The sequence below is a fragment of the Serratia grimesii NBRC 13537 genome, assembly GCF_001590905.1.
Taxonomy (GTDB): Bacteria; Pseudomonadota; Gammaproteobacteria; order Enterobacterales; family Enterobacteriaceae; genus Serratia; species Serratia grimesii.
Genome location: NZ_BCTT01000003.1, coordinates 170,877 through 286,219 on the forward strand (window position 1 = coordinate 170,877; position 115,343 = coordinate 286,219).

The window sequence follows — 115,343 nt, forward strand, 5'->3', positions numbered from 1 at the left end:
TGGGCATCGCCCTGTGGATTATCATCCACCACGATGATTTCCAATGGGCTGTGGGTTTGCGCCAATACACTGTCAATAGCGCGAGCCAGCAGCTCACTGCGGCCATAGGTGGGTATTATGACGCTAACGGTGATACTCATAGTTTGATTCTGCCTGTAGGGGGCGAATAAATTCGCCCCGGTTGACATGGGCGCAGCATGCAGCGCCCCTACGCGATGGAGAAATGAACGAACATGGCGCCGCTATCCGCGCAGGTTATACAGCCGGGCCATCAGGTAGTAAGCCAGCGGACTGTGGTAGAACAGCCGGTTTTTGCGGCTGAGCATTTTGCGCTCTTCAGCACGCAGACTCGAGTAACGGCGTTTCAGCTCGCGGGTTTCGCGCAGTGCGTCACGCACCCCGAAAAAGTCCAGCCCCACCAGCAAACGCGCCTTCAGCGTGGTGACGAAAAGAATCGAATAAAGTCCGTTACCTACCCCTTGCCGGCGTCCGCTGTCGGCACCGTCGATCGCATAATCCAGATCGTCCAGATCGCGTCTTTTGGGGGCGCGCGTAATGCCATTCGGGTTGGCGCGATACCCTATCAACGGTGTGTCACAAACCACAATACGCTCCGCTTTCAGATACAGTTGCGGAATTAACTGAATGTCTTCAAAGTTTCGTCCCGACGGAAAACGTGCTTCATTGAAGAGAGTTTTGCGGTAAATACGCGCCCAGGCGAACCACATGCTGCGGTTGAAGCTGTCCGCCAGCAGTGCCCTATGGCTTTCACTCTGCTGTGGGGCGGCATTGCCGGGCACAATGGCCAACGTGCAGTCAGGTTGGATCTTCCCATTACGGATCGCCGAGAAGCGCTGAGCATTGAACGCCACAATGTCCGACAGCGGATTATCTGCCAGCAAACGCCCCAGAATACTGAAGTACCCTTCCAGCAAAACATCATCGGAATCCAGGAAACCGACATAACGTCCTTCAGCCAAGGCGATACCGCTGTTACGCGCTTCGCTCAACCCTTGGTTGTCCTGGCGTAAAATGCTCACCCGTCGCTTATGTTGGGGGTAGCGACACAGCACCTCTTCGGCGATGCTCATGGACCCATCAGGACTCCCATCATCCACGATGATCACCTCTGCCCAATCAGGCAGTTGTTGCAGCACCGAGCACAGGCATGCCTCAATATAAGCCTCAACCTTATAGACCGGAATAATCAGGCTCAGGGTGGTATTCATGACAGGTTATCCTTTATTTTCTGTTTGACGTTGCACCCAGACTGCGCGGCTGCCCATTGACGGCAATTCAGCGTCGATCTGCCCACGCCCTTCAACCTGCCAGCCTGTAGGTAAATCAAAACGTGCCGACATTGGCCGGTAATAAGGGTTGGCTATCAGCACCAAGCCGCGTTCACCATTGATAAACAAACGGGCAGGAATGGCGGTATTGTTGCCTTGTAACAGCGTGCTTTCGCCCGAGAGCAGATAGGGGTTAAAACTGACAATCTGTTTACTCACGCTGGCGACGCCTTGCCAGATGGCATCGAACTCCTGCTGGTTAAAGCCACCACGTTGGCGTTTGTAGAATAGATCGGTATAGGAATAGAACAGGATGCCTTGGGCACCGCCAATCAACCCTAACCAAGCCTGGTTGCGGATCTCCGCCTCCGTTGGTTGACGTGGTTTGCGGTTGGGCGCGTACGCAGCGTGATCCATAATCTGCATCACCAGCCAGGCCCCTTTCACCTGCCGCGCAACCTGACTGGTTATGCGGGTGTATTCAAGTGTCCGCGTCAGATCGGCATCTCTGCCAACCGGGTAAGGATCACTGGCCAACACGTCCGAACTGTTGAAGTAGGCGTTGAGGGTGCCGGTCTTGTCCAGCACCTGGAACGTCAGGTGATCGGGATCCAACTGTTTCACCTGCAGGTGTTTTTGCTCAATCTGCGGCACGTATTCTGGCCCCAACTCATCGTTGATGTACCAGGCCAGCAGATTGGGTTCATTTTTGAATTTTTCCACATAGCTTGCCGTCAGCTGCGGGTAGCTCATGTGGGTTTCCGGAGCAAAACGGGTACCGGCGTACATATCCTTGAGTGAGAAAATCACCTGCAAACCATACTGCTGCGTTTTGCGGAAATAATTGTAAGGATCGCGACCGGTACCGTAGTTGTAATTAAGCAGTGTGTTAAAACCGGCGTCACGGATGCGTGTCAGATGTTCATCCGTTGCCATCTCGCCATACATATAGATGCCGAGTGGGAAGAAACGTTTACCCTGTTTGAGGGTATAGCCTTGTGCATCCAACGCCACTTTGGGCTGAGCCCGCCCCACGCTGATGGGCATCTCACTGCGCTGGCTTCGCTGCGAAGCCACATCCGTCACCTGTTGTTGCAGGCGATATTCCCCGGCAGCCAGTCCCGCCGGCAGCGGAAATTCCACTTGCTGTTTGCCACTGATGGCATAGCGGCGGCTGTCACTTTTCACCGGGGTATTTTTGTCGTTCACCAGTGTACTGTCGACCTGGACCTGTTGCGGATCCACCACTTCAATCAGGCTTGATGCCGACCCCTTGCTGCTCCGCATTTGATATAACTCAGGCGCGACGGGTTGCTGGCAGGCGTAAACATCATCAAACCAGGCATTACCGGTAGTGCCTTGGCGCAGATACACCCCGAGAACCACCTTCACCGCCCGTGGTGGCACCCGAAAATCGCCCGTGACCGGCTGCCAACCGCTGGTGCCCAGGATACCCTGTGGATAGCTACCGGCCAAAAAACGACCTTGGTCGTCATAGCTTTCGATAAACACGCTCGCGCCCTGATTTTCTCCCTTACCCTTCAGGTTCTCACCACGAACCCAGACACCAAAAGCCACTTGCTGGCCCGGTTTGACTGCCAGTGTCTGCACCATATTGTGGTAATTGGCAGGATTGTGATTTTGATAGAACAGGCTGCTCTGACCGTCGTGCCCGCCGGGCACCACTTCTGCGGAAGCCAACGACCAACCTGCCCCCCCTTGTTCAAAGCCGGGGTTCGTTAACAGATTGCCGCCACAAGGGGCGGCATTAACCAGTCCTGTCCACCCAGCGCCCGCCAACAGGCAGGCCGAAGATAGCTTGCTGAGGTTCATTGTCTTTTCATCACCGCGCTGTACAAATAAGAGAAGAACAGATAGCACGACTTCTGATAGGACAACCCCAGATGACGGCGGTAAATCTGCCATTGCCAATCCGCAGCCTGAATTTTATTGCCGGACAACGACTGGGCGGAAAGGCGGTAAAAGGCCAGCGGCTCGGGAATACAATACGCCAGATGGTTACGTGCTTTTTCCAGCACCGAGAGCCACATCACGTAGTCCTCATGACCGACCTTGCTCTGATATACCTTGCCGACCTGGCGTTGGTTGTACATACCAGTCAGGTTGCCGATCCAGTTACTTTTCAGCATGTCGTTGTAGGCGATGATTTCTCCCGCTCCCCGGTAGTTCTTCACCCGGTCAGGGTCATCTACGAAGGTGTAATAATGGGAGCACACGACGTCGTAACGATCGGTTTTTAAGATACCGACCTGGCGCGCCAGCTTGTTGGGGTGCCAGACATCATCGCTATCGCAAAACGCAATATAATCACCGCGCGCGGCTTCAATCGCGATATTGCGGGTTTCGGCTACGCCTTGGTTGGTGTTATTGCGAATGTAAGTCAGACGATCGTGAATAAAGGGCTTCACCACATCGGCGGTATTGTCCGTGGAAGCATCGTCGATCACATACAGGTGATAATCCTGATACGTCTGGTTCAATACACCCAGAATGGATTGCTTGATAAAACCAGCGGCATTGTAGGCTGGCATGATAACTGACACTTTTTCCATCTTAACCTCCAGCGATAAGCTGTTGCCATTGGGGATAAATACGCTCGGGGATAAACTGCTGCGCCCGCGCCAGCGAATGCAGGGAGAAGCGCTGGCGCAGTTCACCGTCATCAATCAACGCCAGCGTGCGTTGGCTGAACGCCTCGAGATCGCCTTCGGCCACCAGATAGCCGTTATCACCATCGTCGATCAGTTCGGCGGGCCCCGTCTGGCAGTCAAACGCCACCAGCGGCAGGCCAAAGCTCATCGCTTCAATCAGCACCATCGGTAAACCTTCATAACGTGATGTCATCAACAGCATTGAGGCTTGGCGATAGTGGCTGGCGATATCGGCCGTCGCCGGCAGCAGTGTGATCTGTTCGGCAAGACCGGCAGCCTCAATTTGCTGCTGTAACGCCTCACGGTCCGGCCCATCACCGACGATATGCAATTGCCAGCCCACAGCCTGTTGTGCCACGCGCTGCCAGGCCGCGATTAACCGGTCAAACCCTTTCTGATAACACAGTCGCCCCACCGCCAACGCCACTGGTTGTTGTAGGGCCGGCTGCGGCGGCTGCACCGGGAACGGTGAAACGTTCTCGATTACCCGGCATTTCCGTTCAGGTACCCAACGACTGATGATGGACAGATCTTTCTTCGTCAGCAGTACCGTGCGGTCACCCAGCCGGTAAACCAGCACTTTCAACCACTTCATCGGCCAGGCGTACTGATGAAAACTGACGTGTTCACTCAGCAGCAGACGGCTGTGTGGGCACAGCAAGCGCAGATACGGCACCATGATTGACGAAAGTTTCCCCATCGATACCGTGACAATGACGTCATAACGGCCCCGCCGCAGCGACCACGCCAGTCGCCAGGGCCAGAGCAACGTTCTGCCGGGCATAAAACGCAAAGTGACGTCGGTTTCTAACGGATAAAACGCCCGATCACCGCTGATCGACACCAGATCCACCTGATGACCCAAACGCGCGGACAATGCATTAGCCAGACTGCTGGCTACCCGTTCGGTACCGCCTTTCTCGGCGATGTTTTCAATCACAATCGCTACTTTTCGTTGCTGCATGTCATCTCCGAAACCCCTCGCGGGCGGTACGCAACAGACGTCCCCCTAACGGAAACAGCCCCAATCTGGCTAGACAGTCCCCGTACAATTTAATGGCCTTAAACTTGCTGCTAAGGGCATGGTGTTCTGTGCGTGATGAGTAATAGTTGAAAGCCTGCAGATTCTCGCTGTACAGCGAAGCCAGCAGATGTTTGCAGGCAAAACCGCTGATATAGCGCCCGCTGGCGTTCAGGTAAGCGTCAATAAATTGTTCACTGGCGTCGATGCTCATCCGGCAGCGATCGGTGTCGGCATCACCGCAGCGGATAAATACCCCGCGCCCTTCGTCAAATGCCACCTTCGCTCCCAGGTTGGTGGCATTGACCAAAAACCCCCAATCCTGGTATTTGTAGAGAAACTCCGGAAATAAAAATCGCCGGTCAGTCTTTTTACGCAGGCTGATGGTGGAAGTCCGAATGTCCCCCATATCCAGGAATAAAAAATCCGCGCCCGTTGCCCCCTCCTTGTAATCAAACATATAACTGCGGGTATTCCTGTCACTCACCGTGGTGTAGTTGCCAAAAATAATGTCTATCCGCGTATCCTGATGGCGTTTCAGACGGCGAATAATATAATTGGTACTGAATGAATCCTCCGGTTCCAGAAAGAAAACCACGTCTGCACTCGCCAATCGGAAACCGGTATTACAGGAGACAGCCGTATTACTCCGTGTTTTATTTTCATGCAGACGTGCCCGGCGATTAGCGACCAGCAGGCTGCGCATTTTTTCCAGCTCTGGTTTATCTGAAGCATTATCGACCACGATAATTTCATAATCGAACCCGGAGCAAGCATTGGTCATACGGGCTAATGTTACGGCCAGACTGGCTGAGTTATTAAAAACGGGCATGACAATTGATAAGTCCATTTATTACCTCAACAATATATTTTCATTTGGCAAAAAAATAATAATGCCAACGGAATAGTTTGTTATCCCAGCATATCCTTGTCCGGTTATTATCCCCCATGCTGACGCGGGTAAAATGCACGCAGCCTACCGGTTATTCAGCTAATCCTGGAAATAACCTCCCCACTCCTGTTCAATAGTTTCCGGCGTCAATCTTTGCAAACCGGCTCCTGGGGTAAACGTCAGTTCACCAAAATAAATTCGCTCCTCCACTTGATAAAAATCGACCCGAACATAAGAGAACTGCTCTGCAACCTGCGTTGCCAGTGCCAACATTTTTTCCAGCTTACAGGGCTTATCCATAGGCACGTCACTATTGGGAACGCCCAGACGGATCTCGGTACGGTTCCAGTTGGCGTCAAAGAAATCCCGGCGGTGATCGATAAAACGCAGATAATCAATCTGGATGAAAAACCGAACCTCCCCACCACGGTTAAAACAGTGGATCTTTATGTCATTAGGCGTTTTGCCGTCTTCAAGCAGCATTTTCTCGACCATGACGCAGGGCGTAATATCCTTATAGTGACGTTCACGGTATACCTGATAAAAATTCTGTCGCAGCCAACTGTTTGTTAACATCCTTAATTCATTAAAGCTGGTCTGGCTTTTATCGAACACCAGCTTGTTATAGCCACTGCCGTGATTCGCCTTAATGACAAACGACTCCGGCAATGCCTGATACATCGCTTCAGTTAATTCACTCCCATGTGCATAAAGTTCAATCAGGTACTCTGCCCCCCACAACTTTTCAATATACTCTCTCACCAGATACTTATCGGATAATTGAGTATACATCGCCAAAGGATATACCTTTCTACGCATCAGTTTTTCGCTATATCCCACTGGCTTAGCCAAATGTGGAACTTTACGAAAAAACAAAGCATATTTTAACTGATGATATAATGCGTCGGGTATATTGCGGTAAAAACCCTTCACCAGATTATTTAGCATAAAGTTCTCGCACCTTCCCTATTAATTGAGGTAAACAACGGTAGCAGGTGACCTGCAGCCGGGTAATTTGTCCTCTCCTGAAAAAGCCATTAAGTACAAAAAATGAAACAAACTCGGTGATCAAGGTTGAAACCGCAGCACCCCAAATACCGTAACGCGGTATCAACACCAGATTCATCAGCACATTGGTCAATGCGGCCAACGGCATTTTTATTGCGATAAAGCGATATCCCCCAAACAGCACAATGGCCCGATAGGACACGGTACCCATCACCGAAAATAGCGACGTCACCGAACACAGTGCCAAAATAGTGGCGGTTTCGCGGTAACTGTTGCCAAACATCAAGGCCACGACCGGGCCTGGAAACAGTGATAACAACACAATCACCGGCATCGAAAGTAACAACACCACCAGATACAACAACCGAATGCGCCCTTCCTGCTCGGCCAATGTGCGCGCATTGGCCACCCCTGGCATCATCGAGGTGATCAATGCTATAGGCACAAAGATCCATCCCTGGCTCAAGGTGATGGCTGCGCTGTATAGCCCGACACTGTGCTCACCCAAATAGTTGCCAATCATGATCTGATCGATACGTGTGTAAATTACAATCGACAAACCTGAAACGGCCAGCGGCAACCCTACTTTCAACAAGTAACGGCCGTAACGCCGTTGATGACGTCGACTGATCGGCATCATGCCGCCTTGTTCACGGCGAAACAGTACCCAACGAACTGTATAGGGAATCAGGCTGCTCAGCACATAGGGAATGGCAAACCACTCCAGCGATAGCTGGGCATGCACTAACGCCAGTCGCAAAATGATCGACAACAACAGCGCCAGGTTATTGATCAGCGTGTTCAGCTTCGATTTCAGCAGGGCATCGTAATAAATCTTGTAAACGTCCTGAATGGAGAAATAAGCACTGGCGAGCATCAGCGCCATCATAATCTGGCTGGTCCGGTCCTGCGTCAGTAGGGCCCAAGCCATCAATGGCACGGCGATCAGCGCAAAAAGCCGACGCCGCAATCGCATGGAGGCCAGCATCAGACGAATACCGCTGTGCCGCTGCCGTGCAACACGGTTGAACAACACCGCATCGGCCCCCAATTGCACCAGCGGCACGGCAATCGCAATCACTGACAGCAAGTAGTTGATCAGCCCGTATTGCGCCGGCCCCAGATAGCGCGCCACATATACCGAAACGAAAATGCCTGACAGGCTTAGCGATACCCGTTCCAACATCAACCACAGGGAATTCATCAGCATCGCTTTCATGCGGCTACTGGACCTTTTCCTGATGGCTGGGGTACGCAAAGGTATAGTAACCGGCGTCGTTAGCCGTTTTCTTCACCATGCCGTTTAGGATCACCCCTTTGATGGTTACCCCATTTTGTTCAAAACGTCGGATGCTGGTTTCGATTTGCCGGACGGTATTAACCTCAAAACGCACCACCATCAGTGCGGTACCGGCGTGATGTCCGACAATCGCAGCATCAGTCACTGCCAGTACGGGTGGCGTGTCGATCAACACCAAATCGTAGTGCTGCCCAGCCCAGTGCAGGAAGTCAGCAAAGCGTTGATGCATCAACAATTCGGACGGATTGGGAGGAACCTGGCCACGAGGCACGAAATCCAGATTGGTGATGTCCGTTTTCTTGACTGCCTGATCTGGCGCAATCAGTCCTGACAGCATGTCAGACAATCCACCCTTGGCGCTGTTGTTCAACCAACGATGCAGAAAACCTTTTCGCATATCGGCGTCAATTAACAACACCCTCTGACCTGCCTGCGCGATCACCACCGCCAGGTTGGTGCTGGTAAAGCTTTTACCACTGGCAGGACTGGCACCGGAAACCATCAGAATGTTGTTTTTGGCTTCCATCATGGCAAAGTGCAGGCTGGTCCGTAGGCTGCGAATCGCTTCAACGGATAAATCGTCAGGCGCTTCCTGCGCCAGGATCGGCAGCTTGTCGCCACCATTTTTGGTCAGCAGTTGCTGTTGAGCGCGGTTACGCTTTTGTTGCCATGGTGACAACGGCACCGTGGCATACACACTGATCCCGCGTTTTTCCAGCGTATCCGTATCGCTGATGCCACGATGCAGCGCCGCACGCAATACCACCACCGACGCCGACAGTACGCCCCCCAACAACAACGCGAAGAACACGATCATCACTTTTTGTGGCTGCACCGGACGCAGACCGGTTTCCGCTTCATCAATAATACGGATGTTGCCCACGGTGCCTGCTTTGCTGATGCTCAATTCCTGCTGCTTGTTCATCAACTGCATGTATACCTGTTGATCCACCTGCACATCTCGGGTCAACCGCAGAATTTCCTGTTGGGTTTTTGGCAGGGTTTGCACCTGTTTACCGAGGCGAGCCTTTTCTGCTTCCAGCGTGGCCCGCTTTTCTAACAGGGCGCGGTAGGCTGGATGCACGCGGGTATAAAGTTTAGAAATTTCAGCTTCTTTGAACGTCAGCTCATTCAACTGCCCCTCAAGCTGAACCTGAGTATCCAGTACGGATTTGGCCTCCAGAGACAGATCCACTGAATCGTTCTGCTGACGGAACTGGTTAAGCTGATTCTCGGCGTTGTTGAGCGAGGTCTGAGTGCGTGGCAGTTGTTCATGCAGGAATGCCAGCATACGTTGAGCTTCTTCAGTCTTGCGATCCACGTTCTGTTGCAGATAATTGTCGGTAATACTTTTCAACACCGCCTCTGCACGCTGGGGATCTTCGCCCGCCAGACTGAACGTCATGATGCCGCTTTCTTTACCACCAGGGGCGACATCAAGAATGTTGCGCAGATCGTCCACCGCTCTTTGTCGTGGCACATTAACGACCGTGAAGGTCGTGCCCGGCAACGCGTCCAGCGCAGCCACATTGAGCGCCCAATCCCCCTGCTGCAGTGATTGTCCTACGACACCATTGAGCAGGTTTTTTCCGTCATAGCTCAGGCTGTATCGTTGTTTATCACCTACCGTCAGCGTCAGTTCCTGCCCCTGCATCGCTGCGGGTGTCTTCATTTCGGCGATACGCAGTACCGGCGGCGTTTCCCCGCTCAGGCGGGCGATGCCCTTACCGAACAGCGGGAAGTAATCGGGACTGATACGCACCGTCAGGCCAAGATCGTCCACAGTTTTGCCAATCACGTAGCGCGATTTCGCCAGAGAAACCTCATCCTGCGTTGCCGAGTTCTGACCGATTGAGCCGATTGAACTGTCCAATGTTTCACGCAGTAACGAATCGCCTGAAAGCTGCTTTTCCACCTGTACCAACGCGGTCGCCTGATAGATCGGTGTCGCCATCAATGCATAGGCACAGCCCAGTATTCCAGCCACCCCTGTGACCAGCAGAATACGCCAACGGTTGTCCCACAAGGGGCCAATCAACCGCTCCCATTCTAATTTGTCGTCCTGCTCAGCCATTACAATTGGCAATGCGTTATTCTTCATCATCAGTATTCCTTAAGTCACCGTTGCGGCTTTACCAGTTACGGAGCCGCAATGTGGCCTCGCTGAGGTCGTTAAAGCTGGAAATAGTCGGTACCAATTGGCTGATCAGGCGATTCCAGCGCGCTATCGGCGCCGCCGTGACGTACACCACGTCATAAGGTTCCAATTGGAATTCAGTGCCCATCGCCAGCGCAGCGGCGTCGGACAAGTCGAACTGGTACAGCGACGCTAGCCGCTTAGGTTGTTTACCGCCGTTCGGACGGATCACAAACACGCCCGTGGCGTCGGCCACCGTTTGACTAATGCCTTCAGAACTGCCCAGCGCCTCGGTCAGCGTCATGCCGCTACGATCCATTTTCAGCGTCGACTGCTTGCCAACCTCACCCATCACAAACACTTTCAGTTCGTCGTTGCGTGGCACATAGAGAATGTCACCTGGCGCCAGTAAACGGTTCTGGCTGATATCGCCACGTTGCATCAACGCCTGCAGGGAAATAGGTTGCTCTTTGCCGTCATGCGTCAGCACCACGTTGCGCCAGTCGGCGTTATCGGTCAGCCCACCTGCCGCATTAATCGCATCAAGAATTGTCAGCGGCACGTTGGTGACAGCCTGCTGCCCGGAGGTTTTGACTTCGCCGGTCACATACACCTTCTGCGAGCGGAATGCGGCAATGCTGACATCTACCTGCGGGCTTTCTACGTAGGTTGCCAACCGGCTGGCGATTTGATTGCGCACTTCAGAGACCGTTTTACCGACGACCTGTACCCGACCGATGTAGGGATAGAAGATCGCGCCATCGGCATGTACCCAGTTGCCGGTGTCACTGGCACTGCGGTATTGCCCTGCGGGCGTGGTCAACTCGGGATGATCCCAGACAGTGACGTTCAGCACGTCGCCGACCCCGATACGGTACTGATAACTTTGCAGACGCTGGTCCAGTGCCAGATTTGGCCGCGCCACCGGTTCTATCCGGCGCATTTTTTCCAGCAACATCGGCGTAACGCGATACACCTGGACCTGCTTGTCCAGGTCGAAATTTTCGTCCTGTTGGATGACTTTTTCTTTTCCCTGAGTCGGGAGGTGTGAACCCGGAAACGTTGTACAACCGCTAAGCAAGGCGCTGGACAGCACCAATGGCATCAAATGAGGCAAGTGAAGGTTCATAACAGTACCGTGAAAAACGGGCCGCCGTTGCGGCCCGTGGGAGGATTAACGATCGGCGGTAGGGTTATCAGTAAAAATCCTTGCCTGGCGCGGTTCGTGCAACAGGGCAAAATAACCGAAGAAACAAAATATAAATGCCAATAGCATTTGGTAATCCGGCAGTTTCAGCACTTCACTGCAGATGCCGACACAGGCCAACGTGACCGCCAACATGCAGCTCATACCCAGAGCCTGCCGCGCATTGAGACCGCGGCGCATCAAAATATGGTGCAGGTGATCACGACCGGCCTTGAACGGACTTTGGCGACGCAGCAGACGGCGTACCATCACGGTGACCATGTCCATCAGAGGAATGGCGATCAACCACAGCGCGGTCACCGGCCGGATTACTGCATCCTGGCCTTGCGTGGCGATGACCAATAGCCACAACACGCTAAAACCAATGACCATGCTGCCAGCATCACCCATGAAAATTTTGTTGCGCGCCCCAAAAACACTCAGGTTGAACAACAGGTAGGCAGCCAAGGCTGCGATCAAGCTCAGGCACCACAATGCCTGTTCGTCATGCCCTGCCAGACCAAATAAAATGGCCAATGCCAAAAAGGTAACGCAGGACAGTGCCCCCAGTTGGCCGTCGATACCATCAACCATGTTATAGGCGTTGATCGCTCCCCATACCGCCAGCGGCGTGACCAGTAAAGCGGCATAACCCAACAACAGTTCCTGATGGCCCCACAGATAACCGAAAGAAGTAAGTTGCATCCCTGCCGCCAGCATCATCGCCAGCGCGATCCCTCCCTGCACAATGACGCGCGGCGCCACCGGCAGATCGAAACGGTCATCAAGCACGCCCAGCATCACTAACGCCGTGACGCACAACAAATAGATCGTACTGTGCGGCAACCAGTCTGGCTGCCAGAACGTTACCAATGTAATGCTGAGATAAATAGCAATTCCGCCGACCAGCGGAATATGTCCCTGATGGCGTTTGCGCGCATTGGGCTTATCCACTAGTCCCACTGCCAGCGCGGCGCGACGAGCAATAATCACCAACACCAGTGCCAAAATAAATATCACGCTCAGTTGATATAACATTGTTCCTCCAGCGAATAAGCACGCTACCGCCCTTGAGTTACAGCTCCCAATGCGCTATTAACAAAAATAAAATTGACAGTGCCAGGATATAAGTCAGCATGAGTCAATCCTGTTAAATACAGATTTATCCGCTTGTCAGCGGCGAAAAATAAATAACGTTCTCCCGTGGGAAAGTTATCTCTAAGAAAACTCGTGCTTAATTGTTTTTTCGATTGCCGAATCAAGATCGACTGGCGCTACGAAATCACTTTGCACATTGCTTTTAAATTGCGTTCTGGCACAAAATTTCTGTACACGAACACGGCTAATAGGGAATTTACGGTGACTTATTTTACTCAGCATATCTAATGCCGTTGCACCGCAGATTCCAAATACATAGGGAATGCGAATAGTCTTATTATTCCTGCCTAATGAAGAAGAAATAACATCGACCAGTTGATTCATGGTGAAGTCAGGTTTATCCACATAATTACTGACCTGATATGTCGCCTGCTGATCGAGCGCGTGCTCCAGCCTGGCCGCAATGTTTTCAACATAGGCCATAGACTTCATATTATTACCACTGCCAATCATCACAAATCGGCCGCTGGCGATCTGCCGGAACAAGTTATAAACATTGCCGCGATTATTTTCGCCAAACACTACCGTGGGGCGGATAATGGTTAACTTGTTATTGGCGTCGGCTTTACGCCAAGCCTCGTAGACATATTCAGCTTCTAGCTTGGACTTACCGTAATGGTTAAAGGGTTCAAAAAGCCCTTCCTCGCCGGTTTCTTTGGTCACAAAGCCGTAGACTGCCACAGATGAAGTAAAAATAATTTGCGAGATATTTAACGCGGAAGCCGTCATGCAGACATTACGCGCGCCATCAACGTTAACCTGGTAATACAGTGAGATAGGATCAACATTATCCTGATGTTCAGCCGCAAGATTAATCACGGCGTCACAACCAGCCAAGGGCTGCCGCAATGTATCGGGTTGAGTTACATCGCCAAACTGATAGAGCTCAGGAAATTGTTCGCTCTGCTTCTTATCCACAATGGTCAACACCAGGTCGTTACGCGCACTCAGACGTTTAACCAGACGCGTTCCGATAAAGCCAGAACCCCCGATGATAGCTACTTTACGCTTATCCATAATTTGTCACTCAGCTCGGTTTTCCATTATTCCCACCACAGTATTGGGGCAGGACGCTTATTCGCGCTAAATCATGGAAACCAGACTGGACAAATCATCCTTCACTTTCAAATAACAAATAATGAAATAATAGTCTTGGAAAAATGTAAAATTATGGGGAAAGATGAAATCGTCTTACACGCTAATTTTTAACATCGTAAGCAACCTGATATTGCATGGTTTTATTCGGTAATATGAGATTAATCTTACCGCTCCCTTGAACGCTGGATGTTTCATATTTCACCGGTCGTTTCAATCGTCCTTGTTTGGGATCGACGCATTCTATGGTTGCCAGTTCCAGGCTCTCGCCTTCATACAAGCAAAGCAACGTTTGTGGGCTATTGGTCCGCGCGTTGTTCAGTGTCAGCGTCAACACAACACGCGTATTGTTTTGAATATCATTGATAATAGGTGGCCGGGTTTGATTCCCCAGAACGTATGAAAAATGTGAAATAACCAGTAAAGACGCGAACACCGACAGATATTTCACAATTCTGACGGCGGGAACGGAGAAAAATCCGGCTGGTGTGACCGACTTTTTTCTTATCGCCGTATTTTTAAGCGATTCGGGTACCGCAGTTGGGGAGGATGTCGCGATATCATCCTCATGTTGTTCTATTTCTTCAACACTAATCCCATCATCTTTATTTTTACTTTCAGAAATTTCCGCTTGAATATTATCATCGGTGTCATCGCCAATATTCCATATTTCATCGTCGACATATTCTTCCTCTTCAGAAATAAAGTGAAAAACAGCCTTGTTTTCTACCTTATATCCTAAGCGCGGAATAGTTCTGATAAGGGTATGCTCGGCATCACCGATTTTTTGACGAATTGATTTAATTGTTTGATTTATCGTTGAATCTGAACAATAAGTACCTTTCCATATATTTTCTATAATTTCTGTACGGGTAACCAATTCGGGGGATCTGGCGACAAGAAGTGAAAGGATTTGATACTCCTTCCAACGCAGGCGGAATTTTTCCCTGGACGGTGTCAGAACATCTAGATTCCTAATCTTTATTCTTTTATCAAGATTCACTTTTAATTTCCTTAGCGTGCCTGTCCTGCACACTTTGTATAGAAATATGAAAAAATGTTCAAGAAATTAAATGTAAACTCAACAGGTTGCATTCATCAGATATTTATTTTTATAAAAATTTGCTGATTTCATTTTTTACTTCACCTCGCAAACGGAGGATAAGATTGTCTGAATGTCTCTATTTCCCTGTTGGCAACATGGTTTCTTATCATGTTAACCGGCAATAAAACAAACTTAATGCATTGTTTTTAAAGAAAAAAATAAATAATGTTGTTTACTTGTTAACTAAATGAAATTGTGAAATTTCATAATGCCGTCAGAAAGTATCACCTGTTTTTCCGCTTAATCTGATTGTCAGATAGCCTACAAAAAGCCTACGAAAACAGAATGAGAGTTATCTGATTTAATCCTTCACATGGCATTAAGTTAAATATAGCACCAAATACAAAGGCATATTGTCAACTTGGTGACACAAGTCTCGAATAATGAAAAAAACACGAGTTTCATTGTCATGCCAAGTCCCATCTTACGCACATTTCCTTTGTAAGGATTCAGACAGGGAAATGAAAAATATCTCCCAATGATATTCCAGATCATCATTGGCTAAAAAAACAGAACTTGAGAGATGCATCTATAAACAAAGGGAAAATCAGTGCGGGATAATAAGAATATTACCTAAAGGCGGGAAATTTCACTCAGGGCGTAAAAATATCACATGAAGAAGATAAAGAAACTGTCCCTCCCCTCTTGAGGAGGAACAGATTATACCCGATCGCGAGGTTATTTTTTGCGACCGTAGACCACCCAGGTGATCACGACACAGAGTACATAAAATACCAGGAAGACTTTCATTGCCCCAGCTGGTGAGCCCGTCATCGCTAGCGAAGTACCGAATGCCTGCGGAATGAAGAAGCCGCCAGCCGCGCCAATTGCCGAGATAAAGCCCAGCGCCGCCGCAGAATCGGTAACCGCCTCACGCTGGGCACTCTCGTCACTGCCGCCGCTAGCTTTGACTCGTTCGACAGTGATTTTCCGAAAGATCACAGCAATCATCTGGAAAGTGGAGCCGCTGCCCAATCCGGCGGTCAGGAACAGCAACATAAATACGCCGTAAAAGGCCATAAACGAACCGCTATCACCGGCCCCCGGTAAGGTCAGGAACAACAATGCGGCAAATACGGCCATCAGTACGAAGTTAATCAGCGTGACACGAATGCCGCCAAAACGGTCGGACAGCGCCCCACCTACAGGGCGAGCCAAAGCACCAAGGAAAGGGCCGAAGAAAGCATAATGCAGTATCACCACGTCCGGAAACTGAGTTTTAGAGAGCATGGCGAAACCGGCAGAAAAACCAATAAAGGAACCAAAGGTTGCCAGGTACAACAGGCTCAACACCCACAGATGACCGCGTTTAAGTACCGGTAACTGTTGACGCAGTGACGCTTTGGAAGCCGCCAGATCGTTCATGCCAAACCAGGCGGCCAATGTGCCTATCAACAAGAACGGCACCCAAATCCAGGCCGCATTTTCCAGCCATAGCTGGCTACCGTCCGGCTGTGTTTGGCCCGTGCCGCCAAATACGCCGAATATGGCGACGGAAATCACCAACGGGGCGACCAACTGCATCACGCTAACGCCTAAATTGCCCAAACCACCGTTGAGCCCCAGGGCGCCCCCCTGTCGTGCTTTAGGGAAAAAGAAGCTGATATTGGCCATGCTGGAAGCAAAGTTAGCGCCAGCAAAACCACACAACAGCGCGATGATGACAAACACGCCATAAGGGGTTGTGGCGTCTTGCACTGCAAACCCTAACCACAAGCAGGGTACCAACAGAAAACAGGTGCTGATCGCCGTCCAACGACGACCACCAAACATGGGGATAACGAACGAATAAGGCACGCGCAGAATAGCGCCAGACACAGAAGGTAACGCAGTGAGTAAAAACAGCTGATCGGTAGTGAAACTGAAACCGACTTTGTTCAGATTGACCGCCACCGCACTGAACAGCATCCAAACGCAGAAGGCCAGCAGTAGGCAGGGAATGGAAATCCACAGGTTGCGGTTGGCAACGCGTTGACCGCGCTGTTGCCAAAATGCGGCATCCTCAGGCTGCCAGTCCTGAATAACCGCGCCTGTTTGTTTTGATAATGACGTTGCAGATTGCGACATAAAAACCTCAGACACAGGGTGATAACTTCGCCCACCCTAGGCGGCGCTCTCCTCGGCAAAGTTGATATAAATCAACCCGGATGCAGGTAGCAAATGACCGGAAAACCCCCACCAGCCCTTTATGAGTAAGATGCTATATCCCGCAAAAACAAGACAAATCAAAAGATTAAAAAATGCCCGATGCCACAGTGACGCACTCGCATCCCTGCTTGGAAACTAGGGGGTACTTCGTTAGAGGTATGGGGTTATGCGCGGGGATAATGAAAAATAATGCTGAATCGTTACTCTACTCGCTGGAAACCTGCTTCTGCCCTCAGGTTTCCAGCTGTTGTATTGCTTTGCCGTCGGGGATCAAAACCTAATGAAACGCCTGTTAGCTCCGCTTTCCATCGTTAACCAGGTGGCCATATTGATGCTGCTTCTGGGCATCCTGGGTGTTGCTGGCATGAGCATTTCCGCCTGGATGTCGCAAAGCATTCAAGGTAATGCGCACGCCATCAATAAAGCCGGTTCGTTACGTATGCAAAGTTATCGCCTGCTGGCACAAGTGCCGTTAAATGCCCACAGCGAAACACTGATTCGCGAATTGGACCAGGATGCAAACAGCCCTGATTTGCAACGCTCAGTAGAACAAGAGCAGCTGACCGAACAATTCCAGGCACTGAACAATTATTGGCAATTAACACTGTTGCCACAACTGCGCGATGCCCGTCGACCTGCCGATGCGGCTGCACAGGTTGCACATTTCGTCTCACTGCTGGATACGCTGGTTTCTGATATAGACCATCACACCGAACGCCGGCTACTGACAGTAACGCTGGTGCAGGCGGTGTTTATCGTGCTGACATTGCTGCTTTTGGTCGGCACCATTTGCTATCTACGCCGTCGCTTGCTGCACCCATGGCGCCAGTTGGTGGCGATGGCACTGTCGGCAGGCCGTGGCGATTTTAGTCGACGCTTTGCTCAGCGCGGCCACCAGGATGAAATGGCCTCGCTCGGTGGCGCGTTAAACACCATGTCCGACGAATTGGCCACAATGTACACCGGGCTGGAACAACGGGTTGCGGAAAAAACCGCTGACTTGCAGCAAAAAAATCAGGTGCTGAGTTTTTTGTATTGTGCCAGCCGCCAGTTACACGCCAATGAGCCGCTGTGTAGCCGACTGACGCCAATACTCAATAAGTTACAAGCCTTGACGCCATTGCGTGCCATTCAGGTGAGATTGTACGAAAACAATAGCCAGGAACAATTTGTACAATTGAGCGGCAACCAGCCGCTTCGACCGGAATACTGCAACAACCCGGTCTGTAGCGCTTGTCTCAGTGATGACGGCCCACAGCACGCCGATCTCCCGTTGCTAAGCTGGAGCCTGAGCGACAAGCTGGGAGATTACGGTGTCATTGTCGCGCAACATACGTCGCAGCAGCCACTGAATGATGACCATCAGCAGTTGATAAACACCTTGGTTGAACAGTTGACCAGCGTGCTGGCTATCGAACGCCAGGTTGATCATCAACAACAGTTGATGCTGATGGAAGAGCGCGCAGCGATAGCCCGCGAGCTGCATGATTCCATCGCCCAGTCACTGTCGTGCCTGAAGATGCAAATCAGTTGTCTGCAAATGCAAGGCGCTGAGCTGTCACCCGCTAATGTGGCGCTGGTTCAACAGATGCGCGAAGAACTGAACATTGCCTATCGGCAACTGCGCGAATTGCTGACCACTTTCCGTCTGCGGTTAACCGAACCGGGGCTACTGGCGGCATTGCAGTCGACGGTACAGGAATTTAGCCAAAGGCTCGGCATCACCATCAACCTCGATTATCAATTAACGCCACGTACAGTGCCTGCGTATCAGGCCATCCATCTGTTGCAGATTGCCCGTGAGGCGTTAAGCAATATCCACAAACATGCCCAGGCTAGCCAGGTAAACATTCAGGTGATCAATCAACGAGGGGAAGTGACCCTGAGTGTCAGTGATAACGGTCGTGGACTGCCGAAAAATACCGACCGCCCTGATCATTACGGCCTGATAATTATGCGCGATCGCGCCAAAAGCCTGCATGGCCGCTGCGAAATATTACCCCGCAGCGGCGGCGGCACTGAAGTCCGGGTGGTATTCAAGCCGGACAACCACGCCATCGACTAATGGGAGAAACCATGACCACCGAAACTGCCGCCACTATTTTATTGATTGATGACCACCCAATGCTGCGCAATGGCGTAAAGCAGCTTATCGGCATGGATCCGCGCCTGCACGTGATCGCTGAAGCCGGTAATGGCGAACAAGGCGTCACACTGGCCGAAGAGCATGATCCGGATCTGATCCTGCTGGATCTCAACATGCCGGGTATCAACGGCCTGGAAACGCTGGATCGTCTGCGAATGACCGCGCTCTCCGGACGTATTGTTGTGTTTAGCGTATCGAATCATGAGGATGACGTAGTCAGTGCGCTAAAACGCGGCGCCGATGGCTATCTGCTGAAAGACATGGAACCCGAGGAACTGCTAAAAGCCTTGCATCAGGCAGCAACCGGTCAAATGGTACTCAGCGAAGCCCTGACGCCCATTCTGGCCGCCAGCCTGCGTGAGAACCGCCCCAGCGCCGAGCGTGATATCCAGCAGCTCACTCCGCGCGAGCGCGATATTCTCAAACTGATTGCTCAAGGTCTGCCAAACAAAATGATTGCCCGTAAGTTGACCATCACCGAAAGCACCGTCAAGGTGCACGTTAAACACCTATTGAAAAAAATGAAGCTGAAATCACGCGTTGAGGCCGCAGTATGGGTGCTACAGGGAAAGAACGGCTAGTTATTGCCGTATAACGGCCCAGTCTCTGCCGGGATAGTTGGCGGTTGCAGTATTTTTACCGGTGGCAGACCTTCATCGGCACCGGCAGACAACGCCAACGGTGTCGTCACCTGCAGTTGAATCCAGTTTGAGGTCACCAACTGGTGCTTGTCATCCTCCAGCGTGACCGATAAACGGTAGCTATTGCTGGCACCAGGCGAGTCATCCCATTGCGGTACAATCAGGCTCCATCCATGCGGATCATTACTGTTTTGCGACGGCGTCAAGCTCAGGGCCTGCGTGTCCCCCTGCCAACTGACGTGAGTAATCTTGTTGGCTGTTTTGATCTCCAATACCAACGGCAGCGTTTCTCCAGGATTCAACTGCCAGGGTGGCGTCGCCAAGAACACCTGTAACGTTTTACGCTGACGGAACGCCATCACCGGCACATTTTTCCGTTCAATGTTGTCATAACGGCTGCCGCGTAACGACTTGGCCTGAGCAACATATTCTGGCGATATCTGTTTCACCAATGGCACGCCCAGTCGATAGCTTAACGCCAGCTCGACCTGATCCTGACTGACCCCACCTTCGCCCATTTTGTGCAGCGCTTTGACTGTGACCAAGGGTACCGGAGTATAATTTACCCCCAACTGCATGGCGCGCGGGTCATTTTGCTTTTTACCACTGCCAAACAGGTCAACATTCTCTCCCCAATACTGCTCATAGCTGAGCGAGCCACCAATCTGGCGATAAAATGGCAGGTAACCCTGCGTAGTAATGTCATAACCACTCGCTGGCCGGCTAAGGAACTCAGCGTTATTCGCCTGTTGCGCCAGAGCAGATAAGGGATAGTAATAGTTTGCAGAGAAACGCAGGAAATCGCCCCAGGCTTCCGCGCCCAGGCTGGCACGGTTATGATGGCGTTCGAAATCACTGTCGAGCACCGTGTTATACCCCAACAACCAATCGCCAGCGACCCAACGCTGCCCAACGCCCAGGTTGCCTAGCGAACCGCCCGTTTGTTGCATCAAACCAATCTGGCTGTAAGTCAGCAAGCCGTTGACATCATACAGTGGGCTGAACAACTGACCGCTGCTACCGGTAAAATCCCCTTGATCGGACATCACCAGTGACAGTTTGGCGTTACCCAGGGGTGAAAGCAGCTCCTGAGCCTGCTGTTGCAGTACGCTACTGGCCTGGCCTACCGCATAGCTCTCGGCACGGGTGCGCACCTGTTGGCTCGAAACGTTATTCAGGTTACGTTCACCCAGTTGTTTGGCCATGGTGGCCCACTCTTTTTCGCGCTCCGCGTCATTCGACACGCTGCCGCCCAATTCAGGCAGACTATCGTTTGTGCTCGGTTGCTGGGTAACCTTGTCTGGCGCCGGTGGGGACTCGGCATAGGCGGGTAACGTACAGGTGAACGCCCCCAACAACCACGCGGCCGGTGAGTAGCCAATAAGGCGTGAGAGGAAATGAATGGCTTCTATCACTGTATAACGTGCTTTTTGTGTAACGTCTGTCATTACGCAGTCACCGCCTCCTCATCCAGAGGACGTGGCACATAAACCTTTTTTTGCTGCAGCCACTCCCGGCAACAGACACCCAAACGGTCACACACTGGCTGTACAGAGAGCATCTCTCTGTCGGGTGCCGGAACACCAAAGTGCATCATGAACCCCAAAGTCTAATCGGTTTCTGATGAGAAACAATCAGATAAACCTCATTCATTGTTGTGACAACGTCACCTAAAACAAAATTTAGCCAGAGTGTGTTGCCGCTATCAGACTCATACTTAAAGCCCCACACCTAAAGGGTAAAATTCACTTTATTTCATTATCAATTTTGCCGAAAAAAAGAGCATCGCCAAACAGTGAATCAAACTAATCCATTGATTATAAATATAAATTAAAAATATCAATGTGTTTTTCATCACCCCGTACAACGCTTTGCGACCCTCCTCGCAAGACTGAACAAAGGCAAATCATTCACTCCCTGCCCATCGTGTTTTGCCGCTATTTTGAACACTATTTTCAGCTCTACAAGGACGTTTTATGCTCGATAGTCCACAGTTTGATCTCTGGTATCGGGGCTTGTTTATCCTGGCTATGCTCCTTTCGGCAGCGGCGGCAATACGGCTGATTGATTCCCTGTCACAGGGGCCTATATCACCTCCGTCACCCCAGACAACGCGTTGGATCTGGTTGATAGCCCTTGGTGCCGGGTTAGCAGCTCTGCCCTTCGGTATCCCACTGCCACAACGTGTCCTCTTACTGCCGGTGGCCGCCCTCTTGCTCGCGCTGGCGTTCATCGACTGGCAATGCCGCTTGCTGCCGGACCGCCTGACACAACCGTTGCTGTGGGCCGGACTGTTGGTTAATCAGCAGGGCTATTTTGCCTCACTGACTGAGGCAGTCACGGGCGCTACCGCCGGTTATCTGTCTCTGTGGCTGCTCAATGCGGCCTATCGTCGCAGACACGAAACGGACGGCATTGGCCAGGGAGACTTTAAACTGCTGGCGGCATTGGGTGCCTGGACGGGATGGGCGGCTTTGCCGGTACTGGTCACTGTCGCAGCGGCCGCCGGTCTGTGCACCACGGCAGCAGCCTGTTTATTGCGCAAAACCGACTGGCATTCACCGCTGCCATTTGGCCTTTATCTGGCTGTTTCCGGTTGGTGGGTTCTGTTGTCAACGGCAGAGATTGGCTGAACGCCTTTTCACGGTGAAATCACCTTATTTCACCTTTATTCACCCTGACATAGCCCGTCCAGTCCCGTGGGCTGCTGTTATAGCCGAGTGTTGAGACCACTGTTATGGCGAGTGCCCGCCTGTGCCACTATGATTTATTTAATCAAACATGGGAGGTTGTATGATCGGTCGTGGTTTATTCGCACTCATGCTCGGCACGGCATGTGTTACCGGTTCACTGTCGTTTACGACACAGGCCGCGGGCACCTTTACCCTCAGCTCACCGGCATTTCAGGACGGCGGTACGCTGGCACAGAAATATGCCGGAGCCACACCGGGTAACGCCAGCTGCACCGGCGACAACATTTCGCCACCGCTAAGCTGGACCAACCCGCCGGCAGATACCAAAAGCTTCGCCCTATTGTTGTCCGATCCAGAGGGAAAAGCCGGTCTGGGCGTCAGTCATTTAGTCGCCTATGGCATCCCTGCCACCACCAACGGATTCGCTGAAGGCGATCTCACCCAAGGTAAAGGCTTTGTCGGTGGTAAAAATTCGCCCGGTACCGCGGTTTATCATGGTCCCTGCCCACCGGCCGGCTCCGGGTTTCATCACTATACGTTTGTGCTGATCGCCACCGATCTACCGCCTCATGCGCTTGGCCCAGGATTAACCCGTGAGCAACTACTGGAGAAATTAAAGGGCCACGCCAAGGGCGGTGCGGGGATTATCGGTCGCTTCGGCCAATAATCGCTCAGGCGGTTAGCGCCTCTATCGGTCCCAAACAGCTCCCGGCACTGGGGGGAACATGTCGGGTTACTTACTCACGCGATCCAGATACAGCATGCTGTTGGCGATATCCACGTTGGCGTCTTTGACGTTATCGCGCAGAGCCACCAGCGTTTGTCCCTGCAATGCCACCACATAAGGTGAACGGGCCTGTAATTCGCGCTGCAAGGCGACGTAGCGTGTCGCGCGTTTTGCCCCGTCACCTTCCGCCGCCGCTGCGCGGGTTTCCGCACTCAGTGCCGGGATGTTCCACTGGGTACGCCATGCCAGGGTTTTCGGCCCGTCGGGCACGTTGTAAGCAAAGGCGCTGGCGTTAGTGTTCGGATCCAGATAGTCGGCCCCCCAATAGGTGAAAATGGCCTGGAAATCACGACTGCGCATTTTGCCCCACAGATCGCTTTCCACCACCGGATGGATATCCAGTTGCAAACCTGCCTTGGCAAAGCTGGCCTGCAGCGCTTGGGCAATATCGGTATACGGTGGCTGGTTGATGACGATCAGATCAATATGCGTCCCTTCAGCGATACCGGCGTCATGCAGAATCTGTTTGGCCTTGTCTACGTCGAGTTTGAACGGTTGATCGTCGATGGCACCGTCCAGCCCGAGCGGCAGAAAGGCTTGGTGGACGCGGTATTGTCCCTTCAGTAGGTTGTCAGCTATCGCCTGATAGTCCACCAACCAGCGCGCAGCCTGCCACAATGCAGGGTTGCTCAATGCCGGCGTCTGTTTGCTGCCGGTGTTAAAGCCGAGGTAATAGACTTTGGACGAGTCCTGCTGCTCTATCCTCACACCCGGCTCTTTACGCAGCGAATTGAACTGATCGGCCCCCAGATCATAGGCCACGTCAGCATCCCCCTTGAGTAACAACAGCCGTCGAGTACCGGCATCGCTGACGTTCTTCAGCAGCACCGTTTTCAATTTGGCTTGCGGTTGAGCGTAGTCGTTGCGACTGAACAACAGTGCCTCATGCGGGACATAGTTGCTGACGCGATAAGGCCCGGCCCCTGCGGAATTCGACCGTAACCAAAGATTACCGTAGTCACCCTGTTGGCTGTGCTCATTCAACAGTTTTTCATCGACGATCGACGCTACCGGCGCAGTCAATAGTCGCAACGCCAGCCCGCTGCCGATATTGGCCGACCAACTCACTTGCAGTTGGTTGTCACTCAGCTTCGTCAACTGGCTCGCTACATTATCCGGCGTCCAGCCGAACTCGCCGAGAATAAACGACGGTGCTTTGTTCAGTTTCACCGCCCTTACCAACGAGAAGATCACATCCTCCGGTCGCACCGGGTTGCCGGAAGCAAAACGTTGGTTAGCTTTCAGGGTAAAAATCAGGCTGTGGCCGTCCGCACCCACCTCCCAGCCACTGGCCAGTTCCGCTGCCAGTTTTTCCGGTGTGCTACGGTCAGGCGTAAGTAGCCGCTGATACAGATTGACCAGGTTGGCCGAACTGACAGTTTCAAAGCTTTCGGCCGGATCCAGACTGATGATGCCTTCCAGCGAACTGACCACCACCAGTGTGTCTTTTGGGGTAGCAGCCTGCGCACCAACGCTCGCCGCCAGGGCGCTGAACAATAAGGTGGGGATTAACCGTTTCATGAGATGCACTCTCCAGAATCACGCGGATGCGCTATTTTTTCGAGTGTAGAGGCAGTGACTTAGCAGAAGAACGACTATAAATTGCTTTATTTATTACGCAGATGAATATACCCGCCGGGTTAAGGGCGGGCAGTTTTCAGTTCACCAAACGGCCGTGCGCCATCGCCACCGAGCGATCGCACATGTGGTCAATCACGTCGGCATCGTGGCTGACCAGGATCATCGTCAGGTCACCTGCCCGTTTTAGCTCATTGAGCAGGTTGAGGATCTCCGCCTGCACCGACATATCCAGTGCCGAGGTTGGCTCATCCAGTAACAATAGCTTGGGTTTTAGCAGCAGCGCACGCACTATCGCCACCCGTTGGCGCTGACCACCGGAAAGCTGATGCGGATAACGATCTAACAACCGGGGGTCCAACCCTACCTGACGAAAACCGGCGCTGATTTTCCTTTCGATGTCACTCTCTTTCAGCAATTTCAGCGGCTCCGCTAATGTGCGCAGCAGCCGGTGCTTGGGGTGTAGCGAGGCGTAGGGATCCTGAAAGACCATTTGCACCTCACGCCGCAGCGTGCCGGTAAAAGGCCGTCCCGGCTGTAGGTCATGCCCCAACAGCTGGAACCCCCCGCTCCAATTTTCATTCAACCCAGCCAGCACCCACAACAGCGACGACTTCCCACAGCCGGAAGGGCCAACGAGGCCGAAACACTCACCCTGCTCAATATGCAGGCTGACTTCATGTACCACGGTGCGCAATTCATAGCCCTGCCGGTGGCTGACACTGAGGTTATCCAAAGTAATCAAGCTCATTTCAGTGACTCCAGCAACGCGCGATCCAATACGGGCAACTGTTTACCGTGCGTTTCCCGACTTGGCCGACACGACCACAGTGTGCGGGTATAAGGGTGAGTGGCTGTTGCCAGGCGATCAGCAGGTAATTGATCCAGCAGTTCACCCTTGTACATCACCAGCACCCGCTCGCAGTAGTGCGCAACCTGCTGTAAATCATGGCTGATCAAAATCAGGCCCATATTGCGTTGCTCGACCAGATTCTCGATCAGTTGCAGTACCTGATCGCGCATCTGGTGATCAAGCGCCGACGTTGGTTCGTCGGCAATCAGTAACTGCGGATCGTTAATCAGCGCAATCGCCAGCATCACACGTTGCCCCATACCACCGGACAACTGATGTGGGTAGCGTTGGCGTAGCGCGACCGGATCGGGCAACCCCACCGCCGCCAGCATATCCAGCACTTTCTCCCGCCGTTCGGCACGGCCCAGGCGGGTATGCAGTAACAGTGGCTCTTCCACCTGACGACCAATTTGTTGAGTCGGGTTTAGCGCATGTTTGGGATCCTGCATCACCATTGCCACTTTGTTACCACGCAGACGGTTCCACTGACGTTCATTCAGCCGCGTCAGATCCTCTCCCCCTAACGTCAAACGCTGCGCCTGCAATTGTAACGGCGGTGGCAAAAGCCCCATCAAGGCGCGCGCGGTCAAAGATTTGCCCGAACCAGATTCTCCCACCAGCGCCAACCGTTCCTGTCCCATGCTGAAAGAAATACCTTTGACCAGTGGCTGCGCCCCTGGCAGTGCCACCGACAGCTGTTCAACGATCAATAAATTGTTATCAATGCCCATGTCGAGGATCCATTTTATCGCGCAGGCCATCGCCCAACAGGTTAAAGGCCAGACTGGCAAACAGGATTGCCCCACCCGGTGCAGCGGCAACCCACCACTGATCAAAAATCACTTTACTGCCTTCAGCCACCATCGATCCCCATTCCGCGGTTGGCGGTGCCACACCCATACCGAGAAACCCCAAACCGGCGGCAGACAAGATAATCCCACCCAAGCTCAACGCAGCACGAACCACCGCACTCGGCAGACACAGCGGCAAGATATGGCCGGCCATCAGCCGCAAACCGCCAATGCCTTGCATACGTGCAGCCGCCAGATAATCACTGCGGCGCAGCGCGAGTGTTTCCGCCCGTGCCTGTCGGGCAAAAGAAGGCCAACTGGTCAATGCCAGAGCCAGTGCGCCATTCATCAACCCTGGACCGAGTACCGCAACAAACGCCAATGCGATTACCAGGCTTGGCAACGACAGAAAAATATCGGTCACGCGCATCAAAATACGCTCAACCCAGCCACCGAGGTAACCGGCGCTGATGCCCACCAATAACCCAATCGGGATGGTCAACAACAGGATCAATGACACCAGAATTAGTGTTGGCCGCGCGCCATAAATGACCCGTGACAACAGATCACGCCCAAAACCGTCAGTACCCAGCCAATGACCGGAAGACGGCGGCAATAAACGCATCTCTATATGCTGTAGATTGGGGTCAAAGGGGGCTAGCCACGGAGCCAGCAATGCGGTGAGGATCAAGATCGCCACCAGCGTGGCACCCAACGTCAGCGCGGTCATTTTGCCACGCGAGCGATAACCGGTTGCCGGCTCGTTCTGGGGTTCATGTTCAGAAAGGTATTGGCTCATCGGGTTCGCGGGTCCACTAAATAGGTCAGCGCGTCAGCCAGCGCGTTAAGCACCACGAAACAGGTGCCAATCAACAATGTTGCGCCAAGAATTGCCGGCGTATCTGCGGCAAACAGTGCCGTGGTCAGATAACGCCCAACCCCCGGCCAGGCAAACACCGTTTCGGTCAGCACGGCACCTTCCAGCAAACTGGCATAGGACAGTGACAATACCGTAATCAGTGTGCCGAGCACGTTGGGAAAAACATGGCGCAGCAAAATCCGCGTGCGGCTGGCGCCTTTGGAGCGGGCCAGAGTCACGTATTCTTTATTACACTCTTCCAGCATGGCTGCACGCAGCAAGCGTGTAATACCCGCCATCGACAGCAATGCCAGTGCGACCACCGGCAACCACAGGTGACTGATGGCGTTATAGAACATCTCACGATCGCCAGACAACCAACTGTCAATCAGGATAAACCCGCTGCGCGGCTCCATGCTGTACAGATAGATATCGTCCAGGCGGCCCGGCCCTGCCGACCAATGCAGCGTGGCGTAAAATAACAACAATCCCAGCAGGCTAAGCCAGAAAATAGGTACTGAATAACCGATCAACGACAACAGACGTGCCACGTTATCCAGCCAGCCACCCGGTTTAATCACGGCGAGAAACGCCAACGTAATGCCGCCAACCGCACCGAGGATAATGGCGCAAGTTGCCAGTTCCACCGTCGCTGGGAAGGTACGCAGCAAATCGCTCAGCACAGGTTGCGAAGTAATGCGTGAGATCCCCATATCCCCGTGTGCCAGATGAACCAGATAACGCCAGAATTGCACCGGCAGAGGTTGATCCAACCCCAGATCGTGGCGTACCTGTGCATAAGTGGCTTCGCTGGCGTGATCACCGGCGATCTGCAACGTGGGATCAATTGGCGCCAAATGCGAAAGCATAAAGGTGAATAACAGCAGGCCAAGCAGTGTTAGCGCCAATGACAGCAAGCCGGTGAACAGCCCGCGGCCCCAGCGCCAACTACGCCGGGCGAACCCGGCGGAAGAAATACGGCTTATCATTACTTACTGACCTTGCTGTAGAACACCATGTCAGGATTGATGCCCTGCTCGTAACCTTTGAGGTTGTCACGTACCGCAATCAGGCTACGTGCCTGTAAGCCAATCACAAACGGTGAACTTTGTTGAACGGCTTGCTGCAACTGTTGGTAATCCGCCACCCGTTTAGCGGTGTCATTTTCCGCCGTTGCCGCCAGCGTCAATTTGCTCAGCGCAGGAATTTGCCAGTTGGCACGCCAGGCCAAGGTTTTGCTACCGTCTTCCGGGTTATAGGCGAAAGCGGCGGCATTGGTGTTCGGATCAAAATAGTCCGGCCCCCAGGAGGTCAGCGTCGCATCGTAGTTCAGGGATTTAACCTTGGTAGAGACTTGCGCACTGAGACCCGGCACCAGATCCACCTTCACGCCACCCTGCGCGAAGCTGGCCTGCAATGCCTGAGCAATATCCAGATACGGCGGCTGATTGTTGACCTCCAGCTTAAAGCTGACGTTTTTCAGACCGGCCTTAGCCAGAATCTCTTTAGCCTTAGTCGGGTTAAAGCTGTAAGGCTGATCCTTCAGCGCCCCCAGATAACCCTCTGGCAGGAATGCTTGATGCGTCTGGAATTGGCCTTTCAGCAGGTCGTCGGCGATACCTTTATAGTCGAATAACCAGCGCGCCGCTTCCCAGAAGGCCGGGTTACCCAGCGCCGGTGACGCCTTGGCGTTGAACTGCAAGAAATAGAGCGATGCGTACGGGATAGCCAACGGTTTGACGCCCGGCTTACCTTTCAGTGCCGCCATCTGGTCAGCCCCCAGGTTACGCGCAATGTCCGCATCTCCCTGCTCAATCAACAAACGACGGGCGGCTGGATCCGGCACGTTTTTGATCAGGATGGTTTTCAGGTTTGGTGCGCCTTCAGGCGAGGTAGGATTGGCGTCAAGCACCACCACTTCATGCGGCACATAAGTACGGATTTTATATGGGCCACTGCCGGCAGAATGGCTGTTCAGCCACTGGTGTCCCAAATCATCACCCTGCTGATGCGCCAGCGCTTCTTTGGCATCGACAATCGAGGATACCGGAGCCGAAAGCAGGCTCAACACGAACGCCGGGCTGACGTTTTCGCTCCAACTGATTTTTACCCGTTGATCGTCCACCTTGCTCAGGTATTGGTCGACATTTTTAGCATTCCAGCCCAGTTGAGTCAGGATAAATGACGGCTCCAAATTCAGCTTCACCACCCGTGACAGCGAGAAGATCACGTCCTCCGGGCGTAACGGGTTACCGCTGGCAAATTTAGCATCCGGGCGCAGCGTAAACGTCAGGCTGCGGTTATCACTGCCCGCCTGCCATTCACTGGCCAGTGTCGGTTTAAGCGCGATCGGGTTTTGAGGATCCGATTGAATCAGGCGTTGATACAGACTGTTGAACGACTGCACCGTGGTTAATTCAAACCCTTGAGCCGGGTCAAAACTGACAACGTCATCGATTGACTGAGCAATCACCAGGGTATTGGCTGGGGTTGCTGCCTGCGCGCTGAAACTGGCCGCCACAGCCAAAAACACCAAAGAAAGAACGAACGCTTTCATCAAAATCTCTCCAACCGGATGGAATTTATAGTAATTTCGCGAGTGTATGTGAGAGCCATCGGCAGGCGAAGGTACTTAAACAACTATAGATATTCTTTTTATGTCTATAGCTGAGATTTTGATTATTAAGCAGGCGACACTCTGTTATCAGCACGCCATCAAGGAGCTAAACCAAGCCATATGTAACAGGTTTACGTGCCAATTCGTAGAAGAGAAAACAACATTTGAGGATGTGAAACAAAAAGACCTAACCTCCCCCCAAAACTCTCAACTCAACAGCAAAAAGAAACCGTGAACACGATTATTCGCCAATAAAGCCGCGGGCAACAAACACAGCCACAATCGCCGGAAGAAACTCTCCTGTGGAACAATTGGCACAATGAAAAAACAAACGCCGCAAGGTTAGAAAGCGGCATCCGCTCTGCCTTTCGCCGGACACAGTGTCTGGCCCGGCTTCCGTCATTTCCCTGATCAAATTTGGTAGTCGATCACCGCATCGAGCTGTGAAGAGAATACCTTGTCTTTAATTTCCGTCAGCGACAGCGTCGGGTTACATAGCTGGATAAATCGCCATGCATAGTTACGTTGTAACTGGCTGCGTTTTAACCCTAACCAAACGGTATTGGGTTCAAACAAGTGTTCGGCATTGAGGCTGACCAACCCGTGGTCACGCTCCTTCTCGTACGACATGTCTGCCAGCACGCCAACTCCCAACCCCAGTTCAACATAGGTTTTGATCACGTCAGAATCCTGCGCGCTTAGGGCGATATCCGGCGTCAAACCAGCCGCCTTAAAGGCGCTGTCCAGCCGCGAACGACCGGTAATCCCCTGACGATAGGTGATCAGCGGTAAGGTGCTGAGCATTTCCAGCGTCACCTGGGGTTGGCGGGTCAATTCATGCCCTTCCGGCACCAAAATGGTGTGATGCCAGCGATAATAGGGAAACGCAGCCAAGGATTCGTCACTCATCAACCGCTCACTGGCAATACCAATATCGGCTTCGCCGGAAGCCAACATACCGACGATTTCTTCAGGACTGCCCTGATTCAGTACCACTCGCACCCGCGGATACAACGCGCGGAATTCTTTAATCACCCCAGGCAGGCTGTAGCGCGCCTGAGTATGAGTGGTAGCAATGTGTAACTGCCCAGCGTCGTTGCTGCTGAATACGTCCGCCAGACGGCGGATATTATTGGCGTCGTTCAGGATGCGTTCCGCCACCACCAGCAGCTCTTTGCCCGGCTCGGTCATGCCTAATAAACGCTTGCCACGACGGATAAATATCTCAATGCCCAGTTCTTCTTCCAGCTCGCGAATATGACGACTAACCCCGGATTGCGAGGTAAATAACGTGTTGGCCACTTCGGTCAGGTTATAGTTGCAGCGCGCCGATTCCCGAATGATTTTTAATTGTTGAAAGTTCATCCACTCCCCCTGTCGATCACTATTGTTAATCACAGTGATACGGAATCTGATCTAAGGGGACAAATAAGAAATAACCTTTAGTTATGCATTTTCATGCTAAGTACATTTTTCACCAGGGTGAAATCACTGTTTCATCACCAAAAAATCCATGAATGCATTTAAAATTATAGAGTTAAATATCCACAATTAAAATATGGATTATATCACCATACAGAATAAAGTTATTAACTATAGGTATTAGATATATATAGCCTAAATAATTCAAGTAGCGTCGTGGTGGCACTGGCGACGGATGGACTAAATAGCAACACAGCCAAGTATAAGGGGGATAAACGAAAAGAGGCTCAATATGTTGAGCCTCTTGATATGCAGAATGCCTGTCAAGCCGTTGCTTCGCCCCCGATAGGGCCAGAGGTATTCTGTTGCAGCCACTGCTGCACATAACTAACCAAATCACCGATGCAATCGTCCTTCATGCCGTGGTTTTTTAGCTCGTTATCCAGCGCGAACAGATACTGGGCATTGGTGCCTAATGGCCCGCTGGCGCTGGCGATCAACGGGGCGATCACCTGGTGGCTGGTATCTTCTTCAAACAGGGGATGCTGTGAGTTCATCACAAACACCAACGCGGTGACGACTTCACCCTCGGCAAGTCGAAGATCACACCAGGTAGGCAAATAACAGTTGGTCACCATTTCGCGCTTCCACAGCAGTTCCAGCTCTTCGCGCAGCTTGCTTTCGGGCAGGCGGAACGCCAGACCGGTGGTATTGCCGCCCTCTTTCAGCGCCAACATACGGCCAGGCTGATGCAACGTACCGCGCCCGGCGGTCAACCGTAAACAGAAGGCGCGATGCCAGCCTTGCAGCGTGGCCGGTCGCACCTCTTCAGATTCAAATACCGGATTCCACATCAGTGAACCGTAGCCGAAGACCCACACAGGGCTGTTATCTGGCCGACGGGATAAAGTACAATCCAGTGAGGCCGCACGCTGCTCTGATGTCAGTAACAGCGACTCCTCAATGGTGCCGAATGCTGTTTTGCAATCCGCATTTTGCAGAAAATCTCGCGTTAACACCTTAACAACCTCCCGGGAATAGGATTGCTCATACTCCCTAGCCACTGTTCAATCTTAATTATTGTGTGCGGAATTTTATTAATTAATTAAACCTTTCCACGTTAATAAAGACCTTATTCTTTTCTCGGTAAGCAATCAAGTTTCAAACGATGTTTAAAGTGAAAAAGTATTTGTACTCACGAGCAATAATATCGAAAGTTAAAATACTAAATCTAAGCATGTCGAGATTTCTCTTTCTCTCATTCGTTAAACGCCTGGAAAGCCGATCGCTATCCAGTCACCGAATTGGATGACCAGGCCGCTTCAAACAGCAAACAATTCTCATTATCAAATGGCATGGTATACTCACCGCCAAACGAACATAAGGAGAACCCCGTGACTACCGAAGCCCCACGCTCACGCGCGCCCTACCTGATTGCAGTCAGTGCCATTCGCGATATTACCCCACACCTGCGTCGTATCACTTTTACTGCGCCCGACTTGTGCTATTACCCGGCTAACGCTGCTGCCGCACACATTAAGGTTTTCCTGCCGCTTGATGGCCAGATGCAACCGGACCTGCCAACACTGACCGAAAATGGCCCACGTTGGGCAGCGGATGCAGTACGTCCGATAGTTCGTACCTATTCCATCCGTTCGGTACGTCCGGAACAGGCAGAAATCGACATTGAGTTCGCCATACACGATCACAGCGGCCCGGCAGTTAACTTTGCCCGTGAAGCTAAAACCGGCGATAAAATTGGTATCAGTAATCCCGGTGGCCCTAAACCGATGCTGCCACAGGCCGATTTCTACTGCCTGGCTGGCGATCCTTCTTCATTACCTGCACTGGCGGCATTGTTGGAGCGCTTACCGGCACACAGCGAAGGTCATGCTTTTATCCGTGTTGATACCCCCGCCGACGTGATCGACCTGAAAAAGCCTGCGGGCTTTGAGCTGAGCTGGATTATCGGTGGCACCGAGAAAACCGCCGAATTAGTCACGCAGTTTTGCGCCTTACCGTTGCCACAAGCCGACACTCAATACTGGCTCGCGGGTGAAGACCGCTTGGTGGTCGAACTGCGCCGTTACCTGCGCCGTGAGCGCCAATGTGATCGTAATCAGCTTTATGCCGTACCTTACTGGCGTGAAGGGCTAAATGAAGAGGGTTATCATAATAAACGGCATGAAATTATGGATAATATTGACGACTGATGAGAATTTTTCCCTTTATTAACGGTGTCATACACACACAAACTGCAATTTATGTGCCGTTAATGGATAAAATCAATCTCACTACGTAAAAATAAGTAAAGAAAACCGCATCCCGTGCGGTTTTTTTGTTAACCTAGTCACAGTTTGCAAGCATTCGCTTTTGCAAGTGAAACAACATCACATCATTCCCCGGCACGCACCACCGGGTGTATCCTATTATTATTAATTAAAAATACATTCTGGATGCGCGAAATTGCCTTTCACGGCAGCCAGCGATGACGGGACCACGCTTTTTGAGAAGGAGTACCATCGAAATGAAGTCGCAAAACGATCCTGGCCGATCCAAATCCCGCCACACTGAGTATTCGCTGCTTTTCCCGATCGCCGCGCTGGTGGTGCTGAATCTGTGGGGCAGTACCAGTAACTTCCCACTGATCGTCGGCATTAACATTATTGCTTTGATCGGTATTCTCAGCAGTGCCTTCAGCGTTGTCCGCCATGCTGACGTATTGGCCCATCGTTTGGGTGAACCCTACGGCTCGTTGATCCTCAGCCTGTCAGTGGTGATCCTGGAAGTGAGCCTGATTTCAGCGTTGATGGCGACCGGCGATGCCGCGCCGGCTCTGATGCGCGATACGCTCTATTCCATCATTATGATTGTCAGTGCCGGGCTGGTGGGTTTTGCCCTGCTGCTTGGCGGCCGCAAATTTGCTACCCAGTACGTTAACCTAGGCGGCATTAAACAGTATCTGATGGCGATTTTTCCGCTGGCGGTGATTGTACTGGTGTTCCCGAGTGCGCTGCCGGGCGGTAACTTCACTACCGGTCAGGCGCTGCTTGTTTCAGTGATTTCTGCCGCCATGTATGGCGTATTCCTGGTGATCCAGACCAAAACTCACCAGAGCCTGTTCGTCTATGAGCACGAAGACGACGATGGCGACCCGCACCATGGTAAGCCTTCCTCGCACAGCAGTGCCTGGCATGCCGTTTGGCTGATCGTGCATCTGGTTGCGGTAATCGCGGTGACCAAGTTTAATGCCAATCCGCTGGAAGGTTTGTTAACCAAGGTAAATGCCCCGGCGCAATTTACCGGCTTCCTGGTCGCCCTGCTTATCCTGTCGCCTGAAGGTCTGGGAGCACTACGAGCAGTATTGAATAATCAGGTACAGCGCGCCATGAACCTGTTCTTCGGCTCGGTGCTGGCTACCATTTCCCTGACGGTACCGGCGGTCACCGTCATCGCCACACTGACCGGCCAGACGTTGATCTTCGGTTTACAGACGCCGCATATCGTGGTGATGCTGACGGTGTTGCTGCTATGCCAGCTTTCGTTCTCCACCGGCAGAACCAACGTGCTGAACGGCACTGCGCACCTGGCGCTGTTTGCCGCCTATATGATGACTATCTTTGCCTGATCAACCGATGGGCGCACGTGCTGCGCCCATCGTCTTTACACCAAGAAGATTATATTGCGAAAAACACACCCGCCGCGATACCGCCAAACAGAATCCATTTAATGATGTAATAGCCAGTACGGTTCCACGCTTTTAACCGTTTCCCCACTTTGCGCACCGCATAAATGTACTTGAATAGCTTATTGACGCCACCGGTACGATCGCCCTCTTCATTTGGCGCGGTAGCCGCACTCATGAGGTTACGGCCCAACCAATGGTTGATACCTTGTGCCCAGCGAAAACGCATTGGTCGTTCTATGTCACAAAACAGAATCAGCCGATTCTGCCCACTCTGGTTTTCGGCGAAATGCAGATAGGTTTCATCAAACATCACACCCTCGCCGTCACGCCAACTGTAACGTTCGCCATCCACTTCAATAAAGCAGCGATCATCATTCGGCGTAATCAACCCCAGGTGATAACGCAACGAACCAGCATAGGGATCACGATGACGCGGTAAACGGCTGCCATCTGGCAGTTCAGCAAACATTGCGGCCTTGACCGAAGGCAGGCTGCGCAACAGCGCGGTTGTTTGCGGGCACAGGCTCATCGCCGAAGGGTGGCTGTCTTCATACCACTTCAAATAAAAGCGCTTCCAGCCGGTTTTGAAGAATGAATTGAAACCGGCGTCGTTAAATTGATCCGACGCTTTAATCTGTTGGATCGCCATTAACTGCTGCCCTTCATCACGGATGGTTTGCCAATTATCCCGTAACGTCTGTAGCTCTGGGAATTGCTCCGGTTTCAAATAGGGCGTAGTCGGCACGCGTGAAAACAGGTACATAAAAACATTCAGCGGTGCAGTAAAGGTGGAATGATCAGAAAGTTGCCGCCAGAAGGTATAACGCACCCGCCCACGGTAATGCACATACACAACGCATAAAATAAATAGAAGTAAAATAATGTATTTCATGATTGAACCGCATTGAAGATCCCAACACCCTGTACGCCAATCCAGCGTACACCCCAGTTATTTCCTTTTGGCGGTTGAATCGCGTCGCCCGTCTGGAACACCACTAATCATTAACGCTAATTAAACGAAAATCTATACAAAAAACCACAATAATTTACACAAAAGCTAAACGAGCGGGGTTTAATGGCAGCAAAGAAAAAGGCCGCCGAAGCGGCCTTTGGTTAACAGGCAGGTTTTAACTGTAGGCGTTGAGCGTGCGCTGGCACAGGGCGGAGCGGACGCAGTCTTGTTTATCAAAGCGGATGATGCCAATCATTTCATCCTCTTCGAAGCGCTCCATCGCGTCGCTGAGGCCGGACTTCACGCCGCGCGGCAAGTCGCACTGGGTTATGTCACCATTGACGATTACCGTGACGTTCTCACCCAAACGAGTCAGGAACATCTTCATCTGGCTGGCGGTAACGTTCTGGGCTTCATCCAGGATAACTACCGCATTTTCGAAGGTACGCCCGCGCATATAGGCGAAAGGCGCGATCTCTACCTTGCCGATTTCCGGACGCAGGCAGTATTGCATAAAGGACGATCCTAAACGGCGCACCAGAATGTCATACACCGGACGGAAATAAGGAGCGAACTTCTCAGAAATGTCCCCGGGTAAGAAACCGAGGTCTTCATCCGCCTGCAAAACCGGACGAGTAACAATAATCCGATCCACTTCTTTATGTATAAGGGCTTCTGCCGCTTTCGCAGCGCTGATAAATGTTTTGCCGCAGCCGGCTTCACCGGTGGCAAAAATCAACTGTTTCTTATCTATGGCTATTAAGTAATGACCCTGAGCTTCGGTTCGCGCCAAGATGGGAGAGCTATCGCGCTTATCTCGCGCCATGCCGATAGACTCAACACCACCCATTTGTACCAGCGAGGTTACGGACTCTTCTTCAAGCTGGCGATGACTACGAGCGTCACGACGAATAACGCGTTTCGCTTCACGACGTGCTTTGATCACTGCTTTTTGTCTCATAGTGGCACCTTACAGTTTGTTTCACCTACCGCAACGGCCTGGCCGTGCGATTATGTTTCACATACAGATGAGGTTTTGGCTCCCTTTTGAGCCACCAATAGCCAATAAAAAAAGTGAATACACAACGGGCTTTTCGGCACGCCGATTTTTCACGGGATAACGCGGTTGCGTAATTAAACGTAGAGTAAAAAGTGACAAGAATTTGGAATGACGGGAGTGTAGTTTGGTCAGGAAAAGAGAGTCGGAGAGAGAGCCCTCGTTACAACGAGTCATCAGGAAAGGTCTGTTATTTTTTCTTTCTAGCCCAACCAAGGACTTTACCATTAGCGATCCCCGCAGTGATATTTACAGCTTCGAGCTGTGCACCGTGTGAAAACTACCGCCAGATGATTACAGTATAATGACATTCAAACCTTGCGCGTTGCTAAAATGTAAAAAAATTTAATCTTTTTTGTTTTTAGACGCTGCCAGAACACTATATCACGCCGATTACGTCATTCAATAAAATTTTTATCAACTTGCAGATCAAATAGTTATGATTAAAACCCGTGAATGACATTTCGGTTTCCTGATTAAATTTTGCACAATCAAAAAACTGCCATTCTCACTCAATTTATAAATAAAAAAGGCGGGAAAGCTCCCGCCATGGTGTTCTTTGATTACGTCGGTACACTCACGTTTCGATTACTCAAAGGTATAAGAAACGCTCAGCCCACCGCCCCAGTTTCTCCCCGGAGCCGGTTCGTAGTAACGGCCATTCCCTTCATTGACGATTACCGACCCCACATATTGCCGATCAAACAGGTTATCTACCCGACCGAAAACATTAAGCATCCAATTGCCTACTGGATAACGGTAGCCGGTATTTAAGCCCACAGTGGTATAGGCCGGAGCCTGTTCAGTGTTGGCATCATTTACCTCGATATCGCTCATATAGCGAACCTCCGCACCGGCATACCAACCTTCTGGAGGGGACCAGGCCAAAGAGGCAAAGCCCATATTACGCGCGATGCCTGGCATACGGTTGCCACTTGGCACATTGTTCGCTGCCGAACACTGGCTATCACCGCATACATCATCACGATAGCGCGCGTCCAACAACGTCCAGGCCAACTGGACACGCCAGTCGTAGGCGAACTGCTGATCCAGTGCCAGCTCCAGCCCACGTCTGCGGGTTTGCCCGGCATTTTTGTAACTGGTACGCCCGTTGCTGCTTTCATCCACCACAATTTCATTACGTGTGTCGGTTTGGAAAACGGCAGCGGTCAATAGTCCATTACCAATGCGGGTTTTACTGCCCAACTCCACCGTATCGCTGGTTGAAGGGTTCAAACCAAAGTTGAGCCCTGCCTGATCGCCGGAACGGTAAGACAGCTCATTAATAGTCGGTGTTTCAAAGCCACGACCGGCAGACAGATACAGGTTCCAACCGCTCATCACGGCATAGTTGAGCGATCCGGCTGGTAACCACTTATGATAACTGGCACTGCCACTGTCATCGCCATTGCTGCCGGTGATGTAGTGATCGTTGGAATCAAAATTGACGTTGCTGTAACGCATGCCCATATCCAGCGTCAATTGTTGGGTCAACTGCCACGACGTTTGCAGGTACGGATCCACATTCCACATCAGGTTACGCTCGTTCCGACGCAGCGCACCTTCGGTGCCAAGTTCCGTTACGCCGTTAACCTGAGTAAAGTTTTCATACCCTTTGCGCTGTTCGGTCATGGTTTCATAGTCCAGCCCACCGGTCAGGGTATAAGGCACACCCAGTTCGCCACGGTGCGTCCACCGGGTATCAATCCCCTGATAGTGACGCGTCAGATCAATCACTCCACCGGGATGCTGCGCACTACGCTGTTGTACCGCAACCGGGATCGACTGGTATTGCGTGGTTTCACGCTCACCGGCGTACATCATGATGCTCAAGTCATCATTGACGCCCATCTGGCGCTCATAATGCAAACCGGCCTGGGTTTGCGATGTGCTTTTACGCGTATTGTATTGATCGGCGCGTGGCGCCTGACGTGGATTATCATGCCATTCGGCTGACGTCAGCCCCCCCGGATCATTGGCATGGATATCGACACTGTTGAATAGCAGCGTAAGCGTGCTGACATCGTCGATCCGCACACCCAGTTTGGCATTGCCGAGATTTTTCTGCGCACCACTGTGATCACGGAATCCTTGGGTAGTAAAACGCGTGCCAGAAATGGTGTAGTTAACATCACCCGCGTGGGTCCCGTCACCGGTGGCCCCGGTCGCCTTGACGCCATAGCGCCAGGTGCCGTAACTGCCAAAGTACGAACTGGCTTCAAGGCGGGTAGGCTGTTGGCCCGTTTCAGTTTCCACGTTTACCATGCCGCCTGATGCGTTACCGTAAAGTGCGGAAAACGGCCCGCGCAACACTTCCACCTTTTCGACCGAATTCAGGTCTATGTTCGACGTTTGCCCCTGCCCATCCGGCATGGTGGCGGGAATACCGTCAACATAAATACGCACCCCACGCACGCCATACATCGAGCGTGCGCCAAAGCCGCGCACCGATAACTGCAAGTCTTGCGCATAGTTCTGGCGATTTTGAATTTGCAGGCCAGGTACGCTACCCAGACTTTCCGACAGGTTGATCTGCGGTCGTGCCTCACGGATTTGATCGCCCGTGACCACGCTGACGGCCGCCGGGGTTGAGAGTTCAGAAAGACCGCTGCGCTTGGCAGTGACCACCATGGTCTGTTCGCTATCCTTGTCCTGCGCAAAGCTGGCAGAAACAGGCAGTAGTGCTGGAATAACCAGCGCTGAAACTGCCAACCGGTTTTTATGAGTGCTTTTCATCAGGAGAATGCCGTTAAAGGGATCGAATTATATGAACCATTTGGAACGTTATGGCCTACATGTTAATGCTTTTAACAAAAAATAAAAATAGTTAGCCTAATTAAAGCCCGGTCCCCCAATTGCGCAAGGCCGCTATTGATTTTAATTAACAGTGGTTCATCGTGAATGGCAGAAATAATGAGGCGGGGAAATCCCCGCCAGATGAGATGTGACTTACGCCTTTAGCAGCCCACTGCCCAGGTAATCATTGGCGTCATTTACCCCCGGTAGCGCAAAGAAATAGCCGCCGCCGATAGGTTTGACATACTCTTCCAGTGCCTCGCCATTCAGCCGTTTTTGCACCGTCAGGAAGCCTTTTTCCAGATCGGCCTGGTAGCACACAAACAGCAGCCCCATTTCCAGTTGGCCGGAATTGGATACGCCGATCGAATAGCTGTAGCCACGGCGCAACAGCAAGTTGCTCTGCGTTTGTGGCGTGCGCGGGTTTGCCAGGCGAATATGCGCATCCATCGGGATCATTTTACCTTCGGGATCTTGGGCATAGTCTGGCTCGTCATGCTCATGCTTCATACCAAGCGGCGCCCCGCTGTGCTTCTCGCGACCAAAGATGGTTTGCTGTTCCTGCAACGGTGTGCGGTCCCAGAACTCCACGTGGAAACGGATAATACGCGCAGCCTGATAGCTGCCCCCTACCGCCCATGCGGGTTCCCCGGCATTGTCGGCGACCCACACCACCTGATCCATCAGTGGTTTGTCATCGGTTTTCGGGTTGGCGGTACCATCTTTAAAGCCCAACAGGTTGATCGGCGTTTCCTTGCCTTTGCTGCGTGCCGCGTGAGCGGAAATAAACCCTTCTCGCTTCCAACGCACGCTGAGCAGATCCGGCGAATGCTTGATAATGTCACGCAATGCATGGATCACCGTCTCATTGGTATTCGCACAGATCTGCAACACCAAATCGCCGTGGCACAGGCTGGCATCCAATGAATCATTGGGAAAGCGCGTCATTTTCTGCAACCGCAGCGGTTTATGCGCCTGCAGGCCGAAACGTTCGTCAAACAACGAGGTGCCAACCGACACGGTGATAGTCAGGTTATCCGGATAAATTTCCGGTCCCATAATGCCCGAATCAAGTGGTGGCAACTTGGGATCCACTTCCGGTGCCTTACCGCCCGTGGTCAAAAATGCAATGCGGGTTGTCAGTAGCCGAAACAGCCGCTCTAAATCCTGTTTGTTACTGGCCAGCACGTCGAACGCCACCAGCATCATTGCCGCCTGCTGCGGCGTGAGGATCCCGGCCTGATGTACGCCATAGAACGGCTGCTTCTGCCAACGTTCGTCCTGCGGCACTGCCAGTGGCTCGGCAGCGCTATCTTTTGCCTGAGCCAAACGGCTGCCACCCAGCGCCAAAACGCCGAGCCCTAACCCTTGCAGCAAACGACGACGCGACGGTGACGCCGCGCCTTGGAATTGCTGATGCAGCCCGTTTTCCGGGCCGATCTTGTTACTCATAGTGCTTTGCCTCAATCCAGACCCAGAACGCCACGCAGTTGTGACAGGTCTTCCGCCAGAGTCGTGATTGGTCCTTTCATTGCTTTACGATCGGCATCCGTCAGCTTCTCGTAAGACTCATAACCCTCTTTGGTTTTGTATTTCGCCAAAATGGTATCGACGGTTTTGAAGTTGGCGTCAATCTTGTCCAGCAAGGGTTTGTTCGCCTTAACCAATAGCGGACGCAGCAGGTTCACAATTTTTTGTGCGCCGTCGACGTTGGCCTGGAAGTCCCACAGATCAGTACGGCTGTAACGGTCTTCTTCACCGCTGATTTTGCTCGCTGCCACTTCCTCGATCAAACCGGCTGCACCACCGACCACTTTGCTTGGCGGGAAGGTCAGATCGTTCACGCGTTTTTGCAGCTCAACGGTGTCGTTGTACAATTGCTCAGCGTACTTGCTCATGTCTTTGGTGGTGTTGTCAGCAAACAGCGCTTTTTCCAGACGGTGGAAACCGGTGAACTTCGGATCTTCTGCTTTCTTCTCGTAATCGTCTTCACGGGCATCGATACTGCCGTCCAGATCAGAGAACAGCTCAGCAATCGGCTCAATGCGTTCGTAGTGTTGACGCGTTGGAGCATACAGTTTGCGCGCCTGCTCCACGTTGCCGGCTTTTACCGCATCGGTGAACAGTTTGGTCTGTTTAACCAGCCCTTCCACTTCTTTGGTCACGTATACTTTGTATTCGGCAATCGGCCCAACCAAATCCATTGTATTAGGTTTACCGTCAGTTGCGGCGCCAGCCGCAGCCGTCACGGTCAATTTTCCCTTCGGATTGCTGAGCAACCCACAGGTCATATCGTACTCACCCGCATCGAGATTAGCCGTCATTTTCTGAGTGAAGCCTGGCGCGATATTTTCGCGCTCTTCTACCACCATCACCCCTTTCAGGATTTCCCACTCAACGTTTTTTTGACTGGTGTTGTGCACCACAAATTGGGTTTTACCGGCCGGCACTGTCAATTGCATCGGCTCACACTGTTTATCGTTTACGGTAATCTTTACCTGCGGCACATCTGCCGCCAAGGCATTAATGCTCAGCGCAAATGCCGGGAGAGCCAGTAATGCTGCGTGCAACGCCTTGCGGCGGAATAATGGAGTAGACATACAAATTCCCTATTAAAATTAATGATTGATTTTACGTTGCGCCGAAACTGCTGCCGGTTCCGCACGCTGCGGGAGGAAAAAGAAAATCAGTGCTGGGATCAGATACAGGAAATAGACCGCCACTTCGCTTACCGTTGGCGCTTCCTGATAGCCGAAGATACCTTCGAGCAGGGTGCCAAACAGCGAATGGGTTGAAAGGTGGTTGCTGAGATCGAAGGCGATATCCTGGAAGTGGTTCCACAACCCGGCTTCATGGAAGGCGCGGATCGCACCTGCGGCCAGACCGGCAGCAACAAACAGAATAAACAGGCTGGTCCATTTGAAGAATTTAGCCAAGTGCAGCTTCACACCGCCCCAGTAGATCACCATACCCAGTATGATTGCGGCAACCAAACCCAGTACCGCACCGATCGGTGCTGCCACCCCCACGTCTTGTTGGAAGGCCGCCAGCAGAAAGAACACCGATTCCAGCCCTTCGCGGGCTACAGCAAAAAAGACCATCGCCACCAATGCCCAACCCTGGCCTTTACCGGAGTTGAGCGCGCTGTCGATCGCCCCTTCCAGATGTACCTTGACCGACTTGGACACTTTACGCATCCAGAACACCATATAGGTCAGGATAAACACCGCCACCACCGCAACAATGCCCTCAAACAGTTCTTGCTGCTTCTGTGGGAATTCGCCAGTGGTTTCATTGATGAAAATACCCAGCGCCAGGCACAGGGCAGCGGCAACAATCACCCCTATCCATACCACACCTAGCCATTGACCCCGCTGCGTACGTTTTAGGTAGCTGGCGATCAGGCTGACGATTAACGCAGCCTCAAGCCCCTCACGGAACATGATAAGGAAGGGAACAAACATAAGTAATAACCCCTAAAAAGGCATCTGCTGCAAAGCGCACGCACGCCGAAAACGGCGGCAACGCCAATGTAAAGAAAAGTAAAACACAACGATAGTGATTATCATTCTGGCTGGCGGAAATACAAGAGCTGCAAGGGTGATTTTTTCTAATCAAATGTCGCCAGTTGTTTCAGGCAAATGACAGAAAACCACGGTGACATAAATGACAAAGGGCGCATTAAGCGCCCTCAGACTGATAACAAACCTCATTCCTGCACAGAGCGAGTAGAGATCGATGAATAAAAAATCAGGAAAATCAATTTATTGATTTTCGGCTGATCACTACAAAGCAGGAAAAATCACGCTTTTTCCTGCTTTGTCAGCAACCTAAGGGCGCATTAAGCGCCCTTTAAGATGATTAACCCGAGAGGATTAAACGGTTTTGAACTCGGCTTCTGCCTGGTCGAAACGTTCGGTGATGGTCGCCGAAGGTTTGCGGCCCATCAGGCTCACCACAACAATAGCGATGCAGCCGAGCAAGAAGCCAGGGATGATTTCATACAGCCCCAGCCAAGCGAAGTGTTTCCAGACGATCACAGTGACCGCCCCCACCAGCATACCGGCCAATGCGCCATTGCGCGTCATGCGTGACCACATCACAGAGATCAGTACCACCGGGCCAAAGGCCGCGCCGAAACCGGCCCATGCGTAGCTCACCAGACCCAACACGCGGTTTTCCGGGTTTGCTGCCAGGGCGATAGCCACCAATGCCACAACCAACACCATCAAACGCCCGACCCACACCAACTCACGTTGGCTGGCACCTTTACGCAGGAAAGCTTTGTATAAGTCTTCAGTAATCGCACTTGAACAAACCAGCAACTGGCAGCTCAGGGTACTCATGACTGCCGCCAGAATCGCCGACAGTAGAATGCCTGCAACCCAAGGGTTGAACAGAATCATCGCCAGTTCGATAAACACGCGTTCGCCGTTCTGCGACACATTACCCGCCAATTCCGGGTTGTTGGCAAAGTAGGCAATACCGAAGAAACCAACGGCAATGGTGCCTGCCAGACACAGAATCATCCAGGTCATGCTGATACGGCGTGCGCTGCGGATAGTGCGGTGAGAGTCTGCCGCCATAAAACGCGCCAGAATGTGTGGTTGACCGAAATACCCTAAGCCCCAACCCAGCAGCGAAAGAATAGCCACAAAGTTCAGGCCTTTCAGCATATCGATATTGGCCGGGTTCTTCGCCTCAATCACCAGCATTGACGTGTCGATACCGCCAACGGCAAAGATCACAATCACCGGCGTCAGGATCAACGCGAAAATCATCAGGCTGGCCTGTACAGTGTCAGTCCAGCTCACCGCCAGGAAACCACCAATAAAGGTATAGAGGATAGTGGCAGCAGCACCGGCCCACAGCGCCGTTTCGTAGCTCATACCAAAGGTGCTTTCGAACAGACGCGCACCGGCCACGATACCGGAGGCACAATAGATAGTGAAGAATACCAAAATAACAATGGCTGAAATCACCCGCAACAGCTTGCTGTTGTCTTCAAAACGGCTGGTGAAATAATCCGGTAACGTCAGGGCGTTATTGTTAGCTTCGGTATGAACACGCAGCCGCCCCGCCACCAGTTTCCAGTTAAAGTAAGCACCGATCGTCAGGCCAATGGCAATCCAGCTTTCAGAAATGCCGGACAGGAAGATGGCGCCCGGCAGGCCCATCAGCAACCAGCCGCTCATATCCGATGCGCCGGCAGAGAGCGCGGTTACCACGCTACCCAAGCTACGGCCGCCAAGAATGTAGTCGTCAAAGTTATTGGTTGCCCGGTAGGCAAGTAAGCCGATTAACACCATCCCGAAGATATACACCAGGAAGGTCACCAGCATTGGTGTGCTCATTATCATGAAATTCTCCACTCTCATTATTATTTCGCGCTGCCCCTTCTTCATTGAAAATGTATCTGTGCTGGTTGTAAGCACGCCTTTCAGTCACGCTTGTAGCGCTGAGGGCTCTTGCTCTTACCACGTAGATACCGTCTCAATGTCTTTGGGCATATAGCGATAGTTACTGCTTGCCAATCCGCCGGAACGAGGCGAAATTGCGGACACCCCGCAGGTGAAAATAGTTTCCACCCGTAATTGTCTGACCGCTGGCTATCCTAGTTGACCTGTTCATTATCCAACAAGACATTTAACAACAAAGTTACACAAAGTTTACCCTGCGTCACATTTAACCGCTCTCACAGTTGCACCATCCACAACCAAAAAGAGTTGCACCTCATACAAACCCAGCCTTACCCCTGATATTGCTGGGGATAACTCCCTTAAATACTCTCTTCATCCCCTTTGGATAGCCTGTTTGTCAAAAGCAGCAGCAAGAACCGTGCCGGTTATTGATGTTAAAAAACTGATGAAACTCACACTTCGCTCATCAGCTTGATTTAACACGGTTGCACAAAGTTGCAACATGCAGGATATTGTCTGCATTCATCACAGCACACAACGCACGAACCTATCCCAACAAGCTATCTGGCCCGCAGTTTGTATAGCCTGATGGGATAGGTTCTTAAACACAGGAGTTGGATTGGCATGGGCACTACCACTATGGGCGTGAAGCTCGACGAGGCAACTCGCGATCGCATCAAAAGCGCAGCACAGCGTATCGATCGCACGCCGCACTGGCTGATCAAACAAGCCATTTTTAATTATCTCGAGCGTCTCGAGAACGGTTCCGATATTCCTGAAATCCCTGCACTTGCCGCCGCCGGCCAGGCCGAAGCGGACGACATTATGCCGCAAGTGCAAGAAGAGTCCCACCAGCCATTCCTTGAATTTGCAGAACAGATTCTGCCACAGTCGGTCAACCGTGCTGCGATCACGGCGGCTTATCGCCGTCCTGAGACAGAAGCGGTGCCGATGTTACTCGAACAGGCGCGATTACCTGCCGATCTTGCCAAAGCCACCCATAAGATGGCTTACGACATCGCCGAGAAGTTGCGTAACCAAAAGAGTGCAAATGGCCGCGCCGGAATGGTGCAAGGTTTGCTGCAAGAGTTCTCACTGTCCTCACAGGAAGGCGTGGCGCTGATGTGCCTGGCAGAAGCCCTGCTGCGTATTCCAGATAAACCAACCCGTGACGCGCTGATCCGCGACAAAATCAGCAACGGTAACTGGCATTCCCACCTCGGCCGCAGCCCATCCCTGTTTGTTAATGCCGCCACCTGGGGCCTGCTGTTCACAGGCAAACTGGTGTCGACCCATAACGAAGCCAACCTGTCTCGTTCACTGAACCGTATTATCGGCAAGAGCGGTGAACCGCTGATCCGCAAAGGCGTGGATATGGCGATGCGCCTGATGGGCGAACAATTCGTTACCGGTGAAACCATCGCCGAAGCGCTGGCAAATGCCCGCAAGCTGGAAGACAAAGGCTTCCGCTACTCCTACGACATGCTGGGTGAAGCCGCCCTGACCGAAGCCGACGCACAGGCTTATCTGGTGTCCTACCAGCAAGCAATCCACGCGATCGGCAAAGCCTCTAACGGACGTGGCATCTATGAAGGCCCAGGTATTTCGATCAAGCTTTCCGCACTGCACCCACGCTACAGTCGTGCGCAGTACGAACGCGTCATGGAAGAGCTTTATCCACGCCTGCTGTCACTGACTCTGCAAGCACGCCAATATGACATCGGCATTAATATCGATGCCGAAGAAGCCGACCGTCTGGAAATCTCACTCGACCTGCTGGAAAAGCTGTGCTTTGAGCCACAATTGGCTGGCTGGAACGGCATCGGTTTCGTAATCCAGGCCTATCAGAAACGCTGCCCGTTCGCCATCGATGCCGTCATCGACATGGCACAACGCAGCCGCCGCCGCCTGATGATCCGTCTGGTGAAAGGCGCCTACTGGGACAGCGAGATCAAACGCGCCCAAATGGACGGACTGGAAGGCTATCCGGTATATACCCGCAAGGTCTACACCGACGTTTCCTATCTGGCCTGCGCACGCAAACTGCTGGCAGTACCGAACCTGATTTACCCACAGTTCGCTACCCACAATGCCCATACCTTGAGCGCCATTTACCATTTGGCCGGCAATAACTACTACCCAGGCCAGTATGAGTTCCAATGCCTGCACGGCATGGGTGAACCGCTGTATGAGCAAGTGGTAGGTAAAGTGGCCGACGGTAAACTGAACCGCCCTTGCCGTATTTATGCCCCGGTCGGCACCCATGAAACGCTGCTGGCATATTTGGTACGTCGCCTGCTGGAAAACGGTGCCAATACCTCATTCGTTAACCGCATTGCTGATGCCACGCTGCCGCTCGATGAGCTGGTTGCCGATCCTGTCAGCGCGGTCGAAGCGCTGGCCGCCACAGAAGGCCAAATTGGCCTGCCACATCCGCGCATCCCGCTGCCACGTGAGCTGTATGGCGAAAAACGCACCAACTCCAGCGGTCTTGATCTGTCCAACGAACAGCGTCTGGCCTCCTTGTCCAGCGCACTCCTGACCAGCGCGACTCACCCATGGCGTGCAGAGCCGATCATCGACGCAGAGCTGGATCAAGGTGTTGAACAACCGGTGATTAACCCTGCCGAACCGGGCGATGTCGTCGGTTACGTACGTGAAGCCACCGAAGGTGAAGTCAGCCGAGCGCTTGATGCCGCCGCTGCTGCCGGCCCAATTTGGTTCGCCACCCCACCGTCCGAGCGCGCCGCGATTCTTGAACGTGCCGCTGAACTGATGGAAGGTCAGTTGCAAAGCCTGCTGGGTATTCTGGTACGCGAAGCCGGTAAAACCTTTAATAACGCCATCGCAGAAGTCCGTGAAGCGGTCGATTTCCTGCATTACTACGCAGGCCAGGTACGCGATGACTTCGCCAATGACAGCCATCGTCCACTTGGACCGGTCGTCTGTATCAGCCCGTGGAACTTCCCACTAGCAATCTTCACCGGCCAGATTGCCGCTGCGCTGGCAGCAGGCAACAGCGTGCTGGCCAAACCGGCAGAACAAACCCCATTGGTCGCCGCACAGGCTGTGCGTATTCTATTAGAAGCCGGTATTCCGCAAGGCGTGCTGCAACTGCTGCCAGGCCAGGGTGAGAGTGTCGGGTCCGTACTGGTTAACGATGCCCGCGTTCGCGGTGTGATGTTTACCGGCTCTACCGATGTTGCCGGTATCCTGCAACGCAGCATCGCCGGCCGTCTGGATCCACAAGGGCGTCCAACCCCATTGATCGCCGAAACTGGTGGTCTGAACGCCATGATCGTTGACTCTTCGGCGCTGACTGAACAGGTCGTGACCGACGTAGTTGCTTCCGCCTTCGACAGTGCCGGTCAACGTTGTTCTGCCCTGCGTATCCTGTGTATTCAGGAAGACGTGGCAGACCACACCTTGCAAATGCTGCGCGGTGCAATGGCCGAATGCCGCATGGGTAACCCTGAACGTCTGTCTACCGATATCGGTCCGGTGATCGATGCCGAAGCCAAAACCGGTATCGAACGTCATATCCAGGCGATGCGCGCCAAAGGCCGCAAGGTCTACCAAGCGGCGAAAGGCAATGTGCAGGATGAGAAAGAGTGGTCACGCGGCACCTTCATCAAGCCAACCTTGATCGAGCTGGACAGCTTCGACGAGCTACAAAAAGAGATCTTTGGCCCAGTGCTGCACGTGGTCCGCTTCCAACGTACCAATCTGGAGTCGCTGGTCGATCAGATCAACGCCGCCGGTTATGGCCTGACGTTGGGTATCCATACCCGCATTGATGAGACCATTGCCCGTGTAACTGAACGCGCCAAGGTCGGTAACCTGTACGTTAACCGCAACATGGTCGGCGCGGTAGTCGGCGTGCAACCGTTCGGCGGCGAAGGTCTGTCCGGCACCGGTCCGAAAGCGGGCGGTCCGCTGTACCTGTACCGTTTACTGGCTAACCGCCCGGATGACGCAGTACAACGCACCCTAAATCGTCAAGATGACGAGCGCCCACTGGAAGCCACCGCGCGACCACAACTGCTCAAGGCACATCACGCGCTGGAACAATGGGCCGTAGCTGAAAAACAGTCGGAACTGGTTACCTTGGCACAACGCTACGCCGAACTGGGCCAGGGTGGCACCATGCGCCCTCTGCCAGGCCCGACCGGCGAACGCAACACCTATGCCCTGTTACCGCGTGAGCGTGTCCTGTGCCTGGCCGACAATGAGGCGGATGCCTTGACGCAGTTGGCTGCGGTATTGGCAGTAGGTAGCAGCCTGTTGTGGCCAGAAGCCGAGCTGCAGCGCAACCTGTATCGCCGCCTGCCAGCAGCCGTTCAGGCCAGCATCAGCTTCAGCAAAGATTGGCAGCAGGACAAGGTCGAGTTCGACGCCGCCATTTACCACGGTGACGCCGATCAGTTGCGTACCCTGTGCGAGCAAATCGCCCAGCGTAGCGGCGCGATCGTTTCGGTGCAGGGTTTTGCCCACGGCGAAACCAACATTCTGCTGGAACGCCTGCTGATCGAACGCTCGCTGAGTGTTAACACCGCTGCTGCCGGCGGTAACGCCAGCTTGATGACCATAGGTTAACTATCTCTGTTAATCAGCTTTAGGGCGCAGCGAAATGGCTGTGCCCCTTTTTATTTTATTGGCAACCAACCTGATAGCAGTCAGTATCCATCGGGCCGAACCATGTTCGGCCCCTACAACTTCTTCGAACTTCTGTAGGGGCGCTGCATGCTGCGCCCTGAACATGACAACGATTCCTTGCTAAACACTCCGCACAATCGCTCTCCGGACATGTTTTATCCAGCCAAACTCTGGTTAGGTATCCGAAATTCAGGAGGATAAATGACACATTTTCACTCGAGAAAGCCCCTTCGTTTACGCCATTATGACTATGCCTCTATCGGTATCTATTTTGTGACGATTTGCACACAGCAACGACAGTGTCTTTTCGGTAAAATTGACAATTCGATCATGCTGCTGAATGCCAATGGGATCATCGCTAAACAATACTGGTTGGAAACCCCTCAACATTTTACCCATGTTCAGTTAGACCATTTTGTCTTAATGCCGAACCATATACATGCACTGTTGCATATTCGCGAAGAAAATGGGGCGCCCCTTCCAATAATTATTCGCAGTTACAAAGCAGCTGTTACACGCCAGTTGCAACGTCCTACATGGCAGCGTAGTTACTGGGAAAGAGTCATCCGAAATGAAAGGGAATTGGCGTTAACTCGGGAATACATTGCGAATAATCCTTCACAATGGGGGACGGATAAAGCCGAGGATTATTAATTTAAAGGCCGAACATGTTCGGCCCCTACAGGTTATTGATTCAGGAATTTATCGAGGAATTGCTGGGTACGCTGATGCTGCGGATTAGCAAACAGTTCTTTTGCGGGGCCTTGTTCAACGATACGACCGTGGTCCATAAAGATGGCGCGGTCGGCGACATCGCGGGCAAAGCTCATCTCATGGGTCACAATCACCATGGTGCGCTTTTCTTCCGCCAGCGAACGAATGGTGTTGAGCACCTCGCCCACCAACTCTGGATCGAGTGCGGAGGTCGGTTCATCAAACAGGATCACTTCCGGTTGCATCGCCAGCGCACGGGCTATCGCCACCCGCTGTTGCTGCCCACCTGAAAGACGACGTGGATAGGCCGACTCTTTACCGTTCAAACCCACTTTGGCTAACAGTGCCCGCGCACGTTGTTCGGCAGTGGCCTTTGATTCACCTTTAACGATGACCGGACCTTCAATAATGTTCTCCAGCACCGAACGATGCGGGAATAAATTGAAGTTCTGGAACACAAAACCCACCTGTTGGCGTAAAGCGCGCACCAACTGTTTCTGTTTGCTCAGCGGCTTGGAACTGTCGATCATAATATCGCCAACCTGAATAGTGCCAGAATCCGGCACTTCCAGCAGGTTGATACAACGCAGCAAAGTAGTTTTGCCCGAACCACTAGGCCCAATAATCGCCACCACTTCGCCCGCACTGACCTCCAGATCAATCCCATGCAGCACCGTTTGACCTTTGAATTTCTTGGTCAATTGCTTCACATCAATGGCACTCATGCATTACTCCTGATCCTGGCGGTTTACGTGGGCTTCCAGACGGTTTTGCAACGCTGAAAGCAAGGTCGCCATCACCCAATAAATCAACGACGCCGCCAGATACATGGTAAAGACTTCCAGCGTACGCGAGGTGATCAGTTGCGCCTGACGGAACAGCTCTGGCACCTGAATGGTCGCTGCCAGCGAGGTGTCTTTCACCAGGCCGATAAAGCTGTTACCCAATGGCGGTAATGCGGTACGGGCCGCCTGCGGCAGGATCACCCGACGCAGCGTTTGCCAGCGGGTCATACCGATGCTGGCTGCGGCTTCCCACTGCCCTTTTTCGATAGACGAAATTGCCGCTCGCAGGGTTTCTGAGGTATAGGCCGCCGTATTGAGTGACAGGCCAATCAACGCCGCTGGGAAGGGATCAAACTCGATACCAAACTGCGGCAAACCGTAGTAAATCATGAATAGCTGCGCGATCAACGGCGTGCCACGGAACAATGACACGTAAAAGCGCGACAGCCATGACAGCGGCCATAACGGCGAAAGGCGCATCAGCGCCAGCAGAAAACCGAGCAGTAAGCCAAGCGCCATGCCCCCCAGACTGAGCTGGAGGGTGAGTATCGCGCCCCGCAATAAAAATGGCGCTGAATCCAGCGCCAGTTGGATACTTTCGTGCATTATTTAGTTACGTCCGCGCCAAACCATTTGTCAGAGATCTTCGCCATCGTGCCATCTTTTTGCATCTCGGCGATTGCCTGATTAATCGCGGCCAGCAGTTCCGGGTTGTTTTTGCGTACGGCAACGCCAGATTCCTGACGAGAGAACGCAGGACCAGCGACGGCCAGCGTATCACCGGTTTTCTTCACCAGATCCAATGCGGCCAGACGATCAACCAAAATAGCGTTAATACGACCTACGCGCAGATCCTGATACTTGGTTGGGTCGTCATCGTAAGTACGCACATCAACACCCTGCACATTATCGCGCAGCCACTGCTCGTAATTGGTACCCAGACCAACACCGACTTTCTTGCCTTTAAGATCTTCCGGCTTGGTGATGGTGCCCTCATTGCCCTTTTTCACCAGCGCCTGAATACCGGAGATGGTGTAAGGGGTGGAGAAATCGTATTTCTTCTGACGTTCTGGCGAGATGGTCACCTGATTGATCACCACATCGATACGTTTAGAATCCAACGAAGCCAGCATACCGTCCCATTTGGTCGGGTTCAGTTTGGCTTTAACACCAAGATGCTGTGCCAGTGCATTGGCAAAATCCACTTCGAAGCCCGTCAGCTTGCCATCTTCCCCCTGGAAGCTGAACGGTGGATACGTGCCTTCCAGCCCAACCACCAGCGTCCCGTGATGTTTTACCTGCTCCAGCAGGTTATCTGCGGCGTAGGTTTGCGTGCTCAAACCGGCTGTCAGTGCAACGGTCATCACGCCCAGTAGCAATTGACGACGAACTTTAGAAAAGACCATAAACACCCCATCTGTTGTTTATCTTTTTTGATATCAGCACTTTAACAGTGTGACCGCCTGCATGAAGGAATATAACCTTATAAATATAGTTCAAAATGGAATAACAAATCTTGTTCACACCTGTGGATGGTAGGCAAACAGCGCTGGCGCACCGCCGGTATGAATAAACAAAATCGGGCCGTCATCGCGGAAACGCTGTTGAGCAATGCCGTCGATCAAACCCGCCATCGCCTTGCCGGTATATACCGGATCCAACAATACCCCTTCCTGCTGTGCCAATAGCTGTATCGCTGCCAGCCCTTCTTCATTTGGCATACCATACTGCGGCGCAAAGTAATCGTCCCACAGTTGGATTGGCGTCAGTTCGTCGATGTCCAACGAACAAGCCAGCGCTTTTTGGATCAGCTCAACCTTGGGCAATTGGTCAATCACTTTACGCGATACGGTCACACCAATCAGTTCAGCCTCTGGCAACAGTTGTTGCAGGCCAACCGCCAGCCCGGCATGTGTACCGGCGCTGCCGGAAGCCACCACGATGGAGCTAAAGGCGACGTTACTACGGCGACTCTGCTCAGCAATTTCCAGCGCACACTGCACGTAACCTAATGCGCCCAGCGCATTAGAACCGCCCACTGGCACCACGTAAGGTCGGAAACCTTGTACTTCGAGACGAATCGCCAAATCGGCTAATTGTTGCTGTGGATCGTGCAGCGCATCGCACATCACCACTTCTGCGTTGAACAACCCAAGCAACAGGCGATTGCCATTGGTCAGGTAGTTTTCTTCTTTGGTGTCGATCGGATTTTCCAGCAACGCCACACAGTGTAAGCCCAGCTTGGCCGCCACCGCTGCCGTTTGGCGTACGTGGTTAGATTGAATAGCACCGGCTGTCACCAGCGTATCTGCCCCTTGACGCAAGGCATCAGCGGCAAGATATTCCAGTTTTCTCAATTTGTTACCGCCCATCGCCATCGGCGTGACGTCGTCACGTTTGATGTAAATTTCACGACCGAGGTAATCTGAAAGGCGAGACAGTTTTTCGAGCGGTGTCGCAGAGCCGACAAAATCGAGGCGCGGGAATTGCGCCAGTTGTTGTTGCAGATTCACAACTTCCCCCAGGGAATAAAGTATCAACATCTAAAAGATAGATTTAGCAGATGTGAACTTAATAATCACTCTTTATTCGTGATGGGGGATAGACGAAACCCCCGGCTGGTACGCCGGGGAGACGAGATCAATAGCTTTTCTGCCAGGCGAGATACTGGTCGTATTTACGCAGTGCGATACGGTAATTGTTGTGTGCCGCGGAGGGCAATTCTTCAATAATACGCTGATGGCTGGCATTGTTGGCAAACTTGTCTGCCGGGTAGTTGCGTTCCACCAACATCTCATCCAACCGGCGCAAGCGCACGACGTATTCGCGGATGGTGCTGTGGCTCATTTCGGTCTGCTCAAACAAGTACTGTTTAAACGCCATAATATCGAAATAGCTCGGATGGCTATTACAGGAAATCTCACTGCAGAAACGGCACAGCGCAGTCAGTTCATTTTGCACATTCAGCCAAACATGATCATCAATGGGCTGATCCATGCGTGCAATCGCGTCTTTGTTAATGATCTTGCCGCGGAATACTAACGCCATACGATCTAATAACTTGCCACACTGGGAGCAGTGAGTCTGGCTGTGCTTGTAATCTTTCAAATAACGGCTCAGCGGCCGTTTTTTCAATAATATTCCTGGCATAAAGACAGTCCGATAATCGCAATGGTGATCAGGTTGAAGGGTAACGGTTGAAGACATGTCAGTTTTCGTTCGCCAGACGAGCACGCAGGCGTTTAATCGCCTGACTATGCAATTGGCTGACACGCGATTCCCCCACGTCCAGCACGGCGCCGATCTCTTTCAGATTCAACTCTTCCTGGTAATACAACGTCAGCACCATTTTCTCGCGATCCGGCAACGCTTCGATGGCGTCGATCACCCGTTGGCGCAGGTTCCCCTCCAACAGATGATGTAACGGATTGGCCTCTTCGTGCCCTTCCAGCAGCGGTTCCGCGCTTTCGCCATGCTCTTCCCGCCATTCGTCGTAGGAAAAAAGCTGGCTGTTATTGGTGTCCAACAGAATTTGACGATACTCATCCAGTGATATATTCAGCGTCTGCGCGACCTCCACTTCACTGGCCGGCCGGCCTAGCCGTTGTTCCAGTTGTCGCATCACCTGCGCGACTTCACGCGCATGGCGACGCACGCTGCGCGGCACCCAGTCACGGCTGCGTAGCTCATCGAGCATGGCACCGCGGATGCGTTGCACCGCGTAGGTGGTAAAGGCTGTTCCTTGCAGGGCGTCATAACGCTCAACGGCGTTCAACAGCCCGATTCCTCCGGCCTGCAGCAGATCGTCAAGCTCCACGCTGGCGGGCAACCTGACTTGCAGGCGCAACGCCTCGTGGCGCACTAACGGTACGTAGCGCAACCAGAGAGAATTTTTGTCCATCACGCCTTCGGCGGTATACAGATCGCTCACTATGTCTAAAACCTGCGGATAAGAGAGTCAGCGCTATTATCCGTAGGGGGCAAAATGCCAATCGGCTGAACAGTCGTACAAAACAGGCCTTATTTGCGCCATGCAATAACTCCGCAGCGCGCGACCATAAAAAAACCCCGCCGGAGCGGGGTTCTTTGCGACAGGTTAATCGAGGAGAGTCGATTAACGCAGCAGGGACAACACGTTCTGAGTAGACTGGTTAGCCTGTGCCAGAACAGAGGTGCCAGCCTGTTGCAGGATGTTGGCACGGCTCATGTTAGACACTTCGGTCGCGTAGTCAGCATCTTGAATACGAGACTGAGAAGCAGACAGGTTGTTCACGGTGCTGTTCAGGTTGTTGATAACAGAATCGAAACGGTTCTGTACCGCACCCAGAGAAGAACGCAGACCGTCAACCTGTGCCAGCGCTTTGTCCAGGGTTGCCAGTGGGTTTTTAACGCCAGCGTCAGCTTTGGAATCAGCCACTTTACCATCATCAGCAACTGTAGCTTTGGTGTAAGCAACATTACCCGTTGCGTCATCTTTGGTTGCGATGAAGTAAGCTGATTTACCGTCTGCGTCGGTACCTGAAACCAGAGTCTGGCCTTTAGCCAAGCCGCTCACATCAGCATCGGCCTGTTTTGTTGCATCGCTATCAACAGTGATCTTGGTACCAGTAGCGATTTCAGCGCCCGCTTTTGCAGATTTAGTGCTAACGTCGAAAGTATCCAGACCCAGTTGCTTAGCGTCGATTTTCTTCAGGTCGATATCGATGGTTTCACCGTCGTTCGCGCCAACCTGGATGGTCAGTTTCTGATCGCTGCTCAGCACTTTCACGCCGTTGAAGTCAGTCTGCTCGGAAATACGGTTGATTTCAGCCAGACGCTGAGTGACTTCGTCCTGGATGGATTTCAGGTCGCTGGATGAGTTGGAACCATTCTGAGCCTGTGCGGTCAGACGACGGATGTTCTGCAGGTTGTCGTTAACTTCGTTCAGTGCGCCTTCAGTGGTTTGCGCCAGAGAGATACCGTCGTTCGCGTTACGAGAAGCCTGAGTCAGACCTTTGATGTTAGCAGTGAAGCGGTTAGAGATTGCCTGACCCGCAGCATCGTCTTTAGCGCTGTTGATACGCAGGCCAGAAGACAGACGCTCAATCGCAGTACCCAAAGAAGACTGAGATTTGTTCAGGTTGTTCTGCGCCATCAGAGACAGGCTGTTGGTGTTAATTACTTGTGCCATTATATGCTTTCCTTACGAGTCAGTTGCGATCTTCGCAACATTGTTAAAAGGTTCGGGCTGCTTTGCCCACGGCGTCAACCACCGTCCCATCAGGTATCGGCTCTCCCCTTGCAACCTTTAGAAATTTTTTATTTTTTTTTGCATATTCGGCAATAGAGTAAATAACGCGGTTTTTCCCTCTTCTATTGCGCCATCGGTTTTTTATTTTTTCGGTAAACTTTTTCTCCACTGGGCCGATAACGCGTAAAGCGAATAAAGTCATTATCAAGGAGAATTACCAATGGCATCGATCAGTTCATTAGGTCTCGGCTCAGGACTCGACCTCAACGGCTTACTGGATAAGCTGACCAAAGCTGAACAGCAGCGTCTGACCCCTTACACTACCAAACAGTCAAGCTACAACTCTCAAATCACCGCCTACGGTACGCTGAAAAGCTCGCTGGAAAAGTTCGACAACTTGAGCAAAGAGATGGCGAAAGAGGACTTCTTCAAAGCCACCACCGCCACCGAACACGACGCCTTCAAAATCACCACCAACGCCAAGGCCGTGCCGGGCAACTATGTGGTGGAAGTGAGCCAACTGGCTCAGGCGCAAACCCTGACCACGCAGGCGCCAATCAACGATCAAGGCGCTAAATTAGGCACCGAGGGCGCTACCGATCGTTCTCTGACGATTACCGCAGGTAACCCACCGAAAGAGACCAAGATCCCGCTCAGCGACGATCAAACCTCACTGGTGGAAATGCGCGACGCCATCAACAGCGCCAAGGCCGGTGTAACCGCCAGCATCATGCGCGTAGGCGACAACGACTATCAGTTGGCGATCAGCTCCTCCACCACCGGTGAAAACAACAAGGTCTCCATTAAGGTCGATAATGACGACAAGTTGGGCGACATCCTGAACTACGATTACACCCGCGGCCTCACTTCGATGAAAGAGACGGTGCCTGCGCAAGATGCCAAATTGGAGGTAAACGGCACGGCGATCAAACGCAGCACCAACTCGATCAGCGACGCCTTGCAGGGCGTGACCATCGATCTGAAAACCAAAACCAAGCCAGACGAAAAACAAAACCTGGTAATCAGCACCAATACCGCAGGTACCACCGACAAGATCAAAGAGTGGGTCGACGGCTATAACTCGCTGCTGGATACCTTCAACTCACTGACCAAATTTACTCCGGTCAAAACTGGCGAGGCGCAGAATGCCAGCAACGGCCCCCTGCTGGGTGATAACACCCTGCGCGGTATTCAGTCATCGATTAAAAGCGCGCTCAGCGCAGCCCAAGACAACCCCGAACTGAAAGGCCTGGGCAATCTGGGGATCTCCACCAACACCAAAACCGGTAAGTTGGAAATCGACAGCACCAAGCTGAAAAAAGCGCTGGATGATAAACCAGACCAGGTCACCAACTTCTTCGCCGGCAACGGCAAAGATACCGGCATGGCCACCGAGATCCATAACGAGATCCAGAATTACATCAAGTCCGGTGGCATCATCGAGAACTCGACCAAAAGCATCAATACCAACCTCGACCGTCTCAATAGCCAGATAACTACGGTCACCGCCAGCATTCAAAACACCATAGATCGTTATAAACAACAATTTGTACAGCTGGATACCATGATGTCCAAAATGAATGGCACCAGTAACTATTTGAGTCAACAGTTTAAATAATCACTTTTTAACCAGGTAAAAAAAAGCATGTATAACCGTAGCGGCACTCAGGCCTATGCACAGGTCAGTTTGGAAAGCGGCGTGATGAGCGCCAGCCCGCATCAGTTAATCGTGATGCTTTTCGACGGGGCGCTTAGCGCCCTGTTACGCGCACGGATACTGATGAACCAGGGTGATATCGCCGGCAAGGGTCAGGCACTGTCAAAGGCCATCAATATTATTGATAACGGCCTGAAGGGCGGTCTCGACCACCAGCAAGGTGGTGAAATGGCCGATAATCTGGCAGCGCTGTATGACTATATGAAGCGGCGCTTGATGCAAGCCAATCTGCACAATGATGAAGCAGCGATCACCGAAGTCGTCAAACTGCTGGAAAATATTGCTGACGCCTGGCGCCAAATTGGCCCTAATTATCACCCTTCTCAGGACGCCGTGTAATGGAACGTCAACAGCAGTTGTTAGCCGCCTATCAACAAATTTTCACCCTGAGTAGCCATATGATTGTATTGGCGCAGACCGGCCGGTGGGAAGAACTGGTCGAACAGGAACTGGCCTATGTGACGGCGGTAGAAAAAACCGCCGCCTTTACCGGGCAGGCTGGCCCGTCAATGGCGCTACAGGAATTGCTGCATCATAAGTTGCAGCAAATTCTGGACAACGAAACCGAATTGAAACGTTTGCTGCAACAACGCATGGACCAATTGAAAGAATTGATTGGCCAATCAACGCGCCAAAACGTGGTCAACAGCACTTACGGTCAGTTTCACGATCGCGCTCTGCTGTTAGGAGAGCCACAAATCAGGTGAAACCGTGACAATAACGGCGACGTTGGAATAAATAGCAGCATGTACTATTATTCCCCGGTTAAGTCAGGATATTAATCCATGGCATTTGAATTATTCAGATAATGGGTAATTAGTAAAAATGCACAATTTGAGCCATGCTCTCACTTTCACGGATAAGCATCACTCCAACACGGACGTTTTCTGTTCAGCAGGAAATTTATTTTTGATAGATAAAACACGCCGCTGTGCTTCACAGCATATGGAAAAATGTTGCTCCAACGCCCATCAAAGCGTAAAGATATTCACAGATAATGGCTGCGAAATGAATATCGATGGAACGTACAATTAATATTTGTCCTGGAATTGGTGCATCGGCACACATCATTCAGCATACTGAATTATTATTCCCTTCAGTTTATTTTGAGCAACCACATCTGTACCTGGTACAACAAGGCCACAAGCGCATACGTTGGCAACAGCGAGAAATCGTAGCTCATGCGGGCGAATTGTTGATTATCGACGGAGGCCAAACCGTAGATATAATTAACGGCCCTTCAAATGATGGGGTTTTTAGTTGCCAGTTGCTAACCTGTGACCCACAGCTGTTCACGGCACAGCCGGGCGCCGTTGAAACAACATCCTCGACACCCTTCGATGCGGTGCTGGCGTTACGCAACCTACCTTGTGCCTTGATGCACAGTTTTGAGACCACCAGCCTGGCGCTGGCACTAAAACACCGTTTCCCAACGGCGATCATTCGCCACAAAATGCTAGAAATTCTACTCTGGTTAAAACAATTCAATATCAACTTTATACACAATGAAGCCAGGAATTTAACCCAACGGGTGCGCCGCTGTCTGGCGACCGATCCCCATAATATCTGGACGGCGGCTGAGGTAGCGGAAACATTGTCGATGAGTGAAGTAATGCTACGACGCAAGCTGTCGGCAGAGAACACATCACTGCGTAATCTGATGATCGACGTGCGTATGAGCAGCGCATTGGCGCTCCTGCAATCTACCGATTGGCCGATATCCGTCATCGCCCAGCACGTAGGTTATGAAAGCTCTTCGCGGTTCGCCGAACGTTTCCGTAAGCGTTTCGGTTTTGCTCCCACGGCAGTTCGTGGACATCAACGCGCAATGGAACCCAGTGCGATTCGCCCCGATCACTTCAGCATGATGCAAGAACAGGAGTGATAGCCGCAGGCGTAAATTAAATCATTGAACAATGAGATCGTCGTTTACGTAAACAGGATTAGCGCAAAACGACCAGGTGGGATAGCATCAGCAAAGCATTAAAACTGTCAGAAGTGAATAGGCCATGCTCAACGAAAAACTGCTGTTTTCCCTGGTTGTGTTACTGCTCGGCATGTGGATTCTTGGCTTACTGTATGAAGAAGAAGCCATGCGAATGCTGGCGGGGAAATAAAACAGCAAGGCCACGAACGTGGCCCCAATTGTTTTAACTTTGTTTAATTAAAATGCTTATTAATACAGTTAAAACGATAAGTATTAAAATACTTAACAACCGCCATCTACGTTCACTTTTACCGCTCATTATCTTACCTGGTAATTGAAAGGTCTTTACACCCTAAAATTATAATCCAGCGATCAACGTGACAATTTGCGCTACATCGTGGTTTATGCCCTTCTACTCCGTCGATTGATGCACATTACGTTGCAATAACGCCATTAGCATGCAAGTGATTCTTCAAAATGACATTACTAAAACACGGGCATCTTCCGGCAATCAAGGCGCTATAAGGGCCAATCTGGCGGGAAGTTGCGCCACTAATTGGTCTATCGCCAGTCTGACTTTTAACGGTTGGTAAGCGGCATGAGGCCAGACGGCATTGACGGGGAAATCGACACTGTCATAGCTGCGCATTATCGCCACCAAGCGACCTTCAACAACGTGCTCACGGGCCAGCCAATACGGCAGCCAAGCCACGCCAGCCCCACTTACAGCAGCATTGGTAACAGCTTGCATGTCGTCCATCAGGATTCTTGCCTGCGGCCTTATTTCTTGCAGACGGTTGTCGTCGTCCCTAAGTTGCCATTTCTGGACAATACCCGCACGTAAATACCCTACTGTCTGATGTTGACTGAGATCGTGTAACGACCGCGGTTCGCCACAGCGCTGTAAATAGGCCGATGACGCACAAAATGTCATGCCGTGGTGGCCTAACTGCCGGCCTACCAGACTACTGCTGTCAGGCAACGCACCAATACGAATAGCCAGATCAAACCCTTCGTCGATCAAATCCACAGTTCGATCGCTAAAGGACAGTTCCAGCGTCAATTGCGGATGCTGTAGCGCCAGTTCCGTCAGCAACGGCGCTATGCACAAATGGCCGAACAACACGGGCATTGACACACGCAACCTGCCGCTGGCTTGCACTTTACCGCTATCGAGCAAGGCTTCAGCATTGTTAAGCGTCGCCAGTGCCTGTCGGCAATGCTCATAAAACAGCACCCCCTCATCCGTCAGACTTTGGCTACGTGTTGTGCGCAGGAAAAGCATGACCCCCAGCCGTTCCTCCAACCGAGAGATAATTTTACTGATGGCAGAGCGTGTCAGATGCAGTTTTTCAGCGGCATTAGCGAAGCTGCCTGCTTCCGCTACGGCGACAAATACCGGGATCCCACTCAGTTCAGTTCTCACCTTATTGCTTCCTTTTTGGAATCAATGATGTGAAACACTATCACCACTGGTGAATATTCAGCAATGCTAACATGCATTATCTCGAACACCCCAACGGCCCAACTGACACATTGGGGCTTATTCAGACCATCATCAGGAAAAGATCATGAATAATATATTGGTACTCAAATCCAGCATCATGGGCGAACAATCCCACACAAATAGACTGATCGATACCTTCTTGAACGAACGCAACACCAAGGGTGTTTCAGGATAACGTCGTAATACGCGATTTGGTTTCGCTCGACTTACCCGTGCTGGACGCCGAATTGTTCGGTGCATTACGTGGCAGTGAAACCCTAAGCGCACGGGCCAAAGATGTCGTGGCGCTCTCGGACCAATTAATTGCCGAGCTTAAGGCCAGTGATTTGGTGGTGATTGGTGCGCCGATGTACAACCACAACGTACCAACACATTTAAAAAATTGGTTTGATTTGGTGGCGCGAGCCCGTGTGACATTCAACTATACGGCGACTTATCCGGTCGGTTTGGTCGAAGGCGTGCGTGCCTTGGTGATCAGTTCCCGTGGCGGTATACATGTGGGTAGAGAAACCGATGCGGTTACACCCTACCTGCGTTCCGTTTTAGGCTTGATGGGGATCAGTGAAGTGCAATTCGTTTATGCGGAAGGCCTGGATATGAAACCACATGGGCGAGGCCAGGGTATGGAAAGTGCTCGTCATCAACTTGCCGCGCTACTTTCTTAATCGTCCTCTCCGATAAATCATGGCCTCAAACACGAGGCCATGCCCATCACACCGCCATATTCATTATTTCCTGGTAGGCGGAAACCAACTTATTACGCACTTGCACACCCATCTGTAGTGAGACGGATGATTTTTGCAAATCAACCATGACGTCATTTAGGCTAATGCCCGGGACGCCCACTTCGAAATCTTGCGCCTGTTTGCGCGCGGCCTGCTGGGTATCGCTGATCTTGCCGATCGCGGCTTTCAGTTCACTGGCAAAATTAACGCCTTGTGCCGACGCACCTTGCCCCATTGACCCAGCCTGAATCGCTGTGGCCTGCAATTGCTGCAATACCCCTTCAATGCCCTGAATTGCCATTCTGACCTCATATACGCGTCATACTTCGAGCCGCCTCGATGCAACTCGAACTATTTTAGATATAAACATAATGCTGCCGGCCCTTATGACGACAGGCACTACTTTGATGATCCACACCCTATCACAGCGTTTTTATCCTAAAGCCGCTAATTAACTGCAAAAAACCCGGCTTATCGGGCCATCAAAATTCCCCTCAAGGGCAAATAATGGCATGCCCAGAAATGGGAGCGCCGCTATTCAGAAGAAATGTGTATCAGGGAGTCTGTTTTGTCACACAACGCTAACCACATCGTTCATCAGCCTGGCAGGGAGCTACGCCGTGGCCCGCACCGGATCCTGAGCGTCATTGAAGGACACTGGCTAAAATGAGTGCTTCAATTACCGCCACCGAAAGCCGCGATAATGGCCTGCAAGCCATGTGGAATCGTCTGCGCGCCAACCCCAAAATCCCACTGCTGATTGCCGCTTCCGCTGCCATCGCCATTGTGGTCGCGCTGCTGTTATGGGTAAAAAGTCCAGACTACCGCGTTCTGTACAGCAACATTAACGATCGCGACGGCGGAGCCATCGTCACTCAACTGACGCAAATGAATATCCCTTACCGCTTCGCCGAAAACGGCGCAGCGCTGCTGATCCCCGCCGATAAAGTGCATGAAACCCGTTTACGCTTGGCACAATTGGGCCTGCCTAAAGGGGGAGCCGTAGGCTTCGAACTGCTGGATCAGGAAAAATTCGGCATCAGCCAGTTCAGCGAGCAAATCAACTACCAGCGTGCGCTGGAAGGTGAACTGTCACGCACCATCGAATCACTGGGACCGGTACAAAACGCCCGAGTGCATTTGGCTTTGCCAAAACCTTCGTTGTTTGTTCGTGAGCAAAAATCGCCTTCCGCGTCGGTGACACTGACGCTACAACCCGGCCGCGCATTAGATGACGGCCAGATCAACGCTATCGTTTATATGATTTCAAGCAGCGTTGCTGGTTTGCCGCCGGGCAACGTTACGGTGGTCGATCAATCAGGTCGCCTGCTGACCCAGTCTGACGGCGCCGGTCGCGATCTGAACGCGGCACAGCTGAAATATGCCAACGAAGTAGAAAACCGCTACCAACGACGGATCGAAGCCATTCTGGCACCGATGGTCGGCAGCGCCAACGTGCGTGCCCAGGTCACCGCGCAGATCGATTTTGCGACCCGCGAGCAAACTGACGAAGAATACCAACCGAATCAGCTACCGAATAAAGCCGCTGTACGCTCGAAGCAAATGAGCCAAAGCGATCAAATTGGTGGGCCACAAGTCGGCGGCGTACCGGGTGCTCTGTCGAATCAACCTAGTGCCCCCGCTGTTGCCCCGATTGAAACCGCTAAACCGGCTGCCGCTGGCAATAACGCCAACACTGCCAATACTGCCGCGCCACGCAGTGCTGCTACTGGGCCGCAGAATAGCCGTCACGATGAAACCACCAACTACGAGGTCGATCGCACCATTCGCCATACCCAGCAAAAAGCCGGGACGGTGCAGCGGCTGTCGGTTGCGGTGGTGGTCAACTACAGCGGCACGGATAAAAATGGCAAGCCATTACCGATGAGCAAAGATCAGTTGGCGCAGATCGAATCCCTGGTGCGTGAATCCATGGGCTTCTCCAGTGCCCGTGGCGATACCCTTAATGTGGTCAACGCACCGTTCACTGATAACGAAGTCACTGGTGGTGAGCTGCCATTCTGGCAAAGCCAGTCATTTATCGATCGTCTGTTCGACGCGGGCCGCTATCTGCTGGTACTGCTGGTCGCTTGGCTGCTTTGGCGCAAGCTGGTACGGCCGCAACTGCAAAATCGTCAGGCTGTGCAAAAGGCCGCGCTTGCCGCCGCCAATGCGCCAATGGTTAAACCAGCCGACAGCACGAAACAGAGTAATGAGGAGCTGGCGCAGCACCGTAAATCGCAGCAGCGCGTCAGTGCAGAAGTCCAGAGCCAGCGGATCCGCGATCTGGCTGATAAAGACCCGCGTGTGGTCGCTCTGGTAATCCGCCAATGGATGAGTAACGAACTATGAGTCTGACCGGAACCGAAAAAAGCGCCATCCTGTTGATGACGCTGGGTGAAGATCGCGCCGCCGAGGTGTTTAAACACCTCTCCTCGCGTGAAGTCCAGCAGTTGAGTGGCACCATGGCCAGCATGAGTCAGGTATCGCACAAGCAGTTGCACGAAATACTGCGCGAGTTTGAAGATGACGCCGAACAATATGCAGCGCTGAGCGTTAACGCGAGCGACTACCTACGTTCTGTGCTGGTCAAAGCGTTGGGTGAAGAGCGTGCTTCAAGCCTGTTGGAGGATATTCTCGAATCTCGCGAGACCACCACCGGCATGGAAACACTGAACTTTATGGAGCCGATGAGCGCCGCCGATCTGATCCGCGACGAACACCCACAAATCATCGCGACCATTTTGGTTCACCTGAAACGGGGTCAGGCGGCAGACATTTTGGCGCTGTTCGACGAGCGACTGCGCAACGACGTGATGTTGCGTATCGCCACTTTCGGTGGTGTACAGCCGGCAGCGCTGGCGGAACTGACCGAAGTTCTGAACAACTTGCTCGATGGTCAAAACCTCAAGCGCAGCAAAATGGGCGGGGTACGTACCGCAGCCGAGATCATCAACCTGATGAAAACGCAGCAGGAAGAAGCCGTTATCGACGCTATGCGCGAGTACGACGGTGAGCTGGCGCAGAAAATTATCGACGAGATGTTCCTGTTCGAAAACCTGGTGGAAGTCGACGATCGCAGTATCCAGCGCCTGTTGCAGGAAGTGGAAGGCGAATCCTTGCTGGTTGCGCTCAAAGGCGCGGAACAGCCGCTGCGCGAGAAGTTCCTCAAAAACATGTCGCAACGCGCCGCCGACATTCTGCGCGACGATCTGGCCAACCGTGGCCCGGTACGCATGTCGCAGGTAGAGAACGAACAGAAAGCCATCCTGTTGGTGGTTCGCCGTTTGGCAGAAACCGGCGAAATGATTATCGGCGGTGGCGAGGACACCTATGTCTGATCGCATTAACACCCTGCCCTGGCAGCCATGGTCGCTTAATGATCTGAATGAACCCAAGCCAGAGATCGCCCCGTTGCCGGTGGCGGAAACTTACAGTATTCCAATGGACGACACTGTCGTCCAGGAACAGCAATTGGCCCAGTTGCGCTTGCAGGCAGAGCAGCAGGGCCAGCAGCTTGGCTATGCTGACGGCCACCAAAAGGGTTACGACGCAGGATTTCAGGCCGGAATGGAAGAAGGTCGTCAGCAGGGTTTGCTGGAGGCACAACAGCAGCAACAGCCTCTGACCGCCCACTGGCAACAACTGGTGACCGAATTTCAGCACACGCTGGACGCGCTCGATAGCGTTATCGCCTCGCGTCTTATGCAATTGGCGTTGACCGCCGCCAAGCAGGTGCTCGGTCAGCCGCCCGTGTGTGACGGGACCGCCCTGCTGGCGCAAATCCAGCAGTTGATCCAACAAGAACCGATGTTCAGTGGCAAACCGCAGTTACGTGTTCATCCAGATGATTATCAGCGGATAGAGCAACAATTAGGCGCGACGCTCAGCCTGCACGGCTGGCGACTGCTGGCTGATGGCCAATTACACCCAGGTGGTTGCAAGGTCAGTGCCGATGAAGGCGACCTCGACGCCAGCCTGGCAACACGCTGGCATGAACTCTGCCGCCTTGCCGCACCGGGAGACGTGTAATGACCCTGCGCCTCGGCCGCTGGCTGACGTCACTGGACACGCTGGAAAAACGCATCGCGCACACCCCGACGGTACGTCGCTATGGCCGTCTGACACGCGCTACCGGGTTGGTACTCGAAGCCACCGGGCTGCAATTGCCGATAGGCGCTACCTGCCTGATCGAACGTCACGACGCCGGTGAAGTTCAGGAAGTGGAAAGCGAAGTGGTCGGTTTTAACGGTCAGCGGCTGTTCCTGATGCCTTTGGAAGAAGTGGAAGGCATTGTCCCTGGCGCCCGGGTTTATGCCCGGGTCTCGTCGGAAGGGCAAAGTGCCAGCAAACAATTGCCACTTGGGCCGGCATTACTGGGACGCGTGCTCGACGGTAGCGCCAAACCGCTCGACGGCCTACCGGCCCCGGAAACCGGCTATCGCGCGCCCTTGATCACTGCCCCGTTCAACCCACTGCAACGTACGCCGATCGAACAGGTGCTGGACGTCGGCGTACGCACCATCAATGGCCTGTTGACCGTCGGTCGCGGCCAACGTATGGGTCTGTTTGCCGGTTCCGGCGTGGGGAAAAGCGTACTGCTGGGCATGATGGCGCGTTACACCCAGGCCGATGTGATCGTCGTCGGCCTCATCGGTGAACGCGGCCGCGAGGTCAAAGACTTTATCGAAAACATTCTTGGCCCTGAAGGTCGAGCACGTTCGGTAGTCATTGCCGCACCGGCGGATGTTTCCCCTTTACTGCGTATGCAAGGGGCCGCCTACGCCACCCGTATCGCCGAAGACTTCCGCGATCGTGGCCAACACGTACTGCTGATTATGGATTCGCTAACCCGTTATGCCATGGCGCAGCGTGAGATCGCCCTGGCTATCGGCGAACCTCCGGCAACCAAAGGCTATCCACCGTCCGTCTTTGCCAAATTGCCGGCACTGGTCGAACGTGCCGGTAACGGCATTAGCGGCGGGGGATCAATTACCGCCTTTTATACCGTGCTGACCGAGGGCGATGACCAGCAGGATCCGATTGCCGATTCGGCGCGTGCCATTCTTGACGGGCACGTCGTGCTATCGCGACGGCTTGCCGAAGCCGGTCACTACCCGGCGATCGACATTGAAGCCTCGATCAGCCGTGCCATGACGTCACTGATTGACGACGAGCACTACCGCCGGGTACGCAACTTCAAACAGATGCTGGCCAGCTATCAGCGTAACCGTGACTTGATCAGCGTCGGTGCCTACGTCGCAGGCAGCGATCCACTGCTGGATAAAGCCATGACGCTGTATCCGCAGATGGAGGCCTATCTGCAGCAGGGTATTTTCGAACGCAGCGGTTACGACGACGCCTGCCAACAGCTACAACAGTTGATCGTTTAACGTCACTAAAGGCGCAAATCCGATGAAACCACAGTCACCCCTCATTACCCTGCGCGATCTGGCGCAGGATGCGGTGGAACAGGCAACGCAGCAATTGGGCCAGGTACGCAAGGCACAACAAGCCGCTGAACAGCAGCTTTCCATGCTGCTCAATTATCAGGATGAGTACCGACAGAAGCTGAATAACCAACTGAGTGGCGGCATGGAGTCGTCCAATTGGCAGAACTACCAGCAGTTTATCGGCACGCTGGAACAGGCCATTACCCAACATCGACAACAACTGACGCAGTGGGGGCAGAAGGTGGACCACGCCATGAAACAGTGGCAGGACAAACAGCAGCGGCTGAATGCCTTCGAAACCCTGCACAGCCGCGCCCAAAGCGCGGAGCAGCAGTTGGAGAACAAACGGGATCAAAAACTGATGGATGAGTTCGCTCAACGCAGTGCACAAAGGAATCTACATCAATGAACCTCAACGCTTTGCCAGGCATATCGACCCAGAGCGATACAGGCTTACTGCCGGACACGCAGCTGTCGTTGGACGAGTCGTCACTCTCCTCCGCCTTTGCCCAATTGCTCGGTGCTCGCGTACTGCCTGCCGATAAGTCTGCAGGAAAACTGTCACCCATGGCACTGAGCGCAGAAGATGAATCAGCACCGCTCAGCCGCAACCAATTGACTCAGCTACTGGCCGCATTCGGCGAGCGAGATGGGCTTATTGCGCCGTCGTTACTAAGTGACAGTCCGCAGTTGGCGAGCGACACCAGCGAAGATCTCCCGTCTAGTCAGCCGTCTCAAGACGCCGCTCTGCGGCCTGCCGGTGAGATTGACGCCGCCACACTGCAAGCCCTGTTTGCCATGCTGCCCATGGCCGCTCCCCCTTCTGCACCGGACACTGCCAAACTGACCATTGAAGGTGACCCGGATGCCACTCAACCTGCCGCACTGGGTCAACAATCTGACGCCTCTGGTAGCCCGATAACCAACGCACAGAAAACCGCGACAACGCTGACCAAAGAGTCACCACATGTTGAAAGCCGTGCTGAGAACATCCCGCAACAGACAGCCTCAGCCGCAATCCATGACAAGATGGATACCGCCTCGCTGAAATTCAGCGCAGATACGCAACCTCAGGCCCAGCTCAATCCTCATATGGCACCACCAGTGTCCAGCCCGGTAGCCGCGCCCGCACCAGCCACTTCGCTGGTCACTGCCCCACCAACACCTCAGTTGAACGCTCAACTTGGCAGCCCAGAATGGCAACAGGCTTTGAATCAGCAAGTGTTGATGTTCCATCGTAACGGCCAGCAAAGTGCCGAACTGCGGTTGCATCCGCAAGAGCTGGGGGCGCTGCAAATCACCCTCAAGCTCGATGACAATCAGGCGCACCTGCACATTGCCTCTGCGCACGGCCAGGTACGCTCCGCCGTCGAAGCCGCCCTTCCCCAACTGCGTCATGCATTGGCCGAGAGCGGCATCAATCTGGGGCAAAGCAGCGTCGGGGGGGAGTCCACACCTCAGTGGCAACAGGCACAGCAACAACATGCAGAGCAACAGGGCCGATCGGATTACCGCGATCGCCACGGTGACAGCAATCTGACCGCCGATGCTCTCAGTGCCCCGGTGGAATTGCAGTCCATGGCCCGCGCAGTCAGTGGCGTTGATATTTTCGCCTGAGTCACTGCAAACGTCCAAGCTGGCACGCTTTTCTCTGTCTATTCTGGCTATTGCGCGCCGGAATAGACGCGATAATACCGTTACATGTCATGCGTGTGGCTTTTGCGCGCGCTATGCCCGATGGTTTTCAGGGTTCGTTCAACATGGCGGTCACTTGCAAAACCAAAACAGGAATTTGATTTAGCTATGTCTCAAAATACCCTACCGGCAGCACCAAAACGCTCCCTTCTGGTCATCCTGCTGGTGTTGATCGCCGTCGTCACCAGCGGCGCGGCCGGTTATAGCTGGTGGCAACTCAAGCAGCACCAGAGCGGCGCGCAGCCTGCCGCCAAACCACAACCCCCGGCCGCACCGGTATTTATGCCGCTGGACACGTTCACCGTCAATCTGATGACGCCCGATAACAACCCCGATCGCGTGTTGTATATCGGTCTGACATTACGTTTGCCGGACGAAAATACTCGCCGCCAACTGAACGATTTTCTGCCCGAGGTGCGCAGTCGTCTGCTGATGCTGCTGTCTCGTCAGGAAGCGGGCCAACTGAGCAGCGAACAAGGGAAGCAGCAACTGGTGGCGCAGATTAAGGACGTGCTTAGCCCGCCGCTGGTTAAGGGACAACCGAAGCAGGTGGTCAGCGATGTGCTGTTCACTGCCTTCATATTGCGGTAATCACTATGGGCGACAGCATTCTTTCACAGGCAGAGATCGACGCCTTGCTCAACGGCGACAGCGCGGGTGATGAACCCGAAGCCGTCACCAGCAACGAGAGCGAGGTCAAGCCGTACGATCCGACCACCCAGCGCCGCGTGGTACGCGAGCGTCTGCACGCGCTGGAAATCATCAATGAACGTTTTGCCCGGCAGTTCCGCATGGGGTTGTTCAACCTGCTGCGTCGTAGCCCGGACATCACCGTCGGCCCGATCAAGATCCAGCCGTATCACGAATTTGCCCGTAATCTGCCGGTGCCGACCAACCTCAACCTGGTGCACCTGAACCCGCTGCGTGGCACAGCATTATTCGTGTTCGCACCGAGTCTGGTTTTTATCGCTGTCGATAACCTGTTCGGCGGCGACGGACGCTTTCCAACGAAAGTGGAAGGCCGCGAGTTTACACCCACTGAACAGCGGGTGATTAAGCGCATGCTACGCCTGGCTCTGGATGCTTACGGCGACGCCTGGAGCGCGATTTACAAGATTAATGTGGAATACGTTCGTGCTGAAATGCAGGTGAAATTCACCAATATCACCACCTCACCGAACGACATTGTGGTTACCACGCCGTTCCAGGTGGAGATCGGTGCGCTGAGCGGTGAGTTCAATATCTGTATTCCGTTTGCAATGATCGAACCGCTCCGCGAACTGCTCACCAACCCGCCGTTGGAAAACTCACGGCAGGAAGACAGCCACTGGCGTGAAACATTGGTGAAGCAGGTACAGCATTCCGAACTGGAACTGATTGCCAACTTCGTCGATATCCCAATGCGGCTGTCGAAGATCCTGAAGTTGCAGCCAGGGGACGTATTACCGATTGATAAACCGGACCGCCTGATTGCCCACGTGGACGGCGTACCGGTTCTGACCAGCCAATATGGCACGTTAAACGGGCAATACGCCCTGCGTGTTGAACATTTGATTAACCCTATTTTGAATGCTCTGAGTGAGGAACAGCCCAAATGAGTGATCCTAAGCAACCGTCTGGCGAAGGAAAGGAATCCGTGGACGATCTGTGGGCTGATGCGTTTAACGAACAGCAAGCTACTGAAAAAACGTCTGCGAGTGACGCCGTGTTTAAATCGCTGGAACCGCAGGATGCAAGCGGCAGCCTGCAGGATATCGATCTGATCCTGGACATCCCGGTCAAATTGACCGTCGAACTGGGCCGCACCAAAATGACCATTAAAGAGCTGCTACGTCTGTCGCAGGGATCTGTCGTGGCGTTGGACGGGCTGGCGGGTGAACCGCTGGATATTATGATCAACGGTTATCTGATTGCCCAAGGCGAAGTCGTGGTCGTGGCCGACAAGTTTGGCGTGCGCATTACCGACATCATCACTCCTTCTGAGCGCATGCGCCGCCTGAGCCGCTGATGAATCCAAGCACGACCGCGCCTAACGCAGGCACTTTGCAACCTTCCGCGCCGGCACTGCCGGCCGGTTCAGTGCTGATGCAAGTCAGCACTGCGCTTGGCGGTATCCTGTTATTGATCCTGCTGGCCGGTTGGCTTTTCCGTCGTCTGGGGTTTGCCCCACAGGCGCGTAACAGCAAACTGCTTAATCTGCGCGCCAGTTGTCAGGTTGGGCAACGGGAGCGCGTGGTGGTGATCGAGGTGGATAATACCCTGCTGGTGTTGGGCGTCACCGCCCAGCAAATCACCCCTTTACATACCCTGCCCGCGCCACCGCAAGACAGCACCGCAGCCGACACTGCGCCACCGGCTGATTTTCGCCAACTGATGCAAAAAGTTCTGAAACGTCCGGAAAAATCGGCATGAAATTCCTCGTTCCTTATATCGCCTCGTTTGTCCGGGGCAAAAAATGCCTTTACGGAATAGCCACTGCCCTGCTGTTAGCCAGCCCGGCGGCTTTCGCGCAACTGCCTGGGCTGATCAGCCAGCCACTGGCCAATGGCGGCCAAAGCTGGTCATTGCCGGTGCAAACACTGGTGTTGCTGACGTCGCTCAGTTTCCTGCCCGCTATGTTGCTGATGATGACCAGTTTCACCCGCATCATCATTGTCCTTGGGCTGTTACGCAATGCGCTGGGCACCCCGTCAGCACCGCCGAACCAGGTGATGTTGGGACTGGCCTTGTTCCTGACCTTTTTTATCATGTCACCGGTGTTCGACAAGGTCTATCAGGACGCTTATTTGCCGTTCAGTCAGGATAAAATCGGTTTGGATGTGGCCCTGGATAAAGGTTCACAACCGCTGCGCGAGTTTATGCTGCGTCAAACACGTGAAACCGATCTGGCACTGTACGCCAAACTCGCCAACCAACCACCACTGGCCGGGCCGGAAGCAGTACCTATGCGTATTCTGTTGCCTGCCTACGTCACCAGCGAGCTAAAAACGGCGTTCCAAATTGGTTTCACCGTATTTATTCCCTTCCTGATTATCGATCTGGTGGTCGCCAGCGTCTTGATGGCGTTAGGGATGATGATGGTACCGCCGGCGACCATCTCGCTACCGTTCAAACTGATGTTGTTTGTGCTGGTCGATGGCTGGCAGCTGTTGCTCGGCTCACTGGCGCAAAGTTTTTACTCGTAACCCGGCGCTCACGCCACCTCTGAAGGAAGCATAATGACACCCGAATCGGTCATGGCACTGGGCACCGAAGCGATGAAAGTGGCGCTGGCGCTGGCGGCCCCCATGCTGCTCGCCGCACTGGTCAGCGGCCTGGTGGTCAGCCTGCTGCAGGCCGCCACCCAGATTAACGAAATGACGCTGTCGTTCATTCCAAAAATTCTGGCAGTGGTCGCCACCATCGTGATTGCCGGTCCATGGATGTTGAACCTGCTGCTGGATTATATGCGCACGCTGTTCACTAACCTGCCAAATCTGATTGGTTAATCATGCTCACATTTGACAGCGCGCAGTTTGGCGTCTGGCTAAGCCAATACTTCTGGCCATTGCTGCGTATTCTGGCGCTAATCAGCACCGCACCGGTATTCAGCGAAAAGCAAATCAGCAAGAAGGTCAAGGTTGGTCTGGGCGGGCTGATCGTCATACTGATTGCACCCGGGTTGCCCATCAGTACTGTCCCTATTTTCTCTGTAGCCGGATTGTGGCTGGCGGCTCAGCAAATACTGATCGGTGTAGCGCTGGGCCTGACGATGCAATTTGCCTTCGCGGCGATACGCTTGGCTGGCGAGGTGATCGGCATGCAGATGGGTCTGTCGTTCGCCACCTTCTTTGACCCCAGTGGCGGGCCGAATACGCCGGTCTTGGCGCGGCTACTCAACTTACTGGCCATGTTGCTGTTCCTCAGCTTCAACGGCCACCTGTGGTTGATTTCACTGTTAGTGGACAGTTTTCATACCCTGCCGATCCAGGCCGAGCCTTTGAATGGCAATGGATTTCTGGCGCTCACTCAGGTGGGCTCATTGATTTTCATCAATGGCATGATGCTGGCATTACCGCTGATTTGCCTGTTACTAACGCTGAACCTGGCACTTGGCCTGCTCAATCGCATGACCCCTCAGCTGTCGGTGTTTGTTATCGGTTTCCCGGTCACCATGACGATTGGCATTATGACCATAGGCATGATGATGCCGATGTTAGCGCCATTTTGTGAGCACCTTTTCGGCGAATTCTTTGATCGTCTGGCCGATGTTCTCAGCAACATGACGCCTTAACGTCATCCTACTTATGCGGCTTAACGGCCGCTCCTCTCCGAACAAACTGGCAGTAAATACCCTTTCTCGCTATAAAAAGTTGAAAAAAACAGATAAACACTATTTGGCTTCGATTATTTTTATTGCCTTGAATAATAAAATACCCCCCTTAGAATGACCTTATTAAATATAAAGCCATCAGTAGAAAACCACCCTACCAATCCGTTAGCCATCACAGAATAAAATAAAGGAGTGAGATTAAATAAAAAAATCCACAGGGAAGTAAAAATAAAAATGGTATTCATCCAGCATCCACAAGGATAAAAATAGTCGCTCACCGGGGTCAGCCGGCGGGGCGGACGCATTTATTATCTGCGGTGTTTTTACCTCTACTCTCAGGAGCATAGAAATGAAAGCGAAAACCAACAGAAGAGCACGTCGAGCTTTGGGCCTGGCACACTGGGCAACCAACCGAATTCAAATTGCACTCTGTCCATCAGCAAATGATGGGAAATGGAAAATGGTTAAAAAGAAAAAATAACCCGGCAGCTATAATTAATTATGGATATATAACATCTGTAATTATTCCTCAGTCCGCAATAAATACCTTGGCGTTTCCCAACGTTAAATAAGGCGGATGTGACACATCTATTTTGTGTGTCTGTCGAAAAAAAGGCACGTCACTCAAACCTTAGTGGGGGAAAGAGTGACGTGCCAAAAAAGTGCGCCCGGTTTCAAGAATCCCCTTCCCCTGTGTTACAGCGATAAGGTCTTCTAAGCACACCCAAAGAGTGCCCCTTCGTCTCTCTAGCTTTAGCTTGAGAGACAAAGGGTATGGTTGGTTCTCTACTTCAACGTGAAAAACGACGGGAATTAGCGGTTCATTTGGAACAGCGACATACCCTGCATGTCGCCGAAGGTCTTGTATGATGCCTGCAACGCGGCCTGTTGCATAAAGTAAGCTGAGATCGACTCAGCCAGATCCGCGTCCGTCAGTGCACTCATCTGAATTTGAGTGGACATGTCGCGCTCTTTACCGATGCTGTCCAACTGATCCATCTCTTGCAATTGGCTGCCCAGTTCGGCACGCACGCTAAGCACCTTATTGTAGGAGTTGTCCATGCCGCGGTTAGCCTTGGCCAGGGCATCGGTCACCTGTTGCTTGGTGGCATCGTCTGCGTCCTGCAGCGGTGTTTTTAACGCTTTCAATGCAATGTCGATGCTCTCGAAGACGTTGGAAACTGGCGCGCTGCCGTCCGGTTCAGGTTTCGGGTTACTGGTCAGCGACATGAACACCTCGTTACCAGGATGTCCGATGGTCATGGTACGGTTAGCGTCCACCTTCTGCTGGACCGCCTTGTCGCCGCCTTTGTAGCTCACAGTGCCGCCTTCATCGACAAACGGCGCCTTGTCATTCACATAACCGCCGAACATGTAGTTGCCGTTGCCATCGGTGCTGTTGGCCTGATTGAGCAACTGATCTTTCAGTCCCTGCAATTGAGTAGCCAGTGAATCACGATCGTTATCGCTTTCGGTGCCGCCAGCGTTGACGATCAACGATTTGATATCGGCGATAGTGGATGTGGCGCCAGCCAGCACGGTTTCTTCCATCGACACGTTCTGACGGGCAAAAGTGCGCGCCAGCGTATACTGGTTATTCTCAGCCTGGGACTGCGACAACATCACCGCCTGCGATGCCGCCAGCGGATCGTCGGATGGATTGATCACCCGTTTGCCCGTCGACAACTGTTCAGCAGCCTTCATAAACAGCGACTGGTTGCCAGTGATGCCGGACATGTTTTGTTGATACATCATGCTGGTACTCATGCGCATGCTGTAGGTTCCTCAAAATGAGCGGCCGACCTCCGTGTCAGAGGCCGGACTGCGGTTAAATCAACGGATGCTTAACAAGGTGTCAAACAGGGAGCTGGCGGTTTCAACCACCTTCGCGTTAGCCATGTAATATTGCTGGAAACGCAACAGCTCACCGTACTCTTCGTCCAGGTTGACGCCTGAAATCGACTGTTGTTGTCTGGCCAATTGCGTGACGATGTTAGCCTGTGAGGTCGTCGCCACTTTGGCTGATGCGGTCTGGTTACCAATACTGCTGACCAAACCGGCGTAGGCGCCGCTAAAGGTCGCTTTACCGTCCACCAACTTCTGGGTTTGCAGATCGATCAGTTTCGTGATGTTTTCATTGTTACCGCGGCCACTGCCTTCTTTATTGGAAGCAGCAATTTTTGAGGTGTCGGTAATGGCGACCTTCAGAGTCCCCGCTACATCACTCACCGGCTTCACGGTAAAGCTGTCTTTAGCCTTAGCGTTGCCGTCAATACCGACCTGCAACCCATCAAAGCTCAGCGTCGGCTTGCCATCGGCATCTGTGCCCGCAGTGGCATTGACCTTGACGTTGTCCGGCAAACGGCTCACCTGCCAATTGCTGCCGTCAAACTCAACGCGATAATCATTAGCTTTCACTTTGCTGGTATCGGTGTAAGACACCGACAATGACGCATCACCGGTATTACGGGTGTTATCCACCACGCGGCCGCCGCCGAAGCTGAAGAAATCGGTACCGGCATCGTCATTCAGATCGAAACCTTCACGGTGCTGCTGGTTAAAGCTGTCCGCTAACGCCAGCGCAATTTGCCCCAGTTGATTACGGGCACCATCCAACGTTTCGCTGCGGAATTTGAGCACACCACTCAGGTTGCCACTGTTAATCTGGCTCTCAGGTACTTCAGTAGCGCCATGGCCACGGTCATACCCCAGGGTCATGCGGGCAGGATCGCTGCTGGAAGGCACCGCCGCTACCTGGTAGGTGGTACTGCCTTGTACCAGTGTCAGGCCGTTGGCAAATGAAACCGTGTAGGCGTCGCCATCTTGCTGAGTCACTTGTACACCAACCACTTTATTCAGGTCCGTCACCAGTTGATCTCGCTGATCCAGCAACGCATTCGGCTCGCCGCCGCTGCCACGCAGACGGGTAATCTCATCGTTCAGGTTAGCGATCTGCTGGCTGTAGCTGTTGATCTGCTGCGCGCTATCACTGATCTGCTGATTAACACCACTGTCCATATCACGCAGATACTTGTCCGTGTTGTTGAACTGGTTAACCAGACCGTTGGCCTTGCCCAGCACGGTTTGACGCGATGCATCGTCGCCAGGATGGCTGACGATATTTTGCAGGTTGGTGAAGAAGTCCTGCATGTTGGTCGACAAGGTGTTGGTTTTGCTCGCCAGCAAGTTGTCGATCTGTGAGATTTTATCGTAGTAAGTGCCCTGCGCTTCCGCATTGCTTTGCGCACTGCGCAGCTGATTAGTGATGAACTGGTTGTATTCGCGATTCACGCTGGTGACGGTCACGCCGTTGCCGATAAAACCGTTCATGGTGCTTAAGCCACCGTTCTGCGCCAGGATGGCAGTCTGGCGGTTATAGCCAACCACGTTGTAGTTGGAAATGTTGTTACTGACGGTACTGAGCGCCACCTGAGCCGCATTCAGCCCGCTCATCGCGGTATTGATTAAGCTATTGGACATAAGAATTCCTTTTGCTGCGGTGCCGGTGGCCCACAGGGTTCAATTAAGCTGCTGAGCCTTTTCGCTCAGCCTGTCTCGGTTATCGGCAAAAAACGGGGAAACTTGATAGGGAATTGCTGGCCTTTATTCATGATTCATCACTTTCGCAAATTCCAAAATCATCAGCGTGCCAACAAAGCACTCCCCGGGAACTGGGCCAGCTACATGACCGGGGGTGACACCCCGGCCATGTGGCCCGTAAGGGATCAGGCCCACAAAGGGGCCGAATAACAACAAACAGCTAACGGCGTAGTAACGTCAAGAATGAAAGGGGTTTAGAACAGATCCTTCAAGTCATGGGTGTAGGCTTTTATTACCTGTTCGCCCGTGTTTTTCATCTGCTGAATGACACTGACCAACTTGTTGGCATATTGTGGGTCAGTGGCGTACCCGGCCCGCTGCAACGCATGTGCCGCCTGTTCAGGACTGCGAGCGTTGGCCACATCGGCATAGCGCGGATTGTTGGTCAGCAGTTTGACGTAGTCGGCCATCGCCTCAACGTAAGACCCGTAAACGCGGAATTTCGCCTTGATTTTCTTCGCCGCCCCCTGTTCAAACTCGGTGGTGGTGATCTCGGTAACCGGGCCGTCCCAGTTGCCGCCCGCCTTAATACCGAACAGGTTATAACTCGGCGTCCCTTCGGCAGTCGGGATCTCGCGTTGACCCCAACCTGACTCCAACGCTGCCTGCGCGACAATCAGCTGATGCGGAATGCCGCTCTGCTGGCTGGCGACACGCGCCGGGATCGACAGACGGGCAACAAAGTTGCCGTTATTTAGCGTCAATGGCGCCGCCGAGGGTGCTTTCGGCACCGCACGGCGGATCATCTGCTCCAGCGCCTGATTTGGCAGCGTTTGCAGCACCTCATTGTCCAACGCCATCGGCGACAAGCCCGCAGTTTCACTCGGCACAGTATTGGCATTGCCCATCTGTTTGACCATCATGTCGGCCAGCCCGAGTCCTTTCTGCGACATCTGCTGGGCGATCTGCTGGTCATACATTGAGGTGTAAAGCCGCGTTTGATCGCTGCTCAACACCCCGTCCTGCGGTAGTGCGGCGCGCATGCTCTTTAGCATCATCTGCACGAACATGCCTTCAACCTGCTGGGCCACCTGTTTCAGGTTACCTTGCGGATCCGCGGCCGCGTCACGCTTCAACCCATTTAGCGCCTGGGCGTCATAGGCCGCGCCCGACATCGCCATCAAATCACCGGCCATCAGATAATTTCCAGCTTAGCGCGCAAGCAACCGGCACTTTGCATCGCCTGTAGGATCGACATCAGATCGATCGGCGTGGCCCCCAGTGCATTCAGCGCACGGATCACGTTGTTCAGGTTGGCACTGGCATTAACCTTTTGCAGCGAGCCACCCTGCTGTTGTACGGAGATCTGGGTATTTGGCGTCACCACCGTCTGCCCGCCGCCAAACGGCGTCGTTGGCTGGCTGACGGTATTTTGTCGATCGACCACCACTGACAAATTGCCCTGCGCTACAGCACAAGAATCCAGGATTACATCGCGATTCATCACGACCGAACCGGTTCGTGAATTGATTATCACCTTGGCGTCAATCGCCCCAACGCTGACGTTAATGTTCTGGATTTCCGCCAGGAAGCGTACTTGTGAGCTGTTGCCCTGTGGCACCAACACCTGAATGGTGCGGGCATCCAACGGTGAAGCGGTACCGCCCCCACGCTGGCGGTTGATAGCGTCACTGATCTGCTGCGCCAGCGTAAAATCTTCATCATTAAGCTGTAGGTTAATCACCCCGCCGGCACCGAAGGTCGTTGGCAGTTCTCGTTCAATGGTCGCGCCATTGCTGATACGGCCACCCGCCAGTTGGTTGACTTGCACGCTGCTACCACCGGCTGATGCGCCAGCGCCCCCGACCAGCACGTTGCCCTGCGCCAATGCATAGACCTGATTATCCACCCCCTTCAGCGGGGTCATCAGCAAAGTGCCGCCACGCAGGCTCTTGGCGTTACCCATTGAGGACACCACCACGTCAATATTCTGCCCGGTACGTGAAAACGGCGGCAACTTGGCGGTGACCATGACGGCCGCCACATTTTTCAGCTGCATATTGGTGCCCGGAGGCACGGTGATGCCCAGTTGCGACAGCATATTGCTCAGGCTCTGGGTGGTGAACGGTGTCTGCATGGTCTGGTCGCCAGAGCCGTCCAGCCCCACAACCAGCCCGTAACCAATCAGGGCGTTATCGCGAACCCCTTGCACCGTAACCAGATCGCGAATGCGCTCTGCCGCCACCGGCAGACTCATTGCGCTAATCAGCAGCGCCATTAGAATTTTATTTAACATTGTGACCTCATTCACCCTACCTAACAGGCATTATTGACGCGGGGCAGTTTGGGGACAGGCAGCGCGGTAGAATGATGCGTACACAGAGTACATCGCCCTTCCGAGCACTGCCCAACCTCAAAATGGCAAGTAAAATAGCCTGTATTTAAAACGGCGAAACATTTAAGAAGAAGCGTTGTAACCAGCCCATGGTCTGCGCCTCATTGATATAGCCGTTACCGACGTATTCAATACGCGCATCCGCCACCTGAGTAGAGGTAACAGAGTTGCTGCCGCTGATGGTGCGCGGGTTGACCACCCCGGAGAAACGAATGAATTCAGTGCCCTGATTGATGGCGATCTGTTTTTCCCCCACCACGTGCAGGTTGCCGTTGACCAAGACCTGGTTAACCGTCACGGTAATGGTGCCGCTGAAGGTATTGTTGGCGTTGGCCCCGCCCTTGCCACCGAAGGTGCTGTCGCCGGAAATGTCCATATCGGCACGTGCATTGCCCAATAAGCCGTCCAGATAACGCGGTGATGTGGCAACGCCGAATTTGCTGGCACCGTTGCGACTGGCGTTGGCGGATGAGCTCTTGCTGGCACTCACGTTTTCCTGTAGCACGATGGTCAGGGTGTCACCAACGTTGCGCGGACGACGATCTTCAAACAGCGGCTGATAGCCGTAGTTCATCGGCTGTACCGTCTGGAAAATAGAACCGTTCGGTACCGGCGCCCCCGCCGGCGCAGGCTGCGCCGTGGTAGTCCCATCCACCAAAGGTTTATGCGGAATGTAAGCGCAGCCGCTCAGCGTCAGCATCATCATTCCCGCCAGCCAGCGTTTTCCCTGCCGCGGCAGGGTTGCCATTGAATATGTGGTTACCACGGGTATCGCCTTTGTTTCACGAAATTGGGGTTACGGGCGCAGCATGCTGCGCCCGTCAATTACAGTTGCGTCAGTTTTTGCAGCATCTGATCGGAGGTCGATACCGCCTTACTGTTGATCTCATAAGCGCGCTGGGTCTGGATCATGTTGACCAACTCTTCCGCCACGTTGACGTTGGAGGTTTCCACATAACCCTGATACAGCAAGCCGGCACCGTTGAGCCCCGGAGTGCTTTCGTTAGGTGCACCTGAGCTTTGGGTTTCCTGATACAGGTTCTCACCGACGCTTTCCAGACCACTGTCGTTTACGAAGGTGGTCAATGTCAGTTGTCCCACCTGCTGAGCGGCGGTTTGCCCCTGCTGTGTGACGCTGACGATGCCATCGCGGCCGACAGTGATACTCAAGGCATTGGCCGGTATGGTGATCGCCGGTTGTACCTGGAAACCGCTGGCGGTCACTAGCTGACCATTCTGATCAATCTGGAACGAACCATCACGGGTATAGGCCTGGCTGCCATCTGGCAACATGACCTGGAAGAAACCCTGCCCCTTGATGGCAACGTCCTTGCTGTTGTTGGTCTGCGACAGGTTACCCTGGCTATGCAGACGTTCGGTCGCCACTGGACGTACGCCGGTGCCGATCTGCAGACCGGAAGGCAGCGTGGTTTGCTCGGAGGATTGCGCCCCCGGCTGACGCATAGTCTGGTACAACAGATCTTCAAACACTGCGCGTTGGCGTTTGAAACCGTTGGTGCTGACGTTAGCCAGGTTGTTGGCGATCACGTCCATATTGGTCTGCTGCGCATCCAGACCGGTTTTGGCAATCCATAACGATGGGATCATTGATTATTTCCTTGCTACTTAGCTCATTGATAACAATGAGTTGGCGCGCTGTTCGTTTTCATCCACGCTGTGGATGACCTTCATTTGCATTTCAAAACGACGGGCGTTGGCGATCATGTCGACCATGGTCTCCATCGGCTTGACGTTACTGCCCTCAAGCACCCCCGGCATGACCCGCACCAGCGGATCGTTCTGCAGTTGGTTGCCACGCTGTTGCCGTGTTTCTGGCGTCAGATGGAACAGACCGTCGTCACCGCGCATCACTTCACGCGCATCAGCTTTCACCAATTTCAGGCGACCTATCTGCGCAATGGTATTAGGTGGGTCGCCAGCATTCAGCGCCGAGATTGTGCCGTCGGCGGCGATAGTGATCTCCGACGACGGAGGGACTTCAATCGGCCCGCCATCGCCCATCAGCGGCATCCCCTGTACCGTCAACTGCCCGGTGGAAGAAACCTGGATGTTACCGTTGCGGGTATAGGCTTCACTGCCGTCCGGCAGACTGACGGCCAGAAAACCGTCCTGTTGCAACGCGACGTCCAGCGGACGCGCGGTGTAGTTCAGCGCCCCCTGGCTCATGTCGGCACCCGGTGTCGAAGCCGTTACCAACGTACGCGTCGCCAGACTCGGGCCGTCTACCGGCACTGCGCGCAGCGCCGACAGCTGGGCACGAAAGCCCGGCGTCGAGGCGTTTGCCAGGTTATTGGCGGTCACCGCCTGCTGGTCCAGCGTCTGCCGTGCCGCACCCATCGCGGTATAAATCGCGTGATCCATAGCTCAATCCTATTAGCGCAGGCTAACCAGCGTTTGCAGGATGGAGTCCTGCGTTTTGATGGTCTGAGCGTTCGACTGATAGTTGCGCTGGGCAACGATCATATTCACCAGCTCCTGGCTGAGATCGACGTTGGACGACTCCAGCGCACCACTGGCCAATTTGCCGAGGCCGCCGCTGCCTGCCAGACCAACACGTGGTTGGCCTGAGGCGCCAGTTTCTTGCCACACGTTATCGCCCTGAGAAGACAAGCCTTCTGGGTTGGAGAAGTTAGCCATCACGATTTGGCCCAGCACCTGAGTCTGCTGGTTGGAGTAGATACCCACTACCGTACCGTCGTTGTTGATCTGGAAGTTGGTATATTCACCTGCCGCATAACCGTCCTGCGAGATCTTACTTATGGAACTTTTGGATACGTTCTGCTGCATGCTGCCCGCGAAGTTAAGGGTGAAGGTTTGCTCCGGTGCACCGTCTTTGGCGACCATCGGAATTTCCATGCTGAATTCACCCGGCGCTCCGTTGGTACTTGTGGTATTAATCAGGTTACCACTGTTACTGAACTCCATGGTGCCAGCGTTGGCCGGTGTCGCGCTGCCGTCCTGGGTGTAAACCTGCCACTTGTTGTCGCCAGTTTTCACAAAGTAGGCGTTGATGTTGTGCGCATTGCCCAGCGAGTCATAGGTGGTCATAGCTGAGACAAAGTTATATGAATCCTGATTGGTCGGATCGAAGGTTTTATGGGTGGGCAGCTCACTGGCAGATGCCAGGTTAGCCACCATGGAACCCGCGGTGGAAGCCTTGGCGTTCATCATGCCTTCAGGAATGCTCAGCGGCACCGGGTTAGCGCCCTGCTGGATGGTCGGCGGCGTACCGGCAGCCGGGTAGCCGGTCAGTTGCAGACCTTGCATGTTGGTCAGGTTACGGTTTTCATCCAGTTTGAACTGGCCGTTACGGGTGTAAAAAATACCGCCGTCCTTGTCCTGCATGCGGAAGAAACCGTTGCCGGTGATGGCCACATCCAGCGCACGGCTCGTGCCGGTGGTGGTGCCGCCCTTAAAGTTCTGGGTGATACCAGACACCTTAACGCCCAGCCCAACCTGCGAACCGGCAAACATGTCGGCAAAAGAAACGCTGCCAGATTTAAAGCCGGAAGTGGCTGAGTTGGCGATGTTGTTACCAATCACGTCCAGGTTGGTTGCTGCCGCGTTTAAGCCGCTTACTGCCTGAGAAAAGGCCATGTCATTCTCCGAATAATGTTTAGGCTTCCATACCCGTCATACTCCAAGCTGCAAGTGTGCAGACCGCTTTGACTCACCCGAATCGGCTACCTAAGTAAGCACATCGGGAATCGTTCAGTGGTCTCCCCTGCGACTCGAATTATTTTGGATATAACCGAGTGAAATACATTGTTGTGCTATAAGATTTGTCGAACTTCTTCCAGTGTGGCGCTACCCGCCAGACCGAGATCCAGCTTGGCACCGTTGCCATCGCGGATGACGCCGTTGACCATGCCAAAATGCAGGCTGCGTGCCACCAGCTGTTCGCCATTGCCCTTGGCGTTGATCGCCACTTTGTAGGCGCCGTCAGGTGCTGCACTGCCGTCATCCACCGAGCCGTCCCATGTGAACGAATGTACGCCTGCGGTCAAACCGCCGATCTCGATGGTGCGTACCACTTGTCCGCTGGCATTGGTGATGGTTGCGGTGACCTGATCTGCGGCACGTTCCAACTCAACACCAAATGGCGTGGTGCTCACCTTGCCGTCTTTGCTGCCGGCCAGGATGTTGCTGCCGGGTACCATCACACCATGACCGATAAGCGCAGTGGCCTGCAGCGACTGATTGCTGTTGATCTGGCCGGAGATCGACCCCAGCGTGGTGTTGAGTTTCTCGATGCCCTGAACGGTATTGATCTGCGCCAATTGACTGGTCAGTTCATTGTTCTGCATCGGGTTGGTGGGATCCTGGTTCTTTAACTGCGCCACCAACAGCGTCAGGAAGCTGTTGTTCAGATCTTGGCTGTTGGTGGTTTTGCTGTTGGCACCGATGACGGTGTTATCCAGCGTTTCATTGGTAGTTGCGGCAATAGCCATGGAAATCTCCGGTTATTGACCCAACGTCAGGGTTTTCATCATCATCGACTTGGTGGTGTTAAGCACCTCGACGTTGGCCTGATAGCTACGGGAGGCAGAAATGGTGTTAACCATCTCACCCACCACGTCAACGTTCGGCATGCGTACGTAACCCTTGGCGTCTGCCAGCGGGTTACCCGGCTGATACACCATGCGTTCCGGTGCCGGATCGTCCACCACCTGCGCCACGCGTACACCGCCTGTCGGTTGTCCTGGTGCAGCCGCCACTTCGAACACGACCTGTTTGGCGCGGTAGGGTTGACCGTCCGGGCCAGTCACGCTGTCGGCGTTGGCCATGTTGCTGGCACTGACGTTCATGCGTTGCGACTGCGCGGACAGCGCAGAGCCGGAGATATCAAATATATTCAGTAATGACATGAACCTTATCCTTGTTGCAGCACCGACATCATCCCTTTGATCTGGCCGTTAATTAACGTCAGATCGGTCTGATATTTCAGGCTGTTATCGGCGAAGTTGGTGCGTTCGCGATCCATGTCCACCGTATTGCCGTCCATCGACGGTTGATCCGGCACGCGGAACAGCAAGTCGAGCTGTGGTGGCTGCATGTTCTGCGCCGGAATGTGGCGTGCAGAAGTCATATTCAGCGCAATACCACTGCCGCTGACGCGGCCCTGTTCCAGCACCTTATTGAGTTGACTGGCGAAATCGATATCCCGCGCCTGATAGCCCGGTGTGTCTGCGTTGGCGATGTTGGCGGCCAGTATTTCCTGCCGCTGGGCGCGCAGGTTCAGCGCCTCTTGACCAAAGCGCAGAGCAGCGTCCAGTTTGTCGATCATGCTCCCTCCGCGAGGTTAGAATTTGGAGCCGACAGCATAAACGCCCCTTCCGCCAGCCTATCGCAGGAATAAGAGCAAAATGCGTCGCTATTTATCTGCTTAGCCTACGCGCAGTACGGGTACACTTACGCGCACCCTGATGGCTATTGAGGAAGCAATGATGAAAGGTAAAATTCTGCTGTTTGCCATGCTGATGTTCAGCATGAGCGCACACGCCGAAGATTTGGCGATGCAGATAGATCGCTTCATCAGCAGCCAGTTCAGTGGGAGTCAGGTACAGGTTAAGGTGCTGGTGCGTACACCGTCATCCCAGTGGCCACAGTGCGAATTTCCACAGCTTTCTCTGCCACAGAGTGCGCGCCGTTGGGGTAATATCAGCGTCTCGGCGCGCTGTGGGCAGGAACGGCGATTTATCCAGACACAGGTCCAGGTGATAGGGAAATACCTGGTGTCGGCACGCAGTATCAGTGCCGGTAGCCAGCTAACGGCGGCGGACATCACACTGAAAAGTGGGCGGCTCGACACACTGCCCCCACGTACATTAAGTGAACCCGGTAAGGCTCTCGGAGCCATCAGCCTGCGGAATATCAGCCCTGGTCAACCGCTGACCTTCTCGATGTTACGTCGGGCCTGGGTGATTAAGGCCGGTCAGTCAGTTCAGGTGACTGCACAAGGAACCGGATTTAATATCAGTGGTTCGGGCAAGGCGATGAACAATGCTGCCGCTGAAGACAGCATCCGTGTACGCATGGCTTCCGGGCAAATTGTGAGTGGCATAGCCGGTGACGACGGTACGATTCGCATTACATTATAAAAAAGGCATACCCAAAATAATTGGCGTTACATCGCGGCACGTCCGTGAGCCACCCAGAACCATAGCAAACTGTGTTGCTGGGACGAGTAGATGCAGTCAACAAAGATGCAACTTCACGTATGGCGGGTATAAAGGTTTATAAAACCTTGCCGATAAGAAAACCATAAGCAGTATTTTATCGGCCACCAGGGCCGCAAAATGTCAGCCATGGCCTGTATGGCGATGGCATCGATGGAGATTAACCATGAGTATCGATCGCACCCAGCGACTGCAACCCGTCCCAACGGTGCAACCGCGTGAGACACCAGCTGAAAACCAATTTCAGCCGCGCAAAGCCGTCCAGACAGAAAGCACTGTCAGCGGTACCCAGGTAAAATTGAGCGACGCGCAAGCGCGGTTAATGCAACCGGGCACACAAGATATTGATATGAACCGAGTGGATGCCATTAAACAGGCAATCCGTAACGGCGAGCTGAAAATGGATGCCGGCAAAATTGCCGATGCGCTGCTGCAAGACGTGCAAAATGACGCCCGGTGGATGTCAAACGGCAACCCAACGCCAGAGGCTTGATCGGGCACTGCCGCCAGGTTAAGACTAAGGGACTCTTTGAAAGGTGATTATTCGCAATGGAAAATCTGGCGCAATTGATTAATAAGCTGCTGGAAACCCTGAATGCGCTGGATACAGTGCTGACGGAAGAACATGACTTGCTCTGCTCAGGCCAATTACCGGGCGTCGCGCTGCAACGCGCTACCGACGAGAAGAGCCAGTTACTGGCCACGGTAAACTATTTGGAACAGCAACGGCTACGTCAGGAAAGTGCGCAAGGGCAACAGGCCCCTTATTCCTCACATCCGCACCTGGCAGAGGCTTGGCAACGCGTACAGACGCTCAGCCAACAGCTGAGAGATAAAAACCAGCATAACGGCATGTTGCTCAATCAGCAGATCGATCATAACACTCAGGCGTTGGCGATCCTCAGCAAGCAAAATAAATCGCTTTACGGCCCGGATGGCCAGTCACGCAACACCAGCCTACTGGGGCGAAAGATCGGCGTTTAATCAATGGAACCTCACCCGGTCACGCTACCGTTCAACCGGGTGCCTCCCTTCCTATTGCATAGCCTCTCGCACTTCCTGTGCCACTTTATCTAACCATCTGAATTTATTTTCGTAATACTGCGCATACCTGGCATTTCCGGCTGTTCTCTCCCTTCCCGCCCATCCACCCTGTGCTGGTTTTTAAACCACTTGATCTATACCCTAAAAGGGGATAGTTTTACAGGGAGTGTGAATGACCGATATTTACCTCACCAAAACATTTCAGGCATTCGCTGCCCACGAACGCATTAGCGACGCCACGGTGATCCAAGCTGCGCGAGAAATACAAAACCAACTGTACGATGCCAATTTGGGCAGTTGCGTTTATAAGAAACGAGTCGCCCGCGCGGGTGGCGGTAAACGCGGCGGTTACCGGGTGCTTATTGCCTTTCGAGATGAGGACCGGTTTTTTTTCATGCGGGGATTTGCCAAAAATGAAATGGACAACATTGCCAGTGATGAATTAGTCGGGTTGAAACGCCTTGCTGCGCTCTATCTGGACTATTCCCCTTTCAGGCTTTATCAGTTGGTTAATGACAAGAGGTTAAGGAGATTGACCTATGAGCAAGATTCTTGCTGAAATCCACCAGGAAGTGCAGGAGCTGCATCAGGCAGGATTTGTCGACGATGTCACTATGCGGACGTTTGACATGCTGTGCTTACGCCCGGTTAAACAGTACACCGCTGCGGACATTCGCGCCCTTCGTGAGCGCGAAAATGTCAGCCAGCCTGTATTTGCTCTGTATCTGAACGTCAGCAAAAAAGCAGTACAAAAATGGGAACGTGGCGAAGCCGTTCCCAACTCCGCCGCGATGAAGCTTCTTTCACTGGTAGAACACAACGGCCTGGCAATTCTCGCCTAATCTATTATTCGTAATTAACAATCACCTGATTGCTGATCACCCGCAGTGGCGGGTTTAGGCTACCGCGTGCCTGCACATAATAAACAAAACGTAGCTCGGCGTTGGCCGGCTCTCCCTGTAACCCGGTGCTGCTACCACTGCCGCCGCCCAGCGCAATACAGCGGGTTAAGGTGCAGAGCTGTGCTTGCATACCCGCGGGTTCGCCAGCCAGTAGTTGATAGCGCCAACTGACGCTGGTGATACGTGCATTGCCATCCGGTAACGCATTAGGCGCCCGCAGCCCTGGCGATTCACCCCGCTCGCCACCGTATTCCAGCGTGGCACCGACACTGTCGGCAACCCAGGAACCCGATATCGCCTGTGCGCTCAACGGCGGCAACAGCAAAATCAACGCCAGAAGCCGTTTCATTAAGCTGCCCCTATCGTGGATGTCATGCGGATTTGTCGATCGTCGTTAATTTCCAGATTCGACAGCACCACAATCTGCGGCAGACTGCGACGCAGGAAGCGTGCCAGCAACGCCCGCAGCGCGTGGTTCACCAACAGTACCGGCGGCGCACTGAGCATTTCCTGTCGCTGAAGTGCCTGCTTGGCCTGTTCCAGCAAACGATCCGCCAGCCCCGGTTCGAGACCACCCCCGCCCTGTAGTGCTTGCAATAACAAGCGTTCAAGTTGGGTGTCCAAACCAATAACCTGAATTTCACCGTTACCCGGGAACCACTGCTGGGTGATCGCCCGTCCCAATGCAACTCGCACCACAGTGGTCAGTTCATAAGGATCGGTTTGTGACGGTGCGTGCTCCGCCAGGGTTTCAATAATCGTGCGCATATCACGGATCGAAACCCGTTCAGCTAGCAGGTTCTGCAATACCTTATGCAGCGTGGTCAACGTCACTACACCGGGCACGAAATCTTCGGTCAGCTTCGGTATATCCTGGGCAACACGATCCAACAGTTGCTGCGTTTCCTGTCGGCCAAACAGCTCGCTGGCGAATTGACCAATCAAATGATTAAGGTGAGTCGCTACCACGGTGCTGGCCTCAACCACGGTAAAGCCCTGGATCTGCGCCTGTTCACGCAATGCGCTGTCAATCCATACGGCTTCTAATCCAAAGGCAGGATCGGTGGTTTTGTCGCCGGCCAACTCACCCACGGCGTTACCTGGGTTGATCGCCAACCAACGTCCCGGTTGTGCTTCGCCACTGCCGATTTCTACGCCTTTCATCAAGATACGGTAGCTCGCAGGGGGCAATTCCAGGTTATCGCGGATATGCACTACTGGTGGCAGGTATCCCATCTCCTGCGCAAACTTCTTGCGGATGCCACGGATACGGCCGAGTAGCTCGCCGTTCTGTTGGAAATCCACCATCGGGATCAAGCGGTAACCGACCTCCATACCCAAAGGATCTTCCAGCTGTACGTCAGACCAACTGGCTTCCACCGCCTGCGGATTATCCTGCGCTATCGGCGCTTCTTGCACCTTCGGTTCTTGCTGATCACGCCCGCGCAGCCACCACGCTAACCCTAACAGACCGGCGGTGAATAGCAGGAAGACCAGGTTCGGCATTCCCGGGACCAGACCCAGTAACCCCAACACAGCCGCACTGAGTAGCATGACGCGCGGGTTGTTGAACAGTTGGCCAACCATCTGTTCGCCAACGTCCTGATCGGTTGCCACGCGGGTTACGATAACACCCGCCGCAGTGGAGATAACCAACGCGGGGATCTGCGCAACCAGGCCGTCACCGATAGTCAGCAAGGTGTAAGTTTCCGCTGCTGTGCCGAGCGCCATCCCGTGCTGAAGTACGCCGACCAACAGGCCACCGACCACGTTCAACACCATGATCATTAAACCGGCTACCGCGTCACCACGTACAAATTTACTGGCACCGTCCATCGAGCCGTAGAAATCAGCTTCCTGTGTGACTTCAGAACGCCGTTTTTTCGCGTCCTCTTCACCGATCAAACCCGCATTGAGGTCGGCGTCGATCGCCATTTGCTTGCCCGGCATGCCGTCCAGCACGAAGCGTGCGCCGACTTCTGCAATACGTCCTGCACCCTTGGTGATAACCATAAAGTTGATTAACACCAGAATGATAAACACCACAATACCGATGGCGAAGTTACCCCCCACCAGGAAGTGGCCAAAGGCCTCTACCACGCGACCGGCAGCCGCAGAACCCGTGTGCCCTTCCATCAGGATGATACGTGTCGATGCGACGTTGAGCGACAGGCGCAATAAGGTCGAGAACAGCAATATGGTAGGGAATGCGGCGAATTCCAGCGTACGCTGGGTGAACATCGCCACCAGCAACACCATGATCGACAAGGCAATATTGAAGGTGAACAACAGATCGAGGATAAATGCCGGCAACGGCAGCACCATCATCGACAGGATCATCAGAATCAGTATCGGGCCAGCCAGCACCTGCCACTGTGTATCTTTAAAACTGCCCGGCAAACGAAGCAGGGCGGCTAAATTAGCCATCAGAGTTACTTTCTCCAGCAAAATCCAGTGCTTCCGGCACCGGTAAACGTTCAGGTTTTTTCGGGATCAATCCCCCTTCACGCCGCCAGCGTCTTAGCTGGTAAACCCAGGCCAGAACTTCGGCCACGGCGGCATACAAGGTCGCGGGTATGTGTTGTCCAATCTCGCTGTGCCGATACAAGGCGCGCGCTAATGGCGGCGCTTCCAGCATCGGGATACGGTGTTCTGCACCCAGTTCACGGATACGCAGTGCAATTTCGCCGGCCCCCTTGGCCAGCACTTTCGGCGCACTCATTTTTTTATCGTTGTACTGCAGTGCGACAGCGTAATGCGTCGGGTTGGTGACGATAACGTCAGCCTTGGGTACGTCTGCCATCATGCGCCGGCGAGCAATGGCTCGCTGTTGCTGACGGATGCGCCCTTTTACGTGCGGATCACCCTCTTGTTCTTTGAATTCGTCGCGGATGTCCTGCTTGGTCATCTTCAGTTTTTTGAAGTGGCTCCACAGCTGATAGAACACGTCAAACGCCACCATCGGCGTCAGTCCGAGCACAACCAACAGACCGCAAAAGATGATCATGTGTAGCGCATTACCCAATGCATCGAGCGGCTGTTGCGTTACCAGATGCAGCATCGCTGCCCAGTTGTGCCACAGGAATAAACCGGTGATCCACCCGACCAACGTCGCCTTCAGGATGCCCTTCAATAGCTCGGCCAACACCTGGCTGGAAAAGATCCGTTTTAAACCCGACAGCGGGTTCATACGCTTTAAATCAAACTTGAGTGATTTACCGCTTAGCAGTAAGCCGCCCAGCAACATAGGGGCAGTGATCGCCACCAGCGTCAGTCCCGCCATGATCGGTAATAGTGCCCACACCGCCTGCCGTAATAGCATGCCCAACTGGTGCAACATCTGTTTGTCGTTGCTGACCATGCCATGATCGAAATTCAGACCCTGCGTCAACATTGCCGCCAGCTGTTGCGCCATGTTGCCGCCGGAGACCCAGATGATCGACAACCCAGCCACCAGCATCAGGACCGATGTCAGCTCACGCGAACGCGGGATCTGGCCATCTTCGCGCGCCTTTTCCACCCTATGGGGGGTGGGGGCCTCGCTCTTTTCCAGATCGCTGTCTTCAGCCACGGGCGCGCTTCCTGTGCGGGGGGAATAAAATTGCCGCCAGCATGCCAAAAAAATGCTGATTTCATTGATGGAACAACGGGGAAAAAGGCAGGTTATTTGCGGGATGACAGTAAGTGGGAGACACCCTGTTCGCTGTAGACATCAGGGACGCAGCCAAGCCGCGTCCCTGAGAGCGTTAGAAACCGAGGCTATCGAGCAGGTCGTCGACTTGCGCCTGGTTGGCAATCACGCCGGCACCATTTTGGTCGAGCTGCGGTCCATTGAGCAGGCTGTCGTTCGGCTTTTTCTCTTTCGCCGGCTGTTCCGGAATATTTTCCATCAGCACCATCAACAACTGCTTTTCAATCTCCTGCACCACGTCCATCATGCGTTTGATCACCTGACCGGTCAGATCCTGGAAATCCTGCGCCATCATAATTTCCAGCAACTGGGCGTTAGTGAACGCCGTGTGCTCTGGCACCTGCTCCAGATACTGACGGGTGTCGGTAACCAACTCGCGCGCGTCGTCCAACTCAATCGGATCGGCAAACCAGTCGTCCCAGCGGCCTTTCAAGGCTTTGGCTTCTGACTCCAGCTCCGCCTGACGCGGTTGAGCCGCCTCAACGCAGTTCAACGCCCGTTCCGCCGCCTGCGCCGTCATGGTGACCACGTAATCAAGACGATCGCGTGCATCCGGGATTGCCTCTGCCGCCTGGGCGATCGCCTGATCGAGCCCCAGTTCGCGCATGCTGTCACGTAGCATACGTGTCAGTTGGCCAATGCGGGAGATGATCTCCCCCGCGGTTGCCGCATCGCTGGCAGGCATTGGAATGTCTCTCATCGCCCTCTCCTTACATGCCCAGTTTTTCAAAGATCTTATTGAGCTTTTCTTCCAGCGTTGCCGCCGTAAAAGGTTTCACCACGTAACCGCTGGCGCCAGCCTGAGCCGCCGCGATAATATTTTCTTTTTTGGCTTCTGCCGTCACCATCAGCACCGGCATAGCCGCTAATGCGCCGTCAGCCCGGATAGTTTGCAGCAATTCCAGACCATCCATGTTTGGCATGTTCCAGTCGGAAACCACGAAATCGAAATCACCAGCACGCAGTTTATTCAGCGCATCTGCACCGTCTTCGGCTTCTTCTACATTGTTGAATCCTAACTCTTTCAGCAAGTTTCTGACGATACGACGCATTGTGGAGAAGTCATCCACCACCAGAAACTTGAGGCTCTTGTCTGCCATTTTTATTCCTAACCTTTAAATTATTCCAAACAACGGCCACCTCGCGGCAGCCATTAGCGATAACCCTATCAATAAGGGCATAAAATCAAATACGTAACGCTTGTCCGCCGGCAATTTGTGCCAACATGCGCTGACTCATGCGATCCAGCTCCACCACTTCATTGACACCACCAGTGGCGATCGCCTCACGTGGCATCCCGAAGACCACACAACTGGCTTCGTTCTGTGCCAACGTATAAGCACCTGCACGATGCATTTCCAACATGCCTGCCGCACCGTCATTACCCATACCTGTCAGGATCACCCCCACAGCATTGCGCCCGGCATATTGCGCGACCGAGCGGAATAACACGTCCACTGAGGGGCGATGGCGATTGACTGCCGGGCCGTCATGCAGCTTCACCTGATAGTTGGCCCCACTGCGTGACAACTCCATATGCCGGTCACCCGGCGCAATGTAAGCATGACCCGGCAGCACGCGTTCGCCGTCTTCGGCCTCTTTCACCGTGATCTGACAAAGCTTGTTCAAACGTTCGGCAAATGAACGGGTAAAGCCCGGCGGCATATGCTGAGTGATCAGCAACGCAGGGCTGGTTGCCGGCAAGGGTTGCAGCACCTGACGGATGGCTTCAGTGCCCCCGGTTGAGGCACCAATGGCGATCAACTTTTCACTGCTGAGCAAAGGTGCATGGCTGAGGATCGCCGGTGCCGGGCTGTTGGAACGCTGTGGTAAACGCGCTTTGGCCGCCGTGCGGATCTTCTCGGCAATCAGTTCGCTGTATGCCAGCATGCCTTCGCGAATACCCAACTGCGGTTTAGTCACGAAATCTACCGCCCCCAACTCCAGTGCACGCAGCGTAATCTCTGAACCTTTGCCCGTCAGTGATGACACCATCACCACTGGCATCGGCCGCAGACGCATCAGTTTTTCAAGGAAATCGAGACCGTCCATACGCGGCATTTCGACGTCCAACGTCAGCACCTGTGGGTTAAACTTTTTGATCAGATCGCGAGCAACCAGTGGATCGGGTGCACTTGCTACCATCTCCATATCGGGATGGCCGTTGACAATCTCGGTCATCAATTGCCGCATAAGCGCCGAATCGTCTACGCACAGTACTCTGATTTTATTCATTACCTCTCCTTGGTCAGGCCATACACGGTCTGCCCACGCAAGTAGAAATCCCGGCTGATCTGGCTAAAGTTCTCGGAGTGACCGGCAAACATCAGGCCCCCCGGTTTAAGCAAGGGTACAAAGCGGCGCAGAATGCGCTCTTGTGTCGCCTTATCGAAATAGATCATCACGTTGCGGCAGAAAATAGCGTCAAACTGACCCGGTAGCGCCCATTCAGGGGCCAGCAGGTTGAGTGACTGGAAGTTCACCCGCCCCGCCAACTCAGGCCGCACCCGTACCAGTCCCTGATGCGGGCCGGTGCCGCGCAAAAAGTAACGCTGCATCTGCGTCGGCGTCAGAGTGCGTAAATCTTCCTGTCGATAAACCCCAGCCTCGGCCTTTTCCAGCACTTGGGTATCAATGTCACTGGCCCATACCTGGCAGCCAGTGGCACGTTGCCCCAGCACGTCACTCAGGGTGATCGCAATCGAATAGGGTTCTTCCCCTGTCGATGCAGCAGTACTCCACACGCTATAACCGTTCGGTCGCTGACGCGCATGCTCCGCCAAAATGGGGAAGTGATGCGCTTCGCGGAAAAAGGCCGTCAGGTTGGTGGTCAGCGCATTGATAAATGCCTGCCATTCAGCACTGTTTGGATCGCTTTCCAGTAATGCCAGATAGTCGCCAAAGTCATTCAGGCCTAATAAACGCAGGCGACGCACCAAACGGTTGTAAACCATCTCTCGTTTGTGCTCCGCCAACACAATGCCGGCACGCTGATAAATCAGTTGGCTGATACGCCGAAAATGCACGTCCAGCAACGGCAAGCGTTGCACCATCTGCGTCAATAATGTCGCAGGGTCACGATGAGGAATCGACGGCGCCGGTTTCATACCATCTCACTCAGAAAAAACGGGCTGCTTATGCGTTTTGACAATCTGGGGCTTCCTTTACCACGGGTGAAACTGCGTCTTTCGCGTTAACGGGGGCAGCGAAGTTATCGTCCGCCAGGCGGAATACCGATACTGCGTCAGCCAGAGTAATTGCTTGATCTTCCAGTGCAGTCGCCGCCGAAGCCGCTTCTTCCACCAATGCGGCGTTCTGCTGGGTTACCTGATCCATCTGGGTCACCGCCTGTGTCACCTGTTCGATGCCGCGGCTTTGTTCGTCTGACGCGGAGGCGATCTCACCCATAATGTCGGTAACCCGAGTGACCGAACGTACGATGTCCTGCATGGTGGCGCCGGAGTTTTCCACCAGTACCGAGCCTTGCTTCACACGGCTGACTGACTCGTCGATCAAACCTTTAATTTCTTTCGCCGCCTGTGCACTACGCTGCGCCAGGTTGCGCACTTCACCAGCGACCACTGCAAAGCCACGGCCCTGCTCACCGGCACGTGCTGCCTCTACCGCTGCATTCAACGCCAGAATATTGGTTTGGAAGGCAATGCCGTCGATCACGCTGGTAATAGCACCAATCTTCTGAGAGCTGTTGGCAATGTCGTGCATAGTGGTCACCACGTCGCCCGCCAGCTCTCCCCCCTTGGCTGCGGTTGTTGAAGCATCCCGTGCCAATTGTGAGGCCTGACGTGCGTTATCGGCGTTTTGTTTCACCGTGGCGGTTAACTGCTCCATGCTGGCGGCAGTCTCTTCCAGTGAGGCAGCCTGCTGCTCAGTGCGTGAAGAGAGATCGTTGTTACCCTCAGAGATTTCCTGCAAACCAATCAGGATTGACTCAGCTCCGTCACGTACCGCACCCACAGTGCCAATCAGCGATTGTTGCATCCGTTGCAGGCTGGCGAATAATTGACTGATCTCATTACGGCCATACACCTGGATCGGCGTGGCCAAATCGCCGGCGGCAATGCGATCAAAATGACTGCGCATAATATTCAGCGGCTGCACCAGCATGTTACGCAACCACCACATGGCGCTGCCGGTGACCACGATCAACATCAGCACTGCACCCGCTACAAACCAACCGGACAGGGTGAAAGATTGTTGATTCGATGCATTGGCTTCGCTGACATTCGCGTTCACCAGTTGCAGATACTGAACAAAATCGGCTTCAAACAGATCCTGGGTTTTCTGCGTCGGCTGATCCATAAACGCCTGCAGATTATCGTTCTCAAGGAAGGTAATAAGCTCACGCAGCGCACCGCGCAGTCGGTCATAGCTTGCCTTGGTGGTTTCTGTCAGTTGCTGTTCCTGTTCGCTATTACGCGGTACCGCCAGGAACTGGTTAAAATAGAGATCTGCTTTCTGCAACGAACTGCGCGCATTGCCCATCAGTGAGTTCACCTGATCTTGCGGCAACTTGAGTGCTGAACGGGTACCGGCGCGGTTCAGTGTGTTGCGTGCCTGCAGCAACGACACCCAACTTAAGCTAAGAGCGTCACGCTGTTGGCTGCCGAGAGTGATCAGGTTCAGATTATGGTTATCGGAACGGAAAGCGGTATACGACAAGCCGCTGGTGGCCAACTGCATAACACAAAAAGTCATCAACAACAGAAACAGACTGGTAGAGACGCGGATTCGGTTAAACACTGTGAACCTCCTTGCAGCCGGCCGATGGCCAGCTTACGACGGGGAATCGGCCTCCCCCAGAGAAGGAAGGAGGCCCAAATACCGGTTAGAACGTTTCCCAGTTATCCTGTGGATCGCTGGCGTTCATTTTTTTATGATTGAGTACCGGTGCTACTGCTGCCTTGCTACTGACAGGCATTTTGAACTCGTCCTGGCCTGCCGCTTTAAGGCGGAATACCGCCACTGACTGCGTCAGCATGCTGGCCTGTTCTTCCAATGCCGCTGCCGCCGAGGCGGACTCTTCCACCAACGAGGCGTTCTGTTGCGTGACGCGATCCATTTCTGCCACGGCCTGGCCGACCTGATCGATACCACGGCTTTGTTCATCGGATGCCGATGCGATCTCACCCATGATGTCGGTAACACGGGTGACTGCATTGACGATGTCGCCCATGGTTTCACCGGCGCTTTCCACCAGTACCGAGCCCATATCAACCCGGTTGACAGAGTCTTCGATCAGACCTTTGATTTCCTTCGCCGCCTGTGCGCTGCGTTGCGCCAGATTACGCACTTCACCAGCCACTACTGCAAAGCCACGCCCCTGTTCACCGGCACGTGCCGCTTCTACCGCTGCGTTCAATGCCAGGATGTTGGTTTGGAAGGCAATACCGTCGATCACACCCGTAATATCAGCGATTTTCTGCGAACTGCCGGCGATGTCATGCATGGTCTGCACCACATTGGCCACCACTTTGCCGCCTTTCTGCGCGGTTTCAGAGGCGCTCAATGCCAGTTGGCTAGCCTGACGGGCGTTTTCGGCGTTCTGTTTCACTGTGGCGGTCAACTGCTCCATGCTGGCAGCGGTTTCTTCCAGTGAGGCAGCCTGCTGTTCGGTGCGTGAAGAGAGATCGTTGTTGCCGGCGGCAATTTCGGATGCGCCACTATAAATAGCGTCTGCGCCCTGACGTACACCGCTGACGGTCTCGATCAGTTCGCTTTGCATATGTTTGAGGCTGGCGGCCAACACGCCCATTTCATTACGGCTGGTCACTGCGATCGGCTGAGTCAGATCGCCGGCGGCAATCATCTTGATGTGTTCGATCATACGGTTAAGCGGACGCACCAGAATGTGGTGAATACCGCTCCACACCAGCACAATTACCGCCAACACTGCCGCCAGCACTACCACTAACGTCCAGATAGCGAAGCTGAAGGAATTATTGCTGTCTTCCACCGCGCTCTGGTAAAGCTTGTCGTTCTGAGCCAGGTAGGTGTTGTAGATATCCTCAAAGGCGTCCTGATAGCTTTGCGTCGGCTGGTCAAAGAAGGCGTTGATCTTGCCCTCACCCAGCAATACGGTCAGTTCGGTCAGCGCACCGTGCAGAATGCCGTATTGCTGCTTGAGTTTTTCGGCCGCTTGCGCGTCCTGACGAGCATTGAGAGGAATTTTGTCATAGGCGGCATAATGTTGCTCCGCTACCACCAGGTTGCTCTTGGCTCGCGCCAGCAACTCGGCAACGGTGGCGCCGCTACCAATGTTATTGGTATCCATCATGTGGCGGATACCGGCACGGTTCAGTGTGTTACGGGCCTGCAGCAGGTTGACCCAACTTTCGTTCAGCTCTGACTGTTGCTGACGAATGGTCTGCAATACCGTGAAGTTTTCTTTGTCATTCTTCAGTGAGGAGAAAAAGAGCCCGCCTGAAACCAACTGCAAGGCGCCAAATAACACCAGCACCAGTAACAGGCTGGTGACCACCTTCATACGATTAAACATGTTTTCCCTTGTTGAACGCCCGCGCGGACAGGCCCTGATTACGTTGATTGACAGAGTTATCGGCGCGGCAAGGAAGAACTTTATGCAGGGTGGTAACTATTTTTATGTAGGGGGTGTACACATAGGTTCCCAATTCAGGGCGCGGCATGCGGCGCCCCTATGGGTGACATTGAGGTTCAGGGCGCAGCGTGCCACGCCCTTTTTGCTAAATCAGGCGCTTTTTGCCACGCTGTCGACCAATGACATCTCTTCGCTGCTCAGCAGCTTTTCGATATCCACCAGAATCAGCATGCGATCACCCAGTGAACCCAGGCCAGTCAGGTATTCGGTAGCCAGTGTGACGGCAAACTCAGGGGCCGGACGGATCTGTTCGGTAGTTAACGACAGTACATCAGACACGCCGTCAACCACGATACCCACCACACGCTGACCAAAGTTCAGGACGATCACTACGGTGTTTTCATCATAGGACACGTCCTGCTGAGCAAACTTCACTCGCAGATCGATAATCGGCACAATCACGCCACGCAAATTGGTCACGCCTTTGATAAAAGCCGGTGTATTGGCAATACGCGTAACCTGATCGTAACCGCGGATTTCCTGCACCTTGAGGATATCAATGCCATATTCCTCATTGCCCAAGGTAAAAATCAGGAACTCTTGCCCTACCGTTTCGCCAGCCAGTTTGCTGACGGTTGCCAGTCCTGCCATGTCATTCACCCTTTAAATCAATAGATTAATTATTATGCAGCTGCGTCCGTCTGACGCTGTTCGCGGTTCAGCGTTTGCAACGCCGAGACATCGACGATCAACGCCACACTGCCGTCACCGAGAATAGTGGCGGCGGAGATCCCCGGCACTTTGCGATAGTTGCTTTCCAGATTCTTGACCACCACCTGGTGCTGACCGATCAGTTGATCCACCAACAGCGCATAGCGACGGCCGGCACTTTGCAGGATAACGACAATGCCTTGGGTCGCGTCAGTTTTAGCACCTTCAACGTCAAACACCCGGAACAGTTCTACCAACGGCAGGTATTCACCACGTACTTGCAGTACCCGTTCCCCCCCGGCCAGCGGATGCAGATCTTCGGCCTGTGGCTGTAGTGACTCCATCACGGCATTGAGGGGCAGAATAAACACTTCATTGTTAACTTTGACCGACATCCCATCGAGGATCGCCAGCGTTAGCGGCAGCAAAATACGGATAGCGGTACCCTTGCCTGCCTGAGAGTGAATTTCTACATGGCCACCCATTTCCTGAATATTTCGCTTAACCACGTCCATGCCGACACCACGACCAGATACGTCCGTCACTTGTTCGGCGGTCGAGAATCCCGGAGCGAAAATCAGCATACCGACGTCTTCGTCACTCATGCTGTCGCTGACCGCAATACCTTGCGATGCTGCTTTGGCGAGAATTTTCTCACGGTTCAGACCGGCGCCATCATCGGTGACTTCAATACAAATATTGCCACCCTGATGTTCTGCTGACAGGATCAGGTTACCCACTGCCGACTTGCCCGCCGCAACACGCGTTTCCGGATCTTCGATACCGTGATCCAAACTGTTGCGCACCAGGTGTGTTAATGGGTCGATAATGCGTTCGATCAGACTTTTGTCCAGTTCGGTAGAGCTGCCCTGCAATTGCAGTTCGACCTGTTTGTTCAGCTTACTGGCCAGATCACGAACCAACCGTGGGAAACGGCTAAATACGTACTCCATCGGCATCATGCGGATCGACATTACCGACTCTTGCAGATCGCGCGCATTGCGCTCTAACTGGCTCATGCTGTTCAGCAGGTCGCCGTGATTCACCGGATCCAGGCTGCCAGAACGCTGCGCCAACATCGACTGGGTGATCACCAGTTCGCCCACCAGATTGATCAACTGATCCACTTTTTCTACCGCTACGCGGATACTGGTAGATTCGCTGGCCTTGGCGCGCGGTTTAGGCGCATCAGCAACCACAGGGGCCGGTTTGGCGGCAGCTACTGGCAGGGCCTCAGCGACGACAGGCTCAGGTTGCGGTACAACAACAGGCGATGGCTCGGCCTGCGGCGGCGTGGAGAAGCTGATTTGCTCCGGTTCCAGCACAAAACACAGCACCGCACTGATGTCGTCTTCACTGGCGGAAGTCAGTAGCGTCACTTCAAGGCTGCTGTCTGTTTGATGCGGGTTCTTCACCTCGCCCAAATTCCCCAGCTCTTCGAGCATCAGCGGGACTTCGTTCGGCTTCAGGCCGCACAAGCAAACGCGCATCCCGCCTTCGATCGCCTCAGGCGCAGCAACGGCATGTTCAGTCACGGGTTGTGCAGCGGGAGCATCCTGCTGCTGTGCGTCTAATGCAAGCTGCCGCAGCGCCTGACAGATATATTCAAAGCTGTCGGCATCCGGCTTTTGCGACGTTTTGTAGGCGTCCAGTTGCTCCTGCATAATGTCTTTGGTTTCCAGAAACAGGTTGATAATTTCGGTACTCAGGCTCATTTCCTGACGCCGCGCACCGTCCAGCAAGTTCTCCAGCAGGTGGGTCGTTTCCTGCAGCACCGAGAAACCAAAGGTAGCCGCACCGCCCTTGATCGAGTGTGCTGCGCGAAAAATGGCATTCAGTGGCTCAATGTCCGGAGCCAACGGATCCAGCTCCAGCAGATGTTGCTCCATGTCGGCCAGCAACTCGTCTGCTTCATCAAAAAAAGTCTGATAAAACGCACTAATATCCATGCTCACGGGGTCACCTCTGCTGTGAGTCGCTGTTAGTCGGTACTGGGACAGCCACCGGCTGCTCCGGTGCAATGAGGGTGGCCGGCGCTGTTGCCGATGGTGCCAGCGACTTTAGCTCGACCGGCTGAGCGACATCCATTGCGTTGCTTTCGCCATTTTCGTGTTCAATGCCCTGCTGAGTTTGCTTGTTCAGCACCAGCACGGTGATGCGACGGTTGATGGCGTCATCGGCACCGTGCTGTTTCAGACTCATGGTGGCAGCCATACCCACCACCCGCAGTACCTTCCCTTCCGACAGCCCACCGGCGATCAGCTCACGCCGTGACGCATTGGCGCGATCGGCTGACAGTTCCCAGTTGCTGTAACCCCGTTCACCCGTGGCGTACGGAATGTCATCGGTATGGCCAGACAGGCTGATTTTGTTCGGCAAGTCGTTCAGAATGGGGGCAATGGCCCGCAGAATATCGCGCATGTAGCTTTCAACTTGCGCACTGCCGGTTTTGAACATCGGGCGGTTCTGGCTATCGATGATCTGAATGCGTAGCCCCTCATCCATCATGTTGATCAGCAGATGCGGACGCAGCGCTTTCAAGCGCGGATCCGACTCAATCAGCTCATCAAGCTTTTCACGCAGTTTGTTCAGACGCAGTTCTTCGTCACGCTTTTCCAACGTGTCAATTTGCTTTCTCACCAACCCGTCCTGTTGGGTCGGATCATCCCCGCCACCTGGGATCGGGCTGCTTTCCGAACTGCTCTTATCGCCCGTGGTCAGCGCCACTTTTAGCGGTGTGCGGAAGTATTCGGCGATTTGTGTCAGCTCTTGCGGGCTGGCGATTGCCAGCAGCCACATCACCAGGAAAAATGCCATCATCGCCGTCATAAAGTCGGCATAGGCAATCTTCCACGAACCACCGTGATGGCTGGCATGATGCGACTTGCGTTTTCTGACCAGAACAACCGGGTGATTCTGCTTCATGCCTGTTCTTCTTCCGTCGCCTGCTGTGCCGGCGCTTTCACCCGACGCACATGCTCTTCCAGTTCAACGAAGGACGGGCGTTCAGTGGTGTATAACGTTTTACGACCGAATTCGACTGCAATCTGCGGGGCGTAACCGTTCAGGCTAGACAGCAAAGTGACCTTGATGCATTGCATCATCTTCACGTTTTCGGCACTTTTCTGTCGCAACAAAGTCGCCAATGGAGAGATAAAGCCGTAAGCCAGCAAAATACCGAGGAAGGTGCCGACCATCGCGTTGGCGATCAACGCACCCAGTTCCGCTGCCGGACGATCGGCAGAAGCCAGTGCGTGCACGACACCCATTACCGCCGCGACAATACCAAAGGCCGGCAACGAGTCACCGACCATCGCCAGGCTGCCTGCCGGCACCTCGCTTTCCTGTTCAAAGGTTTCGATCTCTTCGTCCATCAACGCTTCGATCTCAAACGCATTCATGTTGCCGCTCACCATCAGCCGTAAGTAATCGGTAATAAACTCTACGAGGGTGTTATCGGCAAGAATGCGCGGATAATTAGAGAAAATTTCACTTTCCTGCGGATTATCAATATCAAACTCGAGGGACAACATGCCCTGTTGGCGGGATTTGGCCAATAGCCGGTACAGCAGCGCCATCAGATCCATGTACAAATCTTTGCTGTATTTCGAACGACGCATCAGCTTGGGAATGGCACGCAGAGTGGACTTTATCGCCTTACCGTTGTTGCCCACGATAAAAGCGCCGATACCCGCACCACCGATGATCAAAAACTCTGCCGGCTGATAAAGCGCGCCCAGATGCCCCCCCACAATCAGGTAGCCCCCAAAGACCGCACCCAATACCACGAGATAACCCAAAATAACTAACACACGCATTCCTTAAATTAACAATGTGGATGGAAGGTGGGATAAGCGCACTATTTGAGCCGTATCGGCGCAACGGGCTAGGCTGCGCCGATGGGTCCGTTCTGCCGAACCCTGTGTTTAACAACTCTGTTTATGCCCGTCTTACTTCAAGTTGCAGTGGTGTTGACTGCAACTTGAATCATTTAGGGTATAGGTCTGGATAAGCCGGCGCTGTCGCCGGCTCAAATAGCGCGTTTAACCTGCTCGTCCAGCAGTTGAGGAATAATATCGGCCAGTTGCGGCGAAAGTTTACGTCTTTTTACTGCGCGGGATGGGGGTTGGCATAAACTGCAAACAAAACTGTTCAACGGCTGGTGTGCGTGAGTAATAAAAGTACCGCCACAGCAGTTGCAAGCGGAAAGCTGTAGCATGCCACTGTCGACGAAACGCACCAGCGTCCAGGCACGGGTCAGTGCCAACAATGGCGCCTCACCCGGTTGATGAGGACACTGTTCCAGATAGAGACGGTAGGCTTTAATCACGGCCTCAACACCGGTACAGTGCCCACTCTTCATCAAGAAGCTATAGGCGTTATAAAACATCGATGAATGGATGTTCTGTTCCCAGGTCATAAACCAGTCAGTCGAGAACGGCAACATGCCTTTTGGCGGCGGACTGCCGCGCAATTCCTTATAGAGCTTGATCAAACGCCCGCGGCTGAGCTGTGTTTCACTTTCCAGCATCTGTAAGCGGGCGCCCAACGTAATCAGCTCCATTGCGAGCTGAATATCCTTGGCTTCCTGAACAATACTTTTTTCTGCCATCATCAAGCTCTTTTCTTCGTCGCGCTACCGTCTTTACTCGATAGTTCTTGCAGTAAATGGCTTGATAGCAAAATGCCCGTATGGATTTGCTGAAGATCGTCCACGCGTGACTCTTTCGTCAGGCGTTCAATAGTATTGTGATCGTTAAAACGGAAGTGACAGACCAACTGGTTGGTCTCAGCCAGTTTGACCATTTGCGGTAACGTGAGTTGAGCAAGTGCGTCAGCCATGGTTTCATCAATACCCAGACGGAACATCGCCGATGCTTTTTCATCATTAATCAGACGCTGTGCTAAAAGTAAATATGACAGATTAATGTCATAAATATGCTTAAGTAATTCAGACGTACCCATATTCCCCATCCCGACAGACTATGTTTAAAAACATACGCTGGGTGATAATTTTTATCGCCCGTGACCTGGGTTTGTTCCCGAAGTTGGCAAATGAATCTCTGATAACAGTCGTTATAAATTTTTCAACATCACTAAATTCGGACCATCATTCAGTATTTGATACGTGCGTAAACCAACGTGTATGGATGTACAGCATTTTGCTTCAGCAGTGTTTAGCCACCGTGAAACTATTTTTACAAAATTAATAAGATTATTCCTAATGCAGCGCAACTCTACCCCCGATCCATTAGCACACACAATGTAAGTAAGCGGCAATTTTAAATACAATGTGATCTAGATCACAAAAATAAAAAATATTTAAGCCAAATATCCTTTAACCAGTACGTTTTTTAACCTTGTTTTTGCTCACAAAATAGCCATAAGTAAAAAAACGTCTTAAAAACAATGTATATAAGCCAAAAAAATATCTTTTTTAGATCAATTCGAACAAAAGCATTACCAAACTAAAATAACAGAACAAAAATCTGCTCGTAGGCGATAAACACAGTATAAATAACCGTTTAATAAACAATAAACTATCCGCATTGAAAAATAACGCATGTAAACTATAAGGTTATTGGGTTTCGGATTTGACTTAAATTTTGCAGTATTAGCTGTTTTATTTTTCTACGAATGCTCACGTTCGGTTAACAAGGTCTCACCTACGTTGTGAACAAGAAAACAGACGTAACGATATGTTTCTGGACAAACGGAGCAAAAACGACAGGTTTTTGCTGTTTTTTGACTAAAGCATCCCAAGACGATTTATCGGCAGCATTAATTAAAACTTTAATAATTTTTCATTGCCGCTTAAAAATAGTTAAATCCCATCGAATGCCGATGAATCAATTAAAACCGCCCTACTTCATCCACCTCTCGTATAAAATAAAACACAGTTTCGTTTTATTTTATGAACTGGTTTCATTATAGCTTGTGGGTTTCACGTTACGGTCAGCAGATCATTCGCCCAGGCTCAGCTATGCCAAGGGCGTCATATTGGTTGGGGAAAATATATTCACTCCCTACCATCGCTGAAAGTGACGGATCTACCGACAGGTATAATGTACCCACCTGAATGGGGCAGGCTCCGTTGTCAGCCTAACTCGCGCCACCGTCATCCTTAAGACCTTGGCAGGCGCCCTGCCTGTGGGTACTGGCAGCACCTTCCAGCCTCACGGCCGGATTTCTGCACCTGAGACTTTCCTTATTTAGCAGTTTGATCAGCAGGATGGCATTGCCGAGAGTGCACGGGCATATTATTATTCTCTGGCAGGAACACCTGCGCACAGCCGATTATTACCGTATTGCAATTTATTTATTTGAAATTAATTTTTCAGGTCGCACATCACGTTTTTGCTGCTGTCATGATGACAGGGTGATGTTTCTTCGTCCGGCTACAACTATTAACAGGCTATATTTTAATCATGACTGATACCCTGGATTACCTGATGACATTCCGTAAATGCACCAGTTTGGACAGCGTAGAAAAAGTGTACGATAAACTTAACTATTCTATTGATAATGATATTGAAATCAGCAACATGTACCGTGCAGCGGATCACCGTCGCGCCGAACTGGTTGCGGGTAAATTGTTCGATTTGGGTAAGGTACCAAAAACGCTGTGGGCACAAGTGCTATAATTGCCCTTAATTACTCACGCGTGTTCTTTATCTTTTATTGCTAAATAACGGCAATAACCCGGGATTTATTGACACGCGTGATACAAAACACATTTATTAACCTCACCAGGCTCTACCCTTTGCCCTAAGAACAGGAAACAGGAGTGGAAGATGGGATATCAAAACGTTTTGGTTACCGTCGCTGTGGCGGCAGACAGCCACCGCCTGGTTGAAAAAGCCGTCTCTATCGTGCGTCCCTACAATGGCAAAATCACCCTGCTTAGCATGATAGCCAATCCAGAAATGTACAATAACTTCGCGGGGCCGATGCTGGGGGATTTGCGTGCATTAATGGAGGAAGAAACGCTGCTGTTTATGGAGGAGTTGCGCCTGCGAGCCGATTACCCGATTGCCGATACGTTAATCGTACACGGCGAGTTGGGTGACAGCCTGAGTTACGCCAGTCGGCAACAGACGTTTGATCTGGTGGTTTGCGGCAACCACAGTGACAGCATGATGAACAAAGTCTCTTGTTCTGCGGCGCGCTTTATCAATACCAGCCACATAGACGTGCTGATCATCCCTCTTTAATACTGAGCACGTAAGGCCATTTCCCCTTTCCAATGATTGACTAGACTTAGGGGCTCAGTCCGCATAAGGAGCTCCTGATGTCTCAGTCTATGCACCAAAACCGCCGTTTTCTGTTAGCCTCACGACCACACGGTGAACCTACCGCTGACAATTTCCGCCTGGAAACAGTCCCGACACCGCAACCCGCCGCGGGCCAGGTACTGCTGCGCACCGTTTATCTGTCACTTGATCCCTATATGCGCGGTCGTATGAGCGATGCCCCCTCGTATGCACCACCTGTGCAGATCGGCGAAGTGATGGTTGGCGGCACGGTATCACGCGTTGTCACATCACAGCATCCCGACTTCAAACCCGGCGACTGGGTATTAGGCTACGACGGCTGGCAGGATTATGCATTGTCTGACGGTAGCGGTTTACGCAACCTCGGTCCTCACCACGCTCACCCAACACGCCTGCTTGGCGTATTGGGTATGCCTGGCTTCACGGCTTATATGGGCTTGGCGGAGATTGGCCAGCCGAAACCTGGTGAAACCCTGGTAGTTGCAGCAGCCAGTGGCGCCGTCGGATCGGTGGTCGGGCAAGTCGCTAAACTGAAAGGCTGTCGTGTTGTCGGCGTCGCCGGTGGTAAAGATAAGTGCCGCTACGTGGTGGAAGAGCTGGGCTTCGATGCCTGTATTGATCACCGTGCACCTGATTTTGCTGCACAGTTGGCCGCAGCTTGCCCACAGGGCATCGATATTTATTATGAAAACGTCGGTGGTGCCGTGTTCGATGCCGTGATGCCACTGCTGAATACCCAGGCACGTATTCCTGTCTGCGGCATTATCGCTCACTATAACGCAACCAACTTACCTGCCGGACCGGATCGTCTGCCGATGCTACAAGGGCTGATTTTACGTAAGCGCATCCGCATGCAAGGTTTTATTATTTTCGATGACTTTGCAGAAGGTTTTGACGCATTCCTGCAGCAAATGAGTGAATGGGTTGAGCAAGGAAAAATCAAATTCCGCGAAGACCTGGTCGACGGACTTGAGAATGCGCCACAGGCATTTATGGGTCTGTTGCAAGGCAAGAACTTCGGCAAGTTAGTGATCCGCGTCGGCGAAGACTAACTCCTGAAAGGGCGCAGTCATCGGCTGCGCCCTCACAGTGACTCAATGTAAAGCACCGCCAGTCATCGATAAATCCTCTCCGACTGTCAACGTAGTATGCACAATACTGCGTACCGCCTCGATCATCGTCGCTAATGCCATACTCGGTTTGCCGGGATGATTAACCGCCAGCTCATGGCTATAAGGGATATGGACAAACCCACCTTTCATTGCCGGATTCTGCTGAGCGATGTGATGACTCAAACCATAAAAAAGCTGGTTACAGTTATAGGTGCCCGCTGTTTGCGACACCCCTGCCGGAATCCCCAACTGGCGCAGATGGTGCACAATCGCTTTTACCGGCAGCGTCGAAAAATACCCTACAGGCCCGCCATCCACTACGGGTATATCTATTGGCTGGTTACCGGCGTTATCAGGAATACGGGCATCGATCAGGTTAACGGCTACCCGCTCAACGGAAATCTCAGCACGCCCGCCGGCCAGCCCAAGACAGATCACCGCCTTTGGACGCAACGTGTCGATAGCCGTAATCAGCTGCTGGTTAGACAATCCCAGCACGCAGGCCAATTGGCAGACAACCACCTCAGCACCGGCGATCATTTCCCCCGCTAACGCCTGTGCAACCTGCCATGACGGATTAATCAGATCTCCATCAAATGGCTCAATGCCCGTCACCAATACCCTTTTCATCATCACACCTTATGTTGTTATTGAATCAGCGTGCTCTCAGCCTAAACAACGCGGTATGATTCTGGAAATGGATTATCTATATATAGAGTATTCATAAAATGAATTTATCCAGCGTCGATCTCAATCTTCTGGTGGTGTTTGAAACCTTGTACCAAACACGCAATGTCACCGCCGCCGGCCGCAGTCTGAACCGCGCCCAGCCTTCGGTCAGTAATGCACTGACCCGACTGCGCACCCTGTTTGGCGACCCATTGTTTGTTCGCAGCGGCGGCAGCATGATGCCAACCGCACGCGCCCACCAGCTAATGCCGCAGATACACCCCGTACTGGAACAAATTCGACAGGCATTGACGCCGCCGACCCATTTCGATCCGGCTACGGCAAATCAACGCCGCTTTAGGTTAGCAGCCGGCGACTATGCCGATATCACGCTGTTGCCTACCATCATGAACCGACTGCGCCAGGACGCACCCGGTATTGATATTCGCGTTTCGCGGCTGGATCGCCGCACGATAGTGCAACAACTTGAGCGAGGGGAAATCGACATTGCCCTGGGCGGCCATCTGGATGCAGCGGAAGGCATGCGGGTGCAACCGTTATTTAACGAGAGTTTCATTTGCATCGCCAACCAACATCACCCGCAGTTTGCTGCCGGGAACTGGAGCTTGCAAGAATATATCAGCCTGCCCCACGCGCTTTACGCACCGTCTGATGATGGATCTGCACGCGGGATCATCGATCGGCGTTTGGCTGAAATGGGGTTGGAACGACGGGTTGCCGCGACGTTCTCCCATATTATCGCACTGCCTGCTGTAGTCGCTGGTAGTGATCTGATCGCCACTCTTGCCTACAGCGTCGCCAAACAGTTTTCCGATCCGAAAAAGGTCTGTTTCCTGCCACTGCCCACGGAGCTGGCAGTGGCTACGTTTTCGATAGATTTGATCGCCGGTCGACAGGCCAAGCGAGATCCAGCGCTGGCCTGGCTGTGTGACACCATTGCCCAGTTAAACTTTGGCGAAATCGAGGTTTAATCCCAGCAGTTCGGGATTAGGCCTTATATTTTCTGCACCGTCTGATAAATATCGAGGTCAAAATAACCGTCGGCTTCACAGTCGTTAAGGTAATGCTCGTAACTGACGCCTGCCGTTGGTTTATAGCCACTGGCTGGCAGTTCTCTCTGATAGAAATCCGTCCAGGCTTTGCCAAAATCGCCATCGGTGATCCGCACGTTATAGACGCCGTATAACCCGACAGGCAGCATTTGCACAGCAAAACCCTCACTGGCCGTCGTCGGCAGTACAAAGTCATCCGGCACGGTAAATACCACATCGGCCCGCAACTGTTCAGGTGCCACCTCCGACGGATCGTCCCAATACAGCACCAGCCATTTGCCTATCGGAACGCCCTGTTGTTGCTGCCAGGCCATCAGCCGTTGGCAGCCCAGAGGAATGGTTTGCGGGTAAGGCCCGACCACCCGCACACCCACCACTTTTTCCGCCGGCTTATCTTCTATTCTGATCGTCATCACTCTCTCCTCACCGCATTAGGGGATGTCGCCTAAGCGCCAATTTCAGTGCGCACATCCAGTAGCTCAGGGAAGAAGGTCAACTCCAGCGCCTTTTTCAGGAAACTGACCCCACTTGAGCCGCCGGTACCCGTTTTAAAACCGATGATGCGTTCCACTGTCTTCATATGACGGAAACGCCAAAGGTGGAAGCTTTCTTCAATATCCACCAGCTTTTCAGCCATTTCATAGGCTTCCCAATACTTTTGCGGGTGGTCATAAATCTCTTTGAACGCGGGCAACAGGTTCGGATTACGCTGATAAGGCTGCGTCCAATCACGTTCGATACACTCTTGAGGGATAGGCAAGCCATGGCGGGACAGATAGAGCAAGTATTCATCGTACAAGCTTGGCGCTTCGAGGATCGCTTTCAGCGCAGCGTGTTTTTCCGCATCGTTACTGAACACGGCCAGCATTGCCGCATTCTTGTTACCCAGTAAAAACTCGATGGAGCGGTATTGGTGAGACTGGAAACCTGAGGAGTTGCCCAGCACGTCACGGAACTCAACATATTCCGACGGCGTCAGGGTTTCCAACACCGCCCACTGTTCAAATAACAGACGTTGGATCTGTTTAACCCGCGCCAGGATCTTGAAGCAGTGGCTGAGTTTGTCTTGCTGTACCAAAGCCCGTGCCGCTTGCAGCTCATGCAGCATCAATTTCATCCACAGCTCAGACGTCTGGTGCTGCACCACAAAGAGCATCTCATCATGATGCTGCGGGTTAGACAGCGGGTGCTGACAGTCCAGCAGTTGGTCCAGGCACAGGTAATCACCGTAGCTCATGCGTTTGGAAAAATCGGTGACAATCGCGCTTTCTAATTCCCGTTTGTTCATCTGTTCTCTCCGCTGCGCCCACGACCGGAAGCGGTGTGTAGCGTGCTGCAAACAGAAAACAATAGTACATAACCCCCCGTTCCGAATGACTATAAACGAGAGTTACCTCGCAGATTTTAGCCTTGAAGAGACGGCGCTCATGTCGGCGAGCGCTTTCTGTTCATCTCCTGCACAGGTTATCCCCGTAGCGCTCATCCACGGGGACTTCCTCAGCCATTCCCACAAGTAAGCATCACCCTCTTTACTCACTCCTGTGCGGGTGAAGATTGAGGTTGAATATAATCCCGGCGCAGCACCATGAAAGATCTTTCAAAGGTGATCACCGTTTCTCCCGTGGATTTGATCCCCAAGGTTTCCACCGTGATAATGCCTTTATTAGGTTGGGATTTTGAATGGCGTTTCGCCAGGATTTTGCTCGTTGCGTAGAGCGTATCTCCGACAAAAAGCGGATCTTTTAATCGCACTTTTTCCCACCCCAGGTTAGCGACTGCCCGGGCCGACAATGCCTGCACCGTCATACCGCTGACCAGAGCCAACGTAATGCTACTGTTCACCAGAACACGACCATACTCGACCTGGGCACCGTATGCCTGATCGAAATGTAAGGGGTGTTGATTCATCGTCAATAAGGTCAACCACGTGTTATCAGCCTCACTGAGCGTACGACCAGGCCAATGTTTAATCGTCATGCCAGGCTCGAAATCCTCGTAATCGCCACCGTGCTCTTCAACATATTCGTTGTCGCCAATCCGCCTTAACATGCCGTTTTCTCCCTGAATTCGTAAAGTGCGAGCGCAGCCGCCGTATCTTCAATAGCCAAACCTACGCTGCGAAATAGCGTGGTCTGCCCTTCATTAGCAGCAACCTCACCAAGAATAAGAGCGCCGAGTTCATGAAGATGTGCAGGCTGGATATACCCTTTATTGAGGGCAGTGCGAACCTCCCCGGCATCTTCCTGAGCAGAAGGCCCTGTTTCCACCACGACAAACGCCGTTTTCAATAAAACGGGGTCCACTTCAATCGCGTCTTCGTGGGTACCACCGATAATATTCAGATGTGCTCCCGGCACGACCCAATCGGCTGCAATCAAAGGCTCGCAAGAAGACGTGGACGTGGTGGTACAGATAATCTCTGCACCTTGCACTGCGTCGAACAGGCTCTGACAGATGACAACCTGAGCCGCCGTCACCGTCCGCGCCCACTGCACGAACGCTTCGGTTCTGGCTATTGTGCGGGAATAAATCCGCACTCGGGCAATCTGACGTACGGCAAGCATCGCCAACAAGGTTGCCCGAGCCTGTACACCCGCCCCCAGAATGGCAAGGTCAGCGGCCCCCGCAGGAGCACACAAATGGGTTGCCAAGCCTGCAACCGCGCTGGTTCTCACGGCGGTTAACGCAGCACCATCGAGTAACGCCATCATCTGACCCGTATTGATGTCCGTTAGCACCACCACGCCGTGAATCAGCGAAAGCCCCTTCGTGGAATTACCGGGCGTCAGCGTGGTTATCTTGACACTGGCAACACCGCGTTTCATCCACCCCGCCGGGCTGATTAACATTTCGGAAGGACCATGGTTCAATAACATTCGTGACGGTGACTGTTCTTTCCCACTACGTAAATCCTGGAACACGTCACTCAGGCTGGCCATGACATGCCGAAGTGGGGTATTCCCCGACATTTCGGCTTCACTTATGATTCGCATCGTCACAAGGCGACCCTCTTCAATTCAGCCACCACCTCAACGATAAGGTCTTCTTGCCCGGCAACGACTTGTCGTTTTCCCAGTTCGAAAAATACATCACGTGGATCGACCCCTGCGGTACCTGCATGGTTGATGACCGGATTTTTGAAACCCGAAAATACGCCTGCCAGGCCGCTAACAATGCCCAGAGAGTCGATCATCGGTGGGGTAACCATTAACTCGCGGGCCGCAAGCTCTGCGGCATCAAGGAAGCGATAAAGATCTATACCCGTTTTAAACGCCAGACGCTCTAACACTGGCACCAAAACTTCCAGTTGGGTATTCCCCGCTCCAGCGCCGAATCCTCGCGCGCAGCCATCAATAATGGTGGCCCCAGCTTGCGCAGCAGCCACCGAGTTAGCTACCGCCATCCCCAAATTGTTATGCCCGTGGAAAATCAGCGGCACATCAACCTGCATTCGCATCGCCGTGATGCGCGCAGTAACATCCTGAGGCAGGAGACTGCCGGCAGAATCCATGATGCCGACAGCCTGTGCGCCGTACCCCACTAACTGTTCGGCCTGCACAGCCAATTCCATAGGCGTTGCCATGTGGCTCATCATCAGCACCGCGTGCGCTTGCGCCCCCTGCTCACGCAACCATCCCACGTGGCGTTCGGCGAGGGTAGCTTCCGTACAATGCGTGCCAATGCGAACCACATCCGTGCCGTGGGCAAGCGCTTTTGACAAGTCAGCGATGGTTCCCCAACCGGGCAACATAAACACGCCCATCCTGGTGTTTACCAATGCCTCACGCACGATAGCCAGCATCTCATCATCGCTTAATGCGGCGCGCCCTACCTGGTAAGAGGACGCGCCAAGCCCGTTCCCGTGACCAACTTCAACAATTGATACGCCCGTTTGATCGACAGCGGTCGCGTAGTCTCGCAACTGAGCCGCGGTGAGTTGGTGTTTGACCGCATGCTGGCCATCACGCAGGGTTGAATCGTTAATTAGGATAGCCATTAGCGCCCTCCATTTTGTTTCGAAAAGCGGCATACTGTTCAGCAACCAAAATGGCGGCGGAATTGATCAGATCCAGGTTCCCCGCGTATTCAGGCATCACACTGCTACTGGCGACAACCTCCAGAGAAATCGACACTCGCCCTTCCGTGACCTTGCACGCTGTCAACGTATAACCCGCTGAGAATTCACGCACCGCGGCAGCCGCAGCTGCAACAACAGGCGTTATCTGTTCCATTGTCGCGCCCGGGATATCGGCAAAAATCGTGACTCTGAACATGGCTGGCGGTGCTGCTGGACTGATGTTGAGGATTGCCTTGGTATTTGCCACACCGGTGAACGCGCTGAGTGCAATCTGCGTTGTTTCCACATATTCATCGATGTTGATTCGGGTCGCTCGCCCGAGAATGTCACTGGCGACCGTCGCTACCACTTCGATATCGTTAATGACAAAGTGCTGACTAAGCGCATGCAGGATAGGTATCGATGCCTGCCCGCCACAACTGATTAGACTGACATTGCGATCGGCCAACGCGTCTGTTCCCGTCACTGTTGGTACTATCATTTTCCCAACATGACTGGGTGTTAAGTCGATCAGTAACGTGCCTAGCGGGCGTAACAGTTCCCAATGTTTGACATGTGACATCGCGTTAGTGGCGTCGAACACCACATCGAAGGGTTTTGGCGCGGCCAAAATAGCGTCAATACCGCTAGCACTGGTCGGGCAGCCCAACTGGGCTGCGATTTCAAGACCGGCGGAATCCTTGTTACGCCCTGCGAGCAATTGGCAATTAAGTAAGGGTGAACGGTGTATTTTATTGACCAGATCCATGCCAATGGCACCAGTCCCGATAACGGCAACGGAAAGCGTCATGGGTTGCTCCTGTCGAATCGCGCAGCCCACGCCTTGCCTAACCCCAGAGTCGTCCGGGCCATACGGGCAAAAGGTGGCCCCACCATGTGCCCATCCAGCAAGGCAATTCCCCCTTCGGCTGCCTGGACGGCATCGGTAATGCGACGTGCGATCAATAACGCTTCTTCATTCGGCCGCAGCGCTGTATTGATCAACTCAAGTTCGCTGGGATGCACGGTGGCTTTACCGTGGAAACCCAAATCTTTGGCGTTTTGAATTTCGTTTGCCAATACCTCGGGTTCGGAAAGACGGTAATTGGCGGTATCAATGCAACCAATGCCGTGTCTGGCACTCGCCAAAACCATGGCCTGACGAGCCGCCAACATCCCAGACCAGGTAATCTGTACACCAAGGGTGGCGGCCAAATCTGCGGAGCCAAAAATCAATCCGTCAGCCACTGACGCCACATTATCAAGATCGGTAATGGCTTCTACAGTCTCTATGGTCAGATAAATTTCTGGGTACTTGCCTGCGGAAGCGAACGTTTCACGCAGAAAAATAACCTCGGCAGGCGACCTGACCATGGACATGACGATGAAACCCGGTGTGGCGCTGCCGCTGCAAAGCATGACTACATCATGTAACGCATCAATCGTACCCAGTGCATTGATTCGCACGGCAATATTTGCAGACGCTGGAGCATTATCAAGAGCAGTACGGCAGATCACCCTTCCTTCGGCTTTGGCTGGGCCTGGAACGGAATCTTCCAAATCAATCAAATGGACATCAGCATCATAAGACAGCGCCTTAACAACGCGGTTAAGTGATAAAGCCGGCGTGTACAGAATGCTACGGGGAATAGCGCGTGTGATATCCGTCATTGAGGCGCCCTCACTTCAGCCAGAATCTTGCACAAACTTCGAATTTGCTCTTCTGTTTGCCCGGCACGCATCATGACCCGCAAGCCAGCGGTGCCTTTAGCGACAATAGGGAAAAATACCGGGGAGACATAAAAACCGGCCTCGATTACCCGACGCCCTTCTTTGATCACCGTCTCATCGCTCATCGGCACCAAACGGATCGGGTAAGTATTGCCGCTTTGCTCTGTTGGTATCAGTGAGTCGAAGAGTGAAATGTTGTCGTACAGTTTCTTCTGCAACAGCGGCAATTCAGCCGTTCGGTGAATGTCTGCGGAGGCCAGGCTCGCACCAATCGCAGCCGTGTTTAGATTTTGTGAATAGTTGAGCCCACCGCCAAAACGCTCGACCAGACGTAG

The 115,343-nt window shown here is 53.1% G+C and carries 109 protein-coding genes and 1 pseudogene (2 of these 110 cut by a window edge); 36 read left to right on the forward strand and 74 right to left on the reverse strand.

Going from position 1 to position 115,343, the window contains the following annotated elements:
- From SGR01S_RS03135 to SGR01S_RS03200, 14 genes are all read right to left on the reverse strand, one after another.
- A protein-coding gene (locus tag SGR01S_RS03135; RefSeq protein WP_061806501.1) for a glycosyltransferase family 2 protein crosses the window boundary here: on the reverse strand, window positions 1-140 show its 5' end (the start). It extends 763 nt beyond the left edge of the window; only the first 140 of its 903 coding nucleotides appear in the window; it begins with the start codon at window positions 138-140; the stop codon falls past the left edge of the window.
- Window positions 141-242: 102 nt separating this feature from the next.
- Window positions 243-1,229 (reverse strand): glycosyltransferase family 2 protein, encoded by a 987-nt coding sequence (locus tag SGR01S_RS03140; RefSeq protein ID WP_037419176.1) that lies wholly within the window; start codon window positions 1,227-1,229, stop codon window positions 243-245.
- A gap of 6 nt (window positions 1,230-1,235) precedes the next feature.
- Complete coding sequence (locus tag SGR01S_RS03145; RefSeq protein ID WP_061806502.1) at window positions 1,236-3,122, reverse strand: carbohydrate binding domain-containing protein; 1,887 nt, start codon at window positions 3,120-3,122, stop codon at window positions 1,236-1,238.
- Window positions 3,119-3,862: a glycosyltransferase family 2 protein gene (locus tag SGR01S_RS03150; protein WP_037419170.1), complete on the reverse strand. Its 744-nt coding sequence runs from the start codon at window positions 3,860-3,862 to the stop codon at window positions 3,119-3,121. Before SGR01S_RS03150 ends, SGR01S_RS03145 begins: the two co-directional genes overlap by 4 nt.
- 1 nt (window position 3,863) lies before the next feature.
- Window positions 3,864-4,925 carry a glycosyltransferase family 4 protein gene (locus SGR01S_RS03155; RefSeq protein ID WP_037419167.1) on the reverse strand — a complete coding sequence of 354 codons (1,062 nt, stop codon included), beginning with the start codon at window positions 4,923-4,925 and terminating at the stop codon, window positions 3,864-3,866.
- Between the two features lies 1 nt (window position 4,926).
- Window positions 4,927-5,832: a glycosyltransferase family 2 protein gene (locus SGR01S_RS03160; RefSeq protein WP_037419164.1), complete on the reverse strand. Its 906-nt coding sequence runs from the start codon at window positions 5,830-5,832 to the stop codon at window positions 4,927-4,929.
- Window positions 5,833-5,973: 141 nt separating this feature from the next.
- Complete coding sequence (locus SGR01S_RS03165) at window positions 5,974-6,822, reverse strand: ATP-grasp fold amidoligase family protein (protein WP_061806503.1); 849 nt, start codon at window positions 6,820-6,822, stop codon at window positions 5,974-5,976.
- Entirely contained in the window at window positions 6,812-8,101 is a 1,290-nt protein-coding gene (locus SGR01S_RS03170) for a flippase (RefSeq protein ID WP_061806504.1), read from the reverse strand. Before SGR01S_RS03170 ends, SGR01S_RS03165 begins: the two co-directional genes overlap by 11 nt.
- Window positions 8,102-8,105: 4 nt before the next feature.
- Window positions 8,106-10,286: a polysaccharide biosynthesis tyrosine autokinase gene (locus tag SGR01S_RS03175; protein WP_037419156.1), complete on the reverse strand. Its 2,181-nt coding sequence runs from the start codon at window positions 10,284-10,286 to the stop codon at window positions 8,106-8,108.
- A 28-nt stretch (window positions 10,287-10,314) separates the two neighbouring features.
- The gene (locus SGR01S_RS03180; RefSeq protein WP_061806505.1) at window positions 10,315-11,448 is read right to left on the reverse strand and encodes a polysaccharide export protein; all 1,134 of its coding nucleotides are present in this window, start codon (window positions 11,446-11,448) and stop codon (window positions 10,315-10,317) included.
- A gap of 45 nt (window positions 11,449-11,493) precedes the next feature.
- A complete protein-coding gene (gene wecA / locus SGR01S_RS03185; RefSeq protein ID WP_061806506.1) occupies window positions 11,494-12,543 on the reverse strand; it encodes a UDP-N-acetylglucosamine--undecaprenyl-phosphate N-acetylglucosaminephosphotransferase in 1,050 nt (349 codons plus the stop codon).
- A gap of 180 nt (window positions 12,544-12,723) precedes the next feature.
- Window positions 12,724-13,680: an NAD-dependent epimerase/dehydratase family protein gene (locus tag SGR01S_RS03190; protein ID WP_061806507.1), complete on the reverse strand. Its 957-nt coding sequence runs from the start codon at window positions 13,678-13,680 to the stop codon at window positions 12,724-12,726.
- 181 nt (window positions 13,681-13,861) lie between these two features.
- A complete protein-coding gene (locus SGR01S_RS03195; RefSeq protein WP_061806508.1) occupies window positions 13,862-14,761 on the reverse strand; it encodes a winged helix-turn-helix domain-containing protein in 900 nt (299 codons plus the stop codon).
- Window positions 14,762-15,541: 780 nt separating this feature from the next.
- Window positions 15,542-16,930 carry a NarK family nitrate/nitrite MFS transporter gene (locus tag SGR01S_RS03200; protein ID WP_061806509.1) on the reverse strand — a complete coding sequence of 463 codons (1,389 nt, stop codon included), beginning with the start codon at window positions 16,928-16,930 and terminating at the stop codon, window positions 15,542-15,544.
- Between the two features lie 361 nt (window positions 16,931-17,291).
- Here SGR01S_RS03200 and narX point away from each other — a divergent pair, with 361 nt between their 5' ends.
- A complete protein-coding gene (narX, locus tag SGR01S_RS03205) occupies window positions 17,292-19,076 on the forward strand; it encodes a nitrate/nitrite two-component system sensor histidine kinase NarX (protein ID WP_061806510.1) in 1,785 nt (594 codons plus the stop codon).
- An 11-nt stretch (window positions 19,077-19,087) separates the two neighbouring features.
- The gene (gene narL / locus SGR01S_RS03210) at window positions 19,088-19,738 is read left to right on the forward strand and encodes a two-component system response regulator NarL (RefSeq protein WP_037419136.1); all 651 of its coding nucleotides are present in this window, start codon (window positions 19,088-19,090) and stop codon (window positions 19,736-19,738) included.
- Here the strand turns inward: narL and SGR01S_RS03215 are convergent.
- Complete coding sequence (locus SGR01S_RS03215; RefSeq protein ID WP_061806511.1) at window positions 19,735-21,246, reverse strand: YchO/YchP family invasin; 1,512 nt, start codon at window positions 21,244-21,246, stop codon at window positions 19,735-19,737. The genes narL and SGR01S_RS03215 overlap by 4 nt on opposite strands.
- A gap of 528 nt (window positions 21,247-21,774) precedes the next feature.
- On the opposite strand from SGR01S_RS03215, the gene SGR01S_RS03220 reads away from it, so the two are divergent.
- Both SGR01S_RS03220 and SGR01S_RS03225 read left to right on the forward strand, forming a co-directional pair.
- A complete protein-coding gene (locus tag SGR01S_RS03220; protein ID WP_061806512.1) occupies window positions 21,775-22,431 on the forward strand; it encodes a prepilin peptidase in 657 nt (218 codons plus the stop codon).
- Between the two features lie 160 nt (window positions 22,432-22,591).
- Window positions 22,592-23,158 carry a YbhB/YbcL family Raf kinase inhibitor-like protein gene (locus tag SGR01S_RS03225; protein WP_061806513.1) on the forward strand — a complete coding sequence of 189 codons (567 nt, stop codon included), beginning with the start codon at window positions 22,592-22,594 and terminating at the stop codon, window positions 23,156-23,158.
- Between the two features lie 66 nt (window positions 23,159-23,224).
- Here the strand turns inward: SGR01S_RS03225 and SGR01S_RS03230 are convergent, their stop codons facing one another.
- From SGR01S_RS03230 to SGR01S_RS03270, 8 genes are all read right to left on the reverse strand, one after another.
- Complete coding sequence (locus SGR01S_RS03230) at window positions 23,225-24,799, reverse strand: ABC transporter substrate-binding protein (RefSeq protein WP_061806514.1); 1,575 nt, start codon at window positions 24,797-24,799, stop codon at window positions 23,225-23,227.
- 136 nt (window positions 24,800-24,935) lie between these two features.
- The gene (locus SGR01S_RS03235) at window positions 24,936-25,607 is read right to left on the reverse strand and encodes an ABC transporter ATP-binding protein (RefSeq protein ID WP_061806515.1); all 672 of its coding nucleotides are present in this window, start codon (window positions 25,605-25,607) and stop codon (window positions 24,936-24,938) included.
- On the reverse strand, window positions 25,604-26,440 hold the full coding sequence (locus SGR01S_RS03240) for an ABC transporter ATP-binding protein (protein ID WP_061806516.1): 837 nt from the start codon (window positions 26,438-26,440) through the stop codon (window positions 25,604-25,606). The genes SGR01S_RS03235 and SGR01S_RS03240 overlap by 4 nt, the downstream gene beginning before the upstream one ends.
- Complete coding sequence (locus tag SGR01S_RS03245) at window positions 26,430-27,299, reverse strand: ABC transporter permease (RefSeq protein WP_037419116.1); 870 nt, start codon at window positions 27,297-27,299, stop codon at window positions 26,430-26,432. The genes SGR01S_RS03240 and SGR01S_RS03245 overlap by 11 nt, the downstream gene beginning before the upstream one ends.
- Window positions 27,296-28,348, reverse strand: a complete 1,053-nt coding sequence (locus tag SGR01S_RS03250) for an ABC transporter permease (RefSeq protein ID WP_061806517.1) — start codon at window positions 28,346-28,348, stop codon at window positions 27,296-27,298. The genes SGR01S_RS03245 and SGR01S_RS03250 overlap by 4 nt, the downstream gene beginning before the upstream one ends.
- Window positions 28,348-29,916, reverse strand: coding sequence for an ABC transporter substrate-binding protein (locus SGR01S_RS03255; RefSeq protein ID WP_061806518.1), 1,569 nt, complete (start codon window positions 29,914-29,916; stop codon window positions 28,348-28,350). Before SGR01S_RS03255 ends, SGR01S_RS03250 begins: the two co-directional genes overlap by 1 nt.
- Before the next feature lie 471 nt (window positions 29,917-30,387).
- Entirely contained in the window at window positions 30,388-31,341 is a 954-nt protein-coding gene (gene cbl / locus SGR01S_RS03265; protein WP_061806520.1) for an HTH-type transcriptional regulator Cbl, read from the reverse strand.
- Between the two features lie 380 nt (window positions 31,342-31,721).
- Window positions 31,722-32,417 carry a gamma-glutamylcyclotransferase gene (locus SGR01S_RS03270; RefSeq protein ID WP_061806521.1) on the reverse strand — a complete coding sequence of 232 codons (696 nt, stop codon included), beginning with the start codon at window positions 32,415-32,417 and terminating at the stop codon, window positions 31,722-31,724.
- 375 nt (window positions 32,418-32,792) lie between these two features.
- Here SGR01S_RS03270 and SGR01S_RS03275 point away from each other — a divergent pair, with 375 nt between their 5' ends.
- Complete coding sequence (locus SGR01S_RS03275) at window positions 32,793-33,611, forward strand: siderophore-interacting protein (protein ID WP_061806522.1); 819 nt, start codon at window positions 32,793-32,795, stop codon at window positions 33,609-33,611.
- Window positions 33,612-33,925: 314 nt separating this feature from the next.
- Window positions 33,926-35,026 carry a sodium-potassium/proton antiporter ChaA gene (gene chaA / locus SGR01S_RS03280; protein WP_037419099.1) on the forward strand — a complete coding sequence of 367 codons (1,101 nt, stop codon included), beginning with the start codon at window positions 33,926-33,928 and terminating at the stop codon, window positions 35,024-35,026.
- Window positions 35,027-35,075: 49 nt separating this feature from the next.
- On the opposite strand, the gene lpxO is transcribed toward chaA, so the two are convergent.
- The 7 genes from lpxO to putP form a co-directional block, all read right to left on the reverse strand.
- Entirely contained in the window at window positions 35,076-35,978 is a 903-nt protein-coding gene (lpxO, locus tag SGR01S_RS03285; RefSeq protein ID WP_037419096.1) for a lipid A hydroxylase LpxO, read from the reverse strand.
- Between the two features lie 235 nt (window positions 35,979-36,213).
- Entirely contained in the window at window positions 36,214-36,999 is a 786-nt protein-coding gene (phoH, locus tag SGR01S_RS03290; protein ID WP_020827477.1) for a phosphate starvation-inducible protein PhoH, read from the reverse strand.
- Between the two features lie 684 nt (window positions 37,000-37,683).
- The gene (pqqU, locus tag SGR01S_RS03295) at window positions 37,684-39,831 is read right to left on the reverse strand and encodes a TonB-dependent receptor PqqU (protein WP_037419091.1); all 2,148 of its coding nucleotides are present in this window, start codon (window positions 39,829-39,831) and stop codon (window positions 37,684-37,686) included.
- A gap of 213 nt (window positions 39,832-40,044) precedes the next feature.
- A complete protein-coding gene (gene efeB / locus SGR01S_RS03300) occupies window positions 40,045-41,343 on the reverse strand; it encodes an iron uptake transporter deferrochelatase/peroxidase subunit (RefSeq protein ID WP_061806523.1) in 1,299 nt (432 codons plus the stop codon).
- Window positions 41,344-41,354: 11 nt separating this feature from the next.
- Window positions 41,355-42,491 (reverse strand): iron uptake system protein EfeO, encoded by a 1,137-nt coding sequence (gene efeO / locus SGR01S_RS03305; RefSeq protein ID WP_061806524.1) that lies wholly within the window; start codon window positions 42,489-42,491, stop codon window positions 41,355-41,357.
- 18 nt (window positions 42,492-42,509) lie between these two features.
- Entirely contained in the window at window positions 42,510-43,355 is an 846-nt protein-coding gene (gene efeU, locus SGR01S_RS03310) for an iron uptake transporter permease EfeU (protein WP_061806525.1), read from the reverse strand.
- Between the two features lie 411 nt (window positions 43,356-43,766).
- Window positions 43,767-45,251, reverse strand: coding sequence for a sodium/proline symporter PutP (putP, locus tag SGR01S_RS03315; RefSeq protein ID WP_037419083.1), 1,485 nt, complete (start codon window positions 45,249-45,251; stop codon window positions 43,767-43,769).
- Window positions 45,252-45,935: 684 nt separating this feature from the next.
- On the opposite strand from putP, the gene putA reads away from it, so the two are divergent.
- On the forward strand, window positions 45,936-49,907 hold the full coding sequence (putA, locus tag SGR01S_RS03320) for a trifunctional transcriptional regulator/proline dehydrogenase/L-glutamate gamma-semialdehyde dehydrogenase (protein ID WP_061806526.1): 3,972 nt from the start codon (window positions 45,936-45,938) through the stop codon (window positions 49,905-49,907).
- A gap of 261 nt (window positions 49,908-50,168) precedes the next feature.
- Window positions 50,169-50,621: a transposase gene (locus tag SGR01S_RS03325; RefSeq protein WP_061806527.1), complete on the forward strand. Its 453-nt coding sequence runs from the start codon at window positions 50,169-50,171 to the stop codon at window positions 50,619-50,621.
- A gap of 32 nt (window positions 50,622-50,653) precedes the next feature.
- On the opposite strand, the gene tcyN is transcribed toward SGR01S_RS03325, so the two are convergent.
- The 7 genes from tcyN to SGR01S_RS03360 form a co-directional block, all read right to left on the reverse strand.
- A complete protein-coding gene (gene tcyN, locus SGR01S_RS03330) occupies window positions 50,654-51,406 on the reverse strand; it encodes an L-cystine ABC transporter ATP-binding protein TcyN (RefSeq protein ID WP_061806528.1) in 753 nt (250 codons plus the stop codon).
- 3 nt (window positions 51,407-51,409) lie between these two features.
- A complete protein-coding gene (gene tcyL / locus SGR01S_RS03335; protein WP_037419074.1) occupies window positions 51,410-52,072 on the reverse strand; it encodes a cystine ABC transporter permease in 663 nt (220 codons plus the stop codon).
- Window positions 52,072-52,872 carry a cystine ABC transporter substrate-binding protein gene (gene tcyJ, locus SGR01S_RS03340; protein WP_037419071.1) on the reverse strand — a complete coding sequence of 267 codons (801 nt, stop codon included), beginning with the start codon at window positions 52,870-52,872 and terminating at the stop codon, window positions 52,072-52,074. The genes tcyL and tcyJ overlap by 1 nt, the downstream gene beginning before the upstream one ends.
- Before the next feature lie 114 nt (window positions 52,873-52,986).
- Window positions 52,987-53,979: a D-cysteine desulfhydrase gene (locus SGR01S_RS03345; protein ID WP_061806529.1), complete on the reverse strand. Its 993-nt coding sequence runs from the start codon at window positions 53,977-53,979 to the stop codon at window positions 52,987-52,989.
- Between the two features lie 127 nt (window positions 53,980-54,106).
- On the reverse strand, window positions 54,107-54,616 hold the full coding sequence (gene fliZ / locus SGR01S_RS03350) for a flagella biosynthesis regulatory protein FliZ (protein ID WP_037419066.1): 510 nt from the start codon (window positions 54,614-54,616) through the stop codon (window positions 54,107-54,109).
- A gap of 58 nt (window positions 54,617-54,674) precedes the next feature.
- Window positions 54,675-55,397: an RNA polymerase sigma factor FliA gene (locus tag SGR01S_RS03355; RefSeq protein WP_037419063.1), complete on the reverse strand. Its 723-nt coding sequence runs from the start codon at window positions 55,395-55,397 to the stop codon at window positions 54,675-54,677.
- A 183-nt stretch (window positions 55,398-55,580) separates the two neighbouring features.
- On the reverse strand, window positions 55,581-56,636 hold the full coding sequence (locus SGR01S_RS03360) for a flagellin FliC (RefSeq protein ID WP_061806530.1): 1,056 nt from the start codon (window positions 56,634-56,636) through the stop codon (window positions 55,581-55,583).
- Window positions 56,637-56,916: 280 nt separating this feature from the next.
- Here SGR01S_RS03360 and fliD point away from each other — a divergent pair, with 280 nt between their 5' ends.
- The 4 genes from fliD (at window position 56,917) to SGR01S_RS03385 (ending at window position 60,298) form a co-directional block, all read left to right on the forward strand.
- On the forward strand, window positions 56,917-58,314 hold the full coding sequence (gene fliD, locus SGR01S_RS03370) for a flagellar filament capping protein FliD (protein ID WP_061806531.1): 1,398 nt from the start codon (window positions 56,917-56,919) through the stop codon (window positions 58,312-58,314).
- Window positions 58,315-58,341: 27 nt separating this feature from the next.
- On the forward strand, window positions 58,342-58,752 hold the full coding sequence (gene fliS / locus SGR01S_RS03375) for a flagellar export chaperone FliS (RefSeq protein WP_037419056.1): 411 nt from the start codon (window positions 58,342-58,344) through the stop codon (window positions 58,750-58,752).
- Entirely contained in the window at window positions 58,752-59,120 is a 369-nt protein-coding gene (gene fliT, locus SGR01S_RS03380; RefSeq protein WP_037419054.1) for a flagella biosynthesis regulatory protein FliT, read from the forward strand. The genes fliS and fliT overlap by 1 nt, the downstream gene beginning before the upstream one ends.
- A gap of 311 nt (window positions 59,121-59,431) precedes the next feature.
- Window positions 59,432-60,298 (forward strand): helix-turn-helix transcriptional regulator, encoded by an 867-nt coding sequence (locus tag SGR01S_RS03385; protein WP_037419051.1) that lies wholly within the window; start codon window positions 59,432-59,434, stop codon window positions 60,296-60,298.
- A gap of 553 nt (window positions 60,299-60,851) precedes the next feature.
- On the opposite strand, the gene SGR01S_RS03390 is transcribed toward SGR01S_RS03385, so the two are convergent.
- Window positions 60,852-61,766, reverse strand: coding sequence for a LysR family transcriptional regulator (locus SGR01S_RS03390; protein ID WP_061806532.1), 915 nt, complete (start codon window positions 61,764-61,766; stop codon window positions 60,852-60,854).
- A gap of 145 nt (window positions 61,767-61,911) precedes the next feature.
- On the opposite strand from SGR01S_RS03390, the pseudogene SGR01S_RS03395 reads away from it, so the two are divergent.
- A pseudogene (locus tag SGR01S_RS03395) lies at window positions 61,912-62,512 on the forward strand (NAD(P)H-dependent oxidoreductase).
- Between the two features lie 46 nt (window positions 62,513-62,558).
- On the opposite strand, the gene fliE reads toward SGR01S_RS03395, so the two are convergent.
- Entirely contained in the window at window positions 62,559-62,873 is a 315-nt protein-coding gene (fliE, locus tag SGR01S_RS03400; RefSeq protein WP_061806533.1) for a flagellar hook-basal body complex protein FliE, read from the reverse strand.
- 365 nt (window positions 62,874-63,238) lie between these two features.
- Here fliE and fliF point away from each other — a divergent pair, with 365 nt between their 5' ends.
- From fliF to sra, 14 genes are all read left to right on the forward strand, one after another.
- Entirely contained in the window at window positions 63,239-64,924 is a 1,686-nt protein-coding gene (gene fliF, locus SGR01S_RS03405; protein WP_037419040.1) for a flagellar basal-body MS-ring/collar protein FliF, read from the forward strand.
- Complete coding sequence (fliG, locus tag SGR01S_RS03410; RefSeq protein ID WP_037419039.1) at window positions 64,921-65,913, forward strand: flagellar motor switch protein FliG; 993 nt, start codon at window positions 64,921-64,923, stop codon at window positions 65,911-65,913. Before fliF ends, fliG begins: the two co-directional genes overlap by 4 nt.
- Window positions 65,906-66,604 carry a flagellar assembly protein FliH gene (fliH, locus tag SGR01S_RS03415; RefSeq protein ID WP_037419036.1) on the forward strand — a complete coding sequence of 233 codons (699 nt, stop codon included), beginning with the start codon at window positions 65,906-65,908 and terminating at the stop codon, window positions 66,602-66,604. Before fliG ends, fliH begins: the two co-directional genes overlap by 8 nt.
- Window positions 66,604-67,965, forward strand: a complete 1,362-nt coding sequence (gene fliI / locus SGR01S_RS03420) for a flagellar protein export ATPase FliI (protein WP_037419033.1) — start codon at window positions 66,604-66,606, stop codon at window positions 67,963-67,965. Before fliH ends, fliI begins: the two co-directional genes overlap by 1 nt.
- A gap of 22 nt (window positions 67,966-67,987) precedes the next feature.
- Window positions 67,988-68,434 carry a flagellar export protein FliJ gene (gene fliJ, locus SGR01S_RS03425; RefSeq protein WP_037419030.1) on the forward strand — a complete coding sequence of 149 codons (447 nt, stop codon included), beginning with the start codon at window positions 67,988-67,990 and terminating at the stop codon, window positions 68,432-68,434.
- A complete protein-coding gene (locus tag SGR01S_RS03430) occupies window positions 68,431-69,642 on the forward strand; it encodes a flagellar hook-length control protein FliK (protein ID WP_061806534.1) in 1,212 nt (403 codons plus the stop codon). The genes fliJ and SGR01S_RS03430 overlap by 4 nt, the downstream gene beginning before the upstream one ends.
- 186 nt (window positions 69,643-69,828) lie before the next feature.
- A complete protein-coding gene (gene fliL, locus SGR01S_RS03435; RefSeq protein WP_037419023.1) occupies window positions 69,829-70,311 on the forward strand; it encodes a flagellar basal body-associated protein FliL in 483 nt (160 codons plus the stop codon).
- A gap of 5 nt (window positions 70,312-70,316) precedes the next feature.
- Window positions 70,317-71,318 carry a flagellar motor switch protein FliM gene (gene fliM, locus SGR01S_RS03440; protein WP_037419020.1) on the forward strand — a complete coding sequence of 334 codons (1,002 nt, stop codon included), beginning with the start codon at window positions 70,317-70,319 and terminating at the stop codon, window positions 71,316-71,318.
- Window positions 71,315-71,728 (forward strand): flagellar motor switch protein FliN, encoded by a 414-nt coding sequence (fliN, locus tag SGR01S_RS03445; RefSeq protein WP_037419017.1) that lies wholly within the window; start codon window positions 71,315-71,317, stop codon window positions 71,726-71,728. Before fliM ends, fliN begins: the two co-directional genes overlap by 4 nt.
- The gene (fliO, locus tag SGR01S_RS03450; RefSeq protein WP_037419014.1) at window positions 71,728-72,132 is read left to right on the forward strand and encodes a flagellar biosynthetic protein FliO; all 405 of its coding nucleotides are present in this window, start codon (window positions 71,728-71,730) and stop codon (window positions 72,130-72,132) included. The genes fliN and fliO overlap by 1 nt, the downstream gene beginning before the upstream one ends.
- Complete coding sequence (gene fliP / locus SGR01S_RS03455; RefSeq protein ID WP_061806535.1) at window positions 72,129-72,905, forward strand: flagellar type III secretion system pore protein FliP; 777 nt, start codon at window positions 72,129-72,131, stop codon at window positions 72,903-72,905. Before fliO ends, fliP begins: the two co-directional genes overlap by 4 nt.
- A gap of 33 nt (window positions 72,906-72,938) precedes the next feature.
- On the forward strand, window positions 72,939-73,208 hold the full coding sequence (fliQ, locus tag SGR01S_RS03460; RefSeq protein ID WP_037419012.1) for a flagellar biosynthesis protein FliQ: 270 nt from the start codon (window positions 72,939-72,941) through the stop codon (window positions 73,206-73,208).
- A 2-nt stretch (window positions 73,209-73,210) separates the two neighbouring features.
- A complete protein-coding gene (gene fliR, locus SGR01S_RS03465; RefSeq protein WP_061806536.1) occupies window positions 73,211-73,993 on the forward strand; it encodes a flagellar biosynthetic protein FliR in 783 nt (260 codons plus the stop codon).
- Between the two features lie 388 nt (window positions 73,994-74,381).
- On the forward strand, window positions 74,382-74,513 hold the full coding sequence (gene sra / locus SGR01S_RS24435; protein ID WP_176573194.1) for a stationary-phase-induced ribosome-associated protein: 132 nt from the start codon (window positions 74,382-74,384) through the stop codon (window positions 74,511-74,513).
- Window positions 74,514-74,845: 332 nt separating this feature from the next.
- Here sra and flgL read toward each other — a convergent pair whose 3' ends face one another.
- The 11 genes from flgL to flgB form a co-directional block, all read right to left on the reverse strand.
- Window positions 74,846-75,805, reverse strand: coding sequence for a flagellar hook-associated protein FlgL (flgL, locus tag SGR01S_RS03470; RefSeq protein WP_061806537.1), 960 nt, complete (start codon window positions 75,803-75,805; stop codon window positions 74,846-74,848).
- Window positions 75,806-75,865: 60 nt separating this feature from the next.
- Entirely contained in the window at window positions 75,866-77,512 is a 1,647-nt protein-coding gene (flgK, locus tag SGR01S_RS03475; protein WP_061806538.1) for a flagellar hook-associated protein FlgK, read from the reverse strand.
- A gap of 314 nt (window positions 77,513-77,826) precedes the next feature.
- A complete protein-coding gene (flgJ, locus tag SGR01S_RS03480) occupies window positions 77,827-78,768 on the reverse strand; it encodes a flagellar assembly peptidoglycan hydrolase FlgJ (protein WP_037419000.1) in 942 nt (313 codons plus the stop codon).
- A complete protein-coding gene (locus tag SGR01S_RS03485; protein ID WP_037418997.1) occupies window positions 78,768-79,868 on the reverse strand; it encodes a flagellar basal body P-ring protein FlgI in 1,101 nt (366 codons plus the stop codon). The genes flgJ and SGR01S_RS03485 overlap by 1 nt, the downstream gene beginning before the upstream one ends.
- A 145-nt stretch (window positions 79,869-80,013) precedes the next feature.
- Window positions 80,014-80,715: a flagellar basal body L-ring protein FlgH gene (flgH, locus tag SGR01S_RS03490; RefSeq protein ID WP_037418995.1), complete on the reverse strand. Its 702-nt coding sequence runs from the start codon at window positions 80,713-80,715 to the stop codon at window positions 80,014-80,016.
- Window positions 80,716-80,792: 77 nt separating this feature from the next.
- Entirely contained in the window at window positions 80,793-81,575 is a 783-nt protein-coding gene (gene flgG, locus SGR01S_RS03495) for a flagellar basal-body rod protein FlgG (RefSeq protein WP_037418992.1), read from the reverse strand.
- Between the two features lie 18 nt (window positions 81,576-81,593).
- Window positions 81,594-82,349 (reverse strand): flagellar basal body rod protein FlgF, encoded by a 756-nt coding sequence (locus tag SGR01S_RS03500; protein WP_061806539.1) that lies wholly within the window; start codon window positions 82,347-82,349, stop codon window positions 81,594-81,596.
- Window positions 82,350-82,361: 12 nt separating this feature from the next.
- Window positions 82,362-83,585: a flagellar hook protein FlgE gene (flgE, locus tag SGR01S_RS03505; protein ID WP_061806540.1), complete on the reverse strand. Its 1,224-nt coding sequence runs from the start codon at window positions 83,583-83,585 to the stop codon at window positions 82,362-82,364.
- Window positions 83,586-83,761: 176 nt separating this feature from the next.
- Window positions 83,762-84,439: a flagellar hook assembly protein FlgD gene (gene flgD / locus SGR01S_RS03510; RefSeq protein WP_037418986.1), complete on the reverse strand. Its 678-nt coding sequence runs from the start codon at window positions 84,437-84,439 to the stop codon at window positions 83,762-83,764.
- Between the two features lie 12 nt (window positions 84,440-84,451).
- Window positions 84,452-84,856 carry a flagellar basal body rod protein FlgC gene (flgC, locus tag SGR01S_RS03515; RefSeq protein ID WP_037418983.1) on the reverse strand — a complete coding sequence of 135 codons (405 nt, stop codon included), beginning with the start codon at window positions 84,854-84,856 and terminating at the stop codon, window positions 84,452-84,454.
- A gap of 5 nt (window positions 84,857-84,861) precedes the next feature.
- A complete protein-coding gene (gene flgB / locus SGR01S_RS03520) occupies window positions 84,862-85,275 on the reverse strand; it encodes a flagellar basal body rod protein FlgB (RefSeq protein WP_037418980.1) in 414 nt (137 codons plus the stop codon).
- 160 nt (window positions 85,276-85,435) lie between these two features.
- On the opposite strand from flgB, the gene flgA reads away from it, so the two are divergent.
- From flgA to SGR01S_RS03545, 5 genes are all read left to right on the forward strand, one after another.
- Window positions 85,436-86,089: a flagellar basal body P-ring formation chaperone FlgA gene (flgA, locus tag SGR01S_RS03525; RefSeq protein ID WP_061806541.1), complete on the forward strand. Its 654-nt coding sequence runs from the start codon at window positions 85,436-85,438 to the stop codon at window positions 86,087-86,089.
- A gap of 244 nt (window positions 86,090-86,333) precedes the next feature.
- A complete protein-coding gene (gene flgM, locus SGR01S_RS03530; RefSeq protein WP_061806542.1) occupies window positions 86,334-86,660 on the forward strand; it encodes a flagellar biosynthesis anti-sigma factor FlgM in 327 nt (108 codons plus the stop codon).
- A gap of 56 nt (window positions 86,661-86,716) precedes the next feature.
- Window positions 86,717-87,151: a flagella synthesis protein FlgN gene (locus SGR01S_RS03535; RefSeq protein WP_037418970.1), complete on the forward strand. Its 435-nt coding sequence runs from the start codon at window positions 86,717-86,719 to the stop codon at window positions 87,149-87,151.
- Between the two features lie 232 nt (window positions 87,152-87,383).
- Complete coding sequence (locus SGR01S_RS03540; RefSeq protein WP_061806543.1) at window positions 87,384-87,770, forward strand: type II toxin-antitoxin system RelE/ParE family toxin; 387 nt, start codon at window positions 87,384-87,386, stop codon at window positions 87,768-87,770.
- Window positions 87,751-88,053: a helix-turn-helix domain-containing protein gene (locus SGR01S_RS03545; protein ID WP_037418964.1), complete on the forward strand. Its 303-nt coding sequence runs from the start codon at window positions 87,751-87,753 to the stop codon at window positions 88,051-88,053. The genes SGR01S_RS03540 and SGR01S_RS03545 overlap by 20 nt, the downstream gene beginning before the upstream one ends.
- A 4-nt stretch (window positions 88,054-88,057) precedes the next feature.
- On the opposite strand, the gene SGR01S_RS03550 is transcribed toward SGR01S_RS03545, so the two are convergent.
- The 15 genes from SGR01S_RS03550 to flhD form a co-directional block, all read right to left on the reverse strand.
- Window positions 88,058-88,462 carry a flagellar protein FlhE gene (locus tag SGR01S_RS03550; protein ID WP_061806544.1) on the reverse strand — a complete coding sequence of 135 codons (405 nt, stop codon included), beginning with the start codon at window positions 88,460-88,462 and terminating at the stop codon, window positions 88,058-88,060.
- Window positions 88,462-90,540: a flagellar biosynthesis protein FlhA gene (gene flhA / locus SGR01S_RS03555; protein ID WP_037418956.1), complete on the reverse strand. Its 2,079-nt coding sequence runs from the start codon at window positions 90,538-90,540 to the stop codon at window positions 88,462-88,464. The genes SGR01S_RS03550 and flhA overlap by 1 nt, the downstream gene beginning before the upstream one ends.
- Window positions 90,533-91,684: a flagellar biosynthesis protein FlhB gene (gene flhB / locus SGR01S_RS03560; protein ID WP_037418952.1), complete on the reverse strand. Its 1,152-nt coding sequence runs from the start codon at window positions 91,682-91,684 to the stop codon at window positions 90,533-90,535. The genes flhA and flhB overlap by 8 nt, the downstream gene beginning before the upstream one ends.
- A 175-nt stretch (window positions 91,685-91,859) precedes the next feature.
- Window positions 91,860-92,504: a protein phosphatase CheZ gene (gene cheZ, locus SGR01S_RS03565; protein WP_037418947.1), complete on the reverse strand. Its 645-nt coding sequence runs from the start codon at window positions 92,502-92,504 to the stop codon at window positions 91,860-91,862.
- Window positions 92,505-92,514: 10 nt separating this feature from the next.
- Window positions 92,515-92,904 carry a chemotaxis response regulator CheY gene (gene cheY / locus SGR01S_RS03570; protein ID WP_037418944.1) on the reverse strand — a complete coding sequence of 130 codons (390 nt, stop codon included), beginning with the start codon at window positions 92,902-92,904 and terminating at the stop codon, window positions 92,515-92,517.
- A gap of 85 nt (window positions 92,905-92,989) precedes the next feature.
- Window positions 92,990-94,039 (reverse strand): protein-glutamate methylesterase/protein-glutamine glutaminase, encoded by a 1,050-nt coding sequence (locus SGR01S_RS03575; RefSeq protein WP_037418941.1) that lies wholly within the window; start codon window positions 94,037-94,039, stop codon window positions 92,990-92,992.
- The gene (gene cheR / locus SGR01S_RS03580; protein WP_037418939.1) at window positions 94,039-94,911 is read right to left on the reverse strand and encodes a protein-glutamate O-methyltransferase CheR; all 873 of its coding nucleotides are present in this window, start codon (window positions 94,909-94,911) and stop codon (window positions 94,039-94,041) included. Before cheR ends, SGR01S_RS03575 begins: the two co-directional genes overlap by 1 nt.
- Before the next feature lie 28 nt (window positions 94,912-94,939).
- Entirely contained in the window at window positions 94,940-96,565 is a 1,626-nt protein-coding gene (locus SGR01S_RS03585; RefSeq protein ID WP_037418936.1) for a methyl-accepting chemotaxis protein, read from the reverse strand.
- Between the two features lie 85 nt (window positions 96,566-96,650).
- Window positions 96,651-98,321: a methyl-accepting chemotaxis protein gene (locus tag SGR01S_RS03590; RefSeq protein ID WP_037418932.1), complete on the reverse strand. Its 1,671-nt coding sequence runs from the start codon at window positions 98,319-98,321 to the stop codon at window positions 96,651-96,653.
- A gap of 210 nt (window positions 98,322-98,531) precedes the next feature.
- On the reverse strand, window positions 98,532-99,032 hold the full coding sequence (cheW, locus tag SGR01S_RS03595; RefSeq protein WP_012145706.1) for a chemotaxis protein CheW: 501 nt from the start codon (window positions 99,030-99,032) through the stop codon (window positions 98,532-98,534).
- A gap of 32 nt (window positions 99,033-99,064) precedes the next feature.
- A complete protein-coding gene (cheA, locus tag SGR01S_RS03600; RefSeq protein WP_073963404.1) occupies window positions 99,065-101,047 on the reverse strand; it encodes a chemotaxis protein CheA in 1,983 nt (660 codons plus the stop codon).
- Window positions 101,048-101,051: 4 nt separating this feature from the next.
- Window positions 101,052-102,017, reverse strand: coding sequence for a flagellar motor protein MotB (gene motB / locus SGR01S_RS03605; protein ID WP_061806546.1), 966 nt, complete (start codon window positions 102,015-102,017; stop codon window positions 101,052-101,054).
- Window positions 102,014-102,904: a flagellar motor stator protein MotA gene (gene motA / locus SGR01S_RS03610; RefSeq protein ID WP_037418923.1), complete on the reverse strand. Its 891-nt coding sequence runs from the start codon at window positions 102,902-102,904 to the stop codon at window positions 102,014-102,016. The genes motB and motA overlap by 4 nt, the downstream gene beginning before the upstream one ends.
- Window positions 102,905-103,122: 218 nt before the next feature.
- Window positions 103,123-103,707 (reverse strand): flagellar transcriptional regulator FlhC, encoded by a 585-nt coding sequence (gene flhC, locus SGR01S_RS03615; RefSeq protein WP_152555880.1) that lies wholly within the window; start codon window positions 103,705-103,707, stop codon window positions 103,123-103,125.
- Entirely contained in the window at window positions 103,707-104,057 is a 351-nt protein-coding gene (flhD, locus tag SGR01S_RS03620; protein ID WP_037418918.1) for a flagellar transcriptional regulator FlhD, read from the reverse strand. Before flhD ends, flhC begins: the two co-directional genes overlap by 1 nt.
- A 1,463-nt stretch (window positions 104,058-105,520) precedes the next feature.
- Here flhD and ydgT point away from each other — a divergent pair.
- From ydgT to curA, 3 genes are all read left to right on the forward strand, one after another.
- Window positions 105,521-105,736 carry a transcription modulator YdgT gene (gene ydgT / locus SGR01S_RS03625; protein ID WP_012145712.1) on the forward strand — a complete coding sequence of 72 codons (216 nt, stop codon included), beginning with the start codon at window positions 105,521-105,523 and terminating at the stop codon, window positions 105,734-105,736.
- Window positions 105,737-105,886: 150 nt separating this feature from the next.
- On the forward strand, window positions 105,887-106,306 hold the full coding sequence (uspC, locus tag SGR01S_RS03630; protein WP_037418916.1) for a universal stress protein UspC: 420 nt from the start codon (window positions 105,887-105,889) through the stop codon (window positions 106,304-106,306).
- 77 nt (window positions 106,307-106,383) lie between these two features.
- The gene (gene curA / locus SGR01S_RS03635; protein WP_037418913.1) at window positions 106,384-107,418 is read left to right on the forward strand and encodes an NADPH-dependent curcumin/dihydrocurcumin reductase; all 1,035 of its coding nucleotides are present in this window, start codon (window positions 106,384-106,386) and stop codon (window positions 107,416-107,418) included.
- Window positions 107,419-107,460: 42 nt separating this feature from the next.
- On the opposite strand, the gene pcp is transcribed toward curA, so the two are convergent.
- Window positions 107,461-108,108 (reverse strand): pyroglutamyl-peptidase I, encoded by a 648-nt coding sequence (pcp, locus tag SGR01S_RS03640; protein WP_061806547.1) that lies wholly within the window; start codon window positions 108,106-108,108, stop codon window positions 107,461-107,463.
- Window positions 108,109-108,206: 98 nt separating this feature from the next.
- Between pcp and SGR01S_RS03645 the strand changes: the two genes are divergently transcribed.
- Complete coding sequence (locus SGR01S_RS03645; protein WP_061806548.1) at window positions 108,207-109,139, forward strand: LysR family transcriptional regulator; 933 nt, start codon at window positions 108,207-108,209, stop codon at window positions 109,137-109,139.
- Between the two features lie 23 nt (window positions 109,140-109,162).
- Here the strand turns inward: SGR01S_RS03645 and sbmC are convergent, their stop codons facing one another.
- The 8 genes from sbmC to SGR01S_RS03685 form a co-directional block, all read right to left on the reverse strand.
- Window positions 109,163-109,633, reverse strand: coding sequence for a DNA gyrase inhibitor SbmC (sbmC, locus tag SGR01S_RS03650; RefSeq protein WP_061806549.1), 471 nt, complete (start codon window positions 109,631-109,633; stop codon window positions 109,163-109,165).
- 32 nt (window positions 109,634-109,665) lie between these two features.
- Window positions 109,666-110,508 carry a tryptophan 2,3-dioxygenase gene (gene kynA / locus SGR01S_RS03655; RefSeq protein ID WP_061806550.1) on the reverse strand — a complete coding sequence of 281 codons (843 nt, stop codon included), beginning with the start codon at window positions 110,506-110,508 and terminating at the stop codon, window positions 109,666-109,668.
- Window positions 110,509-110,753: 245 nt separating this feature from the next.
- A complete protein-coding gene (locus SGR01S_RS03660; protein WP_037417384.1) occupies window positions 110,754-111,269 on the reverse strand; it encodes a MaoC family dehydratase in 516 nt (171 codons plus the stop codon).
- A complete protein-coding gene (locus SGR01S_RS03665; protein ID WP_255212213.1) occupies window positions 111,263-112,189 on the reverse strand; it encodes an ornithine cyclodeaminase family protein in 927 nt (308 codons plus the stop codon). The genes SGR01S_RS03660 and SGR01S_RS03665 overlap by 7 nt, the downstream gene beginning before the upstream one ends.
- A gap of 26 nt (window positions 112,190-112,215) precedes the next feature.
- A complete protein-coding gene (dmpG, locus tag SGR01S_RS03670) occupies window positions 112,216-113,217 on the reverse strand; it encodes a 4-hydroxy-2-oxovalerate aldolase (RefSeq protein WP_061806552.1) in 1,002 nt (333 codons plus the stop codon).
- Window positions 113,201-114,088, reverse strand: a complete 888-nt coding sequence (locus SGR01S_RS03675; protein WP_061806553.1) for an acetaldehyde dehydrogenase (acetylating) — start codon at window positions 114,086-114,088, stop codon at window positions 113,201-113,203. Before SGR01S_RS03675 ends, dmpG begins: the two co-directional genes overlap by 17 nt.
- The gene (locus SGR01S_RS03680) at window positions 114,085-114,948 is read right to left on the reverse strand and encodes an HpcH/HpaI aldolase/citrate lyase family protein (protein WP_061806554.1); all 864 of its coding nucleotides are present in this window, start codon (window positions 114,946-114,948) and stop codon (window positions 114,085-114,087) included. Before SGR01S_RS03680 ends, SGR01S_RS03675 begins: the two co-directional genes overlap by 4 nt.
- Window positions 114,945-115,343: the final stretch of an 8-amino-7-oxononanoate synthase family protein gene (locus tag SGR01S_RS03685; RefSeq protein ID WP_061806555.1), read on the reverse strand. The gene runs 825 nt beyond the window's last position; 399 of the gene's 1,224 nt are visible here — the last part of the coding sequence; its start codon lies off the right edge, out of view; its stop codon occupies window positions 114,945-114,947. Before SGR01S_RS03685 ends, SGR01S_RS03680 begins: the two co-directional genes overlap by 4 nt.

Bases quoted from the DNA above. Each gene is read 5' to 3' on its own strand.
- SGR01S_RS03140 (WP_037419176.1), bottom strand. From the start codon at position 1,229: ATGAATACCACCCTGAGCCTGATTATTCCGGTCTATAAGGTTGAGGCT.
- SGR01S_RS03145 (WP_061806502.1), bottom strand. From the start codon at position 3,122: ATGAACCTCAGCAAGCTATCTTCGGCCTGCCTGTTGGCGGGCGCTGGG.
- SGR01S_RS03150 (WP_037419170.1), bottom strand. From the start codon at position 3,862: ATGGAAAAAGTGTCAGTTATCATGCCAGCCTACAATGCCGCTGGTTTT.
- SGR01S_RS03155 (WP_037419167.1), bottom strand. From the start codon at position 4,925: ATGCAGCAACGAAAAGTAGCGATTGTGATTGAAAACATCGCCGAGAAA.
- SGR01S_RS03160 (WP_037419164.1), bottom strand. From the start codon at position 5,832: ATGGACTTATCAATTGTCATGCCCGTTTTTAATAACTCAGCCAGTCTG.
- SGR01S_RS03165 (WP_061806503.1), bottom strand. From the start codon at position 6,822: ATGCTAAATAATCTGGTGAAGGGTTTTTACCGCAATATACCCGACGCA.
- SGR01S_RS03170 (WP_061806504.1), bottom strand. From the start codon at position 8,101: ATGAAAGCGATGCTGATGAATTCCCTGTGGTTGATGTTGGAACGGGTA.
- SGR01S_RS03175 (WP_037419156.1), bottom strand. From the start codon at position 10,286: ATGATGAAGAATAACGCATTGCCAATTGTAATGGCTGAGCAGGACGAC.
- SGR01S_RS03180 (WP_061806505.1), bottom strand. From the start codon at position 11,448: ATGAACCTTCACTTGCCTCATTTGATGCCATTGGTGCTGTCCAGCGCC.
- wecA (WP_061806506.1), bottom strand. From the start codon at position 12,543: ATGTTATATCAACTGAGCGTGATATTTATTTTGGCACTGGTGTTGGTG.
- SGR01S_RS03190 (WP_061806507.1), bottom strand. From the start codon at position 13,680: ATGGATAAGCGTAAAGTAGCTATCATCGGGGGTTCTGGCTTTATCGGA.
- SGR01S_RS03200 (WP_061806509.1), bottom strand. From the start codon at position 16,930: ATGTCGCAATCTGCAACGTCATTATCAAAACAAACAGGCGCGGTTATT.
- narX (WP_061806510.1), top strand. From the start codon at position 17,292: ATGAAACGCCTGTTAGCTCCGCTTTCCATCGTTAACCAGGTGGCCATA.
- narL (WP_037419136.1), top strand. From the start codon at position 19,088: ATGACCACCGAAACTGCCGCCACTATTTTATTGATTGATGACCACCCA.
- SGR01S_RS03215 (WP_061806511.1), bottom strand. From the start codon at position 21,246: ATGACAGACGTTACACAAAAAGCACGTTATACAGTGATAGAAGCCATT.
- SGR01S_RS03220 (WP_061806512.1), top strand. From the start codon at position 21,775: ATGCTCGATAGTCCACAGTTTGATCTCTGGTATCGGGGCTTGTTTATC.
- SGR01S_RS03225 (WP_061806513.1), top strand. From the start codon at position 22,592: ATGATCGGTCGTGGTTTATTCGCACTCATGCTCGGCACGGCATGTGTT.
- SGR01S_RS03230 (WP_061806514.1), bottom strand. From the start codon at position 24,799: ATGAAACGGTTAATCCCCACCTTATTGTTCAGCGCCCTGGCGGCGAGC.
- SGR01S_RS03235 (WP_061806515.1), bottom strand. From the start codon at position 25,607: ATGAGCTTGATTACTTTGGATAACCTCAGTGTCAGCCACCGGCAGGGC.
- SGR01S_RS03240 (WP_061806516.1), bottom strand. From the start codon at position 26,440: ATGGGCATTGATAACAATTTATTGATCGTTGAACAGCTGTCGGTGGCA.
- SGR01S_RS03245 (WP_037419116.1), bottom strand. From the start codon at position 27,299: ATGAGCCAATACCTTTCTGAACATGAACCCCAGAACGAGCCGGCAACC.
- SGR01S_RS03250 (WP_061806517.1), bottom strand. From the start codon at position 28,348: ATGATAAGCCGTATTTCTTCCGCCGGGTTCGCCCGGCGTAGTTGGCGC.
- SGR01S_RS03255 (WP_061806518.1), bottom strand. From the start codon at position 29,916: ATGAAAGCGTTCGTTCTTTCTTTGGTGTTTTTGGCTGTGGCGGCCAGT.
- cbl (WP_061806520.1), bottom strand. From the start codon at position 31,341: ATGAACTTTCAACAATTAAAAATCATTCGGGAATCGGCGCGCTGCAAC.
- chaA (WP_037419099.1), top strand. From the start codon at position 33,926: ATGAAGTCGCAAAACGATCCTGGCCGATCCAAATCCCGCCACACTGAG.
- lpxO (WP_037419096.1), bottom strand. From the start codon at position 35,978: ATGAAATACATTATTTTACTTCTATTTATTTTATGCGTTGTGTATGTG.
- phoH (WP_020827477.1), bottom strand. From the start codon at position 36,999: ATGAGACAAAAAGCAGTGATCAAAGCACGTCGTGAAGCGAAACGCGTT.
- pqqU (WP_037419091.1), bottom strand. From the start codon at position 39,831: ATGAAAAGCACTCATAAAAACCGGTTGGCAGTTTCAGCGCTGGTTATT.
- efeB (WP_061806523.1), bottom strand. From the start codon at position 41,343: ATGAGTAACAAGATCGGCCCGGAAAACGGGCTGCATCAGCAATTCCAA.
- efeO (WP_061806524.1), bottom strand. From the start codon at position 42,491: ATGTCTACTCCATTATTCCGCCGCAAGGCGTTGCACGCAGCATTACTG.
- efeU (WP_061806525.1), bottom strand. From the start codon at position 43,355: ATGTTTGTTCCCTTCCTTATCATGTTCCGTGAGGGGCTTGAGGCTGCG.
- putP (WP_037419083.1), bottom strand. From the start codon at position 45,251: ATGATAATGAGCACACCAATGCTGGTGACCTTCCTGGTGTATATCTTC.
- putA (WP_061806526.1), top strand. From the start codon at position 45,936: ATGGGCACTACCACTATGGGCGTGAAGCTCGACGAGGCAACTCGCGAT.
- SGR01S_RS03325 (WP_061806527.1), top strand. From the start codon at position 50,169: ATGACACATTTTCACTCGAGAAAGCCCCTTCGTTTACGCCATTATGAC.
- tcyN (WP_061806528.1), bottom strand. From the start codon at position 51,406: ATGAGTGCCATTGATGTGAAGCAATTGACCAAGAAATTCAAAGGTCAA.
- tcyL (WP_037419074.1), bottom strand. From the start codon at position 52,072: ATGCACGAAAGTATCCAACTGGCGCTGGATTCAGCGCCATTTTTATTG.
- tcyJ (WP_037419071.1), bottom strand. From the start codon at position 52,872: ATGGTCTTTTCTAAAGTTCGTCGTCAATTGCTACTGGGCGTGATGACC.
- fliZ (WP_037419066.1), bottom strand. From the start codon at position 54,616: ATGCCAGGAATATTATTGAAAAAACGGCCGCTGAGCCGTTATTTGAAA.
- SGR01S_RS03360 (WP_061806530.1), bottom strand. From the start codon at position 56,636: ATGGCACAAGTAATTAACACCAACAGCCTGTCTCTGATGGCGCAGAAC.
- fliD (WP_061806531.1), top strand. From the start codon at position 56,917: ATGGCATCGATCAGTTCATTAGGTCTCGGCTCAGGACTCGACCTCAAC.
- fliS (WP_037419056.1), top strand. From the start codon at position 58,342: ATGTATAACCGTAGCGGCACTCAGGCCTATGCACAGGTCAGTTTGGAA.
- fliT (WP_037419054.1), top strand. From the start codon at position 58,752: ATGGAACGTCAACAGCAGTTGTTAGCCGCCTATCAACAAATTTTCACC.
- SGR01S_RS03385 (WP_037419051.1), top strand. From the start codon at position 59,432: ATGGAACGTACAATTAATATTTGTCCTGGAATTGGTGCATCGGCACAC.
- fliE (WP_061806533.1), bottom strand. From the start codon at position 62,873: ATGGCAATTCAGGGCATTGAAGGGGTATTGCAGCAATTGCAGGCCACA.
- fliF (WP_037419040.1), top strand. From the start codon at position 63,239: ATGAGTGCTTCAATTACCGCCACCGAAAGCCGCGATAATGGCCTGCAA.
- fliG (WP_037419039.1), top strand. From the start codon at position 64,921: ATGAGTCTGACCGGAACCGAAAAAAGCGCCATCCTGTTGATGACGCTG.
- fliH (WP_037419036.1), top strand. From the start codon at position 65,906: ATGTCTGATCGCATTAACACCCTGCCCTGGCAGCCATGGTCGCTTAAT.
- fliI (WP_037419033.1), top strand. From the start codon at position 66,604: ATGACCCTGCGCCTCGGCCGCTGGCTGACGTCACTGGACACGCTGGAA.
- fliJ (WP_037419030.1), top strand. From the start codon at position 67,988: ATGAAACCACAGTCACCCCTCATTACCCTGCGCGATCTGGCGCAGGAT.
- SGR01S_RS03430 (WP_061806534.1), top strand. From the start codon at position 68,431: ATGAACCTCAACGCTTTGCCAGGCATATCGACCCAGAGCGATACAGGC.
- fliL (WP_037419023.1), top strand. From the start codon at position 69,829: ATGTCTCAAAATACCCTACCGGCAGCACCAAAACGCTCCCTTCTGGTC.
- fliM (WP_037419020.1), top strand. From the start codon at position 70,317: ATGGGCGACAGCATTCTTTCACAGGCAGAGATCGACGCCTTGCTCAAC.
- fliN (WP_037419017.1), top strand. From the start codon at position 71,315: ATGAGTGATCCTAAGCAACCGTCTGGCGAAGGAAAGGAATCCGTGGAC.
- fliO (WP_037419014.1), top strand. From the start codon at position 71,728: ATGAATCCAAGCACGACCGCGCCTAACGCAGGCACTTTGCAACCTTCC.
- fliP (WP_061806535.1), top strand. From the start codon at position 72,129: ATGAAATTCCTCGTTCCTTATATCGCCTCGTTTGTCCGGGGCAAAAAA.
- fliQ (WP_037419012.1), top strand. From the start codon at position 72,939: ATGACACCCGAATCGGTCATGGCACTGGGCACCGAAGCGATGAAAGTG.
- fliR (WP_061806536.1), top strand. From the start codon at position 73,211: ATGCTCACATTTGACAGCGCGCAGTTTGGCGTCTGGCTAAGCCAATAC.
- sra (WP_176573194.1), top strand. From the start codon at position 74,382: ATGAAAGCGAAAACCAACAGAAGAGCACGTCGAGCTTTGGGCCTGGCA.
- flgL (WP_061806537.1), bottom strand. From the start codon at position 75,805: ATGCGCATGAGTACCAGCATGATGTATCAACAAAACATGTCCGGCATC.
- flgK (WP_061806538.1), bottom strand. From the start codon at position 77,512: ATGTCCAATAGCTTAATCAATACCGCGATGAGCGGGCTGAATGCGGCT.
- flgJ (WP_037419000.1), bottom strand. From the start codon at position 78,768: ATGGCCGGTGATTTGATGGCGATGTCGGGCGCGGCCTATGACGCCCAG.
- SGR01S_RS03485 (WP_037418997.1), bottom strand. From the start codon at position 79,868: ATGTTAAATAAAATTCTAATGGCGCTGCTGATTAGCGCAATGAGTCTG.
- flgH (WP_037418995.1), bottom strand. From the start codon at position 80,715: ATGGCAACCCTGCCGCGGCAGGGAAAACGCTGGCTGGCGGGAATGATG.
- flgG (WP_037418992.1), bottom strand. From the start codon at position 81,575: ATGATCCCATCGTTATGGATTGCCAAAACCGGTCTGGATGCGCAGCAG.
- SGR01S_RS03500 (WP_061806539.1), bottom strand. From the start codon at position 82,349: ATGGATCACGCGATTTATACCGCGATGGGTGCGGCACGGCAGACGCTG.
- flgE (WP_061806540.1), bottom strand. From the start codon at position 83,585: ATGGCCTTTTCTCAGGCAGTAAGCGGCTTAAACGCGGCAGCAACCAAC.
- flgD (WP_037418986.1), bottom strand. From the start codon at position 84,439: ATGGCTATTGCCGCAACTACCAATGAAACGCTGGATAACACCGTCATC.
- flgC (WP_037418983.1), bottom strand. From the start codon at position 84,856: ATGTCATTACTGAATATATTTGATATCTCCGGCTCTGCGCTGTCCGCG.
- flgB (WP_037418980.1), bottom strand. From the start codon at position 85,275: ATGATCGACAAACTGGACGCTGCTCTGCGCTTTGGTCAAGAGGCGCTG.
- flgA (WP_061806541.1), top strand. From the start codon at position 85,436: ATGAAAGGTAAAATTCTGCTGTTTGCCATGCTGATGTTCAGCATGAGC.
- flgM (WP_061806542.1), top strand. From the start codon at position 86,334: ATGAGTATCGATCGCACCCAGCGACTGCAACCCGTCCCAACGGTGCAA.
- SGR01S_RS03535 (WP_037418970.1), top strand. From the start codon at position 86,717: ATGGAAAATCTGGCGCAATTGATTAATAAGCTGCTGGAAACCCTGAAT.
- SGR01S_RS03540 (WP_061806543.1), top strand. From the start codon at position 87,384: ATGACCGATATTTACCTCACCAAAACATTTCAGGCATTCGCTGCCCAC.
- SGR01S_RS03545 (WP_037418964.1), top strand. From the start codon at position 87,751: ATGAGCAAGATTCTTGCTGAAATCCACCAGGAAGTGCAGGAGCTGCAT.
- SGR01S_RS03550 (WP_061806544.1), bottom strand. From the start codon at position 88,462: ATGAAACGGCTTCTGGCGTTGATTTTGCTGTTGCCGCCGTTGAGCGCA.
- flhA (WP_037418956.1), bottom strand. From the start codon at position 90,540: ATGGCTAATTTAGCCGCCCTGCTTCGTTTGCCGGGCAGTTTTAAAGAT.
- cheZ (WP_037418947.1), bottom strand. From the start codon at position 92,504: ATGAGAGACATTCCAATGCCTGCCAGCGATGCGGCAACCGCGGGGGAG.
- cheY (WP_037418944.1), bottom strand. From the start codon at position 92,904: ATGGCAGACAAGAGCCTCAAGTTTCTGGTGGTGGATGACTTCTCCACA.
- SGR01S_RS03575 (WP_037418941.1), bottom strand. From the start codon at position 94,039: ATGAATAAAATCAGAGTACTGTGCGTAGACGATTCGGCGCTTATGCGG.
- cheR (WP_037418939.1), bottom strand. From the start codon at position 94,911: ATGAAACCGGCGCCGTCGATTCCTCATCGTGACCCTGCGACATTATTG.
- SGR01S_RS03590 (WP_037418932.1), bottom strand. From the start codon at position 98,321: ATGTTTAATCGTATGAAGGTGGTCACCAGCCTGTTACTGGTGCTGGTG.
- cheW (WP_012145706.1), bottom strand. From the start codon at position 99,032: ATGGCAGGACTGGCAACCGTCAGCAAACTGGCTGGCGAAACGGTAGGG.
- motB (WP_061806546.1), bottom strand. From the start codon at position 102,017: ATGAAGCAGAATCACCCGGTTGTTCTGGTCAGAAAACGCAAGTCGCAT.
- flhC (WP_152555880.1), bottom strand. From the start codon at position 103,707: ATGATGGCAGAAAAAAGTATTGTTCAGGAAGCCAAGGATATTCAGCTC.
- flhD (WP_037418918.1), bottom strand. From the start codon at position 104,057: ATGGGTACGTCTGAATTACTTAAGCATATTTATGACATTAATCTGTCA.
- ydgT (WP_012145712.1), top strand. From the start codon at position 105,521: ATGACTGATACCCTGGATTACCTGATGACATTCCGTAAATGCACCAGT.
- uspC (WP_037418916.1), top strand. From the start codon at position 105,887: ATGGGATATCAAAACGTTTTGGTTACCGTCGCTGTGGCGGCAGACAGC.
- curA (WP_037418913.1), top strand. From the start codon at position 106,384: ATGTCTCAGTCTATGCACCAAAACCGCCGTTTTCTGTTAGCCTCACGA.
- pcp (WP_061806547.1), bottom strand. From the start codon at position 108,108: ATGAAAAGGGTATTGGTGACGGGCATTGAGCCATTTGATGGAGATCTG.
- SGR01S_RS03645 (WP_061806548.1), top strand. From the start codon at position 108,207: ATGAATTTATCCAGCGTCGATCTCAATCTTCTGGTGGTGTTTGAAACC.
- sbmC (WP_061806549.1), bottom strand. From the start codon at position 109,633: ATGACGATCAGAATAGAAGATAAGCCGGCGGAAAAAGTGGTGGGTGTG.
- kynA (WP_061806550.1), bottom strand. From the start codon at position 110,508: ATGAACAAACGGGAATTAGAAAGCGCGATTGTCACCGATTTTTCCAAA.
- SGR01S_RS03660 (WP_037417384.1), bottom strand. From the start codon at position 111,269: ATGTTAAGGCGGATTGGCGACAACGAATATGTTGAAGAGCACGGTGGC.
- SGR01S_RS03665 (WP_255212213.1), bottom strand. From the start codon at position 112,189: ATGTCGGGGAATACCCCACTTCGGCATGTCATGGCCAGCCTGAGTGAC.
- dmpG (WP_061806552.1), bottom strand. From the start codon at position 113,217: ATGGCTATCCTAATTAACGATTCAACCCTGCGTGATGGCCAGCATGCG.
- SGR01S_RS03675 (WP_061806553.1), bottom strand. From the start codon at position 114,088: ATGACGCTTTCCGTTGCCGTTATCGGGACTGGTGCCATTGGCATGGAT.
- SGR01S_RS03680 (WP_061806554.1), bottom strand. From the start codon at position 114,948: ATGACGGATATCACACGCGCTATTCCCCGTAGCATTCTGTACACGCCG.